This is a genomic window from Polaromonas sp. P1_F4, assembly GCF_056405675.1.
On the sequence record NZ_JBFUBP010000006.1, the window covers coordinates 225538 to 316042 of the forward strand.

The 90505-nt window shown below is 60.4% G+C and carries 88 protein-coding genes, 3 tRNA genes and 1 pseudogene (1 of these 92 cut by a window edge); 51 read left to right on the forward strand and 41 right to left on the reverse strand.

Annotation, left to right across the window (positions count from 1 at the left end; translation table 11 throughout):
- Window positions 1-211: the 5' portion of a urocanate hydratase gene (gene hutU / locus AC1DYQ_RS14270; RefSeq protein WP_477687325.1), read on the reverse strand. 1496 nt of this gene lie to the left of the window's left edge; only the first 211 of its 1707 coding nucleotides appear in the window; the start codon lies at window positions 209-211; its stop codon lies off the left edge, out of view.
- A gap of 226 nt (window positions 212-437) precedes the next feature.
- Here hutU and hutC point away from each other — a divergent pair, with 226 nt between their 5' ends.
- The 5 genes from hutC to AC1DYQ_RS14295 are packed head-to-tail and all read left to right on the forward strand — an operon-like array spanning window position 438 to window position 5145.
- Window positions 438-1148: a histidine utilization repressor gene (gene hutC, locus AC1DYQ_RS14275; protein WP_477687326.1), complete on the forward strand. Its 711-nt coding sequence runs from the start codon at window positions 438-440 to the stop codon at window positions 1146-1148.
- The gene (locus AC1DYQ_RS14280; RefSeq protein ID WP_477687327.1) at window positions 1145-1732 is read left to right on the forward strand and encodes a HutD/Ves family protein; all 588 of its coding nucleotides are present in this window, start codon (window positions 1145-1147) and stop codon (window positions 1730-1732) included. Before hutC ends, AC1DYQ_RS14280 begins: the two co-directional genes overlap by 4 nt.
- On the forward strand, window positions 1729-2943 hold the full coding sequence (gene hutI, locus AC1DYQ_RS14285; protein ID WP_477687328.1) for an imidazolonepropionase: 1215 nt from the start codon (window positions 1729-1731) through the stop codon (window positions 2941-2943). The genes AC1DYQ_RS14280 and hutI overlap by 4 nt, the downstream gene beginning before the upstream one ends.
- Complete coding sequence (gene hutG / locus AC1DYQ_RS14290; RefSeq protein WP_477687329.1) at window positions 2940-3746, forward strand: N-formylglutamate deformylase; 807 nt, start codon at window positions 2940-2942, stop codon at window positions 3744-3746. Before hutI ends, hutG begins: the two co-directional genes overlap by 4 nt.
- Complete coding sequence (locus tag AC1DYQ_RS14295) at window positions 3736-5145, forward strand: formimidoylglutamate deiminase (RefSeq protein ID WP_477687330.1); 1410 nt, start codon at window positions 3736-3738, stop codon at window positions 5143-5145. Before hutG ends, AC1DYQ_RS14295 begins: the two co-directional genes overlap by 11 nt.
- Window positions 5146-5301: 156 nt before the next feature.
- On the opposite strand, the gene AC1DYQ_RS14300 is transcribed toward AC1DYQ_RS14295, so the two are convergent.
- The 8 genes from AC1DYQ_RS14300 to AC1DYQ_RS14335 all read right to left on the reverse strand — a co-directional run bounded on the left by AC1DYQ_RS14300 (window position 5302) and on the right by AC1DYQ_RS14335 (window position 15550).
- A complete protein-coding gene (locus AC1DYQ_RS14300; protein ID WP_477687331.1) occupies window positions 5302-6351 on the reverse strand; it encodes a glycosyltransferase in 1050 nt (349 codons plus the stop codon).
- A 100-nt stretch (window positions 6352-6451) separates the two neighbouring features.
- Window positions 6452-6526 (reverse strand) — tRNA-Arg (locus AC1DYQ_RS14305).
- A gap of 66 nt (window positions 6527-6592) precedes the next feature.
- Window positions 6593-10576 carry a translocation/assembly module TamB domain-containing protein gene (locus AC1DYQ_RS14310; RefSeq protein ID WP_477687332.1) on the reverse strand — a complete coding sequence of 1328 codons (3984 nt, stop codon included), beginning with the start codon at window positions 10574-10576 and terminating at the stop codon, window positions 6593-6595.
- Window positions 10576-12573 (reverse strand): autotransporter assembly complex protein TamA, encoded by a 1998-nt coding sequence (locus AC1DYQ_RS14315; protein ID WP_477687333.1) that lies wholly within the window; start codon window positions 12571-12573, stop codon window positions 10576-10578. The genes AC1DYQ_RS14310 and AC1DYQ_RS14315 overlap by 1 nt, the downstream gene beginning before the upstream one ends.
- Window positions 12574-12622: 49 nt before the next feature.
- Window positions 12623-13837 carry a vWA domain-containing protein gene (locus AC1DYQ_RS14320; protein WP_477687334.1) on the reverse strand — a complete coding sequence of 405 codons (1215 nt, stop codon included), beginning with the start codon at window positions 13835-13837 and terminating at the stop codon, window positions 12623-12625.
- Between the two features lie 25 nt (window positions 13838-13862).
- The gene (locus tag AC1DYQ_RS14325; RefSeq protein ID WP_477687335.1) at window positions 13863-14450 is read right to left on the reverse strand and encodes a GNAT family N-acetyltransferase; all 588 of its coding nucleotides are present in this window, start codon (window positions 14448-14450) and stop codon (window positions 13863-13865) included.
- A gap of 2 nt (window positions 14451-14452) precedes the next feature.
- Window positions 14453-14680, reverse strand: coding sequence for a hypothetical protein (locus AC1DYQ_RS14330; RefSeq protein ID WP_477687336.1), 228 nt, complete (start codon window positions 14678-14680; stop codon window positions 14453-14455).
- 15 nt (window positions 14681-14695) lie between these two features.
- Window positions 14696-15550, reverse strand: a complete 855-nt coding sequence (locus tag AC1DYQ_RS14335) for an AAA family ATPase (protein ID WP_457282248.1) — start codon at window positions 15548-15550, stop codon at window positions 14696-14698.
- A 135-nt stretch (window positions 15551-15685) separates the two neighbouring features.
- Between AC1DYQ_RS14335 and AC1DYQ_RS14340 the strand changes: the two genes are divergently transcribed.
- Together AC1DYQ_RS14340 and AC1DYQ_RS14345 are read left to right on the forward strand one after the other, a co-directional pair.
- Window positions 15686-16354 carry a c-type cytochrome gene (locus tag AC1DYQ_RS14340; RefSeq protein ID WP_477687337.1) on the forward strand — a complete coding sequence of 223 codons (669 nt, stop codon included), beginning with the start codon at window positions 15686-15688 and terminating at the stop codon, window positions 16352-16354.
- Window positions 16355-16418: 64 nt separating this feature from the next.
- Window positions 16419-16988, forward strand: a complete 570-nt coding sequence (locus AC1DYQ_RS14345) for a hypothetical protein (RefSeq protein ID WP_477687338.1) — start codon at window positions 16419-16421, stop codon at window positions 16986-16988.
- 21 nt (window positions 16989-17009) lie between these two features.
- On the opposite strand, the gene AC1DYQ_RS14350 is transcribed toward AC1DYQ_RS14345, so the two are convergent.
- Window positions 17010-17444, reverse strand: a complete 435-nt coding sequence (locus AC1DYQ_RS14350) for a DUF1841 family protein (protein WP_477687339.1) — start codon at window positions 17442-17444, stop codon at window positions 17010-17012.
- 193 nt (window positions 17445-17637) lie between these two features.
- On the opposite strand from AC1DYQ_RS14350, the gene AC1DYQ_RS14355 reads away from it, so the two are divergent.
- Window positions 17638-17859 carry a hypothetical protein gene (locus tag AC1DYQ_RS14355; protein ID WP_436156572.1) on the forward strand — a complete coding sequence of 74 codons (222 nt, stop codon included), beginning with the start codon at window positions 17638-17640 and terminating at the stop codon, window positions 17857-17859.
- A gap of 114 nt (window positions 17860-17973) precedes the next feature.
- Here AC1DYQ_RS14355 and AC1DYQ_RS14360 read toward each other — a convergent pair whose 3' ends face one another.
- Window positions 17974-18765 carry an IclR family transcriptional regulator gene (locus tag AC1DYQ_RS14360; protein ID WP_477687340.1) on the reverse strand — a complete coding sequence of 264 codons (792 nt, stop codon included), beginning with the start codon at window positions 18763-18765 and terminating at the stop codon, window positions 17974-17976.
- A 112-nt stretch (window positions 18766-18877) separates the two neighbouring features.
- Here AC1DYQ_RS14360 and AC1DYQ_RS14365 point away from each other — a divergent pair, with 112 nt between their 5' ends.
- The 6 genes from AC1DYQ_RS14365 (at window position 18878) to AC1DYQ_RS14390 (ending at window position 25858) form a co-directional block, all read left to right on the forward strand.
- Window positions 18878-19594: a 3-oxoacid CoA-transferase subunit A gene (locus tag AC1DYQ_RS14365; protein ID WP_477687341.1), complete on the forward strand. Its 717-nt coding sequence runs from the start codon at window positions 18878-18880 to the stop codon at window positions 19592-19594.
- Entirely contained in the window at window positions 19591-20241 is a 651-nt protein-coding gene (locus AC1DYQ_RS14370; RefSeq protein ID WP_477648347.1) for a 3-oxoacid CoA-transferase subunit B, read from the forward strand. The genes AC1DYQ_RS14365 and AC1DYQ_RS14370 overlap by 4 nt, the downstream gene beginning before the upstream one ends.
- Window positions 20242-20268: 27 nt before the next feature.
- Window positions 20269-21471 carry a 3-oxoadipyl-CoA thiolase gene (pcaF, locus tag AC1DYQ_RS14375; protein WP_477687342.1) on the forward strand — a complete coding sequence of 401 codons (1203 nt, stop codon included), beginning with the start codon at window positions 20269-20271 and terminating at the stop codon, window positions 21469-21471.
- A gap of 163 nt (window positions 21472-21634) precedes the next feature.
- Complete coding sequence (locus AC1DYQ_RS14380; RefSeq protein ID WP_477687343.1) at window positions 21635-22390, forward strand: sulfite exporter TauE/SafE family protein; 756 nt, start codon at window positions 21635-21637, stop codon at window positions 22388-22390.
- Window positions 22391-22600: 210 nt separating this feature from the next.
- Window positions 22601-23491 carry an adenylate/guanylate cyclase domain-containing protein gene (locus tag AC1DYQ_RS14385; protein WP_477687344.1) on the forward strand — a complete coding sequence of 297 codons (891 nt, stop codon included), beginning with the start codon at window positions 22601-22603 and terminating at the stop codon, window positions 23489-23491.
- A 135-nt stretch (window positions 23492-23626) separates the two neighbouring features.
- On the forward strand, window positions 23627-25858 hold the full coding sequence (locus tag AC1DYQ_RS14390; RefSeq protein WP_477687345.1) for a serine/threonine-protein kinase: 2232 nt from the start codon (window positions 23627-23629) through the stop codon (window positions 25856-25858).
- An 84-nt stretch (window positions 25859-25942) separates the two neighbouring features.
- Here the strand turns inward: AC1DYQ_RS14390 and kefC are convergent, their stop codons facing one another.
- Both kefC and kefF read right to left on the reverse strand, forming a co-directional pair.
- The gene (kefC, locus tag AC1DYQ_RS14395) at window positions 25943-27781 is read right to left on the reverse strand and encodes a glutathione-regulated potassium-efflux system protein KefC (RefSeq protein ID WP_477687346.1); all 1839 of its coding nucleotides are present in this window, start codon (window positions 27779-27781) and stop codon (window positions 25943-25945) included.
- A gap of 2 nt (window positions 27782-27783) precedes the next feature.
- Entirely contained in the window at window positions 27784-28578 is a 795-nt protein-coding gene (kefF, locus tag AC1DYQ_RS14400) for a glutathione-regulated potassium-efflux system oxidoreductase KefF (RefSeq protein WP_477687347.1), read from the reverse strand.
- Between the two features lie 71 nt (window positions 28579-28649).
- On the opposite strand from kefF, the gene AC1DYQ_RS14405 reads away from it, so the two are divergent.
- Both AC1DYQ_RS14405 and AC1DYQ_RS14410 read left to right on the forward strand, forming a co-directional pair.
- Window positions 28650-29267, forward strand: a complete 618-nt coding sequence (locus tag AC1DYQ_RS14405; RefSeq protein WP_477687348.1) for a nucleotide-binding protein — start codon at window positions 28650-28652, stop codon at window positions 29265-29267.
- Between the two features lie 71 nt (window positions 29268-29338).
- On the forward strand, window positions 29339-29794 hold the full coding sequence (locus AC1DYQ_RS14410; RefSeq protein ID WP_477668308.1) for a MaoC family dehydratase: 456 nt from the start codon (window positions 29339-29341) through the stop codon (window positions 29792-29794).
- A 14-nt stretch (window positions 29795-29808) separates the two neighbouring features.
- Here the strand turns inward: AC1DYQ_RS14410 and AC1DYQ_RS14415 are convergent, their stop codons facing one another.
- The 3 genes from AC1DYQ_RS14415 to AC1DYQ_RS14425 all read right to left on the reverse strand — a co-directional run bounded on the left by AC1DYQ_RS14415 (window position 29809) and on the right by AC1DYQ_RS14425 (window position 31793).
- Window positions 29809-30129, reverse strand: coding sequence for a hypothetical protein (locus tag AC1DYQ_RS14415; protein WP_477687349.1), 321 nt, complete (start codon window positions 30127-30129; stop codon window positions 29809-29811).
- Between the two features lie 190 nt (window positions 30130-30319).
- Window positions 30320-30802: a tRNA (cytidine(34)-2'-O)-methyltransferase gene (locus AC1DYQ_RS14420; protein WP_477687350.1), complete on the reverse strand. Its 483-nt coding sequence runs from the start codon at window positions 30800-30802 to the stop codon at window positions 30320-30322.
- Between the two features lie 211 nt (window positions 30803-31013).
- A complete protein-coding gene (locus AC1DYQ_RS14425) occupies window positions 31014-31793 on the reverse strand; it encodes a ComF family protein (RefSeq protein ID WP_477687351.1) in 780 nt (259 codons plus the stop codon).
- 76 nt (window positions 31794-31869) lie between these two features.
- Between AC1DYQ_RS14425 and AC1DYQ_RS14430 the strand changes: the two genes are divergently transcribed.
- From AC1DYQ_RS14430 to AC1DYQ_RS14465, 8 genes are all read left to right on the forward strand, one after another.
- Window positions 31870-32772, forward strand: coding sequence for a methyltransferase domain-containing protein (locus AC1DYQ_RS14430; protein ID WP_477687352.1), 903 nt, complete (start codon window positions 31870-31872; stop codon window positions 32770-32772).
- 169 nt (window positions 32773-32941) lie between these two features.
- Window positions 32942-33442 (forward strand): DUF2244 domain-containing protein, encoded by a 501-nt coding sequence (locus AC1DYQ_RS14435; RefSeq protein ID WP_477687353.1) that lies wholly within the window; start codon window positions 32942-32944, stop codon window positions 33440-33442.
- A 136-nt stretch (window positions 33443-33578) separates the two neighbouring features.
- Window positions 33579-34754 carry a cytochrome c oxidase subunit II gene (gene coxB, locus AC1DYQ_RS14440; RefSeq protein ID WP_477687403.1) on the forward strand — a complete coding sequence of 392 codons (1176 nt, stop codon included), beginning with the start codon at window positions 33579-33581 and terminating at the stop codon, window positions 34752-34754.
- 97 nt (window positions 34755-34851) lie between these two features.
- Entirely contained in the window at window positions 34852-36486 is a 1635-nt protein-coding gene (gene ctaD / locus AC1DYQ_RS14445; protein ID WP_477648358.1) for a cytochrome c oxidase subunit I, read from the forward strand.
- A 21-nt stretch (window positions 36487-36507) separates the two neighbouring features.
- Window positions 36508-36621, forward strand: coding sequence for a cytochrome oxidase small assembly protein (locus tag AC1DYQ_RS14450; RefSeq protein WP_477687354.1), 114 nt, complete (start codon window positions 36508-36510; stop codon window positions 36619-36621).
- A 40-nt stretch (window positions 36622-36661) separates the two neighbouring features.
- Complete coding sequence (locus AC1DYQ_RS14455) at window positions 36662-37273, forward strand: cytochrome c oxidase assembly protein (RefSeq protein WP_477687355.1); 612 nt, start codon at window positions 36662-36664, stop codon at window positions 37271-37273.
- The gene (locus tag AC1DYQ_RS14460) at window positions 37270-37479 is read left to right on the forward strand and encodes a DUF2970 domain-containing protein (protein ID WP_477687356.1); all 210 of its coding nucleotides are present in this window, start codon (window positions 37270-37272) and stop codon (window positions 37477-37479) included. Before AC1DYQ_RS14455 ends, AC1DYQ_RS14460 begins: the two co-directional genes overlap by 4 nt.
- Before the next feature lie 77 nt (window positions 37480-37556).
- On the forward strand, window positions 37557-38474 hold the full coding sequence (locus tag AC1DYQ_RS14465; protein WP_477687357.1) for a cytochrome c oxidase subunit 3: 918 nt from the start codon (window positions 37557-37559) through the stop codon (window positions 38472-38474).
- 85 nt (window positions 38475-38559) lie between these two features.
- Here AC1DYQ_RS14465 and AC1DYQ_RS14470 read toward each other — a convergent pair whose 3' ends face one another.
- A complete protein-coding gene (locus tag AC1DYQ_RS14470; protein ID WP_457282216.1) occupies window positions 38560-38799 on the reverse strand; it encodes a twin transmembrane helix small protein in 240 nt (79 codons plus the stop codon).
- An 18-nt stretch (window positions 38800-38817) separates the two neighbouring features.
- Between AC1DYQ_RS14470 and AC1DYQ_RS14475 the strand changes: the two genes are divergently transcribed.
- From AC1DYQ_RS14475 to AC1DYQ_RS14495, 5 genes are all read left to right on the forward strand, one after another.
- Window positions 38818-39570 carry an SURF1 family protein gene (locus tag AC1DYQ_RS14475; RefSeq protein WP_477687358.1) on the forward strand — a complete coding sequence of 251 codons (753 nt, stop codon included), beginning with the start codon at window positions 38818-38820 and terminating at the stop codon, window positions 39568-39570.
- A gap of 101 nt (window positions 39571-39671) precedes the next feature.
- Window positions 39672-40304, forward strand: a complete 633-nt coding sequence (locus AC1DYQ_RS14480) for an SCO family protein (RefSeq protein ID WP_477687404.1) — start codon at window positions 39672-39674, stop codon at window positions 40302-40304.
- Window positions 40305-40450: 146 nt separating this feature from the next.
- The gene (locus AC1DYQ_RS14485) at window positions 40451-41575 is read left to right on the forward strand and encodes a COX15/CtaA family protein (protein ID WP_477687359.1); all 1125 of its coding nucleotides are present in this window, start codon (window positions 40451-40453) and stop codon (window positions 41573-41575) included.
- A gap of 17 nt (window positions 41576-41592) precedes the next feature.
- Window positions 41593-42510, forward strand: coding sequence for a heme o synthase (gene cyoE / locus AC1DYQ_RS14490; RefSeq protein WP_477687360.1), 918 nt, complete (start codon window positions 41593-41595; stop codon window positions 42508-42510).
- A 9-nt stretch (window positions 42511-42519) separates the two neighbouring features.
- Entirely contained in the window at window positions 42520-43158 is a 639-nt protein-coding gene (locus AC1DYQ_RS14495) for an SCO family protein (protein WP_477687361.1), read from the forward strand.
- 90 nt (window positions 43159-43248) lie between these two features.
- On the opposite strand, the gene rpoH is transcribed toward AC1DYQ_RS14495, so the two are convergent.
- From rpoH to AC1DYQ_RS14535, 8 genes are all read right to left on the reverse strand, one after another.
- Complete coding sequence (rpoH, locus tag AC1DYQ_RS14500; RefSeq protein ID WP_477666772.1) at window positions 43249-44178, reverse strand: RNA polymerase sigma factor RpoH; 930 nt, start codon at window positions 44176-44178, stop codon at window positions 43249-43251.
- Window positions 44179-44634: 456 nt separating this feature from the next.
- Window positions 44635-44928: a hypothetical protein gene (locus tag AC1DYQ_RS14505; protein WP_477687362.1), complete on the reverse strand. Its 294-nt coding sequence runs from the start codon at window positions 44926-44928 to the stop codon at window positions 44635-44637.
- A gap of 69 nt (window positions 44929-44997) precedes the next feature.
- On the reverse strand, window positions 44998-45474 hold the full coding sequence (locus tag AC1DYQ_RS14510) for an Mpo1 family 2-hydroxy fatty acid dioxygenase (protein WP_477687363.1): 477 nt from the start codon (window positions 45472-45474) through the stop codon (window positions 44998-45000).
- Window positions 45475-45608: 134 nt separating this feature from the next.
- Window positions 45609-46583 (reverse strand): Bug family tripartite tricarboxylate transporter substrate binding protein, encoded by a 975-nt coding sequence (locus AC1DYQ_RS14515; RefSeq protein WP_477687364.1) that lies wholly within the window; start codon window positions 46581-46583, stop codon window positions 45609-45611.
- A 26-nt stretch (window positions 46584-46609) separates the two neighbouring features.
- The gene (locus AC1DYQ_RS14520) at window positions 46610-47620 is read right to left on the reverse strand and encodes an Ldh family oxidoreductase (RefSeq protein ID WP_477687365.1); all 1011 of its coding nucleotides are present in this window, start codon (window positions 47618-47620) and stop codon (window positions 46610-46612) included.
- Window positions 47621-48547, reverse strand: a complete 927-nt coding sequence (locus AC1DYQ_RS14525; protein WP_477687366.1) for a hydroxyacid dehydrogenase — start codon at window positions 48545-48547, stop codon at window positions 47621-47623.
- Window positions 48548-48559: 12 nt separating this feature from the next.
- Window positions 48560-49735, reverse strand: a complete 1176-nt coding sequence (locus AC1DYQ_RS14530; protein ID WP_477666665.1) for a UxaA family hydrolase — start codon at window positions 49733-49735, stop codon at window positions 48560-48562.
- Window positions 49736-49883: 148 nt separating this feature from the next.
- Window positions 49884-50165, reverse strand: a complete 282-nt coding sequence (locus AC1DYQ_RS14535; protein ID WP_007862870.1) for a UxaA family hydrolase — start codon at window positions 50163-50165, stop codon at window positions 49884-49886.
- Window positions 50166-50248: 83 nt separating this feature from the next.
- Here AC1DYQ_RS14535 and AC1DYQ_RS14540 point away from each other — a divergent pair, with 83 nt between their 5' ends.
- From AC1DYQ_RS14540 to AC1DYQ_RS14550, 3 genes are read left to right on the forward strand one after another with little or no spacing between them, the layout of a single operon-like run.
- A complete protein-coding gene (locus AC1DYQ_RS14540) occupies window positions 50249-51076 on the forward strand; it encodes a GntR family transcriptional regulator (RefSeq protein ID WP_477687367.1) in 828 nt (275 codons plus the stop codon).
- Between the two features lie 2 nt (window positions 51077-51078).
- Window positions 51079-51903: an inositol monophosphatase family protein gene (locus tag AC1DYQ_RS14545; RefSeq protein WP_477687368.1), complete on the forward strand. Its 825-nt coding sequence runs from the start codon at window positions 51079-51081 to the stop codon at window positions 51901-51903.
- Between the two features lie 7 nt (window positions 51904-51910).
- Complete coding sequence (locus AC1DYQ_RS14550) at window positions 51911-52924, forward strand: YeiH family protein (protein ID WP_477687369.1); 1014 nt, start codon at window positions 51911-51913, stop codon at window positions 52922-52924.
- A gap of 23 nt (window positions 52925-52947) precedes the next feature.
- Here the strand turns inward: AC1DYQ_RS14550 and ftsY are convergent, their stop codons facing one another.
- Complete coding sequence (ftsY, locus tag AC1DYQ_RS14555; protein ID WP_477687370.1) at window positions 52948-54075, reverse strand: signal recognition particle-docking protein FtsY; 1128 nt, start codon at window positions 54073-54075, stop codon at window positions 52948-52950.
- A gap of 335 nt (window positions 54076-54410) precedes the next feature.
- Between ftsY and AC1DYQ_RS14560 the strand changes: the two genes are divergently transcribed.
- From AC1DYQ_RS14560 to AC1DYQ_RS14580, 5 genes are all read left to right on the forward strand, one after another.
- Window positions 54411-55889: a M16 family metallopeptidase gene (locus AC1DYQ_RS14560; RefSeq protein WP_477687371.1), complete on the forward strand. Its 1479-nt coding sequence runs from the start codon at window positions 54411-54413 to the stop codon at window positions 55887-55889.
- A 37-nt stretch (window positions 55890-55926) separates the two neighbouring features.
- Complete coding sequence (locus AC1DYQ_RS14565) at window positions 55927-57327, forward strand: M16 family metallopeptidase (protein ID WP_477687372.1); 1401 nt, start codon at window positions 55927-55929, stop codon at window positions 57325-57327.
- Window positions 57324-57980, forward strand: a complete 657-nt coding sequence (rsmD, locus tag AC1DYQ_RS14570) for a 16S rRNA (guanine(966)-N(2))-methyltransferase RsmD (RefSeq protein ID WP_457282199.1) — start codon at window positions 57324-57326, stop codon at window positions 57978-57980. The genes AC1DYQ_RS14565 and rsmD overlap by 4 nt, the downstream gene beginning before the upstream one ends.
- An 82-nt stretch (window positions 57981-58062) precedes the next feature.
- Entirely contained in the window at window positions 58063-58572 is a 510-nt protein-coding gene (coaD, locus tag AC1DYQ_RS14575; protein ID WP_477687373.1) for a pantetheine-phosphate adenylyltransferase, read from the forward strand.
- 1 nt (window position 58573) lies between these two features.
- Entirely contained in the window at window positions 58574-58843 is a 270-nt protein-coding gene (locus AC1DYQ_RS14580) for a YfhL family 4Fe-4S dicluster ferredoxin (protein ID WP_477649594.1), read from the forward strand.
- A 158-nt stretch (window positions 58844-59001) separates the two neighbouring features.
- Here the strand turns inward: AC1DYQ_RS14580 and pth are convergent, their stop codons facing one another.
- The 7 genes from pth to AC1DYQ_RS14615 form a co-directional block, all read right to left on the reverse strand.
- On the reverse strand, window positions 59002-59616 hold the full coding sequence (pth, locus tag AC1DYQ_RS14585) for an aminoacyl-tRNA hydrolase (RefSeq protein WP_477668284.1): 615 nt from the start codon (window positions 59614-59616) through the stop codon (window positions 59002-59004).
- A gap of 154 nt (window positions 59617-59770) precedes the next feature.
- Complete coding sequence (locus AC1DYQ_RS14590) at window positions 59771-60466, reverse strand: 50S ribosomal protein L25/general stress protein Ctc (RefSeq protein WP_431098044.1); 696 nt, start codon at window positions 60464-60466, stop codon at window positions 59771-59773.
- A gap of 110 nt (window positions 60467-60576) precedes the next feature.
- Entirely contained in the window at window positions 60577-61551 is a 975-nt protein-coding gene (locus AC1DYQ_RS14595) for a ribose-phosphate pyrophosphokinase (RefSeq protein ID WP_477687374.1), read from the reverse strand.
- A 226-nt stretch (window positions 61552-61777) separates the two neighbouring features.
- Window positions 61778-61854: transfer RNA gene (locus AC1DYQ_RS14600), tRNA-Gln, on the reverse strand.
- Between the two features lie 87 nt (window positions 61855-61941).
- Window positions 61942-62877 carry a 4-(cytidine 5'-diphospho)-2-C-methyl-D-erythritol kinase gene (ispE, locus tag AC1DYQ_RS14605; RefSeq protein ID WP_477687375.1) on the reverse strand — a complete coding sequence of 312 codons (936 nt, stop codon included), beginning with the start codon at window positions 62875-62877 and terminating at the stop codon, window positions 61942-61944.
- An 87-nt stretch (window positions 62878-62964) separates the two neighbouring features.
- A complete protein-coding gene (locus tag AC1DYQ_RS14610) occupies window positions 62965-63504 on the reverse strand; it encodes an outer membrane lipoprotein LolB (RefSeq protein ID WP_477687376.1) in 540 nt (179 codons plus the stop codon).
- Window positions 63501-65273: a tetratricopeptide repeat protein gene (locus AC1DYQ_RS14615; protein WP_477687377.1), complete on the reverse strand. Its 1773-nt coding sequence runs from the start codon at window positions 65271-65273 to the stop codon at window positions 63501-63503. The genes AC1DYQ_RS14610 and AC1DYQ_RS14615 overlap by 4 nt, the downstream gene beginning before the upstream one ends.
- 119 nt (window positions 65274-65392) lie before the next feature.
- Here AC1DYQ_RS14615 and mutM point away from each other — a divergent pair, with 119 nt between their 5' ends.
- The 3 genes from mutM to mutY all read left to right on the forward strand — a co-directional run bounded on the left by mutM (window position 65393) and on the right by mutY (window position 69390).
- Window positions 65393-66208, forward strand: a complete 816-nt coding sequence (gene mutM / locus AC1DYQ_RS14620; RefSeq protein WP_477687378.1) for a bifunctional DNA-formamidopyrimidine glycosylase/DNA-(apurinic or apyrimidinic site) lyase — start codon at window positions 65393-65395, stop codon at window positions 66206-66208.
- Between the two features lie 71 nt (window positions 66209-66279).
- Window positions 66280-68256, forward strand: a complete 1977-nt coding sequence (locus AC1DYQ_RS14625) for a dynamin family protein (protein WP_477687379.1) — start codon at window positions 66280-66282, stop codon at window positions 68254-68256.
- Window positions 68257-68310: 54 nt separating this feature from the next.
- Window positions 68311-69390, forward strand: a complete 1080-nt coding sequence (mutY, locus tag AC1DYQ_RS14630) for an A/G-specific adenine glycosylase (protein WP_477687380.1) — start codon at window positions 68311-68313, stop codon at window positions 69388-69390.
- A gap of 54 nt (window positions 69391-69444) precedes the next feature.
- Here mutY and rapZ read toward each other — a convergent pair whose 3' ends face one another.
- Genes rapZ through AC1DYQ_RS14645 form a run of 3 tightly spaced genes read right to left on the reverse strand, consistent with a single transcriptional unit; the run spans window position 69445 to window position 72848 of the window.
- Window positions 69445-70311, reverse strand: coding sequence for an RNase adapter RapZ (gene rapZ, locus AC1DYQ_RS14635; RefSeq protein WP_477687381.1), 867 nt, complete (start codon window positions 70309-70311; stop codon window positions 69445-69447).
- Window positions 70311-71954 carry a DNA repair protein RecN gene (gene recN / locus AC1DYQ_RS14640; RefSeq protein WP_477687382.1) on the reverse strand — a complete coding sequence of 548 codons (1644 nt, stop codon included), beginning with the start codon at window positions 71952-71954 and terminating at the stop codon, window positions 70311-70313. The genes rapZ and recN overlap by 1 nt, the downstream gene beginning before the upstream one ends.
- Window positions 71955-71972: 18 nt before the next feature.
- Entirely contained in the window at window positions 71973-72848 is an 876-nt protein-coding gene (locus tag AC1DYQ_RS14645) for an NAD kinase (RefSeq protein WP_477687383.1), read from the reverse strand.
- A 49-nt stretch (window positions 72849-72897) separates the two neighbouring features.
- Between AC1DYQ_RS14645 and hrcA the strand changes: the two genes are divergently transcribed.
- The 3 genes from hrcA (at window position 72898) to AC1DYQ_RS14660 (ending at window position 75976) form a co-directional block, all read left to right on the forward strand.
- On the forward strand, window positions 72898-73917 hold the full coding sequence (gene hrcA / locus AC1DYQ_RS14650; protein WP_477649605.1) for a heat-inducible transcriptional repressor HrcA: 1020 nt from the start codon (window positions 72898-72900) through the stop codon (window positions 73915-73917).
- A 24-nt stretch (window positions 73918-73941) separates the two neighbouring features.
- Window positions 73942-74018: transfer RNA gene (locus tag AC1DYQ_RS14655), tRNA-Ile, on the forward strand.
- A gap of 299 nt (window positions 74019-74317) precedes the next feature.
- On the forward strand, window positions 74318-75976 hold the full coding sequence (locus tag AC1DYQ_RS14660) for a GIY-YIG nuclease family protein (protein WP_477687384.1): 1659 nt from the start codon (window positions 74318-74320) through the stop codon (window positions 75974-75976).
- Window positions 75977-76100: 124 nt separating this feature from the next.
- Here AC1DYQ_RS14660 and AC1DYQ_RS14665 read toward each other — a convergent pair whose 3' ends face one another.
- Window positions 76101-77141 (reverse strand): dienelactone hydrolase family protein, encoded by a 1041-nt coding sequence (locus AC1DYQ_RS14665; protein ID WP_477687385.1) that lies wholly within the window; start codon window positions 77139-77141, stop codon window positions 76101-76103.
- 126 nt (window positions 77142-77267) lie between these two features.
- On the opposite strand from AC1DYQ_RS14665, the gene AC1DYQ_RS14670 reads away from it, so the two are divergent.
- Entirely contained in the window at window positions 77268-77597 is a 330-nt protein-coding gene (locus tag AC1DYQ_RS14670) for a helix-turn-helix domain-containing protein (protein WP_477687386.1), read from the forward strand.
- Here AC1DYQ_RS14670 and AC1DYQ_RS14675 read toward each other — a convergent pair.
- The 3 genes from AC1DYQ_RS14675 to AC1DYQ_RS14685 all read right to left on the reverse strand — a co-directional run bounded on the left by AC1DYQ_RS14675 (window position 77594) and on the right by AC1DYQ_RS14685 (window position 80059).
- Window positions 77594-78310, reverse strand: coding sequence for a hypothetical protein (locus tag AC1DYQ_RS14675; protein WP_477687387.1), 717 nt, complete (start codon window positions 78308-78310; stop codon window positions 77594-77596). The two genes, AC1DYQ_RS14670 and AC1DYQ_RS14675, sit on opposite strands and share 4 nt — an antisense overlap.
- A gap of 45 nt (window positions 78311-78355) precedes the next feature.
- A complete protein-coding gene (locus tag AC1DYQ_RS14680) occupies window positions 78356-78736 on the reverse strand; it encodes a type I restriction endonuclease subunit M (RefSeq protein WP_477687388.1) in 381 nt (126 codons plus the stop codon).
- 123 nt (window positions 78737-78859) lie between these two features.
- Window positions 78860-80059 (reverse strand): hypothetical protein, encoded by a 1200-nt coding sequence (locus tag AC1DYQ_RS14685; RefSeq protein WP_477687389.1) that lies wholly within the window; start codon window positions 80057-80059, stop codon window positions 78860-78862.
- A gap of 475 nt (window positions 80060-80534) precedes the next feature.
- Here AC1DYQ_RS14685 and AC1DYQ_RS14690 point away from each other — a divergent pair, with 475 nt between their 5' ends.
- The 7 genes from AC1DYQ_RS14690 to AC1DYQ_RS14720 all read left to right on the forward strand — a co-directional run bounded on the left by AC1DYQ_RS14690 (window position 80535) and on the right by AC1DYQ_RS14720 (window position 90248).
- Window positions 80535-82130, forward strand: coding sequence for an Eco57I restriction-modification methylase domain-containing protein (locus AC1DYQ_RS14690; protein ID WP_477687390.1), 1596 nt, complete (start codon window positions 80535-80537; stop codon window positions 82128-82130).
- Window positions 82127-83074 (forward strand): XamI family restriction endonuclease, encoded by a 948-nt coding sequence (locus tag AC1DYQ_RS14695; protein ID WP_477687391.1) that lies wholly within the window; start codon window positions 82127-82129, stop codon window positions 83072-83074. The genes AC1DYQ_RS14690 and AC1DYQ_RS14695 overlap by 4 nt, the downstream gene beginning before the upstream one ends.
- A gap of 65 nt (window positions 83075-83139) precedes the next feature.
- A complete protein-coding gene (locus AC1DYQ_RS14700; protein ID WP_477687392.1) occupies window positions 83140-84000 on the forward strand; it encodes a competence protein CoiA family protein in 861 nt (286 codons plus the stop codon).
- A 443-nt stretch (window positions 84001-84443) separates the two neighbouring features.
- Entirely contained in the window at window positions 84444-85463 is a 1020-nt protein-coding gene (locus AC1DYQ_RS14705) for a restriction endonuclease (RefSeq protein ID WP_477687393.1), read from the forward strand.
- 62 nt (window positions 85464-85525) lie between these two features.
- Window positions 85526-87238, forward strand: a complete 1713-nt coding sequence (locus AC1DYQ_RS14710; protein WP_477687394.1) for an SIR2 family protein — start codon at window positions 85526-85528, stop codon at window positions 87236-87238.
- Between the two features lie 26 nt (window positions 87239-87264).
- Window positions 87265-87807 carry a hypothetical protein gene (locus AC1DYQ_RS14715; RefSeq protein WP_477687395.1) on the forward strand — a complete coding sequence of 181 codons (543 nt, stop codon included), beginning with the start codon at window positions 87265-87267 and terminating at the stop codon, window positions 87805-87807.
- Entirely contained in the window at window positions 87804-90248 is a 2445-nt protein-coding gene (locus tag AC1DYQ_RS14720) for an AAA family ATPase (RefSeq protein ID WP_477687396.1), read from the forward strand. Before AC1DYQ_RS14715 ends, AC1DYQ_RS14720 begins: the two co-directional genes overlap by 4 nt.
- Before the next feature lie 153 nt (window positions 90249-90401).
- On the opposite strand, the pseudogene AC1DYQ_RS14725 reads toward AC1DYQ_RS14720, so the two are convergent.
- Window positions 90402-90505 (reverse strand): annotated as a pseudogene (locus AC1DYQ_RS14725) (ATP-binding protein); the annotation flags it as partial.

A 90505-nucleotide genomic window follows, 5' to 3' on the forward strand; every position in this document is an offset into this window, starting at 1 on the left:
CAAAGGCCGGCCAGTTGCGGGCCGCCTTGCCGATGCCGCCGTACACCACCAGCTCGTCGGGGTTTTCGGCGACTTCCGGGTCCAGGTTGTTCTGGATCATGCGGTAGGCCGCCTCGATTTGCCAGTTGGCGCAGGTAAGAGTGCTGCCGCGGGGGGCGCGCACGGGGCGGGCCTTGCTATCCAGAAAAGGGGTTTGGGAAAGATCGGACATGAGACTGCTCCGGAGAAGACGGGATAACAGGGGAATTTCACAGCACCAGAAAAAGAAATCAACCGGCGACAGGATAAATCGTAGTTGTCTATACAACTTGTGTCAACTGCGGTAATCTACGGTTTGTGCGCAAAAGCCGGGCCGGCAACCCTGGCCGGCCGATGAAGGGTCGGACTTTTGCGGTGACAATGATTTTTTCTTACACACGCGAGCATTCCGCTGAACCATGGCCACCACACCACTGCCTGCCTACGGTCAGGTCAAGGCATTCATCAAAAAACGCATCGGCGCCGGCACCTGGAAGCCCGGCGACCCGGTGCCCAGCGAAGCCGTGCTGATGGAGCAATTCGGCGTCAGCCGCATGACGGTGAACCGGGCGCTGCGTGAGTTGATGGGCGAGGGCATGGTTACGCGCATCCAGGGCTCCGGCACTTTTGTGGCGGAGCTGCACCGTATTTCCTCCACACTGACCATTCGCGACATTCATGAGGAAGTGGTGGAACGGGGGCACGTGCACACCTCGCGCGTCCTGCTGGCCGAATCTGAGAAAGCCAGCGCCGACCTGGCGCGCACCCTGGGCTTGCGAGCGGGCGGGCGGGTGTTTCACACCATACTGATTCACCTGGAAAACGGCGTGCCGATTCAGTATGAAGACCGCTATGTCAACCCGGCGGCTGCGCCTGATTATTTAAAGACCGACTTCACCCAGACCACACCCACCCACCATTTGCTGGAGCAGGCGCCGCTCACCGAGGCCAGCTATTCCATTGAGGCCTGCTTGCCCTCGGCGCTGGAGGCCAAACACCTGGACATCAAGCCCGCAGAGGCGTGCCTCGCCATGATGCGGCGCACCGTGAGCGGCAGCAACATCGCCAGTGTGGCGCGCCTGGTGTACCCGGGATCGCGCTACAGCTTTGCGGGAAAGTTTCAGGCATGACATCCATGACCTCGACGGACGACTCCGGCTGGAATGTCGTGCGGCTGGTCGACATTGCGGCGACGCCATGGCGCAATGGCGGCGGTGTGACGCGCGAGCTGGCCATGTGGCCCGATGCGGGTGACTGGGCCTGGCGCATGTCGGTGGCCGATGTGGACAAGAGCGGGCCTTTTTCGAAGTTCGATGGCATCGAGCGATGGTTCGCGGTGCTTGAAGGTGCGGGTGTGCAGCTGGATGTGGCGGGTGTGCCGCACCGTGTGACGGCTGCGGACGCACCCCTTTTCTTCGATGGCGCAGCGACGACTGGTTGCGAATTGATTGACGGCAAGACGCGCGATTTCAACCTGATGGTGCGCAGGGGCGCAGAGTCTTCCCGCATGGTCCGCGTAGAAGGGCGTTTTTCAGAAACCCTGCATGCTATGAAAACGATAGCTGTGTACGCCCATCGGTCGGGCGCTACCGTACTGTTTGATGAAGAAGTTCTGCAGCTGGAGCCTGCCAGCCTCGCCTGGCGCACGGTGACGGGTAGCGCGGCAGTGCGCGTCGCCGCACAGGGTGCCCTCTGGATGGAGATCCCCGCATGAGCCTGAAGCTCTGGACAAACTGCCGCGTGGCCACGCTGCAAGCTGGTGCCGCACGGCCCTATGGGTTGATCGAAGACGCTGCCCTGGTGGTGGAGGGCGAGTCCATAGCCTGGGTTGGTTCGCGCACCGATGTGCCCGCCGGGTTGCTGGCTGGCTGCGCTGCACAGCACGATGCCGGTGGCGCATTGATCACGCCAGGCTTGATCGATTGCCATACCCACCTCGTTTATGGCGGCGACCGCGCCCATGAATTTGAGTTGCGGCTCAACGGCGTGACCTATGAAGAGATTGCTCGCGCTGGCGGCGGCATCGCCTCTACCGTGAAAGCGACCCGGGCTGCCACTGCGCAGCAGCTGCAAGCGCAGAGCGCAGCCAGGCTGCAGCGCCTGATCGCCGAAGGCGTGACCACACTCGAGATCAAGTCCGGCTACGGCCTGGCGCTGGAGCATGAACGCAAGACGCTGTCGGTGGCGCGCGCGCTGGGCCAGACCCATGCGGTGGATGTTCGCGCCACCTTCCTGGGGGCACATGCGGTGCCGGCTGAATTTGCCGGCCGCACCGACGCCTATGTCGACGCGGTACTGGAAATGCTGCCAGTGCTGCGTGCCGAAGGATTGGTCGATGCGGTCGACGCGTTTTGCGAGCGTATTGCCTTCAGCCCCGCGCAGACCGAGCGTGTCTTTGCCGCGGCCAAGGCCTTGGGCATTCCTGTCAAGCTGCATGCAGAGCAGCTCAGCGACAGTGGTGGCGCGCAGCTCGCGGCGCGCTATGGCGCGCTCAGCTGTGATCACCTGGAATGGTTGTCGGCTGAGGGCGCGCGAGCAATGGCGACGGCTGGTTCGGTGGCGGTGCTGCTGCCCGGTGCGTTTTATTTCTTGCGTGAAACGAAGCTGCCGCCCGTGGCCTTGCTGCGTGAGCACGGCGTACCGATGGCGATTTCTACCGACTGCAACCCAGGCAGCTCGCCCTGTACCTCCTTGTTGCTGATGCTCAACATGGCGTGCACGTTGTTCCGCCTGACGCCTGAAGAAGCACTGGCCAGCGTCACGCGCCATGCTGCAGCGGCCTTGGGCCTGCGGGATCGGGGCGTGCTGGCAGCCGGCATGCGGGCTGATTTTGTGCTGTGGGGCGTTGAGCGGCCGGCGGAGCTGAGCTACGCCTTTGGCGCGAACCCGCGCCTTCAAACAGTTTTCAAGGGACAGATCGCATGAGTGAAGTTTTTACCTTGCATAAAGGCACTGTGCCGCTGCTGGTCAGCATGCCGCACATCGGCACCGAGATTCCGGCTGAACTCAAAAGAGGCTATACGGACGAAGCCCTCCGGGTTGAAGACACCGACTGGCACCTGCACCTGCTCTACAACTTCTTGCCGGCGGTGGGTGCCAGCGTGTTGCGGCCGCGTTATTCGCGCTACGTGATCGATTTGAACCGCCCACCCGACGATGCACCCATGTACCCGGGGGCGTCGAACACGGAGCTTTGCCCGACGCGGTTTTTCAGTGGTGTGCCGCTCTACAAGCCAGGCCATGAACCAGCGCCCGAAGAACGTGCGCGGCGCCGCGAAGTTTACTGGCAGCCCTACCATTCGGCGCTGGCCGATGAACTCGCGCGGCTGAAAGTCCAGCACGGCTTTACGCTGTTGTGGGACGCGCACAGCATCCGTTCGCAAATCCCATGGCTGTTTGAAGGCAAGCTGCCTGACCTCAACATCGGCACGGCGAGCGGCGCGAGTGCGAACGCAGCCATCACCGATGCGGTGGTGAAAGCCTGCACCACGGCGCCCCACATCACCACTGCCGTCAACGGCCGTTTCAAGGGTGGCTACATCACGCGGAACTACGGTCAGCCGGCCAACGATGTGCACGCCGTGCAACTGGAGATGTGCCAGAGTCTTTACATGCAGGAAGCGCCGCCCTATGCGTATGACGAGACGCTGGCCTCTCAGGTTCAGCCTTTGTTAGAGAAAATGGTCTCCAGTGCCCTTCTGGCGTGCGCGAGCAGCTATGAAAAATGAAGCAAAGACTTTTTTCGCCGAAGCGGCCTGGGTGAAAGGTGCGTGGTCCAGAGACGTACTGCTGACGGTCGCCGGCAACGGCACCTGGCAAAGTGTGGAGCCCGGCGCCACGGCGCAGCAGCAAGAAGGCGCCAAGCGTCTGCCTGGCCCGATTCTGCCCGGCCTGGTCAACGCGCACAGCCATGCCTTTCAGCGCGCGATGGCGGGCCTGACGGAGCGGCGCAGCGCGGACGCCCATGCATCCGACGATTTCTGGAGCTGGCGCGACCGCATGTACACCGCGGCCAACCGCATCACGCCCGAACAGCTCGAAGCGATTGCAAGCCAGCTCTATGCCGAGCTGCTGGCAGGCGGCTATACCCAGGTCTGTGACTTCCATTACCTGCACAACGACATCAGCGGTGCGCCCTATGCCAACCCGATAGAAATGTCGCTGGCGCTTGTGCGCGCCGCGCAGCGCACGGGTATTGGCCTGACCTTGCTGCCCACGCTCTATATGCGCTCGGGCTTCAAGGCCACGGGTTTGCGGGAAGACCAGCGCCGGTTTTCGTCCACGCCCGAAAGCGTCATGCGCATGGTCGAAGACATCCAGCGCCAGACAAAAGGCGATACGCGCATCAATGCCGGTGTGGCCGTACATTCATTACGCGCCGCTAGCCCGGCTGCGCTGCATGAGCTCACAGGCGCAGCCAAAGCAGCCGGCCTGCCGGTGCACATCCACATCGCTGAGCAGACGCAGGAAGTCGATGACTGCGTGGAGCACACCGGCCAGCGCCCGATTGAATGGCTACTCAACAACGCCGATGTCGATGCCCGCTGGAACCTGGTGCACGCCACCCATGCCACGCCGGCCGAGTTGCAAGGCGTGCAGGGCAAAGGCGCCTCCATCGTGATTTGCCCCGCAACTGAAGCAAATCTGGGCGACGGTGTGTTTGATTTGCCGGCCTACGCGGCCGCCGGCGGCAAGTGGTCCATAGGCTCAGACAGCCATGTCACCCGCTGCTGGCCCGAAGAGCTGCGCCTGCTCGAATATTCACAGCGCCTCACCCTGCGCCAGCGCAACATCGCCGCACGCATCCTGGGCCAGGAGAGCAGTGCCGCCGGCTTGTTTGAATCTGCGCTGGCGGGAGGTTTCGCCGCTGCTGGCCAGACGCAGGGCGGATTGGCGCCCGGCCATCGGGCGGATTTTGTGATGCTGGACACTGACTCGCCCGCGCTGCTGGGTGTGCCGGCGGGTCACCTGCTTGATGCGCTGGTGTTTTCGAGCCCCAACGTCGCTTTTACCGAGGTGTATGTGGCGGGTATGGYCGTCACCGGGAAATACAAGGCCGCCGCGTCAGGAGCGGATCGGCCGGGTGAGCGTTTTCGCCGCACCATGCAGGACCTCTGGCGCATCTGAGCTCCCGCTGGTCCCGGCGTTGAGGAATTTCACCGAATATATGAGAAAAACCTCTTGGGGCCTTTGTGGTTGGGCGCGAGCAGCTATTAAAAATATAGCAAACTAATACCGGGCTCAGGTGTATGTCTGCCGCACTGCCGCGTAGAGGGAAGCTGCTCAGCCAAATGCCGTCTGAACCTGGGCGGCGGCAGTTTTGATGAAGTAGCCAGCCCGTATTTTCCGGCCCATTTCCTCCGCACCCTTGCCCAGTTTTTCGTAGTCGGCCTGGTTCAGGCCAGCGAACACCTCTTCCAGCTCATGTAGCGACGAGACCAGAATGCCCGCGCCATGGGCGTCTATCAGCGGCGCAATGCAGGCGTGTCGCCACACCACTACCGGCAGACCCTGGCTGAGGTACAGAGAAGCCTTGTGAGGTGTATTGAATTTCAGGTAGGCCCCGTAGTCACCCGAACATCCATCAAGCGTGGCCCCATCCCAGACCAGGCCGAACGCCCCGTTAGCCTGGAACGGCGGGTAGTCCGGAGAAAAGGTGCCCCGGTACTGTATGTTTTCCTGGACGCCGAAGCCGGTGTCCAGGCCGGCGCCGTAAAGCTCGAAGTCCAGACCGGTGAGTTCACCCAGCCGGTAGATAAAACCCGATTTTCCGGCGGACAGGTTGCCTGCATACACCAAGCGTTTATGAAAGGTCTGCAGATCGGGCGCACTAGCGTCAACGGCGCCGGCTTCCGGTTCCGGGCAAAAATAATCCCAACAGTTCAGGGTAGCGGCGGGCTCCAGCCCGTAGCGTCTCAAGAGTTCGCTGACGGTGTCATTGAGGCTCAGAACATGCGTGAACTGCCTGAGCTCGTTGGCTTCTTTTTCAACGAGATCAAGACGCGGTGGGTCCATTCGGAGCCCTTCCAGGTCGTGAATGAATGCGACGGTGGGGATGTTTTTCCGCCGGGCTTTTTCCAGCACTGCGCGAGTCGGCAACTCGGGCGGAAACTGGCACCACAGCACATCGGTCTTCTGAAACCGCAGCCTGGCATATGACAGGAAAAACGCGATCAACCGGCGCCAGTATTTGGATCGGCTGCCCGGGATGTTCTGAATGGAAAAACCGCTCTGCCGCAGGAAATGCGCTGTGTCCAGCCGTGCCTTGGGTCCGGCGTTCAACCGGTTTTTCTTGGTATCCAGCAACAGGATGTGTTGAAGCCCATTGGACATTTTTTGGCGTTTTAAGAGCGGCTCGACAAGGCAGGGCGGGAAATCAACGCCTCCCGGAGCACCCCGAGATGCGGGGGATGCCCTGGAGCTGTAATGAGTCTGGTACCACCAACAGGAATCGAACCTGTATCTAGCGCTTAGGAGGCACTCGTTCTATCCATTGAACTATGGCGGCACTTCTCTTGGAGAAGCTGTAATTGTATTCGGTGGCGAATGCCGCTTTTGCATGCGCGCCGGCACTTCAGTCGTAAGGCACCGTGAAGATCAAATCCACCGCGCTTTGCTGGCCGGCCTGGGCGCGCACCGTGAAGCGTTGCGAGAGGTCGTAGAACACGTAGAGCGTGCCCAAGGCGCCAGTCACGGTCCGCTCATAGGCTGCATAGAAATTGCGCGAAAAGCGCTTGCCCAGGGTAACGGCGCCTTCGGTGGTGGTGCCGTCGGTGTTGCTGGAGGCGCCGCGGTACGACAACTCGTCCAGCCCTAGCGAGGCGGCCAGGCCGCCCGACATGCCGCCGCCCTTGCTGCCCAGCAAGGCCAGGGCGGCCTGCTGCAGGAGTGCGGCTTCGGCGCCACCCGAAGCCGACGAGCGGCCCACCACCAGCCATGAAAGTTTTTCGGCGTCGGGCAGCTCGGGTTGCGCATACAGGCGCACGCGCGGCAGCAGGGCGGTGCCGGTAATTTGCACGCCGACGCGCTGCGTGAGGTTGGGGCGAATCGCCAGGATGTCGAGTGACGGGTTGTCGATGGCGCCGGTAAAGCGCAGCATGCCTTGCTCCACATCCAGGCGCTGGCCGTAGGCGCGGTACTGGCCGCCTGCCGTGTTGATGGTGCCGTTGAGCCGGGGCTCGCGCAGGGTCTCGCCGCTCAGGGCCAGCGTGCCGCGCACGCGCGTGTCTATGCCCTTGCCCTGGATGCGGAAGTCGCGGCCCAGGTCGAGCTCCACTGCCAGCTTGACGGGGCGCGCGTCGCGGTCGGCGGTTTCGTCGCTGGTCTGCGCGGGCGCCTTTTGGCCGGCCGCCGCGCCACGGGTGGTGCGCACCACCACGTCGTCGCCAAGTTGCGGTGTGCCCTCGTCGGGCAGGATGATGCGGGCCTGATCGACCACCAGCTTGCCGGTGAGCTCAGTCTGTTGTCCCTTGAGTCCGGCCTGCACCTCGCCAGAAACCGTCAGTTGCCGGTCGGTGCGGATGCTGGCGCGCAGGCGTTCGAGCCTGGCCGTGAGTTGCACCTGCGGCTTGCCTTCCACCCAGCCGGCCTCGCCCTGTGCGGTGAGCACGCCGCCTGTGCCTTTGTCGCCCGCGCCCTGCAGCGTGAATTCGTTGATGCGCATGCGCGTGCCATCGAGTTTGGCTCGCAGCCGGCCGTTGCCGAATTCGATGCCGTCTACCACCGAGCGCAGTGCCAGGTCATTGGCCTGCAGGTCGCCTGCCAGTTGCGGCGCGGCGCGGGTGCCGCTGATGGCGACGTCAGCACCCAGCGAGCCGCGCAGCCGCCAGCCCGGCGGCGCCAACACCGACCACACGCCGATGCGCGGCAGCTGCGCACTCAGCCGGCCGGCCAGCGGTGCATCGGCCGGCCAGAGCCAGCCACCACCGGCCGTGGCAGGCGCGCGGGCCAGACGGGTCCTGAGCTGGCCGTCGGCCGTGCCCGCGCGTTCACTGTCCCAGCGCAGCGCCAGCGCGAGCGCTTCGCCTTCGCTGACCAGCGAGAGGCGTGCCTCCTTGACGCCGGCTGCCACGCGCGCCGACACGCCTTGCACGGTTTCGGCTTGCACGGTGATGTCGCCGCTGCTGCGTGCGAGGCTGGCTTTCAGGCGCAGCGTGTCACCCAGCGTGGCGTCCCAGTCGCCATCCAGCAGCAGGGTGCCGCCCAGGCCTGCGCCGGCCATTTGCGGGCCGGCCAGCAGTTCTATCCAGGCCAGCGGCAGGCCGCTGAGCTTGCCGGCGGTGATGAGTTCACGGCCCGGCCGCCAGCGAACCGGTTGCCACGCCAGCGTAGCTTGCGCAGGCGCACCGGTGGATGCGCCCGAAGGCGGCGCGACCAGAAGGGCTTCTCCGGCGCCGCTTTCAAGCAGGTCACCATTGCGCGCGGGCGTCCACTTGAGCGGCACGGTGCTGCGGGTCTTGAGCTGCCAGGCCCCCTTGCCCAGCGTGGGGTCTTCCACACTCACACTGAGCTGCTTGACCAGGCCTTGCCATGCGGATTCAGCGAGCGGGGCGTTTCGCGCGGCACCGGTGTTGAGCCGCCCGCCTTCTGCTGCCAGCTGCAGGGTATAGCGGCGCTGGCCTGCTTCCATGCGGCCTTGCGTGGCCAGCTGTGCCTGGCTCAGGCGGCCGGAAAGCGTGGCCTGGAAGCCGCGGATTTTCAGGGCCTCTGCGGTAGCGACTGGTGCTGTGCCTGCTGCGCTGGAGGTCGCCGCAGCGGCAGGCGCAGGCGTCGCCAAGCGCCAGTCAAGTGAAGGCAAGTCCAGCCGCGCCTGCAAGGCCGGGTCTTGCCAGCCGCCCTGCCAGCTGGCTTGCAGCTCGGCGCTGCCGCTGGCTGCTGCGTTCTTCAATGAAGCGGGCAGGCCCGGGATTTTTTGCAGCCAGCGCAGGGCCTGCGCCATGTCGCGGCCGCGCAGGCTTACGTCGCCTTTGCCGCTGGTTTGCCGCAGTTCCCCTTGCAGTTGGGCGTCCAGTCCGGGGGCTGTCAGTGTGAGTTTTCCCATGCCGCCTTTGGCATTGGGCTGGGCCTCAAGCTGGCCTGCCAGCTCGGCGTCGTCGGTGCGTACGCGCAGGGCCGACAGCACCAGCGTGCCGCCCGCCTGTTCGGCGTTCCAGCTGCCGGTGGCGCTGGCATCGCGCAGGCGCAGCTGGCCCAGCGGATTGTTCCTGCCGCCGGCATCATTGCGTGCTGCCTGTATGTTTGCGTCAAAGCCTATGGCCGGGCCCTGGCTGCGGATGTCGGCTTTGCCGTCCAGCGGCAGCGGCGCCAGTTGGCTGTGCAAGAGGGCCGGGTTGACGTGCTGGAGCGTCGCCTGCAGCTTCCAGGCGGGTGCTGCAAGGGATGTGGCGGGCGCATCAGCCCACTCGCCGCTGGCCAGCAGCTCGCCGCCGCCCAACTGAGCCTTGAGCGTGCGCACCATGGCTATGCCGCTACGCCACTCGCCTTGGATTTCCAGCCGATCCAGGGGTAGCTTGTGCTGGTCCCAGGGGCCGGGCAGGGAATTGGCCAGTTGCAGTTGCAACTGCCAGGCGGATGTCGATGAAGCGCTTGCCGGTGAACTTGCAGAGGGTGCAGGCCGCACGTTGGCGCTGCCCGTCAGCAAGGTTTGTGGTCCTTCGGGCCAGAAGGCCGCTACATCCAGGTCACGAAAATCCGCATCAGCTTGCGGCAGGGGTTGTGGGGCCCAGGGCATCACGCGTGCTGTTGCAATTGCCTGTGGTTGCCGCTGGTTTTTGCGGGGTGATGTGGCGGAAGGTTGAGCGCTTATTTGCAGCTCGGCCTTCACCAGCAGTTCGGTGAGGGGACCGCGGGCCGTGGCTTTGAAAGCCAGCGGCACGGGCGCTTTTGTGCCGGGAATCTGCGTGTCCAGCGCGCCTGCCAGGCTGGCATCAAGCTTCAAGGGGCTGTGTGACGACAAGGTCGCGCGCCCGTTGTAGCGGCCGTGCGCTACCTGCGCGCCGAGCAATTCCAGCTGGTGGTCTATGCCCTTGAATGCATAGTTGCCCGTGATGGCGGAGGCAGAAAACGCCGCGCCGCCCGTCCATTGAAACTGCCCGATGGAAAACCCGTCAAGCACCACCGGCAGCGGCAAGCCCAGCGCTGAGGGCGGCACCGACGGTGTTGTTGAAGGCGCGCGTTGATCGGTGACCTGCACGCTGGCCGCGGCCAGCCGGTTGACCTCCAGCGTGCCGTGCAGCAGCGACCAGGGTTGCCAGGCAAGAGTCACGTCCCTCACATCCACGCGCAGGCCGTCTTGCTGCCAGACCAATTGATCGACATGCCCGCCCGCGCGTAGCGATCCCGTCACGCGCTCGGCGCTCAGCGGCTGCGTTCGGCCTATCCAGGTCAGCGCGGTGGCCAGCGATCCGTCCGTGCCGGCCCACCACCAGGCGCCTGTCGTGGCGGCTATGGCCAGCATCACCACGCTGCCTGCGGCCCAGGCGGTGACGCGCAGCCAGCGCCGTGGTGGGCCTGCAGGCCCCGGCGCGGCTGGAGGAATCGGGGTCTTCGGCGTGTCCATCAGAAAACAAATCCCACGCTGACGTGCAGGCGCAGCTGTTTGACTTTCTCGCCATAGGCCAGGTCAATCTGCAGTGGCCCGATGGGGCTTCTCCAGCGCACGCCGGTGCCGATGCCGACGGAGGGCTTCATGTCTTTGGGGTTGTCGGCTACGGCCCCTGCGTCAATGAAAAAGGTGTTCTCCCACTCGCTGGGCCGGCCGTCGCGCAACATCGGGCGCTGGTATTCCACGCTGCCCACGGCCATGTAGCGGCCCGGCCCAGTCACGCCGTTGTCCAGTTTGATGCCGATGTCGCGGTAGCCGTAGCCGCGCACCGTGGTGTCGCCACCGGTGCGGAACAGCAGGGTGCCGGGAATGCGCGCCGAGTCTTTGGCCAGCACGGCGCCGCCCTCGGCGCGCATGGCGATGCGGCCCCGCTCCAGCGGCACAATGCCGAGCCAGCGGCCCACGGCGCGGGTGAGGGGCAGGTGCTGCGACCCCATGGTGCTGCCGGCGCCGAGTTCAAAGCCCAGGCCGTAGCCCTTGCTCGGGAATGGCAGACTGTCGAAGTAACGACCCGTCCAGACATAGTTGGCGGTCAGGGCCGAGCCGTCGCCGATATCGGCGGCGGAGCTGTTGATCTGGCCGCTGCCGCTCACGCTCGCCCTGTCATATTGCAGATAGATGTTGCGGTCTATGCGTTCGCCGGCCTGCGTGCGGCCAAAGCGCAGGCGCCCGGAGCGGGTGACGAGCTCGTTGTCGTCGACACGTTCGGTGCGTGCCAAGGCCACCCAGCGCCAGCTGGCCTCATCGGGAATCGAGGTCCATTCGGTCTGGGCAAAAGGGGATTTCTTTTCGAGTTGCAGTTTGGTGACGGCGCGCCAATTGGTGCCCGGCACGCGCAGGTGTGTGTGCTCGATGGAGGCGCGCGGCCCGCTGTCGGTGGTAACACCCACACCCAGGATGATTTTTTGCAGTTTGGCTTCGCGCACCTGTACCTGGACGGGCGCTGCCTGCGGATCGCTTTCGGGATCGACAAAGATGTAAGCCGAATCGAAATAACCGCTGGAAGCCAGCCGCTGCTGCGCTTCGGTCAGCTGCTTCTGGTCGTACACGGCGCCGGCATTGAGGCGTGCCAGGCGCGGCACCAGCACCGGGTCGTAGCGCTCGACACCTGTGACCTGCATGGCCCCCAGGCGGTAGAGGGGGCCGGAGTCGAGCTTGAGGCTCAGGGCTGCGCTGTGCTCTGGTGCGTCCACATCGGCCAGGCTGCCTGCCAGCTTGCCGGCCGGGTAGCGGCGGGCAACCAGGTCGCGCAAGGCCTGTGTCTTGGCGCTGTCCCAGGCGTCCTGCGTAAAGCGTTGGCCCGTGGGCAGACGCCAGTCGCGCTGGATTTCCGCGCGCTGGGCCTGCGCATCCGGGTCGGGGGATTCGGCAATATCGCCTGCAAAGTCGATGGTTACCGGCCCGACCGTTGTGGCCTGGCCCGGCTCCACTGCGACCACAATGGTCGGCCGCCGGCCTGACCCCGCGGCAGTGCCGCCTTCTCGCGTAATGGTGATGGTCGGACTGAAGTAGCCCAGCGTACCTACCAGGTTACGCACGTTGCGCTCGGCCAGAACGATCAGGCGCGCCAGCTCGGCTTCGTCCAGATCGGTCACGGCGCGGTAGCGTTGCAGCTCAAGGTGTCTTTCGAGCAGCTCCTTGATGGGCTGCGGCGCGCGCACCGCGATGTCGAAGGCCGTAACTTCGGGTTGGGCGCCGGTTGGGCCGGTAGAGCCCTGCGGTGTGGCCTCAGGCGTGATTTTCTGAGGGGGCGGAGGTGGGGCTGGCGCGGTTTGTATGACGCCGGAAGGCGGTGTCGCTGTGTTGCCAGACTGCGCAGGCGCAGCTGTTTGCGCGGCGGCCATAGGCGCCAGAAATATCGCAAAGAGTGCGAAAGCAGGGATGAAGCCGGCGCTGATCGGCAATCCTGCCGGAGTGGCCGTCCGTGCGCAATGGGTACTTGGATGGGTCACGAAGGCAGTTTACTTGAGCGCCCCAGCGCTCAGGCGTAGGAGGCGAACGCTACTTCGAGAGCATTCGCATGGCCTCTTCAAGGCCCTTGATGGTCAGGGGGTACATGCGCTGGTTCACCAGTTGCTGGATCACGCTGATGCTTTGACGGTATTGCCAGACACCCTGTGGCTCGGGGTTGATCCAGGCGAACTTGGGAAATGCGTTGGTCAGGCGCTGCATCCATTCGGCCCCGGCTTCTTCGTTGTTGTATTCCACACTGCCGCCGGGCTGCAGGATTTCGTAGGGGCTCATGGTCGCGTCGCCGACGAAGATGAGTTTGTAATCCTTGTTGTACTTGCGGATGATGTCCCAGGTCGGGAATTTCTCGCTGAAGCGGCGGCGATTGTTCTTCCACATGAAGTCGTAGACGCAGTTGTGGAAGTAATAAAACTCCAGGTGCTTGAACTCGGCTTTGACGGCCGAGAACATTTCCTCGACGCGGTGGATGTGCTCGTCCATGGTGCCACCCACATCCATCAGCAACAGCACCTTCACATTGTTGTGGCGCTCGGGCACCATCTTGATGTCGAGCCAGCCGGCATTGGCCGCGGTGGAGCGTATGGTGTCGTCCAGGTCCAGTTCTTCGACATTGCCCTGCCGCGCGAACTTTCGCAGGCGGCGCAGGGCGACCTTGATGTTGCGTGTGCCCAGCTCTTGCGTGTCGTCGTAGTCCTTGTAGGCGCGCTGGTCCCAGACTTTGACCGCACTCTTGTTGCGGCTTTTTTCCTGGCCTATGCGTATGCCCTGCGGGTTAAAGCCGTTGGCGCCAAAGGGCGAGGTGCCGCCCGTGCCTATCCACTTGCTGCCGCCTTCGTGGCGCTCTTTCTGTTCTTCATAACGCTTTTTGAGCGTTTCCATGAGTTCGTCCCAGCCCATTTTTTCGATCTTGGCTTTTTCTTCGGGGCTGAGTTCCAGCTCGAGGTTTTTGCGCAGCCATTCGAGCGGAATGTCTTTCGTGAAGTCAGCCAGCAGCTCCACGCCCTTGAAGTAGGCAGAAAAGGCGCGGTCGAACTTGTCGTAATTTTTCTCGTCTTTCACGAGCACCGTGCGGCTGAGGTAATAGAAGTCGTCGATCTTCCAGGCGCCTTCGCCCTCATGGGCGTCGAGCTTGTCGCTGTTCGGGCCGACAACGCCGGCCTGCAGCGCCTCGAGCAGCATCAGGTATTCCTTGACGGAGACCGGCAACTTGGCCGAACGCAGGGTGTAGAAGAAATCGATCAGCATGAAAAACTCCTTGGCGGCGGGCGCGTCAGGCTCTTGGCTTGTCGAGCAGGTACAGCAGTTGAGCTTTCACCTCAGGCCATTCGCCAGCGGCCAGGCTGTACATCACGGTGTCGCGTATCGTGCCGTCGCGGCGCAGGGCATGGCCGCGCAGCACACCATCCTTGCGGGCACCCAGTCGCTCGATGGCGCGCTGAGAGGCGTGGTTGAAGTTGTCGGTGCGCCAGCCGACGACGTTGCAGTCCAGCGTGTCGAAGGCGTGGCTCAACATCAGCAACTTGCAGGTGGTGTTGACATGGGTGCGCTGGCAGCGTGCGGCGTACCAGGTGTAGCCAATCTCGACGCGCTTGAGGTTGGGCACGATGTCGTGGTAACTGGTGGAGCCCAGCACTTCGCCGGTGGCCGCGTCGGTTACGGTAAAAGCGAAACGGTTGCCTGTCGCCAGCGCGGTTTCAATGTAGCCGCGGGTTTCGTGAGACTCGGGCACAGAGGTGATGCGCAGCTTCCAGAGTTCGCCGTCGGCGGCTGCGGCCTTGAGTCCTGCTTCGTGTGCCAGCGTCAGGGGTACCAGACGTACGCCTCGCGCTTCCAGGGTCACGGGTTCGACAAACGCCATGCTCACTTTTCCCCCTCGGTTTTTTGCCGGTTCCTCCAGCGCCTGGCCACTTGCAGGCCCAAGCCGCCACCCAGGCCTACCAGCACAATGCCGGCGATGGCGCCGTTACCGTAACCGGCTTCAAAAATATCGAAGCCCAGCAGATGGCCGGCCCAAAAACCGAGAAGCGCGCCGCCGACAAAGCCCACCGCATCCGACAGGCCTTCGATCAGCATGGATTTTTGACTCATGGATTGGCCCTGCGTTCAGCGATTGTTGCGCTGCATGAAAACCAGCTTCTCGAACAGGGTCACGTCCTGCTCGTTCTTGAGCAGCGCCCCCACCAGCGGCGGCACGGCGACCTTGTCGTCCTTGCTTTGCAGGGCGTCCAGCGGGATGTCTTCGGCGACCAGCAGTTTGAGCCAGTCCAGCAACTCGGAGGTCGATGGTTTCTTCTTGAGGCCAGGCAGGTTGCGTACGTCGTAGAACGTCTTCATGGCCGCAGTCAGCAACTCTTTCTTCAAGTCGGGGAAGTGCACGTCCACGATCTGCTTCATGGTGTCGGCGTCGGGGAACTTGATGTAGTGGAAGAAGCAGCGGCGTAAAAACGCGTCGGGCAGCTCTTTTTCGTTGTTGGAGGTGATGAACACCAGCGGCCGGTGCTTGGCCTTGATGAGCTCACGCGTTTCATACACATAGAACTCCATGCGGTCAATTTCACGCAGCAGGTCGTTCGGGAACTCGATGTCGGCCTTGTCGATCTCGTCGATCAGCAGCGCAACCGGTGTTTCCGAGGTAAAGGCCTGCCACAGCACGCCCTTGACGATGTAGTTGTGGATGTCCTTGACCTTTTCGCCGCCGTCCACGGTTGACAACTGCGAGTCGCGCAGGCGCGACACCGCGTCGTATTCGTACAGGCCCTGCTGCGCCTTGGTGGTGGACTTGATGTGCCATTGCAACAGCGGCAAGTTGAGCGCCTCGGCCACTTCCTCGGCCAGCATGGTCTTGCCGGTGCCCGGCTCTCCCTTGACGAGCAGCGGCTTTTTCAGGGCGGCGGCTGCATTCACGGCCAGCATCAGATCCTGGGTGGCGACGTAGTTCTTGGAACCTAGAAATTTCATGTTCTTGGGGGGAGGAGGTGAAAATTGAAAGGGTGTTTGCGCGGGGTGCCGGCAAGGGGTGCCCGGTCTCGGCAGGCCCAGATATAATCCAAGGTTGTTTTATACGATGAATTCCCACCTGATTGTGCGCGCAAAATGAATAAGCTGTTCACCACGATATTCGCCGTAACTGTCTCTTGCGTGACGGTTGCAAGCCTTGCCCAGGAGATCAAGGGCGATGCCAAAGCCGGCGAAACCAAGAATGCCATGTGCATCGGTTGCCACGGCATCAAGGGCTACCAGGCCTCTTTCCCCGAGGTCTACAAGGTCCCGATGATTTCAGGCCAGGGCGCCAAATACATCATCGCCGCGCTCAACGAATACAAAAAAGGCGACCGCAAGCATCCCACCATGCGCGCCATTGCCGATTCGCTGACTGACCAGGACATGGCTGACCTCGCCGCGCACTACAGTGCTGACGGTGTGGTTGCCGGCGCCGCAGAGCTGCCGGCCAAGCCTGCCAAAGAACCAAGCGCGGAAGTCCAGGCTCTGTTGAACAAGGCCAACTGCGCGTCTTGCCATGGCGCCAACTTCAGCAAACCGATTGATCCGGCCTATCCCAAGATTGGTGGTCAGCATGCTGACTACCTGTTCGTGGCGCTCAAGGCCTACAAGACAGAAAACAACCCCAAGGTTGGCCGCGGCAATGCCATCATGTCCGGCATGGCCAAGCAATACACCAATGTTGAGCTGAAGCAGTTGGCCAACTACCTGTCGTCGGTGGACGGCGACCTGAAGGTTGTGCCACAAGCCAAGTTCCGCTAAAGCTTCGCGCCTAGCCGGCATGCACAGGTACCTACGTCGCGTTGCGTTGCTAGCCAGCGCGATTTTGGCCACGCCCCACGCGCTGGCCAGCCCGCACAAATGCGCCGATGAAACGGGACGCATCACCTACTCCGACCGGCCCTGTATGCAGGCCCCCGCTCCTGCAGTCGCAAAGGCGCAGCCCGCGCCTAACAAGGTCAGCGCCGGCGGCAAGCTCACCGAGCCAGTGGTCGACAAGCTGCTGCGTCACGCTATGGAGCTGGGCAACCGGAACGACTACGAAGCGCAATGCGCTCTGGCGGCACGCGACCTGAGTTTCAAGGTGGTCGACCACTCGGTCTCGCCGGCCTTGGTGGTGCAGGGTGGACGCAAGGAAATCTGTGCCCTGCAGCGCGAGGGGGCTCAAGGCCTCATGGCTGCCAACCTGCGTGCAGTCTTCAAAGTTGACAAGATCGCCATCAGCCTGAGCGTCGACGGTAGCCAGGCTGCGGCCAGCTATGAAACGGTCGTCACTCTGAGCGGGCCAGGCCGGGGCAGCCTGTCCCAGCGCTGCAAGCGCGAAGACGTGCTTGGCCTCTACACCGGCGAAATTCTCTACCGGCGCGTGAGCGCCGTCTGCCAGGCCCTGGTCTGAGCACCGGGCGACGGTGGCGCTTTAGTCCGAGGTCGCTCTGCGCTGCACGCAGTCGATATACGCCGCGCCGTCGGGTGGCCGTCCGGCCCGCTGACTTTCCCACACCATCTGCCCCAGGCAGTCCATGGTTTCGTGGTGCGCATCGTGCAGCGAATTGCGTTTGGCCGTCAGCAGCTCGACGGCCTGGCGAATGCCGCGCGGCTGGTCGATGGAGCATTGCTCGCTGATCGATAAATGCATGGACAAGTGCAGAAACGGGTTGGTCTTGCCGGCCTCCACGTCGTACATTTTGTCGAGCGCGCCGTCGGCGTCGGCAAAGTCGGCATGGTATTCGGGATGCTCTTCGATCCACTGGCTTGCTATGGTTTCGATAGCTTCCATCGGTTGACCGGCGCGGGCTTTGGCATAAACAGAGCAGAAAAACCGGCGTACGTCGGCTTGAGAGGGGGTGAACATGGTGAAAGGTTATCACGCAGAGGTTTTCCAACGCCGGCGTGGTGGTTTGCTTATCAGTGTTCGGGCCACGGGGCTCACCGGTCCCGTCCTACAGACAGTTTTTGCACCTCTGCCTACATTACGAATCACAGTGGCGCAGTTCCGGGGCAAGGCTACTTCATAACGACCCACAAGCCCGGCGAGGAGATTTCACATGAACGCAGCACGCATCACAGGCATAGTCCTGATCGTTTTGGGCCTGGCCGGCTTCTTCACCGGCGGCTTCAGCTTCACCAAGGACACAACGGCAGCCAAGCTCGGCCCCATCCAGCTGACCGTGAAAGAAAAAGAGTCCGTCAACATTCCCCAGTGGCTCAGCCTGGGCGCCATCGTGCTGGGTGCCGTTGTACTCGTCGTCGGCTTCAAGAAGTCGTAACCGACGGCCCCGTCTCACACCAGCAGGGGCCGCGGGTCCGGCTTCGCCGGCCCTAGGCGCCGCCCCCTCGAGGGGGGAACGGGCTACACGAAGTGAGCCCGGACGGGGGTGTGTCTAGATCAACATGCGCGAGATTGCCTGCGCTGCCGCCAGCAGTTGCGGCAGCATCGTTTCCTGCATGGCTTTGGCGCTGGTGCGGTTGGCCTGGCCGCTGATGTTGAGCGCTGCAACCGTCTGGCCGGAGCGGTTGGTGATGGGCGCCGCCATCGACACCAGCCCTTCTTCCAGCTCCTGATTCACCAGCGACCACCCCTGCTTGCGGGCCTGCGCGATCTTGGCCATCAGCTCTTTGATGTCGGTCACGGTGTACTTGGTGCGTGCCGTCAGCTCTGAGGCCTGCAGGCATTTCATGATTTCGGCCTCAGGCAGGGCCGACAGCAGCATCCGCCCCATCGACGTGCAGTAAGCCGGCAGGCGCGAGCCCACGCCCAGGCTGATGCTCATGATCTTGTGCGTCGGCACACGCAGCACGTAGACGATGTCCGTGCCGTCCAGCGCCGCGGCCGAACACGACTCCTTGACCTCCGCGACCAGCGCTTCCATCACCGGCTCAGCCAGGTTCCAGATCGGCATGGAAGACAGATAGGCAAAGCCCAGGTCCAGGATGCGCGGCGTGAGGCTGAACAGCTTGCCGTCGTTGTGCACGTAGCCCAGCGTTTCCAGCGTCAGCAAAATGCGGCGCGCGCCCGCACGGCTCAAACCGCTGCGCCCGGCCACTTCGGTCAGCGTTTGCCGCGGTGCTTCGGTGTTGAACGAGCGTATGACCTCCAGCCCGCGCGCAAACGACTGGACGTAGGCGTCTCCGGGCCTGGGACCGGTAATGGGCGTGGATGCGGCGTTTGCCATCGTGATCAAAATCTCCTAGAATTCATTATACGAACTCTTGTTCTTATGTCGAACAATATTTAAGCGGTGGCTCGATGATTTCTGCAGGCCACCCGCAGCTGGAGACTTTTGAATGATCAACAAAATTGCCGCCTCCGTCGCCGATGCGCTGGCAGAGGTGAAAGACGGCTCAACCGTGCTGATTGGTGGCTTCGGCACCGCCGGCATCCCCAATGAGCTGATCGACGGCCTGATAGAGCAGGGCGCCAAAGACCTGACGGTCGTCAACAACAACGCCGGCAATGCCGAAACAGGTCTGGCGGCCCTCCTCAAGGCCGGGCGCGTGCGCAAGATCATCTGCAGCTTTCCGCGCCAGGCTGACAGCCAGGTGTTTGACGGTCTGTACCGCAGCGGTAAGCTTGAGCTGGAACTGGTGCCGCAAGGCAACCTGGCCGAACGCATACGCGCTGCCGGCGCAGGCATAGGCGCCTTCTTCTGCCCCACGGGTTTCGGCACCGAGCTGGCACGCAACGCCGACGGCAGCGCCAAAGAAACCCGCGAAATCAACGGCAAGCAGTATGTGCTCGAGATGCCGATCCACGGTGATGTAGCCCTCATCAAGGCCGAGCGAGGCGACCGCTGGGGCAACCTCACCTACCGCATGGCTGCGCGCAATTTCGGTCCTGTGATGGCGACCGCGTCGAAGAAGACGATTGCCACCGTGCATGACATCGTTGAGCTCGGCAACCTGGACCCTGAAGCCGTCGTCACGCCGGGCATCTTCGTACATCACATTGTCCAAATCCCACGCACCGCCACCCAGGCTGGCGGCTTCAAGAAAGCGGCATGACCATGACCTACCAACGCCGAACCAAAGACCAGCTCGCAGCCCGCGTCGCGCAAGACATTTTTGACGGAGCCGTCGTCAACCTCGGCATCGGCCAGCCCACGCTGGTAGCCAACCATTTGCCGGCCGGGCGCGAGGTCATCCTGCAAAGCGAAAACGGCATTCTCGGCATGGGCCCGGCGCCCGCCGAAGGCGAGGAAGACTACGACCTGATCAACGCCGGCAAGCAGCCGGTGACGCTGCTCAAGGGCGGCTCCTTCTTCCACCACGCTGACAGTTTCGCGATGATGCGCGGCGGTCACCTCGACATCTGCGTGCTGGGCGCGTTTCAGGTCTCGGCCACGGGCGACCTGGCGAACTGGAGCACCGGCGAGCCAGGCGCGATTCCCGCGGTAGGTGGCGCCATGGACCTGGCCATAGGCGCGCGGCAAACCTGGGTGATGATGGATTTGCTGACCAAGCAGGGCGCCAGCAAGCTGGTGCAGCAATGCACCTATCCGCTGACCGGCATCGCCTGCGTCAAGCGTGTGTACTCCGACATCGCCACGCTGGAGTGCACACCGCAGGGCCTGAAGCTGATCGACACCGTCGAAGGGCTCACCCACGCCGAACTTGAAAAACTGGTGGGCCTGCCGATTGCGGCCGCCTGATCTCACTTCTCTCAACGCACACACACCATGACTCAAGCTTTCATCTGCGACGCCATCCGCACTCCCTTCGGCCGCTACGGCGGCGCCCTCAGCAGCGTGCGCACCGACGACCTGGGCGCGATCCCGATCAAGGCGCTGATGGCCCGCAACCCGAACGTGGATTGGCAGGCCGTCACGGATGTGCTCTACGGCTGCGCTAACCAGGCCGGTGAGGACAACCGCAACGTGGCGCGCATGGCCGCCTTGCTGGCGGGCCTGCCCATGGACGTGCCGGGCTCCACCATCAACCGCCTGTGCGGCTCGGGCCTGGATGCCTTGGGCAGTGCCGCACGCGCCATCAAGTCGGGCGAAGCCACCTTGATGATTGCCGGCGGCGTGGAAAGCATGAGCCGCGCGCCCTTTGTGATGCCCAAGGCCGAGAGCGCCTTCAGCCGCGCTAACGCGGTGTATGACACCACCATCGGCTGGCGTTTCATCAACAAGCTGATGAAAGAAAAATACGGCGTTGATGCCATGCCCGAAACCGCCGAAAACGTGGCAACCGACTACAAGATCAGCCGCGAAGACCAGGACAAAATGGCGCTGGCCAGCCAGCTCAAGGCCGTGGCCGCACAAAAGGCCGGCTACTTCGACGCTGAAATCACGCCGGTGACGATTGCCCAAAAAAAGGGCGACCCCATCGTGGTGAGCAAAGACGAGCACCCGCGCGAGACCTCGCTCGAAGCGCTGGCCAAGCTCAAGGGCGTGGTGCGGCCTGACGGCACGGTGACCGCTGGCAACGCCAGCGGCGTGAATGACGGCGCTTGCGCATTGCTGCTGGCCGACGAAGCCACCGCCGCAAAAAATGGCCTTACGCCCAAGGCGCGCGTGGTCGGTATGGCCACGGCCGGTGTGGCGCCGCGCATCATGGGCATCGGCCCTGCCCCGGCCACACAAAAAGTGCTGGCGCTCACCGGTCTCACGATGGCGCAGATGGATGTGATCGAACTCAACGAAGCCTTTGCCGCTCAAGGTCTGGCTGTGCTGCGCATGCTGGGTGTGCGGGACGACGATCCGCGCGTCAACCCCAACGGCGGCGCGATCGCGCTGGGCCACCCGCTGGGGGCTTCGGGAGCGCGGCTGGCCACCACGGCCGTCAACCAGTTGCACAAGAGCGGCGGCCGTTATGCGCTGGCCACCATGTGCATCGGCGTAGGCCAAGGCATCGCGGTGATTCTGGAGCGTGTCTAGCTCAGACCGTGACTGGGCATCCCTTGCGCGCGGGGGCGCCTGAGGCGATCGCCATTGCATGGATGGCCTGTGGTGAAATACATCCTCGGTTCCGGTTTGCTATTGTTTTAATAGCTGCTTGCGCCCGTCCCTTCTGGGTAACCGATGTTTTTCACATAAATCCATGGATTTTCCGCTGATCACCGACGCCTTCTTCTATGCCGTGGCAATTCCCGCCGTGCTGATGTTGGGCATCAGCAAAAGTGGTTTTGGGGCCGGCTTCGGGTCTCTTGCGGTTCCCGTCATGGCGCTGGCCGTCACGGTGCCCCAGGCGGCTGCCATCCTGATGCCCGTCCTGCTGCTGATGGACTTGCTGGGGCTGGCGGCTTTTCGCCGGGACTTCGATGTGAAGTTTCTGAAATTCCTGATCCCTTTTGGTTTGATGGGAACCGTGGTGGGGGCGCTGTTGTTCAAGGTGCTGGACGCCAGGGTCGTGGCCGGGGTAGTGGGAATATTCACCTTGTTGTTTTTGGCGCAGCGCCTGTTGTTCCCGCCCCGGCCCGACAGCCCGCCACCACCCAAGTGGCTGGGCGCCATTCTGACGGTGACCTCGGGCTTCACGAGCTTTGTATCTCACGCAGGCGGACCGCCCCTGAGCGCCTATGTGATCCCCATGCGCCTGAGCCCGGTGAAGTTCACGGCTACCATGGCCGCCTTCTTTTTTGTCATCAACCTTTCCAAGTGGATTCCATACGCCTGGCTGGGTCTGCTGGACCTGCGCAACATGGCGACGTCGCTGGTTTTGCTGCCATTGGCGCCGCTGGGCGTGTGGATAGGCGTGCGCATGGCCCGGAGCATCAGCCCGGTGCTTTTCTACCGTCTGCTGTATGTCGGCATGCTGCTGACCGGGTGCAAGCTGCTTTGGGATGCTTTCCGTTAAAACGCATGAAGCAGGTAGCGCAGGTTCTGATACCGCCCTGCAATTGCTTTACCGGTATTTCCCTTTCCCGTCTACTGCGGCCAGTGAAACCAGGCGCATCCGCTGGGTTCTTGCGGGGAGCCCGGGAATTTCACCGGCCTCTTCACTGCGAATTTCTGTGAGAATTGCTGCCATGAGAACAAGAAGCGCGCACCGCGGCTAACGCCCTTCATGACTACAGTCGTTTTTGCGGATCTTGTGGGCAGCACCAGCATGTTCGAACGGCTGGGCGATGAAACGGCATCGCACTTCGTGACCCAGCTCATCGGCGTGCTGAGCCAGGTTTTCCAGCAACACCAGGGGCGGGTGGTCAAGTTGCTGGGTGATGGCCTCTTTGTGGTGTTCCCCAACGAAGGTGACGCGCTGTCGGCCTGCATCAGTATCCAGAAACGCCTTCAGGAAAAACCGATCAAGCCGGGCGGCAGCGGCACCCCCGTACAGATGCAGATGGGTATCGAGTCGGGTGAAGTGGTTGAAATCGACGGCGACTGTTTCGGTGACACCGTCAATTCGGCCGCCAGGCTCGCAGACCTTGCGGGTGCCGCCCAGATCCTCACGACCGAAAACGTCTGGACCGCCCTGTTGCCCGTCCAGAGGGCATCGCTGCGCAGCATGGGCCCCATGTACCTTCGCGGCAGGGCTGAAGCCAGCCATGTCTACCGGGTCGAATGGCAGGCTGGCCGCGACGAGGATGCCACGATGGCCGGGCGTTCGATGTTCTCCTCACCCAGCCAGGCCTTCCTCGAACTCAGCTTTGCGGAGCAAACCGTCAGGCTGGATTCGAAAAGCAGCAAGCTGGCGCTGGGCCGGGCCGCCGATGCGGCGCTGACCTTGAACGATCCCCGTGTTTCGCGCATGCATGCCACCCTCGAATGGCGTGGCGGGCATTTTGTATTGACGGACGCTTCCAGCTACGGCACCTGGGTGTACCTGGGCAACCAGAGTGAGGCGGTGGTGCTGCGGCGCACCGAGTGCTACCTGGTTGGCAGCGGCCAGATCGTGCCGGGCTGCGAGCGCACCGACGAAAATGCCCCGCTTGTCACGTTTTCCATCAGGACCTGATCCGCGGAAGAGGTCGGATTCCGGACCTTTTTCGCTGCATGATGCAGGCTAGAATCGTTTTTTGTTTCAAGACGTAGGCGTCCCCCTCAGGCCCGCAGCACGGTTTCTGCCAGTTACGTCCATTTCCATTCCCTCATGAGTCTCAAGAAACTTGGCCGTTACGATCTCATCCGCGTCCTCGGCAAGGGGGCGATGGGGCTGGTGTATGAGGGGCGGGATCCCAACCTTGACCGCCGCGTGGCGATCAAGACCATCAAGGTCGAAAATCTGTCGGAAGAGGCCGCCTTAGAGTATGAAGTGCGTTTTCGCACCGAGGCCCGGTCTGCGGCGCGCCTGCAGCATCCGCATATTGTCAGCGTCTATGACTCCGACCGCGACGGCGACATTGCCTTCCTGGTCATGGAATTTGTCGATGGCGACGACCTCAAGCATCACCTGGACAAGGGCAACCTCTACACCCTGGAGCAAACCCTGGGCATCATGGGCGACCTGCTTTCGGCGCTCGAATACGCGCACAGGCAAAGCATCGTCCACCGCGACATCAAACCGGCCAACCTGCTGATCGAGACGAGCGGGCGTGTCAAGCTCACCGACTTTGGTGTGGCGCGCATCCAGGATTCCGGCGAAGCCACCCGTACGCAGGGTTCCATGGTCGGAACGCTGAAATACATGTCGCCCGAGCAGGTGCAGGGCCGGCCGATTGATGCCCGTGCAGACCTGTTTGCCGCCGGCATCGTGCTGTATCAATTGCTCACCGGGAAGCGGCCGTTTGACGGTGACACCGACTTCGCCACCATCCAGCAGATCGTCGGGCATACCCCGGTCATGCCGGGTGCGTTCAATGCCCAATTGCCCGCAGCGCTGGATGCCGTGGTGGCCAAGGCCCTGGCCAAATCGCGCGACCAGCGTTATGCCAGCGCGCAGGAGTTCCTTGCTGCGCTGCAGGCCGCGGCACGCGAGGCGCCCGATATCTCGGTGGTTCCGTCCGCCGTGCCGCCCGGGCCCGGCAGCAATTCAACCTGGACTTCCACCATGCTGTCCGGCGAAGCGCTGGTTGACCAGCCGTCGGGCACCAGCGCCAACATCTCGGTCGTGACGCAGGAGCTCGAGCTCGTCTACTGGAAAGACATCAAGGAGTCCATGGATGTGGAAGACATCCAGGGCTTTCTGGCCAAGTTCCCGTCGGGTATCTATGCCGACCTGGCGCGCCGCCGCCTCAAAAAACTCGGCGTGCCTGGCGCAGACGACTCGGACATCGGCCGGCGCCTGGGTACAGGAACGCTGATTGTTCCGCGGCCCGATACACAACCAGCCCCGCCAGCCCCTCCAGTGTCTGCCAGCGCATCCGCCTCCGGGACCGACACCGACATGGCCTGGAAGGCCCTTGAAGAGGCGGCAGCCAAGGCGCCTTTGCCGCCTCATGTGCCGGTGAAACCCGCCGCCGATGACCCGGATGCCACGCGCCTGGGGACACCGGTGGTCGCTGCGGCAGCTCAGCCGGACCAGGAAGCGCATGACGCATCCACCGACTGGCCGGAGACCGTGTTCAGCGATGCACCCGTGAGCCCGGCAGCACCTGAGCCTGCCAGCGGGCGGCCAACGCAAGGTGCAGCTGCAATTCCCGCCAAGAGCCCAGCCGCGAATACCAACGACGCCGCACGGCCGCCGATAAAGTCAAAATCGGCACGGCGGCGCAGCCCCCTGGCGTCGCCCGGGGTCGCAACGACACCTGCAAAGGCAGCTTCACCTGTACCCTACCGTTACCTGGTGTGGGGTCTGGCGGGCCTGGTAGCGCTGGCCGTCATCGGCCTTGGATGGAAATCCCTTTCCGGCCGAGCTGCCCCTGCCGCCCCGTCTGCCATACCGACCAATAAAGCGGCCAATATAGCGGCCAAGGCAGCGCCCGGCGCGGCGGTGGCCACGCCGGCAGCGTCCACTTCGCCCGTAGTGTCCGCGGCGCCTGCTGCAGCTGCACCCGCAGTGCAAGCTGCGCAGGCCCAGCCTGCGGCTTCGGCTGCCTCTTCTTCTGTGGCGCGGGCACCCCTGTCTGCGGCCTCCAGGGCGGCGCTTGCGGCTGCGGCCGCCACCCGAAAAGCTGCACTGGAAAAAGAGCGGCAGGCCAAGCAGGCTCAGCCCAAATCCGCCGCTACCCCTTCCCCTTCGGCGACCGACCACGCTGCCACGCCGGCGCCGCAGGCCGCGGCCGGCAATCCGCGGCAGGCCTGTGAAGGGCGCATCCTCCTCGGTTTCCAGATCTGCATGTCTGAGCAGTGTGCCAAGCCGGGCTTCGCCCAGCATCCGGCCTGTGTGGAACGGCGGGCCATGGAGCAGCGGCGGCGTGACGCCGAGCAGCAGTCGAACCGGTAATTGCCGTTCGATATCCCTGAGCAGGTGGGTGCTATAAAATCAATAGCTGCTCGCGCCCGTCACTAAAGGCCTGGAGCTGTTTTTTTATTCGGATTCCTGGGCGTGCCAGGCAGCAGGCCGGCGCTGTGCCTGTTGCTGGCGCTCCTGGGCCAGCTGCTCTTCCAGTTGTAAACGCCCCTGGGTGGCCACGGCGATGACCTTGGTGCGGTCCTTGCGGTGCGGGTACATGCGTTCGAACAGCTCCAGGTTGTGCCGGCGAAAGCGCATCGCCGCCTGGCGCGCTTCGTGCGGCGGCTGGCCCAGCAGTTCCAGCACCGTGCGCGCGCTGCGCAGGCTGGACTCGAACACCTCACGTTCCACCTGCATCACGCCGCGGTCACGCAGCGCGTTCCAGTGCGTCACGTCACGCGCGCGGGCGACGATCTGCATCTGCGGAAAATGCTCGCGCGCCAGGTCGACGATCTTGAGCGATTGCTCCATGTCGTCGACCGACAACACCAGGATTTTGGCTGTGGCCGCGCCGGCCGTGCGCAGCAGGTCCAACCGCGTCGCATCGCCGTAAAACACCCGGTAGCCGAAAGCCCGCACGGTTTCGACCATTTCCGCGTCGTGGTCCAGCACGGTGGCCGGAATGCCCTGGGCCAGCAGCATGCGGCCGACGATCTGGCCGTAGCGGCCGAAACCGGCAATGATGATCGGCGCCTCCTGCTGCTCGGAGATTTCTTCGAGTTGCGGCGTGTCGCAGCCGGCCCAGCGCGGCAGCAGCAGCTTGTCGACGGCCACCAGCAGCAGCGGGCTCAGCAGCATGGACAGCGCCACCGCGCCTATCAGCAGTGAGGCGATCTCAGCGGAAAACACATGCGCCCCGGCTGCTGCCTGGAACACCACGAAGGCGAACTCGCCGCCCTGCGCCAGCAGCACCGCGAACACCGGGCGTTCCTGGAAAGGCAGCTTCATGAGGCGCGCCAGACCGTAAATCACCATCAGTTTCAGGCCGAGGAAGCCCACCAGAATGGCGGCCATCAGCCCGGGCGACTTCCAGAGCACGCCAAAGTCGATGCTCATGCCGACGGCAATGAAGAACAGGCCCAGCAGCAGACCCTTGAAAGGCTCGATATCGGTTTCGAGTTCGCGGCGGTATTCACTTTCCGCCAGCAGGACACCCGCCAGAAAAGCGCCCAGGGCCATCGACAGGCCGACGAACTGCATCAGCGCCGCAATGCCCACCACCAGCAGCAGCGAGGCTGCGGTGAAAATTTCGGGTGTACCGCTGTTGGCGATCCAGCGCAGCAGGGGCCGCAGCAGCAGGCGGCCGCCCAGGATGATGCCGGCGATGGCTGCTACGATTTTGATAGCTTCCAGCGCACGACTGGTATGCGCTACAGCCTCATTTTCTCCACCGATTGCGCCCAGCAGGGGCAACAGCGCGAGAATCGGGATGGCTGCCACGTCCTGGAACAGCAGGATGGAAAACCCGGCCTGGCCGCTCGACGTCGGCATCAGATGGCGCTCGCCGATGGCCTGCAGTGCGATGGCGGTGGATGACAGCGCCAGCCCGAGGCCGGCCACCAGCGCAATCTGCCAGCTCACGCCAAATGCCATCGCGACGCCCGTGAGCWGGGCGGCGCACCCCAGCACCTGGGCACTGCCCCAGCCGAAGATGGGTCGGCGCAGATTCCACAGGCGTTTGGGCTCCAGCTCCAGCCCCACCAGGAACAGCATCAACACCACGCCAAACTCGGCGAAGTGGAGGATGTCCTGCACATTGGTAACCAGCCCCAGGCCCCAGGGGCCTATGGCGATGCCGGCGGCCAGGTAGCCGATGATGGAGCCGAGGCCGAGTTTTTTGGCCAGGGGCACGGCAATCACCGCGGCGGCCAGGTAGATAAAGCTGTTGGTCAGCCAGGCTGGTGCATGCTCCATAGTTATCGAGCCCCCACGCTTTTCACTTCGTGTGCCTTCGGCGGTACGCTGCCCCTCTCACTTTCAAAAGGGGCTAATTTTCCCTGGGGCGGCCCGACGGAAAATTGGCTCTCGGCTTTGACATGGTCAGGGTGCTCCACTGGCCGATCCTTCATGGGAACGACGCAGGCGGCACATTGCTCCAGGTCTTCCAGTTCAGGCCAGTCGGGATAGCTTTGCAGGCGCTGGCGGAAGGTTGCGATGTGATCGGCAACGGTTTGCCTGTCAACGCTGTGGGCACCGTGCAACACCAGAGGTGGCAAAAAACGCATGCCGCACAGCGCGGCGCTTTGTTCGTACGGCGGCAGGAAGGCATCAAAAAAGTAGCGGTTGTAGCCTTGTGAGTGATAGGACGTTTCGGGGCCGCCTGTGGTGGCGACCAGCCACAGGTCTTTACCCTGCAGTGCCCGGCCTTTTGCGCCTTCCTCCTCACCTTCGCCGTAGGCCCAGCCGTAGGTGAGCACGTCGTCCAGCCAGAGCTTTTGCAGCGCGGGCATCGAGTACCAATGCATGGGGTGGAGCAGCACCACCAGTTGCGCGCGTTCCAGGGCGGCCTGCTCTTTGGGCACGTCGATGGCATAGTCGGGATAGCTCGAATACAGATCCTGCACCTGGACACGGGGCAGGGCCTTCGCAGCCTCCATCAGCGGGCGGTTGACCCGTGATTCGCGCCAGGCGGGATGGGCCGCAATGACATAAATATCAGGATTTGCCGTGTTGCCCGCCGATTTATCAGTGGTTGTGAGAACTGTGTCCATGCCGTTACCATAGCGGAAAAGCAAGACCAAGAGTTCCCAGGAACGACAAGTTCCAAACCGAGGAGATTCGCATGCCCGTGGTTGTGATCGCCAATCCGAAGGGGGGCGTCGGCAAAACGACGCTGGCCACCAATGTTGCCGGATACTTTGCCAGCCAGGGCCATGCGGTCATGCTGGGAGACGCCGACCGGCAGCAGTCTTCACGGTTGTGGCTGGGGCTGCGGCCGCCCGCCGCCCGGCCGATTGCCACCTGGGATGTGAATGCAGACCTGATCGTCAAACCCCCCAAGGGCACGACGCATGTGGTGCTCGACACGCCCGGCGGGTTGCATGGTTCGCGCTTTAACGAGGTCTTGAAGCTGGCTGACAAGGTCATCGTGCCGCTGCAGCCCAGCGTCTTCGACATCTTTGCCACGCGCACCTTCCTGGACCAGCTGGCCGAACACAAGCACGCCGGCAAGATGCAGGTGGGCATTGTCGGCATGCGCGTGGATTCACGCACGATTGCCGCCGACAAGCTACGCAGTTTCGTCGAAGGGCTGGGTTTGCCGGTGCTGGGCTACCTGCGCGACACGCAGAACTACATTCACCTGGCCGCGCGGGGACTCACGGTGTTTGACGTGGCACCCAGCCGCGTTGAAAAAGACATGGAACAGTGGCAGGGCATCTGCCGGTGGCTTGACCGTTGAATCTCTGAGCATCGCGCCGGTTTGTCGCTGAGCCGACATGCCGTGCCCCTGTGTGTCGCTACAGTGGCGGCATGAAAACCTTTGAAACCCTGGCCGACCTGGCCGCCTGCACCGGCCAGGAAGTCGCCGTCAGCGACTGGATCACCATCACGCAGCAACAGGTCAACCTGTTTGCCGAAGCGACGGGCGACCACCAGTGGATTCATGTGGACCCTGAAAAGGCAGCGGCCGGCCCGTTCGGCGGGCCGATCGCCCATGGGTTCCTGACCTTGTCACTGCTGCCGCGTTTTTTCGAGTCGTCGTTTGAGATTGCCGGCTCGCGCATGGGCGTGAACTACGGGCTCAACAAGGTGCGATTTACCGCGCCGGTGCCCGTCGGCAGCCGCCTGCGGGCACGCATGAAACTGCTGGCTGCCGAGGCGATTGACAACGCCGGCATGCAAATGACCTGGGAAGTGACCGTGGAACGCGAGGGCTCGCCCAAGCCGGTATGCGTGGCGGAATCGCTGGTGCGGCGATACCCCTGAATGTGCCGCTGGCGCTAGATGCGCGTCAGCTGACTGGCCGGCAGCCAGCCCTCAAAAACACCGATCAGGCCATTGATGCGTTCGGCGGCTTCCGTCTGGGAATGCGCATGTGCGATGCATTGGTGCAGGTCGCTGCGCAGCAGCCACAGGTCGGAGGGGGTTTTGGCGAGATTGATCTTGTAGATCACCCGCGGGGTGCGCGGATCCTCGCAATCCTGCAAAAGGGTGCGCAGGCTTTCCTGGATCTGCTCGACCGAGAGCCGGTTGGCTGCTTTGGCGGTGCTGGAAAGGCGGGACGTGCTGTTGCCGAAAATACGCTGGATGACCATATTCACTGTGTTTTTCCTTCCAGTCTTGTGGACTGGGCGGTGGGAAGGGATAACGCAGGAAGGGCCGGGTAGTGGCAATCCGCACGTTCGGGCCTGCAGCGAGAACTTTAGGCTTGAAGGATTGGAGTTTAGGGTTTTTACCTAGATTCTGGCAAGGGGGTGCTAGTCCAAAGGTTGGCAAAAGCGGACTTATGTCTCATCCGGGCAAGCCGGGCGACCCTGAAAACCCGTTTTGCCGCCAGGCCTCAAACACGGTAACGGCCACGGTGTTGGAGAGGTTCAGGCTGCGCTGGCCCGGCAGCATGGGAACCTTGAGGCGCTGCGGTGGCGCAAAGGATTCACGTAACTCCGGCGCCAGGCCGCGGGTTTCGGCGCCGAAAACCAGCCAGTCGCCGGGCAGGAAGCGCGCGTCGTAGACGCTGCCGGAGCCGTGCGTGGTCATGGCAAAGAGCCTGTCGGAAGGTGGTTGCTCACTTTCGAGGAAGGCTTGCCAGCTGGCATGCCGCAGCACTTGGGCGTACTCGTGGTAATCGAGCCCCGCCCGGCGCATGTGTTTGTCGTCCATCGAAAACCCCAGCGGTTCCACCAGGTGCAATCGGCAGCCCGTATTGGCCGCCAGGCGGATGACATTGCCGGTGTTGGGGGGGATCTCAGGCTCGACCAGAACAATATTGAACATGGCTGGATTGTCGTGCGGCGGGCGCAGGTTTTCTGTCGGACCGCCAGCCTCTCTCTACCGATACCTCCGGGCGACCAGAACCGTGTGTGGGGCTTTAGACCAGCAGGGGCCGCGGGACTGGCTTTGCCAGACCGCAGGCGCAGCGGCCCCTTCACGTGATGAAAGGGGCAGGGAGAAGCCGCAGGCTACACGCAGTGAGCGACCGTGGGGGCTATTGAGTTCGCGCAAGGACAACGGCGCCAACGTGTGCGGCGCCCGCATCCCGCAAGGACTGTGCGGCCGTATACAGCGAGGCGCCGCTGGTCATCACGTCATCCACCAGCACCACGCGCCGTCCCTGCAGTTCCCCCGTGCGCAGCGGATCCACCTGGAAAGCTCCCTTGACGTTGGCCAGCCGGTCCTTGCGTTTGAGCTGGCTTTGCGGGCGCGTGTGCTTCACCCGTAGCAGCAGCCTGGCATCGGTCTGGCCTTGCGTGCGTGTTTGCCGGGCCAGCGCCACACACAACTCCCAGGCCTGGTTGAAGCCGCGCACCTGCAGGCGCTCCGCCGACAGCGGCACCGGAACGATCCAGTCGCCGGGGGCCAGTTCTGCCATGAGCCCGGCTAGGCCCGGCGACCGGGCCAGCAGGCTGGCAAAAAAAGCGGCCCAGCCGTGCCGCTCACCGAATTTGTAGCCCGCAATCAGCGCGGACCAGGGGTAGGCATAGTTCACGGCGGCAAAGGCGCCGTCCAGAGGCGGCGGATGGCTGACACAGGCGCCGCAGGGCTGCGGCCCGACCCGAAGACCCATGGAAAGGTCACCGGGCAAGGCGAGAGCGCAGCGGGGGCAGCGTGGGACGGCAAAGGCAAACCGGGCCACGCAGGCGGCGCACACCTGGCGCGCCGGCCAGCTGCGGCATACAGCGCACTGGCTGGCCAGGCCGGGGAAGCCGCCAAAGCGGCCGGTCGGCGGGGACAGGAATGCGGCGGGAGCAAGCAGGCGTGTGAACACCGTGTCAATATACTCGCGTACCTTCCCCGCTTGCCTCGGCGGGCCCCGCGCTTACTTTGCCCTTTTTGCTCTTTCCATGACCCCTACACAGCGCCCACCCACGCTCGACCCGATCGCCGTCAGCCGCTGGGACCGCACCGCTCCGCTGGCCTCACCGTGGCTTCATGAAGAGGTGGCGCGGCGCATGATGGACCGATTGCAATGGATCAAGCTGCAGCCGCGCGCGTGGGTGCACTGGGGAGCATTGCGCGGAGGGATCCAGGCGCAGGAAAAACTGGCCGGGGCCTACCCAAAATCTAGGTGTTTTGTGGTTGAGAGCAGCTCTGAACGGGCGCAAGCAGCTATCAAAAATATAGCAAAACCGTGGTGGCGTCCGCGCCGGTGGCTGGCGGCTCCCGTGCATTTTGAGGCGCCGCCGGCAGGAACTGCCGACATGCTCTGGGCCAACATGGCGCTGCACGAATCGGCCGATCCGCAGGCCCTGCTGGCGCGCTGGCACCAGGCGCTGAAGGTGGACGGTTTCCTGATGTTTTCCTGCCTGGGCCCGGATACCGCGAAGGAGTTGCGCGAGGTGTATGCGCAGCTGGGCTGGCCGCCGGCCGGGCATGAACTGACCGACATGCATGACTGGGGCGATATGCTGGTGCAGACGGGGTTTGCCGAACCCGTGATGGACATGGAGCGCATCACGCTCACCTATGCGACCCCCGCGAGGCTGCTGGAAGACATCAGGGAACTGGGCCGCAACTTTCACCCGGCGCGGTTTCCTGCCCTGAGGGGCCGGGCCTGGAAGGCGCAGCTTGAAAGCGCGCTGTCCCGCCATCTCGTCAGGGGCGAAGACGGGCGGCTGTCCCTCACCTTTGAAATCATTTATGGCCACGCGCTCAAGGCGCCGCCGCGGATCAAGGTCAGTCCGCTCAGCGCGGTGTCGGTCGCCGATATGCGCAGCATGCTGCAGGGCCAGCGCTCCGGCGGCTAGGTGCCCGGCAGGTGTTGCGCAGGCGCTCCCAATCCCTGGTGTTGACGGGTTTTCAGAAGGGGCGGCAAGGTAAACCCGGCTACAATTCAAAGCTGAATTTTTGGGTATGTTCCCAAGCCTCATGCGGTCAATGCCCAGCGTTAACCGCAGTTTTTTTGAGGGTTGCCACATGCTGCAGCCAACACCAGCGTTTCGTTTTGCCACCTTGCCCGCACAGGGCGCCCACAGCCACGATGCTGTGCTGTGGCTTCTCAAGCGTCACTGTTCACTCACACCGGCCCAATTGGGCTGGCTGTATGTGTCTTTGTGCGGTGTCTCATTGGGTATTGCCGGATTTTTCTGGCTGCAGGGTGCCACCATGGTGATGCCTTTTGCCTGGATCGAGCTGGTCGCGGTGGGAGCCGCCTTTGTGGCGTATGCCCGGCATGCGGGGGACGGTGAAAAAATCGTCCTGCAGGGCGAGCGGCTGGTGGTGGAGCTGGAAACGGCAGGGCGCACGGAGCGGGCTGAATTCAACCGCGAATGGGTCCGGATCGAGCCCAAGGATGGGGATGGGTCGCTGATTGAGGTGTCCGGGCAGGGGCGGTCTGTCCAGGTGGGGCGGCATGTACGGCCAGAGCTGCGGCCCGCGCTGGCCCGCGAGATTCGCATGGCGTTGCGGAGTGTTTGACAGTTCCTGAAAGACTTGTGTCAGTTCAGGTGCGGCAGGAGGGCTTGCCGCTAACTTTATAATCAGCCGGTTAATTTGGTCGGTAATTGAAGCAGAAAAAGTGATCACGATGAACGTAAGCAACACCATGAGCAAAATGACACGGCTTGGCATGCAGCATGCAGGCGCAATTCTGGCATCTGCGGCCGCCTGGGTCAGCACCGCCGCTTACGCCGTCAACGACCTGAAGGGCGGCCCGGCCGTCAATCAGCTGAATTTGCACCCGGCCGTGACCAAAATTGCCGAAGAGCAGCAGTGGCTGCACTGGTTCATGATGGCCATCTGCCTCGTGATTTTTGTGGCTGTTTTCGGGGTGATGTTCTATTCCATCCTGAAACACCGCAAGTCGGTCGGCCACAAATCGGCCAATTTCCACGAATCCACCGCTGTTGAAATTGCCTGGACCATCGTCCCCTTCATCATCGTGATCGCCATGGCCCTGCCGGCCACCAAGGTGCTGGTCGCCCAGAAGGACACCACCGCTGCCGACCTCACCATCAAGGCCACCGGCATCCAGTGGAAATGGGGCTACGACTACATCAAGGGCGAAGGCGAAGGCATCGGCTTTGTCTCCACGCTTGACAACACGCACCGCGAAATGTCCGACAACGGCGGCCCCAAGGCCGGCGAAGCTCCCGATAACTACCTGCTCAAGGTCGACAACCCGCTGGTTGTTCCCGTCAACAAGAAAATCCGCATCATCACCACCGCCAGCGACGTGATCCACGCTTTTGCCGTGCCGGCCTTCGGCATCAAGCAGGATGCGATTCCCGGTTTTGTGCGTGACACCTGGTTTCGTGCCGAGCAAGTCGGCGACTTCTACGGCCAGTGCCAGGAGCTCTGCGGCAAGGAACACGCCTACATGCCCATCCACGTGAAGGTCGTGTCCGCCGCCGATTACAGCGCCTGGGTCGCCGTCAAGGCCAAGGAAGCCGCCGCCAAGGCCGATGATCCTTCCAAGGTCTGGACGCTGGTTGACCTGAAAGCCCGCGGCGAAAAAGTCTACGCCGCCAACTGCGCGGCCTGCCACCAGGCCAACGGCAAGGGCGCTGGCCCGATCAAGCCGCTGGACGGCTCGCCGATTGTTCTCGACGCAGACCACAAGAAGCAGATCCAGACCGTGCTCAATGGTGCAGCCGGCGGCGCCATGCCTTCCTGGAAGGCGCTCAGCGACACCGACATCGCCGCCGTGATCAGCTACTCCAAGAACAACTGGTCCAACCAGACCGGCCAGATCGTCCAGCCCGCGGAAATACAGGCGGCTCGTAAGTAAGCCTCAGGCGTTACCCGCAGATTCCATCATTTCGCCGGCGTGACCTTGCCGGCCGCAAAAGACAAGCTACAGGCACAAGCCACCAAAGGAAGCCAAGATGAGTGCAGTTCTAGACCATCACGATCACGCACATGATGACCACGATCACCATGCCCCGACGGGCTGGCGTCGCTGGGTATTTGCGACCAACCACAAGGATATTGGCACGCTGTACCTGTTGTTCAGCTTCTTTATGCTGATGTTCGGTGGCGTGCTGGCCTTGCTGATCCGCGCTGAGCTGTTCCAGCCCGGCCTGCAACTGGTCAACCCCGAACTGTTCAACCAGCTCACCACCATGCACGGCCTGATCATGGTGTTCGGCGCCATCATGCCGGCCTTCGTGGGTTTCGCCAACTGGATGATCCCGCTGCAGATCGGCGCGGCTGACATGGCTTTTGCCCGCATGAACAACTTCAGCTTCTGGCTGTTGATCCCGGCCGGCATCATGCTGGTGGGGTCGTTCTTCATGCCTGGTGGCGCACCCGCCGCAGGCTGGACGCTCTACGCGCCGCTCACGTTGCAAATGGGCCCGTCCATGGATGCCGGTATTTTTGCGATGCACATCCTGGGCGCCTCGTCCATCATGGGTTCGATCAATATCATCGTTACCATCCTCAACATGCGCGCTCCCGGCATGACGCTGATGAAGATGCCGATGTTCTGTTGGACCTGGCTGATCACCGCCTACCTGCTGATCGCCGTGATGCCGGTGCTCGCAGGCGCCATCACCATGACGCTGACGGACCGCCACTTCGGCACCAGCTTCTTTAACCCCGCCGGCGGCGGCGACCCGGTGATGTACCAGCACATCTTCTGGTTCTTCGGCCACCCTGAGGTTTACATCATGATCTTGCCGGCCTTCGGCATCATCAGCCAGATCATCCCGGCTTTCTCGCGCAAGCGCCTGTTCGGCTACGCCTCCATGGTGTACGCCACCGGCTCCATCGCCATCCTGAGCTTCGTTGTGTGGGCTCACCACATGTTCACCACCGGCATGCCGGTTACGGGCCAGCTGTTCTTCATGTACTCCACCATGCTGATCGCCGTGCCCACGGGCGTGAAGGTGTTCAACTGGATCGCCACGATGTGGCGCGGCTCCATGACCTTTGAAACTCCCATGCTGTTTGCGGTGGGCTTCATCTTCGTGTTCACCATCGGCGGCCTGACGGGCGTGATCCTCTCGGTCGCACCGATCGACACGCAACTGCAGGACACCTACTACGTGGTGGCTCACTTCCATTACGTGCTGGTGGCTGGTTCGCTCTATGCCTTGTTTGCCGGCTACTACTACTGGTCGCCCAAATGGACCGGCGTCATGTACAACGAAACCCGCGGCAAGATCCACTTCTGGTGGTCGCTGATTTCCTTCAACGTGACCTTCTTCCCGATGCACTTCCTGGGCCTGGCCGGCATGCCGCGCCGCTATGCCGACTACCCCATGCAGTTCGCGGATTTCAATGCCGTGGCCAGCGTGGGCGCGTTCTTCTTCGGATTTGCCCAGCTGTACTTCTTCCTGTTCATTGTGGTGCCCACGATGCGCGGCCAGGGTGCACCTGCCAGGCAGAACCCCTGGGTGGACGAAGGCGGCAAGGGCGCCGAAGGCCTCGAGTGGGAAGTTCCGTCGCCCGCACCTTTCCACACCTATGAAACACCGCCCAAGCTGGATGCCTCGGCAACCCGCGTGATCGGCTGATTGAACCCAACGGTAATCCCCATGACGACACCTGAACAAAAGAAGAGCAACCTGAGGCTGGCCCTGATACTGGCTTCGGTCGCGCTGGTTTTTTTTGCCGGCTTCATGGCCAAGATGATTTTCCTGAGCCGTTGAGCCGCCAGGTCGACCTCAATCTCAAACCAGTACTGATGTGATGCGGCTCAAGCGCGAAAACTTCAACATGATGGGCAAGCTGGGCGTGATCGTGCTCGGCATGTTTGCCTTCGGTTACGCGTTGGTGCCCATCTACAAGGCGATCTGCGAGATGACCGGCATCAACGTGCTGGCGCTATCTGACCGGCAGATTCCCGGCGCGACGTCCAGCCTGCCGGCCAATACGCAGGTAGACCGCACCCGCACCATCACGGTCGAATTTGACGCGAACTCGCGCGGCCCCTGGCACTTCAAGCCGGCACAAAACACATTGCAGGTTCATCCCGGCGAGCTGACCACGGTGATGTACGAGTTCCAGAATGTGCAAGACCGGACCATGTCCGCGCAAGCGATTCCCAGCTATGCGCCGGCCCAGGCCGGGGCACATTTCAACAAGCTGGAATGCTTTTGCTTCAGTCAGTACACCCTGGCGCCCGGTGAGAAAAAGCAGTGGCCGGTGGTGTTTGTGATTGACCCGAAACTGTCGAAGGACGTGAGCACGATCACGCTGTCCTACACCTTCTTTGAAGTGGGCGGAAAAACGCCGGCCGCGCCCGTCACGCCCAAGGCGACGACTGCCGCCGCCCCCCCTGAAAGACAGGCAGGCGCATGAGCATGGCCGCAACCCCCGCAAAACCCTCCTTCTGGCGTACGGTCAAGGCCGTGGCCTGGTCTTTTGTGGGACTGCGTGCGCGTGGCGACTACGAAGAAGACGTGAAAAATTTGAATCCCCTCCACATCATTGTGGTCGGGTTGATTGCTGTGGTGGTGTTTGTCGCGGTCCTGGTGCTGCTGGCGAAATGGATGGTCGCGCACTAGCGCGGCATTCGCACAAATGCCTCACGGCGCAAATTAAAAGATTATTGAAAATTCGAGAGAAAAACAGGAGTCGAGCGATGTCATCAGCAACCCACGGGTCAACCCCCCACTACTTTGTTCCCAGCCCATCGAGCCATCCGGTGATGGCGTCTATCGGCCTGTTTTTTGTCATCCTCGGCGCCGGCCAATGGATCAATGGTGCGCACTGGGGCATGTGGTCGTTGGCCTTCGGTATGGTGTGGTGGTTGGTCACGTTGTTCCGCTGGTTCAGCCAGTCCATCGCCGAAAGCGAAGGCGGCATGTACGGCCGCAAGATCGACATGTCCTTCCGTTGGAGCATGAGCTGGTTCATTTTCTCGGAAGTGATGTTCTTCGGCGCGTTCTTCACTGCGTTGTGGTGGGCCCGCTCGCACTCGTTGCCCGCACTGGGTAGTTTGGAAAATGCGCTGCTCTGGCCTGATTTCAGGGCGGCCTGGCCGTCTATCGTGGCTGGTGCCACGACATCGCCTGCCGACATCGTTGAGCCCTTCACGGCCATGAAGCCGCTGGTGATAGGTGGCGGCATCTGGGCCAGCATCATGGGTTCCTTGCCCACCGTCAACACGGCGCTGCTGCTGAGCTCTGGCGTCACCATCACTATCGCCCACCATGCCTTGATCGAAGGCAAGCGCGCACGAACCATTGCCTTTATGTGGGCGACGGTGCTGCTCGGCCTGGTCTTCCTGTTCGTACAAGGCTACGAGTATTTCCATGCCTATCATGAGATGAATCTGAAGCTGTCGTCCGGCGTGTACGGCTCGACTTTCTTCCTGCTCACAGGCTTTCACGGTTTTCACGTGTTCGTCGGTATGCTGATGCTGTTCTTCATCACGCTGCGCCTGCAAAAAGGCCATTTCACCCCTGAAAAGCATTTCGGCTTTGAAGGCGCCGCCTGGTACTGGCACTTTGTGGATGTGGTGTGGCTGGGCCTCTACATCCTGGTTTACTGGCTGTAAGGCGGAACCAATCGCGGCCTGGGCCGCTCAACCAAAGGCCGCTTGATGCGGCCTTTGTTATTTATTTCGCCACTCAGAGTGGCGGTTATTTACCAGCAGGGATGCCGGTGGGCTGGATATAACCAAGCTTCCACGCAATCAGAATGCAAACAAACAGCAACACAGAAAACCCGATACGGAACGCCAGTGCGCGCGCCATGTTGCTGTTTTTGCGTTTGCTGCTTTCGGCGCCTTCACTGCCCTTGCCGCCCCTGAGCATGAAAAACAGTGCGGAGGCCAGGCTGGCAAAAATGGCGATAAACGCCAGTGCGATCAGGTAAGTCATGAACAGGATTATCGGCTCATGACACGTGCTTTGCACTCCCCGCGCTTCTGGATTCTCACGGTGGCCGCACTGGCGGTGGCCGGCACGACCTTTTCGCTGGGGCAATGGCAGCTGCGCCGCGCCGCACAAAAAGAAGCGCTGCAGGCCGCCGTCGATTCCAAAGGCCGGCTTCCAGCGCTGGATGTGCATTCGCTGCTTACGAGCCAGAGCCTTGCTGATGACATTCACCGGCCAGCCATCCTCAAGGGCAGCTGGCGCGCCGAGCACACGGTGTATCTCGACAACAGGCCCATGGGCGGCAAGACGGGTTTTTTGGTGGTAACACCACTGGTGCTGGAAGGCAGTCCGCAGGCCATCCTGGTGCAGCGTGGCTGGGTACCGCGCAACTTTGCCGACCGCATACGCCTGCCGGATGTTTCAACGCCGCCGGGCATCGTGACGGTTGAGGGCCGTATGGCCCCGCCGCCTTCCAGGCTCTATGAGTTCCAGGGTACCGAGAGTGGGCGCATACGGCAAAATCTCGACTTGCCTGCTTTCCGGGCGCAAACCGGCCTGCCGCTGCTGGATGTTTCATTGCTGCAGACCGGTGCGCCCAGCGAAGGCCTGCTGCGCGAGTGGGCCGCGCCCAATCTGGGCGTGGACAAGCACTACGGCTATGCCTTCCAGTGGTTCGGTCTTTGCGGCCTGGTGGTTCTTTTGTATGGCTGGTTTCAGCTGGTCCTTCCTTTTCGTACCCACATGCGCGGTAAACGCCGCGATCAATTGCCGTGACAAACGATACGCCTGCTACCCCTCATACCCCTGATACTCCTCCCGTCCACGCTGCCGCAGCCGGACTGCAAGACCAGCCCCTGGGCCTGACCGTGCATGCCATGCCTGTGCTGGATCAGTCCAGTACGCGCGCACCCAGCACCGTGGCAGGCCGCTGGAAAATGCTGGCCGTGCTGCTGGTGTGCGCCGCACCGGTCATCGCGTCTTACGTCACCTACTACCTGATCCGGCCCGAAGGCCGCCGCAATTTCGGCGATCTGATTGACCCGCAGCGTCCGCTGCCGCCGCTGGCCACGCGCTCGCTGGACGGCCGCGCCGGCACGCTGACGGCACTGAAGGACCAGTGGCTGCTCATCAGTGTGGCCGGCGGCGCCTGCGGTGCGCGGTGCGAGCAGAACCTGTATTTCCAGCGACAGCTGCGCGAGTCCCTCGGCAAGGAAAAAGAGCGCCTGGATCGCGTCTGGCTGGTGGTGGACGAAACGCCGGTGCGTGATGCCTTGCTCCCCGCGCTGGCTTCGTCGGCGGTGCTGCGTGTGGCGCCAGCTGAACTCGCCAAGTGGCTGGAGCCCGCTGCGGGCCAGCGTCTGGAGGATCATCTCTATCTGGTCGACCCCATCGGCAACTGGATGATGCGTTTCCCGGCCGGCATGGACGTCGCCGCCGCCGCCAAGGCCAAGCGCGACCTGGAGCGCCTGCTGCGCGCCTCCAGCAGCTGGGACAAAGAGGGCAGGTAGATGAAGCCCCCACGGTCGCTCACTGCGTGTAGCTCCCTGCCCCCCGAGGGGGCCGCTGCGCCTGCGGCCCGGCAAAGCCGGTTCCGCCGCGGCCCCTGCTGGCCTGGAGCTTCAGCACGCGTGGCAATGGTTGATTCTTTTTAGTCATGGCTGCACAAAACCTTTACGACCTGAGTCCTGCCCTGCGCCTGATGATCATGGGGCTGGTGGTGGCGATGGGGCCGTTGGCCTGGGTGTGGGTACACAACAAGAATGCGCCGGTAGCGCAGCGTTTGCGGGTGCTGACGTTGGTGACCTTGTTCCTCACGTTTGACCTTGTGATCTTCGGTGCGTTTACCCGGCTCACTGATTCGGGCCTGGGTTGCCCTGACTGGCCTGGTTGCTATGGAAGCGTCAGCCCAGTGGGTGCGCAGATCCACATTGAGGCCGCGCAGACTGCCATGCCGACCGGCCCCGTGACGCATTCCAAGGCGTGGATCGAGATGATCCACCGCTATCTGGCGACCGGCGTTGGTGTGCTTATTCTTACGCTCGCGGTGGCAAGCTGGCTGGAGCGCAAGCGCACACCGGTCTCATTCTGGTGGCCTGCTGTCACGCTGATCTGGGTGTGCCTGCAGGGCGCTTTCGGCGCGCTCACCGTGACCATGAAGTTGTTTCCGGCCATCGTCACGTTGCATCTGTTGGGCGGCCTGGTTCTGCTGGCCCTGTTGCGCGCGCAGGCGGTGCGTTATGCGCAAGCGCAGGGTGTCAGCGCCACGACGCTTTCTGCCGGCCTGCGCCTCGCCGTCATCGCGGCCTTCGCCTTGCTCTGGGTGCAAATTGCCCTGGGCGGCTGGGTCAGCACCAACTACGCCGTGCTGGCCTGCACCAACTTTCCGGGTTGCCAAGGGTCGCTCTGGCCGGCCATGGACTTCCGCCAGGGCTTCACGCTGTGGCGCGAACTCGGTGCGGGCCATGACGGCGCCAATATCGGCTTTGAGGCGCTCACCGCCATTCACTATGTGCACCGCCTGGTGGCCTATCTCGTGTTTGCCGTATTTCTGGTCCTCGCCTTTTGCCTGCACCGCGTGCCCGCATTTCGCACATCGGCGCGCTGGCTGGCCGGGCTCATACTGCTGCAGGCCATCACTGGCATCAGCAACGCCGTGCTGGGCTGGCCCTTGCTCGCCGCGGTCATGCATACCGGCGGTGCCGCGGCCCTTGTCATTGTGCTCAGCGGCATGGTCTTTTCCAGCCGCAGCGGCCCCCTGCGCCATATGCGTCAAAATTGAATGCCTAGCGACTTTCCATGAACCCCAGTACTCCCTCCGCCGCACCGGCTCCGGCCTTGCCCCGCGCGCCCTCCCGTTTCGCGCAGTTTTATGCGCTGACCAAGCCGCGCGTGGTGCAACTCATCGTGTTTTGCGCCTTGATCGGCATGGTGCTGGCCGTCCCCGGTGTTCCGTCGTGGCCGGATGTCCGGCTCGCGCTGATCGCCTGTGCCGGCATCTGGCTGGTTGCAGGGGCTGCCGCCGCCTTCAACTGCCTGGTCGAGCAGCAAATCGACTCGCGCATGCGGCGCACCGCCTGGCGGCCCACCGCCAAGGGCGAGCTCAGCAATCCGCTCACGCTGTCTTTTTCGGCCGCATTGTGCGCGCTTGGTTCGTGGATTCTTTATGTATGGGTGAACCCGCTCACCATGTGGCTGACTTTTGCCACCTTCATCGGTTATGCGGTGGTCTACACCGTGATCTTGAAGCCGATGACGCCACAGAACATCGTGATCGGCGGCGCTTCAGGCGCCATGCCGCCGGTGCTGGGCTGGGCTGCCATGACGGGTTCGGTCGGCCCTGAGGCGCTGATCCTCTTTTTGATCATCTTCCTCTGGACGCCGCCGCACTTCTGGGCACTGGCGCTCTACCGCGTGGAAGACTACCGCAAGTCCGGCCTGCCCATGCTGCCCGTGACGCACGGCAATGAGTTCACTCGCCTGCAGGTGTTCCTCTACACGCTGGTGTTATTCCCCGCCTGCCTGATGCCCTTTATCTTCAAGATGAGCGGCTGGCCTTACCTCGTTGCCGCTGTCGCGCTCAGCATCGGCTTCAGCTGGTATGGCTTTCGCCTGTGGCGCAACTACTCCGACGCGCTGGCACGCAAGACCTTCCGGTTTTCACTGATTCATCTTTCGGTGCTGTTCGCAGCGCTGCTGCTTGACCACTACCTCTAGGCTCCCACCATGACGTCCCACCGCACGCCGCAGGCTGCCTCACCCGTTCGTCGATCTGCTATCAAAAAAATAGCTGCTTGCGCTCTTGCTGTGGGCGCTGCAGGCATTTTTACTGCATGCGCACCCGACAAACCGCAGTTCAAGAGCATTGACCTCACCGGCGCCGACTACGCGCAGGGCTTCACGCTGGCCGACCACAATGGCCAGGTGCGCACACTGAAAGACTTTGCCGGCAAGGTGGTCGTGGTGTTCTTCGGCTTCACGCAATGCCCTGACGTGTGCCCGACATCCATGGCGGAGCTGGCACAGGTCAAGCAGCTGCTGGGTGCGGACGGCAGCAAGCTGCAGGCGATCTTCATCACCGTCGACCCGGAGCGCGATACGCCCGAACTGCTCAAGGCCTACATGGGCAATTTCGACCCGACCTTTGTGGCGCTGCGGCCCACACTGGACCAGCTGCCCCAGGTCGCCAAGGACTTCAAGGTGTATTACAAAAAAGTTGACGGCAAAACGCCGGGCAGCTACACCATGGACCATTCCGCCGGCAGCTATATCTTCGACGGCCAGGGGCGTATCCGTCTTTACAACCGCTACGGCAGCGGCGCTGAGGCGCTGGCGTCCGACATCCGCCTGTTGCTCAAGTCCTGAGCGAGTCCGTTTCGCACGGCTGCAGCCGGAAAAGAAAAAAGCCCGCACATTGCTGCGCGGGCTTTTTGAATGAGCGTAAGCCTGCGGGTTTTACGCGTAGGCGGCCAGCACCTTCTTCATCTTCTTCATGGCCGCCACCTCAATCTGGCGGATCCGCTCGGCGCTTACCTTGTACTCGTCGGCCAGGTCGTGCAGCGTCATGCCGCCTGAACCGTCGTCGTTCACCTTGAGCCAGCGCTCTTCCACGATGCGGCGCGACCGTGGGTCCAGGTCTTCCAGCGCAGCAGTGATGCCGTCTGAAGCCAGGTTGTCGCGCTGGCGCGACTCCATCAGTGCCGTCGGCTCCTGCGTGGCGTCGGCCAGGTAGGCGATCGGGCCAAAGGCGTCTTCGCCGTCGTCGCTCGGGCTTGGGTCCAGCAGCACGTCGCCGCCCGACATGCGCTGCTCCATCTCGATGACTTCCTCGCGCTTGACGTTCAGCGTCTTGGCCATCGAATCAATCTGGCCTTCAGTCAGCGTGTCGCGGTGCGTCGCCACGTCGGCGTCGTCCTTGAAGCCTTGCTTCATCGAGCGCAGGTTGAAAAACAGCTTGCGCTGGGCCTTGGTCGTCGCGACCTTGACCATGCGCCAGTTTTTCAGGATGTACTCATGGATCTCGGCCTTGATCCAGTGCATGGCGTAGCTCACCAGGCGCACGTTCTGGTCCGGGTCGAAGCGCTTGACCGCCTTCATCAGGCCGATGTTGCCTTCCTGGATCAGGTCGCCGTGGGGCAGGCCGTAACCCAGGTATTTGCGCGAAATCGAGACCACCAGGCGCAAGTGAGAGAGCACTAACTTACCGGCAGAATCGAGATCGTTGTTTTCCTTGAGATTTTTGGCAAATTCCTGCTCCTGCTCCAGGGTGAGCATGGGGAGACGGTTCACGGCGGAAATATAAGCGTCCAGGTTGCCCAGCGGGGGCACCAGCGACCAGGGGTTGACGGCTGTGGACGCGCCCGATTTCGGCACGACAGCAGTCAGGGAAGCGGGGGAAAGAGCATAAGACACAGCAAGACTCCTTTCGTCTAGTGCTAAATATTAGCACTCTGTTGGAGAGAGTGCTAAGCAATAGGTTCAATGACTCGGATAGCGCAAGGCTAATCAGTGAAAACCCTTGGTATGAGCCGCATTGTGGGCCATTGGTTCAGGGGGATTGGTTTCTGCCTTGTAAATGCGCGGTATCGATTTGTATGGATGCCGCCGTTATCCCAAAGTGGGTACGGTCGCTATCTATTTGATAGCTCCTTGCGCCCGTGTGTATTGGGCTGAAGCCATATTTGATAATGAATTCAAACGGATTGCACGTCAGTTTTCTGCCAATTTCGGAGAGTAAATTTGGCCTTTCATCCAAGCTGGACGGGCGCAAGCAGCTATGAATTTGGTAGCAAATCCATGGTTTTCAGCCGCCAGCCCGCCCAAATCGGAACTCGCAGGTATCTACGGCAGGCGCTTGTCGTCACGCACTTCGCGGACTTCCACGTCCACCACGTCGCCGGTACGGGGGCTGGCCGGGTTGCCTTGGGCGGCCCCGCCCGGCCACATGCCCTGGGGCGAATAGCGCTGAAAGCGGCCAAACACCATCGCAGGCGCCGGCTTGCGGCCGGTGAGGAGCGCCTTCAGGAGGCTCAGCGCCACGACGATCAGGGCTGCGACCAGCAGGCTGACGGCAAACACCGCTGCGAAGATGCCAAAGAGGAGCTTGAGGAAAAAACGCAGAATTTTGCTGATCAAGCGAGGTACCTGTGAAAAGGTTTAAACCTCCAAGGTGGAGGCCGCCCGGGTGTTTTCAAGCTGGATGGATCACCAGCGTATACCCAGCTTGCCAAACAGCTTGCTCAGCACAAACAGCGGCCCGACCCAGAGGTACTGGATGTCTTCAAAGAAAGAAGGCTTTTTGCCCTCGATCTTGTGGCCGATGAATTGCAGGATCCAGGCGCCCACAAAAATGCCGGCACAGATCGGCAATACCAGCGGCCCCATGGCGAACACCAGGCCCAGAAACAGCACCGACCAGACCGCCATGGTCATAAAGAACATCGCCGACAGGCGCGCGTAGTAGACCATGCTGGCCGCGACGAACACATACGCGATATAGGGGTGAAGCGCAAACAGCATGCCCACCAGGCTCAGCATGATGAGCGGGATGGCGATGAAATGAATCAATTCGTTGCGCGGGTTCTGGTGGCTTTCACCGTAGTGCGCCAGCAGCTGGTCAACCTTGCGCAGCCCGGTAACGGTAACGGTAACGGTATCGGGAATATCCGCTATGTCGTTCATGTATGTCTCCATTGGCGGGGATCGCCTCTGGGCAGATTTTCCGTCAGGCCATCAGAACCGAAGCGGTGTTTTACAAAGCGTAACGCAGGCCGCGAGCGGCCTGCGGACTTTGTGCTTACTGGTGTGCTTGCCGATCAGGTCGGCGTGATTTTCGCAGTCTTGATAATCCGGCTCCAGCGGTCTATTTCGCTTTTCAGGAAGCGACTGAACTCTTCTGAACCCTTTTGTGAGACACGAAAGCCTTGCTGCTTGGCGCGCTCTTCCACGTCAGCGCTGTACATGATCTTGATGATCTCGCGCGAGTATCTGTCGACAATGTCATCCGGCGTCTTGGCCGGGAGCATGGCCCCTGTCCAGTTCTCGACAAAGAGGCCAGTCATACCGGCCTCGAAAGCAGTCGGGACATCAGGCACCCCCGGGTGCCGGCCCAGGCTGCAGATCGCGATCGCGCGCAGTTTTCCACCTTTGACGTGAGCGATCGATTCCGGATAGTTGGAAAAAATCACGTCCAGCTGGCCACCGATCAGGTCGACCATCGAGGGCGCGCCGCCGCGGTAGGGCACATGGATCATCTTCGTTTTGTTCAACTCGCAGAACAAGGCCATGGTCAGGTGTGCTGGGGTGCCGTTGCCGCTCGAGCCCGCGCTCAGCTGCTTGGTTTTGGACACGGCCATCAGGTCCTTGAAGTCCTTGATGGGACTGGCGGCAGGAACCACGACCAGCATCGGCGAATTGGCCATCAGGGCGACCGGGCGCAGGTCTTTGGTGAAGCTGTAAGCCGCATTGGGGTACAGGGACACGTTCGCGGCATGTGTCAACGTGATGGCCAGCAGCGTATTGCCGTCAGGCGTTGATTTGGCGACCTGCTCGGCGCCGATCTGCGCGTTTCCGCCAGCCTTGTTTTCGACAATCACGGGAGTCTTCCACGCCTCGGACAGCTTTTGGGCAACCGTGCGGGCCATCATGTCGGTCAGGCCGCCGGGCGTGAACGGGACCACATACTTGATGGTGCTGCCTGGTTTGGGAAAAGTCTGCTGGGCCAGCCCCAGACCCGGAATGCCCGTCAGGGCTGCACCTGTTGATGCCAATACGATGTCACGACGTTTCATGCCTACTCCTCTTGATTGAATAACTGTTAACCCACTAACTGATCCAACTGCGATTTGAGTGCGTCGGGAATGCTGACTCCCGTCTGTAGTGCTTTCGTTTCGAGTGCGATGCGCCGCGCACCTGCCAGACGTACACCTTCGTCCAACAGCATCTCGGCGATCACGGTTTCCATGCGTTCAAAGTATGTGTCTGTGCCTGCAAGCGCGCCCGGGTCAATCAGGATGAAAGCCTGGCCGATTCGCGGCTGATTTCCTTCATCGACAAAGAATGATGATGCCTCAAAAGCAAACTGCGCGCCAATCACGGCTGTCACCAGCAGCTCAACCATCAATGCCAGCATGGAACCTTTGGGGCTGCTCACGGCGCCCAGCGGCAGCATGGAACCTTCCAGCGCCGCCTGTGCGTCCGTTGTGGGCCGGCCTTGCGTGTCCAGCGCCCAGCCCAGCGGAATGGATTTGCCTTCCTTGGCCGCAACCATCACCTTGCCGCGCGCAACTTCGCTCAGAGACAGGTCAATCAACAGTGGATCGGCGTTTCTGCGGGGAAACGCGGCAGCAATCGGGTTGGTTCCAAAGATCGGGTGCTTGCCGCCTGCCGCTGGCATGGCCGCCGGTGCGTTGGCAAAACCAAGGCCTACCAGGCCCGCATCGGTTGCGGCGCGCAGATGGTCCACCAATACCCCGCAATGGTGACTGTTGATCACGCCGACAAAACACACGCCCAGCTCCCGGGCAGTTGCAATCGCTGTGGAGATCGCCAGGTCGCAGGCGGGAAAAGCCAGGCCCTGTTTTGCATCCACCAGCACCGCCGCACCTTTTTTGTGCGCCACGACGGCGACGGCATGGCCATCGGCCCGGCCATTGCGAAGATGGGTGGCATATTGGGGCACGCGGCTCAGGCCATGCGAAGCGAGTCCTTGCGCTTCGGCGCGAACCAGTGCTCTCGCGGTGGTGGCCGCCATGGCTTCTGCCGCGCCCGCCTTGCGCAGCGCCTGCGTGGCAAGACGTGTTGCTTCTTCAATAGACAGTTGGACCATTTACTTCAGGCTCTCCAGCACCTTGTCGGCAATCATGAACGATACACGTTCATTTGACTGCATGCTGAGACCTGAAATGTGTGGTGTAAGCAACAGGTTGGGGCAGCCTTGCAACGCCGCGCTCACGGGCAGGGGCTCGACGTCGAATACATCGATGGCCGCACCACCCAGTTGCCCCGACCGCAGTGCCGCACTGACTGCCGCGATGTCCACGATGTGGCCCCGCGAGGTATTGATCAGGACTGCGCCTTTTTTCATCTGGCCAATGCGTGCCGCGCTGAACAGCCCGCGCGTCGCATCCACCAGGGGCACATGCAATGTGACGGCATCTGCGCTGCTGATGAGGTCGTCAAGGCCGGCGTACTGCACACCGGTCTGCGCGAAAACCGGGGCATCGGGTGCAAGCGCGGGGTCATAGGCAATCACCCGCATGCCCAAGCCACGCGCCAGGCGCGCGGTGGTCTGGCCTATGGAGCCAAAACCGATGATGCCCAACGTCTGTCCGGCAGCTTCACGGCCGTTGCTCAACGCAGCGCGCGGCCACTGGCCGGCTGCCACGGCTTCGGTGGATGCAAACGCACCGCGCAGCAGCAGCATGGTGCTGGCAACGACGTATTCGGCGACGCTGAGCGCATTGGCGCCGGAGGCGGGGATGACCTTGATGCCCCGGGCTTCGCAGACCGGCACGTCAATGTTGTCCAGCCCAACGCCGAGCCGGCCCACCACCTTGCAGCGGGCCATCGCAGCGAGCAGCTCGCCGCGCACCTGCGTCAGGTTGCGCACGATCAACACATCGGCCTGGCCCGCCTCGGCCCGCAGGCGGGCGGCGTCGCCCACCAGCTGCGGGTCATAGAGCACGTCGTGTGCCGCTTCGAGCAGCGCCACTGCGCGCTCGTCCATGAATTCACAGATGACAATGCGCGCCATGCTTGCCTTATCTCAAGCGGATTCGAACAGGCGCGTCAAGACGAACTCACGGTGGCCCAGCGCTTCGGCTGCAGTCAGGCGGCCGTTGGCGGTGCGCAGCATGTTCTCCAGCAGCTTGTCGCCGGCCTGGTCGAGCGTGATATCGCGCTGCAGCAGCCCGGAGGTGTCCACGTCGATGTGTTCGCTCATCAGGCGCACGGTGCGCGGGTTCGAGCAGATCTTGATCACGGGAACAATCGCATTGCCGATCACGTTGCCCTGGCCGGTGGGGAAGAAGTGCACGGCGTAACCGGAGGCGGCGCACAGGGTCACCATTTCGGCCGCGGCACTGGACGAGTCCATGAACCAGAGGCCCGGGTGCGTGGGCATCTCGGCCTTGTCGATGACGCCGTCCACCGTGCAGACCTTGCCGATCTTCTGGATATTGCCCAGCGCTTTTTCCTCGATGGTCGTGAGGCCGCCCGCGATATTGCCCTTGGTGGGCTGCGAGTCCGACAGGTCGCTGGTCTTGTGGCGGTTGATCATGTCCTGGTAACGGTTGAACATGAACATGAACTGGTCGCGCACGGCATCGGTGGCACAACGGTCGGCGACGATCTTTTCACCACCGGTGATCTCGGAGGTTTCACCAAAGCACAGGTAGTTGCCGAGCGGGTGCAGCTTGTCGAAGGCGTTGCCGACGGTGGGGTTGGCGCCGCAGCCGGACGTGGTGTCCGATTCGCCGCACTTGGTGGAGACCCAGAGTTCGGAGATCCCGCAAACCTCGCGCTGCTTTTCGCTGGCCCATTGCACGTATTCACGCGCGGCTTTGGAGGCCTTCATGATGGTTTCATGGTCGCCGTGGCCTTCAATGCCGAAGCCCACCACCGGTTTGCCGGTCTTGGCGATGCCGTCCACCACTTTTTTGGTCCAGCTGTCTTCAATGCCGATCACCACGACGGCGGCGACATTGGGGTTGCAGCCGGCACCGATCAGGGTGCGAAAGTGCAGCTCCAGGTCGGCGCCGAATTGCAGCCGCCCATAGGGGTGCGGAATCGCCATGCAGCCCTTGATGTTGTGGGCCACCGCTTCGGCAGCTGCATTGGAGAGGTCGTCCAGCGGCAGGATGATGACGTGGTTGCGCACGCCGACGCGGCCGTTTTCGCGGCGGTAGCCCAGAAATGTGGTGTTTTTATCGATGACTGACATGGGGGATCCTTTTAAAGTTTTTTGAGTTGATGGTTTGGATGGCGTAGCGAGCGGGCGGCAGGCAAGGCGCAAACCGCAGACGGGCTCCTGCCCGGCGAGGATTTGCAACGCTGCATCCCGCCCGCGCAGTAGCCAGGCAAGCCATCAACTACCAGCGTTTGGTTTTGATGTTATGGACATGGGCGTGCTGGCCGGCCTTGATGTTGGCAACAACCTTGCCCATGTCGATGCCGTACTTCAGCACGGTGTCGCCGACAGCCATGTCCTTGAGGGCCACCTTGTGGCCGATGGGAATGTCCTGCTGGGCCTGCACATTGATCATGCGGTCTTCGTCCATGATCCAGCCGGTCATGGCGGTTCCTGCCTTCACACCTTCCACCACCACAACGGCCACGGTGTCTTTGGCGTCATGCAATACAAAATGAATCATGGGGTCTCCGAATGGCCTGAGTTGAATCGAGTTGCCAGTTTTATGGGGCGGCAGCAGCTTGTCAATTCACTCATATATATGACTTGTACGACTCGCCCATCGGTGTTTCAATGGCGGCCGTGAATGTCAAAAACACATCGGCTCCATTGCGTCCGTTGATGAGCGAAGAGGCCATGCCGCTCTACCGCCAGGTCAAGCGCGAGCTGCAAAAACTCATCGAGGCCGGGCATTACGGCCCGGGTAAACCCTTGCCCAGCGAGGCGAATATTGCCGCGAGCCTGCAGGTGAGCATTGGCACACTGCGCCATGCCGTTGACGAGCTGGTACACGAGCATGTGCTGGTGCGGCGGCAGGGCAAGGGAACTTTTGTGGCGCCGCACAACAATGCCCGCTTCATGTTCCAGTTTTTTCACGTGGAGCCGCGCTGGAACTTCGGTGACGACGACGCAGCGCGGGACCGCGACTACCCTGAAATTGACTGCATCGCATTTGGGCGCGAGCGGGCTACGGAGCAGGAAGCCGCCGCGTTGCGCATCAAGCCGGGCGAGCCCGTGTTCAGGGCGGAAAACCGCCTCGCCCTGCAGGGCAGGGTGGTCATGCATGACCGGCTGACTATCGCGGCGGCGCTGTTCCGCAACCTCACCGAAAAACGTTTTGTCGAAAGGCCCGGCACGATCTATGCCCTCTACCAGACGGACTTCGGCATCACCGTGCTGCGGGCACAGGAACGTGCACGCGCCGCGGCGGCCGACCGGACCCAGGCGCGCCTGCTGGGGCTGGCGGTGGGCTCTCCGGTGATGGAGGTGCACCGGCTGGCCCTGACATTCGGCGACAAGCCCGTGGAATACCGGGTCTCCACCATCAATACCCAGGCGCATGACTATGTCAGTGTGCTGTCCAAGAAGGCATGAACATGGACCTTGTTGTGGTGCTGGAGAAAGCCCGGCTCGCGGGCATGGCAGCTGCCGACCGCATCCGTAAGGCGCAGGCCGAACTGCAGCCGGCGGATGTCCGTCAGAAAGCGCCGGGTGACTGGGTCACGCGCTTTGACCGCGAAGTGGAAGAGGGCTTGCGCAGCGCGCTGCTGCAAGCCTTGCCGCAGAGTGGTTTTGTCGGCGAAGAAAGCGGCGGCGAATTGACGGAGCAGCCCACCTGGCTGGTAGACCCGATTGATGGCACGGCGAACTTTGCCCGCGGCTACCCCCAATACGCGGTATCGATTGCACTGTGTGTGGACCGGCAGCCGGTGCTGGGCGTGATCGTGGATCCGTCCCGCCACGAAATTTTTACTGCGGTATCGGGTCTGGGTGCATACCTGAATGGGGAGCGCCTGGCCTGCGCTGCTGCGCGCCCTGCGGGGCAATGCCTGGTTTCGACGGTATTTCCCAAACCGGGTGCGCTTTTCATGGATGACTACCTGCGTGAATTTGGTGATGTGCTGAGAACGGTTGGGCAGGTTCGGCGAAGCGGCTCCATGGCGCTGGAACTGGCTTATGTGGCGGCCGGGTGGGCCGATGCTTTCTGGGAACGCGGCATGGGCGCGTGGGACGCTGCGGCCGGGTTGGTGCTGCTGCGCGAGGCCGGTGCCACGGTGCGGGCCATGGATGGCTTGCCCCTGTTGCAAAGCCGGATGCTGGTGGCGGGAAGCCCTACCGGTGCGGCGCTGCTGGAAAAAATCCTGACGCACCACAGCGATGGCCAAAATTCTTCACCCCCTTCTTTCAATATTTCTGTCTGATACCTCCATGATTCTCAAATGGCGCCTGGCGCTGGTTTCCCACTTTCCGGGTGTGCTGGTCTGCATGGTGATTGCACTGGCCGCGACTTTCATCTCCGAGCACTATGGCGGCCCCCAACTGCTCTATGCCTTGCTGATCGGCCTGGCGTTCCACTTTCTCAACAGCCACCCCAAGGCGGCCAAGGGCATCGGCTTTTGCGGCCGTGTGGTGCTGCGCGTGGGGGTCGCGCTGCTGGGCGCCCGCATCACGTTTGCGCAAGTGGCCCAGCTGGGCGCCGGAACCGCCGTGGTCATCGTGCTGGGGGTGGTATTGACGATTTTGCTGGGCGTGCTGCTGGCGCGCTGGCTGAAGTGTTCGCGTGATGAAGGCCTGCTGTCGGGCAGCGCGGTGGCCATCTGCGGTGCGTCGGCGGCACTGGCCGTGTCTTCCGTGCTGCCTCAGACGAAGGAAAACGAACGCTTCACACTGCTGGCCGTGGTGGGCGTCACGGTGCTGTCGACGCTGGCGATGGTGGTCTACCCTTTCAGCCTGCAGGCCATCGGGCTCCTGCCGGGGCAGGCCGGTATTGTGCTGGGCGGCTCGATTCACGACGTGGCGCAGGTGGTAGCGGCCGGCATGATGCTCGGCCCGCAGGCGGGCGACACGGCCACCGTAGTCAAGCTGTTTCGCGTCATGATGCTGATGCCCATCGTGCTGTTCATTGCGGTGCTGTACCGCAACCATCCGGCCGTCAAGGTGCCGGAAACAGAGGTGCCGCTGGTACCGGGCTTCCTGATTGCTTTTGTCGTGCTGGTCATGCTGGCCAGTGCAGGGCTGATCGCAGCACCCGTGGTTCAGCTGGCCAGCGATACATCGCGCTGGATGCTGGTGACGGCCATTGCCGCTGCGGGTGTGAAGACCAGTTTTGAAGACTTGCTCAAGCTGGGCTGGAAGCCCGTGGCGCTGTTGCTGGCCGAGACTTTCTTTATCGTGGCCTTTGTGGTGATCTCGGTACTGCTGCTGAAACTCGGGATACCGTAACCGCAGGCGGCAACTTCGCTGGTTTAACCCAGCAAAGCCTGCGCAAATTCACGTGCGTTGAAGGTTTCCAGGTCTTCCAGCTGCTCACCCACACCGATGAAGTACACCGACACCGGGCGCAGTGTGGGTGAGGCAATGGCACGTTCACGGGCCCACAGCGCAATGGCCGCGAGAACGCCGCCCTTGGCCGTGCCGTCCAGCTTGGTCACGATGAGGCCGGTCAACTGCAGCGTGTCGTCGAAAGCCTTGACCTGGGCCAGTGCGTTTTGCCCGGTGTTGCCGTCAATGACCAACAAGACTTCATGTGGCGCGGTGGCATCCGCCTTCTGCACTACGCGCTTGATCTTGCGCAGCTCTTCCATCAGGTGCAACTGCGTCGGCAGGCGGCCGGCCGTGTCGACCAGCACCACGTCCTTGCCGCGCGCTTTGCCTGCGCTCACGGCGTCAAAGCTCACGGCGGCCGGGTCGCCGCCTTCCTGGCTGACGATCTCGACCGTGTTGCGGTCGGCCCAGACACTGAGCTGCTCACGTGCCGCGGCGCGAAAGGTGTCGGCCGCTGCCAGCAGCACCGAGGCGCCCTCAGTGGCCAGATGCCGCGTGAGCTTGCCGATGGACGTGGTTTTGCCCGCACCATTGACGCCGGTCACCATGATCACGGTGGGCTGGTACTGACCGATCACCAGTGGTTGTTCCAGCGGCTTGAGCAACTGCGCGATCGAGTCCACCAGCGCGTTCTTGACGGCCACCGGGTGCGTCATGCCGCCTTCCTTGACGCGGCGTTTGACATCGGCCAGCAGGTGTTCTGTGGCCTTGCTGCCGGCATCGGCCATCAATAACGCGGTCTCCAGGTCTTCGTAGAGCGCATCGTCGATGCGGCTACCGGTGAACACGGTCGAGATGCTGGAGCCGGTCTTGCGCAGCCCGGCCTGCAGCTTGCCGAGCCAGCGTTCCCGCTCCGGGGCCACGGCACCGGGAACCGGAATGGTGATGGGGGTGACCAGCGCACTGCCGATCAGGCCGCCGCCTGCAGGGGCCGGCGAGGGTACGGGTGTCGCCGGTTCAGGGGCCGGTCCGGCCGGGACGGCTGCATCGGGCGCAGAAGACGCCGGTGCGGCAGGAGGGGGGGATTTTTTCTTGAAAAAACTGAACATTGGGTATGCTTTGGAGTCTAGGGGTCTGTGAATACTATTTTTGCAAATGCGAATGGGGTGAGAAAGCCGCCAATCAAGGCGCGTGACGACGCCCAGACTTTCGTCTGGGCTAGGAGCGCAACGCCGAGTGGCGGTTTTCTCACTCCATTCCCTCCGGGTTGCGATCAAAAAGGCCCTGCGCGGCGTTGCAAAGCCTTGACGGGGCTCACCCCGCCTGCGTTTTGCGCCTTGCTCATGGCCTTTTTGACTCGCAACGCATCTGCAAAAATAGTATTCACAGACCCCAGGGCTGTTGCACCGTTGCGGGGCAACGTACAGCGCCACACAGCTATTCTATGAAACACCCTAGGCAATCCCTTTTGACCTGTCCAGTACCCCTTCCCCGCCCCGTTTTTCGCCTTTTCCATGTCCCGGCAGCCTTGCTGGCACTGTGCCTGGCCGGTGCGGCCCTTGCGCAGGCGCCCGCGACCGCGCCCGCACCGGCGGTGGAGCAGTTCACGCTGGCCAACGGCCTCACGGTCATCGTCAAGCCCGACCACCGCGCGCCCACCGTGGCCCACATGCTGTGGGTGCGCGTGGGCTCCATGGACGAGGTCGACGGCACGTCGGGCGTGGCCCATGTGCTGGAACACATGATGTTCAAGGGAACGGCGAAGGTCAAACCGGGTGAGTTTTCAAAACGCATAGCCGCCCTGGGCGGACGCGACAACGCTTTCACCAGCCGCGACAACACGGCCTATCACCAGCAGATTCCGGCCAGCAAGCTGGAAGACGTCATGCGCCTGGAGGCCGACCGTTTCACGGGCAACCAGTGGGCAGACGACGAGTTCAGGCGCGAGATCGAGGTTGTCAAGGAAGAGCGGCGCCTGCGCACCGAAGATTCGCCACGCGCCATGCTGTATGAGCAGATGACCGCCATGACGTTCATCGCCTCGCCTTACCGGCGCCCGGTGGTTGGCTGGATGAGCGATATCGAGGCCATGACGCCCGACGACGCGCGCGATTTTTACCGCCGCTGGTATGTGCCTGCCAATGCCGCCGTGGTCATTGCCGGTGATGTGGAGGTGGCGCAGGTCAAGAAGCTGGCTGAGAAATACTACGGCGGGATTCCGGTGCGCGCCGTCCCGGTGCGCAAGCCGCGCGTTGAGCCCGTGCAGGCCGGCGTGCGCCGCATGGACTTCAAGGCGCCGGCCAGCCAGGCCTATGTCAGCATGGTTTTCAAGGTTCCCAAGCTCGAGCCGGCAGACCTGGCCGCGCCGGCCGCGGGCGCCAGCCGAGACGCGCTGGCGCTGACGGTGCTGGCCGCCGTGCTGGACGGCTACACCGGCGCCCGGCTGGACCGCGCGCTGGTGCAGCAGTTCCGTGTGGCTGACAGCGCCGGTGCGTCCAATGGCCTGATGGGCCGGGGGCCACAGGTCTTTTCGCTCGACGGCGTGCCCGCAGCCGGCAAAACCGCCCAGCAGGTGGCCGACGCGCTGCGCGAGCAGGTGGCCAAGGTGGCGCGCGAAGGCGTGAGCGAGGCCGAGCTGAATCGCGTCAAGACGCAGTGGGTGGCCAGCGAGACCTACAAGCTCGACTCGGTGTTCAACCAGGCGCGCGAGCTAGGCTCCCAGTGGGTGCAGGGCTTGCCGCTGGATGCCAGCGAACGCATCATTGCCGCCCTGCGCAGCATCACCGGCCCCGAGGTGCAGGCTGTGGCCGCGAAATATTTTGGCGACGACCAGATGACGATGGCAACGCTGTTGCCGCAGCCGCTGGACCCGAACCGCAAGCCGCGCCTGGGCAACGCGCCCGCCGGTGACCTGCAGCGTTGAGCTGTACCCACGCATCCGAAAATTGTTGCCCAACATCATGATTGCTATAAAAACAATAGCTGCTCGCGCACGGTGCGTAAGCGCTGCGGGCCTTTTTGGCTTGTTTTTTCACTCGCTGGCCCTGGCCGCCCTGCCGATCCAGCACTGGACGCAGCCGAACGGCGCCAAGGTGTACCTGGTCGAAAGCCCGGCGATTGCCATGCTGGACGTGCAGATCGACCTGGACGCCGGCAACCGGCGTGACCCTGCCGACAAAGCCGGCCTGGCCAGCATGATGGCGGGCCTGCTGGAAAAAGGGGTGCGTGCCAGCAATGGCTTGGGGCCTGAAGTTATTTGTGGAGGACTGTGTGTTCCCGAACCGGCGCTCGACGAAAACGCACTCAGCGAAGCTTGGGCTGATCTGGGTGCGCAGTTTGGCGCCGGCACCACGTCTGACCGCCTGAGCTTTTCGCTGCGCACCCTGACCGACCCGGCGCTGCTGGACAAAGCCGCGGCGCTGGCCGCACGCGAGATCGCCGAGCCGGCTTTTCCCGAAGCTGTGTGGCAACGCGAACGCGCACGCTTGCAGGCCTCGATCCGCGAGTCCTATACCCGCCCGGCCAGTGTTGCCGGCCGCGCTTACACACCGGCGGTGTACGGCACGCATCCCTATGGTTATGAAGTCACGGAAGAAAGCCTGGCGCGCATCAGCGTGAATGACATGCGCGCAGCGCACGCCACCGGCGTGACGGCTTGCCGCGCGCGCATCAGCATGGTGGGGGCCGTGACGCGCGCGCAGGCTGATGCCATCGCTGCAAAATTGCTCTCGCGCCTGCCGCAAACGGCATGCGCCAGCCTGCCGCCATTGCCGGCCGTGGCCGAGGTCGCGCCGCTGGCCGCACCGGTGGAAAAACGCATCCCTTTTGCCTCGGCGCAGGCGCAGGTACTGATCGGCCAACCGGGTTACAAACGCTCGGACCCGGACTACTTTGCCCTGACGGTGGGCAATTACATCCTGGGCGGCGGCGGTTTTGTCTCGCGCCTGGCCAGTGAAGTGCGTGAAAAGCGCGGCCTGACGTATGGCGTGTCGAGTTATTTCTCCCCCGCCTTGCATGCGGGCGCCTTCACCATCAGCATGCAGACCCGGCCTGACCAGGCGGCGCAGGCCGTGGACCTGGTGCGCAAAGTGGTGGCCGACTTTGTCGCCAACGGCCCGCTGGAGACAGAGCTCAAGGCCGCGAAGGACAACCTGGTCGGCGGCTTTGCCTTGCGCATCGACAGCAACCGCAAGCTCCTTGACAACGTATCGAGCATTGCCTGGAACGACCTGCCCCTGAACTACCTCGATACCTGGACGCAGCAGGTCGACAAGGTCACGGTGGCCGATGTCAAGGCGGCTTTTGCACGCAAGCTGCAGCCTGAAAAAATGGTCACTGTTATCCTTGGCGCTGCACCATGAAGTACACGCCCGCTCCCACCCCAGCTCCCGCCACCCCCAAGAACCCGCGCGCCAAAAGCGGCAAGGTGGTGGGCCGCAAAACCGTGCCGCCGGGTGAGATCCGCATCATCGGCGGCTTGTACAAACGCACCAAATTGCCGGTGCCCAGCAAGCCGGGCCTGCGTCCCACGCCCGATCGCGTGCGTGAAACCCTTTTCAACTGGCTGGGCCAGGACCTGACGGGCTGGCGCTGTATCGACGTGTTTGCCGGCACCGGCGCGCTGGGCTTTGAGGCCGCGTCGCGCGGCGCGGCCGACGTGCTGCTGTGCGAGCAGGACCCGGCGCTGGCGCAACAGCTCAAGACGGTGCAGGCCAGGCTCAAGGCCGACATGTGCCGTATCGAGCGTGGCGACGGACTGAGCGCCTTGAAACGCGTCGCGCCGGGCAGCCTGCAACTGGTGCTGCTCGACCCGCCTTTTGAGTCCACCCTGTACGAATCCACGCTCAAAGCCGCAGCGCAGGCCATCGGCCCGACCGGCGTGGTTTATCTGGAGGCGCCCAAACCCTGGACGGATGAGGAACTGCTGCCGCTGGGTTTGCAGGTACACCGCAGCGGTAAGGCCGGCGCCGTGCATTTCCACCTGCTGGCCGCTCTGGGTACGCCAGCGGGCTGAATCGCCGGCCAGGCCTTGCCTGCCTCGTGGTTACAGGGCGGCAATTGGCGGGTAAAAGGGTGGGGCGGGCATAATTCCTCCTATGGCCACCTCCCGCACCGCTGTTTATTCCGGCACGTTTGACCCGTTCACGCTGGGCCATGACGATGTGGTGCGCCGCGCTGCCGGGCTGTTTGACCAGGTCGTCATCGCAGTAGCGACGGCCCATCACAAGAAAACCCTGTTCACGCTGGACGAACGCGTGGCGCAGGTGCAGGCCGCCACTCAGGGTATCGCCGGCGTCAAGGTGCTGCCGTTTGACGGCCTGATCATGGATTTTTGCGCAGCGCAAAAGGCTTCAGCCGTGGTGCGCGGAATCCGCAACATCACCGACTTTGACTACGAAGCGCAGATGGCGGCCATGAACCGCAAACTGCGCCCCGAGGTGGAAACCGTGTTTCTGTTGCCCGACGCACCGCTGCAATGCATCAGCAGCACGCTGGTGCGCGAGATCAGCAAGCTGGGCGGCGATGTCGGCCAGATGGTGAGCCCGGCGGTGGCGGCTGCCCTGGCGGTGGCGCACCAAGCGGTCAAAGCGGGTAAGGGGAACTGACATGGCCCTGATGATCACCGACGAGTGCATCAACTGCGACGTCTGCGAACCCGAATGCCCCAACCAGGCGATTTACCTGGGCAAGGAGATCTACGAGATCGACCCGCACAAATGCACCGAATGCGTGGGCCATTTCGATGAGCCGCAGTGCGTGCAGGTTTGCCCTGTGGCTTGCATTCCCATCAACCCGCAGCACATTGAAACGCGGGAAACCCTGTGGGAAAAATACCAGCGGCTGCAGACCATCATTCCGGTGGTCACAGCCCGGTGACCTGATCCCATCGGGGGATGTGGGTTTTCGGGTCTGGAAGGGTCCTGGAAGCCGAAATTCAGAGCCAAATTGGCATCAAGCCCAATGGGAACAGGCGCGAGCAGCTATAAAAATAGTAGCGCTCTCCTTCCGTATGGCGCGCCCGAAATCGCGGAATCTTAATCTTCGATATCCACCTTGCGCGGCGGTTTCGGCCGCGGCGGCGTGCTGGTGTGGATCATCATCGTGGCTTTTTCCATCTCGCCCTTGAGCAGCTCCGGCACGGCTTTGATGCAGCGGGCAATGCAGTCCTCGATCGCCACGCGGTGTTCCTGTGAGGGCTTTTTCAGCACCCAGTTGACCACCTCGGCCTTCACGCCCGGGTGGCCCACACCGATGCGCAGGCGCCAGTAGTCGGCCGTGCCCAGCTGCGCATGGATGTCGCGCAGGCCGTTGTGGCCGGCGTGGCTGCCGCTGAACTTGAGCTTGACCTGGCCGGGCACGATGTCCATCTCGTCGTGCGCCACCAGCACTTCCTCGGGGGCGACCTTGAAGAACCGCGCCAGCGCCGCCACCGACTTGCCGGACACATTCATGAAGGTCAGCGGCTTGAGCAGCCAGACGTTCTGGCCATTGAGGGTGATGCGCGCGACCTGGCCGTGGTAACTCTTGTCCAGGCTCAGCGGGGCTTTCAGCTCCTGCGAGAGGGCGTCGATAAACCAGAAACCGGCGTTGTGGCGGGTGGCTTCGTATTCAGGGCCAGGGTTGCCTAACCCGACAAACAATTTGATCATTTGGAGATTTCCATCCGCCCAATTCTAGGGGCGTGTCTGTCGTGCTTCGCATCCCTGGGGTTGAAGGGATAAGGCTGGTCAAGAAAAACGGCCCTTGTCCTGCAGGAGGACAAGGGCCGCGAGCCTTTTCAGGCCTGAGCGTGAAGTGGGTTAATTACTTCTTGGCGGCAGGCTTGGCAGCGTCGGCCTTGGCGCCGGCTTTGGCTTCCTTGGCGGCAGCAGCTTTAGCGGCTTTCGGATCCACCGGTGCGGCTGCTGCAGCGGCTGCTGCGGCATCGGCCTCGGCTTCTTCGGAAACGGCAGACACCGACACCAGAACCGGGTTGTCCTGGCCCTTGGCCACGAACTTCACGCCCTTTGGCAGGGTGATGTCCTTGATGTGCAGCGGCGAGCCCTTCTTCAGGCCCTTCAGGTCGACGGCGATGAATTCGGGGATGTCGGCAGGGAAGCAGGACACGGTCAACTCGGTGATCACGTGGTTGACCAGGCAGTTTTCGGTCTTGACGGCCGGAGACTCTTCTTCACCGCTGTAGTGCACGGGCACTTTCACGGTCATCTTGGTCTTGGCTTCCACGCGCTGGAAGTCGATGTGCAGAATCTGCTGTTTGTACGGGTGCATTTGCAGGTCGCGCAGCAGAACCTTGTGTTCTTTGCCTGCCAGTTCCATCTGGAGGATGGAAGCATGGAACGCTTCTTTTTTGATGGCGTGGAACAACGCGTTGTGATCGATTTCGATCAGCGTGGGTTCACCGGTGCCACCGTAAACAATACCGGGCGTACGGCCGGTGATGCGGAGACGGCGGCTCGCACCCGTGCCCTGCTTTGCGCGCTCAAAAGCGACGAATTTCATAATCAACTCCAATAAAGAACGGACCGCGACCAGTCTCGTTCTGGTTTAAAAAGCTGCTTTGCCGGACGATGAAACATCACGCGGCGGGGGCAGCTACTTTTTGCTTCAGATCAGAACAGGTTGTCCTGGTCCGAAAACAAACTCATGACCGACTCTCCCTTGGCGATGCGCTGGATCGTTTCAGCGATCAACGGCGCCACGGAGAGCTGGCGAATCTTCTTGCAGCTTGCTGCATGGGCGCTCAGCGGAATGGTGTTGGTGATCACCACTTCATCGAGTGCGTCGCCCTGGGCGATGCGGTCAATGGCCGGGCCCGAAAAAATCGGGTGCGTGCAATACGCATAAACTTTCTTGGCGCCGCGCTCTTTCAGCACTTCAGCTGCCTTGACCAGCGTTCCGGCCGTATCGATCATGTCGTCCATGATCACGCAGTTGCGGCCTTCGATGTCGCCGATCACGTGCATCACTTCGGACACGTTCGCCTTGGGGCGGCGCTTGTCGATGATGGCCATGTCGCAGCCCAGCTGCTTGGCCAGCGCCCGGGCGCGCACCACGCCGCCCACATCGGGCGACACGACCATCAGGTCGGTGTAATTCTTCTGCCGCAAATCACCCAGCAGCACCGGCGACGCATAAATGTTGTCGACCGGTATATCAAAAAAACCCTGGATCTGGTCGGCATGCAGATCCATCGTCAAAACACGCGACACGCCCACGGCCTGCAGCATGTTGGCCACCACTTTGGCCGTGATCGGCACCCGCGCCGAACGCGGGCGGCGGTCTTGCCGGGCATAGCCGAAATACGGAATCACCGCGGCGATGCGTTCGGCCGAAGCCCGTTTCAGCGCATCGACCATGATGAGCAGTTCCATCAGGTTGTCGTTGGTCGGTGCGCAGGTCGACTGCACCACAAACACATCACGGGCCCGAACGTTTTGCTGGATCTCGACGGTGACTTCGCCATCCGAAAAGCGGCCGACATGGGCTGCACCCAGTGAAATGCCCAGGTGCTGGGCGATGTCGGAGGCCATGCTCGGATTGGCATTGCCGGTGAAAACCATGAAGTCGGGATGGTGCGTTTGCATGTGGGGCCCAGCTGCTACAAGGACTTGAACGTGGCTGAAATTTCTGATCGAGGCAAAATACGCACGGGGACAACACGCTGCAACGGGGCTTGGCAGTGAGCGCCGCTTGCCTGTTTCCAAAAACACACAGACCCGCTGATACACATCACGCGGGTCTGTCAGGAGTCACACGGGCCCGCTCCGGGCGGGCCCGCAACACCGGGGCTACGGCCCACGGCGAGTAATTTGGCAGGGGTGGAAGGATTCGAACCTGCGAATGCCGGAATCAAAATCCGGTGCCTTAACCAGCTTGGCGACACCCCTACACAGGACAGTTGTTGTTGCCAACAACAGACCTATAAACTTTTTCATTTATGGTCGCTTGAAAGCGCACTTCAAAGAGCGGTTATTTTACCAACCGGCCAGAGGATGCACCTCCAAATTGCTGCATATCCGGACTATCCAGTCATCAGGCAAACCTGAAAGATCCGTCAAATCCGTGCCATGCGGCAGTTGCGCAAATACAGCACTTCCGGAGCCGGTCATGCGCCCTTGAAGATGTTTCGTTTTCAGCCAGTCGATCGACTGGCCAATCTGCGGGCACATCTCCTGCGCTACCGGCTGCAAGTCGTTGCGGCCGAATCCGAAATCAACCGATCTCAAAGGGCCTTCAGCATTTGCAGCAAAGCCTTGGATTGTAGCAGTTTCTGTGTCGCGTTTGAGCCCCGGCGCACCGAAAATTCCCGGTGTGGAGACACCGGCAGGGGGCTTAACCACCACAAAACGGGCTGGCGGCAAGGCCAGCGGCGTGATTTTTTCACCAATGCCTTCCACCCAGGCGTGGCCACCGGACAGGAAAAAGGGGACATCGGCGCCCAGCGACAGGGCGATGGCTTGCAGTGTTGGGGCCGGCAGGCGCACACCCCAAAGCCGCTGCAGCGCCAGCAGGCAGCTGGCTGCGTCGGATGAACCCCCACCCATGCCGGCTTCTGAAGGGACGCTTTTTTGCAGGCCGATGTGAACGCCCAAAGATGTGCCGCAAGCCGCCTGCAGCGCCTTGGCTGCCTGTACACACAAGTCCTCGGCGGGCAGGGCTCGGGATTCGCCGGGGTTGCCCTCGTTGAGTTGGCGAAGGTCTTCCCGGGTGATCTGGCCATCGGCGCGCAGTTCAAAGTGCAGGGTGTCGCACCAGTCGATCAGCATGAACGCGGATTGCAGCAGGTGATAGCCGTCGGGCCTGCGCCCGGTGATGTGCAGGAAAAGGTTCAGCTTGGCGGGCGCCGGCACGTCATACAGGGTTTTGAGCGGCTGCGCGGCGTGTGGGACGGGGGCGGTATGGGTCGTCATGAACTGGTGTCGCCAAGGCAATAACAGGAACCGGGAGCGTGAAAGTACGGGAGGCCTTGCGGCGAAGCCGGGGCATTCACCCCGGAATTATTGGTCAAGGACCACACGCAGGTCGGCTGGGGGCGCTGGCTGCACCCGCCTGGCCGTGATGCGGCCTTCGGCGTAACGGGAAAGGTCTGCCGACCAGCCGCTGACGCTGGCATTGTCGCCCTGCAGCCAGGCAAAGAGCGCGGTCACCGGGACGGCCGCACCTGTCGCCTGGGCCATCAGCTCATCCACCGAAGAAAATCGCTGGATCTTGCCATTGCCTGAGTCGAGTACGGCTTCACCGGGCGACCAGCGGAGCACACCCAGCACGCTGCCCAAAGGACTGATCAGCGAGAGTTCGCCGCGCTCGGGTTGGCCCTTGAGCTCGAAGCTCGCCGAAAAAGACTGCACAGGTTCGCTTTGGACCTGCAGGCTGATACGGCCTGTCCGAAGCTCATTTTTTGAGTCATTTGTGCCCGCAAGCCTTTGTGGTTGAGCGCAACCAGCTATCAAAAAAGGAGCAATAGCGCAGGCGCACACCAGACCCAGACGGGCCAGGTGGATACGCAGTACAGGCGGCAGGACGCGAATTCCCGTCACAGCTTCACGCGCAGGCGCTTGAGCGTCTCTAGCAGGGTCTCGTTTTCCGGACTCAGCAGCCGGCCTTCTTTCCAGATGGCCACGGCGCGGTCACGCTGGCCTGTGGTCCAGAGCACTTCGCCGAAGTGGGCCGCGATTTCGGCGTCGGGTTTGGCTTTGTAAGCAGCTTCAAAGATCTTGATGGCCTCCGAAGTGTTACCCATGCGGAATTCGACCCAGCCCAGGCTGTCCTTGATGAATGGATCGGAGGGCGCATATTCAAGCGCTTTGCGAATCAGATCACGCGCTTCCGGCAGGCGCACGCTGCGATCCGCAAATGAATAGCCCAGGGCGTTGTAGGCGTGGTGGTAGTCGGGCTTGAGCTGGATCACGCGCCGCAGCAGGCGTTCCATTTCATCCATCGAACCCAGCTTTTCAGCCATCATGGCCTGGTCGTACAGCAGTTCGGTTTCGTCGGGGTTCCTGGCCAGGGCTTGCGCCAGCACATCATGGGCCAGCTGGTACTGCTTGAACTCACGGAGCAGGCCTACTTCTGCGTTCAATTTCAGTCTTGCGTCCGCAGCGTTGCGTTCGGGGAGCTTGCGGATCAGCTGGCGTCCTTCCTCCAGTTTTCCCTGGCTGGCAAGGATGGAGGCGCGCCGGGTTTGGGCCTGGGTCAGGTCAGCGGAATTTTCAATCCTGGCCAGCCAGCTTTCTGCCGCCGCATAGTCCTTGCGTTTTTCGGCCAATTGGGACAGCGAGAGGTAGGCCTGGGCCAGGCCGCGGTTGCGCTCGCCTTCGGCTGTTTGCTGCTGGGCGAGGGTGACGTAGCGCTCCAGCGAGGTTTGTGCCTGTGCCAGCTGGTTGTCCTGCAATTGCAGGGAGCCCAGCACCAGCCAGCCTTCGGGAAGCTCGGGTTTTTCGCGGGTCACCACTTGCAGCTGGGCGGCGGCTTCGGCGTAGCGCTGGGCATCCAGCAGCGCGCGCGCATAGGCCATCCGCACTTCGGGCAGGGCTTTGGCGTTGCCTTCAAAGTATTTGCGGACCAGATTTTCTGCTTCAGGCTGTTTCGGGTCCATCAGTTCCAGCCCGACCAGAGCCGGGCCTTCGGAGAGCGGGCCTGCAGCCTGTGCGCGCCTGGCTGCCGCAAGCGCGCCGTTGCTGTCGCCGGCGGCCAGCCGCATGCGCCCCACCGTGGTCCAGGCTGCACTGGCGGTGGCGGGACTGTTCAGGTAGGTGGCCAACGCTTCTTCGGTCACCGTGCTGGCCAGCTTTTTGTCGGGCACACGCGCGTAAATCCGGGGTACCGCAGTCAATGCCGCAGCGCGTTCCATTTCCGGAGCAAGCCGGATTTCGGTTTGCAGCGGTTCGGTCGTGTCGGCAATCCGGTTCAATGCCACCAGAATCTGCAGGACATAACGGTTTGCCTCGCGCGAGGCGGGCTGCTCTGCCTTCCAGGCCTGGGCTGCCTGCAGTGCGGCATCGCCAGAGCGCGACTGCAGTGCGATGTCCGTGGCGCGCTGGTAGAGCTGCGCATCGCCGGTTTTGCGGGCGGCGTCCAGCATGAGCGCAAATCCTGCGGCGGGCTCGCCCTCCTGCAGGGTCATTTCACCCACCAGCAGCTGGTAAAAAAGGGCGCTATCCAGCTGCGATGATGGAGTCGCTTCCTGTGCGGCTTTGGCCTCGACAAGCGTTGAGGGCGCAGCCAGGAGCGGTTCTTCGGTCTGCGCCAGGACCAGGGGAACAGCCAGCCACAGGCCGCTGATGGCAAGGCCAATTTTTTTCTTCATCGAACCATGATAATTGAAGCTTCCCGGCTGCGCTGCCGCTTTACGCCGCGGCCCTGAATCTTCGGCTGGCCCACCGCTGTCTTCTTGCGCCATGCAGCCGCACCCTTATTTACAAAACCATGCCTGAGCTGCCAGAAGTTGAAGTCACCCGGTTGAGCTTTGCGGACCGTATCGCCGGCGCCGTCATTGAGCGCGTCCAGATGGGCAAGCCCCTGCGCTGGCCGCTGGGCTGCGCGCCGCACAAGCTTGCCGGCCAGAAGGTGCTGGCGGTTCGCCGCCGCGGCAAATACCTTTTGGTGGACCTGAGCAACGGGCTGCTGCTGATCCACCTCGGAATGTCCGGCAGTGTGGCTTTTGGCGACGGTTTCCCCTCCTTGGGCAAGCACGACCACTTTGAAATGGCCACCAGCCAGGGCACTTTACGTTTGAACGACCCGCGCCGGTTCGGGGCTGTGGTGTATGCCAGCGATGAAGGTGCGCCTGCCGCCCAAAAGCTGCTTGGCCGGCTCGGCGTTGAGCCGCTGACTGACGCTTTTGACGCGGAAAGCTTTCACCAGGCGCTAAAACTGCGGCAAACGGCGATCAAGCAGGTATTGCTGGGCGGTGAGGCCGTGGTCGGTGTCGGCAATATTTATGCGTCGGAAGCCCTGTTCCTGGCCGGAATCCGGCCGACCACCCGGGCAAACCGGATCAGCAAGCCCCGCGCGGCCCTGCTCCATGGGGCGATCCGCCAGGTACTGGCCCAAGCTGTTACAAAGGGGGGGAGCACCCTGAGGGACTTCTCGAATGCGCAGGGTGAATCGGGCTATTTCCAGCTCGAAGCCATGGTTTATGACCGCGCTGGCTTGCCCTGCCGGGTGTGTAGCTCACCGGTGAAGACCCTCAGGCAAGGGCAAAGGTCCACTTTTTACTGTCCGAATTGCCAGAAACCTTGAGTCCGTAGACGCGCCAATGGTTCTTTCGGGTTGGCGATGCTATATTGACCGACACACTTTACGGTAGACCGATGTCTTTTAACGAACAATTTGACCAGCACGGCACGTGGCGGCGCGAATTTGCATTACGCCTGAAACTGCTTGCAGAGTGGATGAAGGACCATGACCTGCTGGATGCAGCGGTTGAGGAGCGCCTGCAGCGGCTCGAGTCACAGGTACGTTCCGACAAGGTCATGGTCGCCTTTGTGGCCGAATTCTCGCGCGGCAAGTCCGAGCTGATCAATGCAATCTTTTTTGCCGGTTATGGCCGCCGCATCATGCCGGCAAGCGCTGGCCGTACCACCATGTGCCCGACCGAGCTGGGCTACGACGCGGATGTGCCCCCCTGCCTGCGCCTGCTTCCCATCGAAACGCGCCTGCAGAAGCAAGCCCTCATGGAGTGGCGCGCGGTACCTGAAAAATGGACACGGATCGACCTCGACGTGAATGACCCGGCGCAACTGGCGCAGGCGCTCGAAAAAGTGGCCGAAGTCCGCCATGTCACCCAGGACGAAGCCCGCTCTCTTGGTTTCTGGCATGACAGCAGCCCGGAAGACAACCCGCGTGTAGGCGCTGACGGCCTGATAGAGGTGCCCAAGTGGCGCCACGCGCTGATCAATATCGCGCATCCGCTTCTCAAACAGGGCCTGGTCATCCTGGATACGCCGGGGCTTAATGCCATCGGCGCAGAACCCGAATTGACGGTGAGCCTGATCCCCCAGGCCCATGCTGTGGTGTTCATCCTGGCGGCCGATACCGGTGTCACCAAGTCCGACCTGGCCATCTGGCGCGAGCATTTGATCACCGACGGTGATGGCACCGATGCACGCCTGGTGGTGCTCAACAAGATCGACACCCTTTGGGACGCGTTAAGCACGCCCGAACAAGTACAGGCGCAGATCGACAAGCAGCGTGCAACATCTGCCGAAATCCTGGGCCTGCCTGAATCCCAGGTCATTCCCGTATCGGCCCAAAAAGGGCTGGTGGCCAAGGTCACGCGAGACAAAGCCTTGCTGGAGGCCAGCCACCTGCCTGCCCTCGAGCTGGCGCTGGGGCAGGGCGTGATGGGGCAGCGCCAAAAAATCCTGCGCACAGCGGTGTCGGGTGGTATCAGCGAACTCCGGACCGAAGCGGGGCGGGCCATGCACATCCGCCGGCGCGATCTGGCCGAACAGATGATTGAGTTGCGTGGCCTGAGAGGAAAGAACGTCTCGGTCATCAAGCACATGCGCAGCCGCATCGAGCAGGAGCAGGCTGAGTTCGACACCAGCGGCTCGAAAATTCACGCGGTACGTTCTGTCCACCTCAAATTGCTCCGTGACGTATTCAATCTGCTCAGCACTCCGACGCTCAAGGCTGAACTGGCCGAGCTGACGCATGCGCTAAAGCAGCCGGGCATCAAGCTGGGTGTCAAGAAGGCTTATGGCCAGACTTTTTCCCGCCTTCGCGAGGGACTGCAGAAGTCGCAGATCATGAGCAGTGAAATCCAGTCCATGTTGACTGCCTCCTTTCGCCAGCTCAATGCCGAGTTCAGTTTTTCGCTGCAGGCGCCAAAAGAGCCGGAGCTGATCCGCTATGAACACGACCTGGAGCAAATTGAGCGCAGCCATTTGCAATATCTTGGTGTGGGCAATGTTCTGAAACTTTCCCAGCCGGAATTTTCCGAGCGGCTGGTACGTGCCCTCGCCACGCGCCTGCGGGTGGTCTACGAATCCGCCCTTGGCGAAGTGGAGCTCTGGAACAAGTCAGCGGCATCGCAGCTTGATGCGCAGTTGCGCGAGCGGCGGCGCAATTTCGGCCGCAGGCTTGAAGCTATCGAGCGCATCCAGCAAGCGGCGTCTGGTCTGGATGAACGGATCGCTGAAATCGATATCCAGGAGCGCGTACTCGATGAGCTGGACAACAAGCTCACGGAGCTGACTTCCCATCTGATGGGCTCTTCGGCGCAGGCCAGGACGCCGGATGGTGCCGCTACTGCGGAAAATGCCGCGGTGCCCGAGGCTGCCTGAGCGTTGACGCGGTCGCGACCCACCAAGACCCCTTCGGGGCGGAAAGCGGTTGCAGTGAAGCAAACGGCCTCATGCCAGTTGCCCGGATTTTCCGGGGAAATTGTGCGCTGGCAGGCTTCGCACGGACGCAACAGCCTTCCATGGCAGAACACACGTGATCCTTACCGCGTGTGGCTGTCTGAAATCATGTTGCAGCAGACTCAGGTCGCAACGGTTCTGGATTATTACGCGCGATTCCTTTCGCGCTTCCCGACGGTGAAGGAGTTGGCTGCGGCTTCCGAAGACGATGTGCTGGGGCTATGGAGCGGGCTGGGATATTACAGCCGTGCGCGCAATCTGCACCGCTGCGCTCAGGATGTCGTGGCATTGCATGCCGGGCAATTCCCAGAGACGGCCGAGCAGCTCCAGACCCTGCCAGGCATAGGCCGTTCAACCGCCGCGGCCATCGCCTCGTTTTGTTTTGGTGAACGTGTTGCCATTCTGGATGGCAACGTCAAACGGGTGCTCACGCGGGTGCTGGGTTTTTCCGCCGATCTGGCCCAAAGTGCCAATGAGCGTGCGCTATGGGACACGGCTGCAGAGCTGCTGCCTGAGCAGGACCTGCCCGAAACCATGCCGCGCTATACGCAGGGACTGATGGATCTGGGCGCCACGATTTGCGTGGGCCGCCAGCCCCAGTGCCTGTTATGCCCGGTACAAAACCTGTGCCGCGGTTTTGCCGCCGGCGATCCCGGCAAGTATCCCGTGAAGACAAGAAAGCTCAAGCGCAGTGCGCAGGCGCTGAGTCTGTTGTGGGCGCAGAAGCCGGATGGTTCGGTCTGGCTTGAAAAGCGCCCCAGCCGGGGAATCTGGGGTGGGCTTTACTGCCTGCCGGTTTTTGAGAGTGATGAGGCATTGGCTGCGGATTTGCCGGCTTCCTTGCGGGAAAGGCTCGATCCACTGCCAGGTTTTGTCCACGTGCTGACACACAAGGACTTGCACCTGTCGCCGTGGATCGCAGGTTTTCGGGCCGGGCAAACCATGCCCAGGTCTCTGGTTTCGGATGAACGGCCCGGTGCGTGGTTCGGCCCCGCCGAATGGCCTGCACTGGGGCTGCCCGCGCCTATACGCAAACTGCTGGAACGGGACGCCTAGGCCGCTGACCGCGGTGCCCGGGGGATGAAGCCCCCGCGCCAGCTTTGTTTGGGGTCAAGTGGCATCAAGCTCGCGGTGCCGCTTCAGCGTTCGCCATTGCTGGCCGAAAGCTGCGGCCAATTCCTCGACAAGGTAGACGGATCGGTGTTGGCCCCCGGTGCAGCCGATGGCCACGGTCACATAACTTCGGTGGTCACGTACCAGCGCATGCAGCCAATGACTGAGAAATTGCTCGATATGACGGAACATGTCACCCACTTCCGTATGGGTCTTGAGATAGCTTGCCACGGCCTCATCAAGCCCGGTCAGGTGGCGCAGGCCCGACTCATAGTGAGGGTTGGGCAGCATGCGAACGTCAAACACGTAATCCGCGTCCAGCGGCACGCCGCGCTTGAAGGCAAAGGACTCGAACACCAGCGTGAGCTGGGTGCTGGGAGCGGAGATCAGCGACTTCACATAGCCTTGCAGCTGGGATGAGCGGATCATGCTGGTGTCGAGCACGTGGGCCTGCTCGCGCATCTCACCCAGCAACTCCCGCTCCAGCTCTATGGCGTCTACCAACGCCCGGTGCTGGTCGGAGGCGTCGATGCGCGACAGAGGGTGAAGCCTGCGTGTTTCGGAAAAGCGGCGCACCAGGGTCTCGGTGTTGGCATCCAGGAAGAGGGATTGCACTGCTACGCCGGAAGCGCGCAACTGCCGCAGCTGCTGGGGCACCAGGGGAAGCGAGACTGCGCTTCGCACGTCCATGGCAATGGCAACTTTTTGGGCGCCGTGCTGCTGCTCCAGTGCGACGAAGGGCGTCAGCAATTCCGGCGGAAGGTTGTCCACGCAGTAATAACCGGCGTCTTCCAGCGCATGCAGGGCAACCGATTTTCCGGAGCCCGACATACCGGTGATAAGAACCATTTCCAGTGCTGCCATCACTGCCCCAGCATTTCCTTGGCATGGGCCAACGTAGTACCGGAAAGCCGCTCGCCGCCGAGCATGCGGGCGATTTCAGCCACGCGCTGTTCCCCATTCACATGGTCTACGGTACTGAGGGTGGTGCCGTTTTCGGCTCGCTTGGCAACGACAAGGTGCTGGTCGGCACAGGCTGCTACCTGGGGCAGGTGGGTGACGGCCATAACTTGCCGGTCTTTACCCAGTTGTTTCATCAGCCGCCCGACGGTTTCGGCCACGGCTCCCCCCACGCCAGAATCAACCTCGTCAAATATGAGCGTTTGTGCCTGCCCCAACTGGCTGGTGGTGACGGCGATGGCCAGCGCGATGCGCGACAACTCGCCGCCGGAAGCGACCTTGCCCACGGGGCGGGGCGTGCTGCCGGCATGGCCCGCTACCAGGAACTCGGCTTGCTCCAGCCCGTGCTGGGCTGGTTGCTCAAGTTTGTTAAGCGCCACGTCGAATTTTCCGCCCTGCATGCCGAGGCCCTGCATGGCCTGGGTAATGGCTTTGGCGAGTTTTGGGGCAGCTTTGCCGCGCGCCTTCGACACCTGGCCGGCTTCATCCAGGTAGGCTGACCGTGCCTGGTTTTCGTTTTTTTCCAATTGAACCAGATCGGTGGCTTCGTCGAGCTTGTGCAACTCGGCCCGCCAGGAGGCCAGCAATTCAGGCAGTTCGGCTGGAGTGCGTTTGTAGCGCCGCGCCAGGCTGACCCACAGCGAAAGACGTTCGTCGAGTTCGGCCAGCCGTTGGGGTTCCAGCTCGGCATGCCGTGCATAGCCGTTGAGCGAATGCACCGCATCTTCCATTTGGGCCAGAGCGCCATTTAACACTTCGAGGATGCTCTTGAACTCGGGTTCGATGTGTTCCTGGCCTTGCAACGATGCAATGGCCCGTCCCAGGAGTGCAGTGGCGTTCTCGTCGGACTCCTGCAATACGTCGACGGCGGCCTGTACGGCATCGCGCAGAGCCTGCGCGTTGGACAACCGCCCATGCTGGGCATTCAGCTCGTCCCATTCGGCGGCCCCGGGTGCCAGCTTGTCGAGTTCGCCGATTTGCCACGCCAGCCGTTCGCGTTCGCGCTGCAGGCTGTCTTGTGCTTCGCGTGCGTCATTCAATGTTTTCTGGGCGAGCCGCCATTGTTGCCAGAGGCGTGACAACTCGCCGGTAGATACTTCCGCATAGGAGTCGAGCAAGCCGCGTACCGCGTCGGGGCGGGTCAGACTTTGCCACGCATGCTGGCCGTGGATGTCCACCAGCTGGTCGGCGATGTCCTTGAGCTGGGTGGCTGTTGCCGCGCTGCCATTGATCCAGGCGCGGCTTTTACCTTGCGCGTCTATCGTGCGCCTGAGCAGCAGGGTTTCGCTGCTGTCGAAGCCGGCTTGTTCCAGCCAGGGGGCCAGGCCGGAGGGGCTGTCAAACTCTGCGCTGATTTCGCAGCGTGCGGCGCCTTCGCGAACCACGCCGGCATCGGCTCGGGCGCCCAAAGCAAGCTGCAGTGCATCAATCAGGATCGATTTGCCCGCACCGGTTTCACCGGTGAGCACCGAGAAGCCGCCGGACAAATCCAGCTCAAGCTTGTGGACGATGACGAAGTCGCGAAGCGATATGGTTTTGAGGCTCATAACTTGAATCCTGGCCGGTCAGGCCACGCCTTCGTTCCAGTGCAGCTTTCTCCGGAGCGTGTCGAAATAGCTCCAGCCTTTGGGGTGCAGGAAACGCATTTGGTGTTCGGAGCGCCTGACGGTGATGCGGTCGCCATGCAACAGACTTGCCAGCGACTGCATGTCGAAGTTGGCGCTGGCGTCGCGGCCAGAGACGATTTCAATGGTAATTTCGCCCGAGTCCGACAGCACAATGGGCCTGTTGGACAAGGTATGCGGTGCAATCGGCGCCAACACCCAGCCGGCAATCGATGGGTGCAGCAAGGGCCCGCCCGCTGAAAGGGCATAGGCCGTGGAGCCGGTCGGCGAGGCGATGATCAGGCCATCTGCGCGCTGGTTTGCTACAAAGCGGCCATCCACCTCCACACGGAGTTCCACCATGCCGGCGGTCGCTCCGCGGTTCACCACAACGTCGTTCATGGCGGTGGCGCTGAAGACGCACCTGCCGTCACGCACGACCTCTGCCTGCATCATCCAGCGTCGATCTTCTTCATACTCGCCACCCAACATGGGGATGAGTGTGTTCTGGTAGTCCTCAAAGGCGATGTCAGTGATGAACCCCAGCCTGCCCTGGTTGATACCCACCAGGGGGATGCCGAATTGGGCCAGTAGCCGGCCTATGCCCAGCATGGTGCCGTCGCCTCCCACGACGAGGGCGAGGTCGCACTGGGCACCTATGCCAGCTGCGTCAAGGGTCGGGAACCGGGTCAGGCCGGTGTTGCTGGCGGTGTCCTGTTCGATCGCCACCTCGCAACCCTGGGTGCCCAGGAAGTGCGCGATCTCCTCCAGTGCTGACCGGGAACCCTGTGCGTGGTACTTGCCGATCAATGCGACATGGCGAAATTGCGACTTCATCGGCAAATTACATCACAACATGGCAACCGAAGCTTCGTAGAATGGCACCATGCTTGATGATCGTGCCCGATTGCTGCTGAAAGCACTGGTTGAACGCTACATTGCCGATGGACAGCCGGTGGGTTCGCGTACGCTCTCAAAAGCTTCCGGCCTTGAACTGTCTCCGGCCACCATACGCAATGTGATGAGCGACCTGGAGGAGCTTGGCCTGATTGTCAGCCCGCACACCTCGGCAGGGCGCATTCCCACAGCGCGGGGTTACCGGCTCTTTGTCGACACGATGTTGACCACCCAGCGCGACTCCTTGTCGTCGTCGGGCCATATCGGTGCGCCGCGGCTGGCACCTGATCAGCCTCAAAAAGTGCTCAGCAATGCGGCACACATGCTGTCGAGCCTGTCGCAATTCGTGGGCGTCGTCATGGCGCCACGCCGGACGTCGGTATTTCGCCATATTGAGTTTCTGCGCCTGTCCGAAAAACGTTTTCTGGTGATCATCGTCTCGCCCGACGGCGATGTGCAAAACCGGGTCATCTTCACCGAAGCGGACTACACGCAGTCCCAACTGGTCGAGGCGGCCAATTTCCTCAATTCGCATTACGCTGGCATGGCGATCGAAGAGGTACGAGAGCGCCTGAAGAACGAGGTGGAAGCCCTTCGCGGTGAAATCGCCACGTTGATGCAGGCGGCGGTCAAGGTCAGCTCGGAGGCCATCGAGTCGCGCGACGAGGTGGTTATTTCCGGCGAACGCAATCTGCTGGCCGTCAGCGACTTTTCCGGTGACATGGGTAACCTGCGCAAGCTCTTTGATCTCTTCGAGCAAAAGGCGCAACTTATGCGGCTCCTCGATGTTTCGAGCCGCGCCGAGGGAGTCCGGATTTACATCGGCGGCGAAAGTCAGGTGATTCCGTATCAGGAACTGTCTGTGGTGACGGCCCCTTATGAAGTCGACGGACAGGTCGTGGGAACCCTGGGCGTGATAGGGCCCATGCGTATGCCCTACGAAAAAATGATCCAGATTGTCGACATCACCTCCAAGCTGGTGAGCACCGCGCTGAGCCACAGCAAGTAGGCCCTTACAATCGATCTCTTGAGTGGGGCGTTAGCTCAGTTGGTTAGAGCAGAGGACTCATAATCCTTTGGTCGAGTGTTCAAGTCACTCACGCCCTACCATTTTATTGGCTCCGGAGATGAGTTTATTGCTATTAAATAAGTAGCAAGTATTTTCAAATCTTTTCTGTTGCCAGTTTATTGCCAGAATTCGAGTCGATGCCGTTGCATGTATTTGCACCATGATGGACTACAAGCATCGCTCAAAACCGTCTTGACTTCAATTCCAGGTCTCAAAAAAGGTAGGACATCGCCTTTCTAGATGACGAAGTTCCATTTATGGTGGCACGGGGTAGCTTGTTCTGTTGTCGATATCCGATGCCCTTATGTGCTAGGTTTTTTCTACCGTACACAACTCGTCCATGACCTCAGACCCTCACGCGGATAGATTTGCCGAAATCGGTTTTTGGACTGTCCCAATGAAAGGGACAGCCGCTCGAAAGAAGCTGGAGGCATGGGCGGCGACTCACCAAAATAATCCAAAATTTCACAAAGCAATTGATGAAACTTGGAAGGTTGCTACGGCCTTGGTTCAAGTGCAAAGTGTGAATGGTGCCGGCCTGCGCGCGGACTCACAGTTGAGAGAATTCAACTTGGAGTACAACGGTCGTGTTTTTAAAGGTTCCTTAAGGGATATGCCCTCCTCATTCAATGTGGTGGAGGCATTTAATAAATTTCTTCCTCGCACCGCAACTTTTGAAATCAGGGATGAGAAGGACCATCTATTTTCATTTCAGCACTTCATTGACTGGGTGACCTGCGGCGAGACAGAAGGCGTCGAATTAAAACTCGCCGAGCACCTAGTCGAAGGCCAAATCTATTCCTACACATCCTTTGATCGAGTGTCGGAATTATGCTTTTCAGCAGAGGACTCAACAGAGTTCGGCATCGGATCGGTTTCGATGGTCCGATTCGGTCACGAAGTAAGTTTGCTGATTCTGGCCGGGAAAAAAGCGAATTTAACTCTTGAAACAGAGAAGGCAAAGGAGGCGTGGCTTGGTGCCCGTGTCGCACCACATCGCTCCCACATAAAGGTAGCGGAATCCAGGGAAATTCGAGCCGAACCACTGTCAGATGCTGATGACTTATGGAAGACCGTTGTGTTGATGCGGTTGGACGGAAATCAACGAACAGTTGACGTCCGTTATGTCATGGCTGACATGGGAGCATCCTATAGTATTCATACAGATGATGTGTCAACTTACTTCGAGGAGAACGGCGACGAGTTTATGAAGGGCGCCAAGGAAGCATATGTCAAATCACGCGCTGCCTTGGAGAAGTACCAGACGCTTTTCGAACTTGGAAAAACGTTTCTTAGTCTTCCCCTTTTTTTTAGCGCTCATGAGGATGACATAACAATTCAAAGGCACCCGACCGAATTCAAAGAATTTCGATCAAAACTTGCCAACAAAAAAGTGGTCGACAGAGTTCACCCAAAACATTGGCTGCAATTTCGGAACGTGTACACCCTTAAGAGGCCAACAGCTAGGTCACCGGATAGAACATCCTTCACGGCACCCGACTTTAAAGTTGAAACTCGAGGCTACTGGAAGAAACTGCCAATTGATACTCAAGGATTAGATAAGTACGGCCAATCAATCTACGGTAGAACATGGGTTACGCAGACACTCTCGTGGGTCGAAGAACGACCGGCCAGTCCAACAACGGTTGAGAGCGCTTCGGCTCACGACTTCGATGGACTCCGAGCTGGGTACATCTATGTGATGAGATCTGCCGCCCACGAGAAAGACATATTCAAGATTGGTTTGACCACAAGAACAACCGATATCCGCAGCAAAGAGTTGTCGCGAAGCACTAGTTCACCAGATCACTTTTTAACCGTGCAGGAATGGGCCACCCCCGATTGCATGCTTGCCGAAAAGCTCATCCATGAGCGCTTGGCCCCGCACAGGATTAATCCAAGTCGCGAGTTCTTTAAGGCTGACTACAAGGATATCGCTGTTGTGATTCAAGACGTTATCGCCAGTGTCGAAGAAATGGCCGCGAATGAGGCTCCTTGACCACGTTTAAGTGCAGACGCTAAGTGTTCGTACTTCCACATCTTGCTGGAAGAATTTCAGCGATTAATTGATGATGGGGCTTTGATAGTCGATCTGACTCTATGGCGTCGATTTAAAATTGCATTCATTTAGAGGATGTCGTTTTGTCTGATTGTTCTTCAGATGCTTTCACAAAGGCGATGACTTCTTTGATGGCGTCAGTTCGCGCTGCCGTGTTGCCCTCTACGGCATAGCCACGGCTGTTGCATTCTCTTTGTTGTTTCGACCATTCGGCAAACCCGTTGATCGGTTCGCCAGTTTTGTAGTTCCGTGCTTCGCCCAGACCGGCGCCTTGGCGATTAATCATGTGCACTTCAATCGTGCAGTTGTTGGCATGGACGCCTTGAGGCAACCATTCGTAGCGGCCGGTACCGTCAAAACCGTGATGAGCCCCAGGATAGACTTTCCACCGGATGTTCGTTCCGCCGGCCTTCAGCTCGGTGTAATAGTCCACGCATGCGGATGCAATGGTTCCGTTGTCGGCACCGCCCAGAAGAGCCAAGATCGGTGCTTTGTTCGTGTCGCCCCGGTCATAGCGGAACCGCGTGCTGCAGTTGCCCTGGTAAAGCGGTATGTTGCCGGCAAACTTTAAGTCCGTATCGATCACGGCCTTGCGCACCATATCCCAGTGTGTTTCAAACGCCACCGAGCCACCACGTGAACCGCCCATGCTGAAGATGCGCTGTGCATCGATCTGTGGGTGTGTAGCCAGTAATTTCAGCGCGTTCAGAGCATCGGCGACATTTGCCGACACATCGAGAAGACCTTGATTGTTCGTGGTACCTGCTATCTCACGTGGTTTGAATGAGTCCACGATGAAGACAGCTATGCCGGCATCATTCAGCGACTTGCCCCAGACGTCGTAGAGTTTGGCCGAGACGCCGCCGCTGCCTGGACTGATGATGACGGCGGGGACTTTGCCATTCACCTGGCTCGGCATGATCAGGTCACCGTAGACGACGACGGGCTTTGTGTTTGTCATGTTCTTGCGCACGAATTGCCAGCGGTCGGGTGGAGTGATCGAGTTGAATTCGATACGCCCTGTCTGGCCGGCGCTGAGCGTGTCGAGTGGTGCAGCGCTTGCCGCCGCTGAAAAAAGTGCGAAAACGATTAGCAGGCGCTTCATGATGTCTCCTCGGTTGTTACTGGCTGGATGACGGCGGGAAGGTGTCTCCATCAGAAAAAGCTACGTAATTCGTAGTATCTGAATCATACAAAAGTTACGAAGCTCGTAGTTTTCAAAGAACTACGGATGTCTGACGCGGATAAGCAATGGGGCGCTCGGCTCAAACAAGCTCGACTGGCGGCTAAGCTGTCTCAAAAACAGCTCGGAATTGAAGCCGGTATTGATGAGTTCGTCGCCAGCACGCGGATTAACCGCTACGAGTTGGGCGTGCACAAGCCGGACTACTTGACGGCGCAGAACCTGGCCAAAGTGCTCCGCGTATCGGCGGCGTTCTTTTATGCGCCGGAAGATGAGGTCGCAACAGTGCTATTTCAGTACTACCGCGCCAATAAACTGGAACGAGCGGCCGTGCGTAAGGCGCTTGAGCGTCTACCAGGCCCACCAACAATTTCTTAACGTCTGCTTGTCAGCCGGAACCGCACCGCTGCCAACAAACGTACCGGCTCGGCAGTCCACGCCGGCGAGTCATACAGCCATTGAACCGGCTTGCCGGCGACTGCGGACCGTCTCAGCGGATTGACCGTCCTTCCCCGGCTTCTATGGCCGGCCAGTGGAAGCCTCAATCGCGCATTGAATGTCGAAAAGACCGGGCCCGGGGCGGATGGGTCCAGAAGCAGAAGGGTGTCCGGCGCAGTTTCATTGCCAGCAACGCGGCCTTCCATGCCGATGGCCAGTGCCCAATGCTTGGTGTGCTGGTTCTTGGTGCTGGAAAACGCAAGCGCTGTCAGTTCGCCGCGCATCAAGCACTCCACCGCAAACCGGTCTATGTTGCCGGTGTCACCACATTGCAGCGCCACGGTCAACGGCAAGCCTAGCGAACGAATGATCTGAACATACTCATCGTGATACACGCCGGTGAAAAACGTGTGCTGGAATGAAGCCCATACTTCGGCCGGAACGCCATACTTTCGTCGGGGCATCTCTTCTAAAGCAGACGCTTTGGCCAATCCGAAGATGGCGAGCACCATAGCAAATACATAAAGTCCGCACGCGCCGTCAATGTCGCCTTGCTGAAAGAACACCGGCACAGGATCCTCACGCTTGAGCTGTACCGTCACGTTATGGCCGCTTTGAAGCGCCGCATACGTTCGTTGAAATCGGTAATCCATGACTGTTATTCCAGGTCGTTAGTTGGATCGGTCGGACCGACGGCGTTAGTAGTCTTGGGGTCGCAGGATGACTGTGCTCAATCTGTCGGCGGAGCTGATGATCCAAATCGTGGGTAGATCGATACGCTTGAGTCGTGGCGTGGCCGCGAGCTTGGCGTCGTCCACCAGTCGATAGACACTGATCAGCTGTCGCTGGCGGGCCACCGCAAGTTCGTTTTCGGCGGCGTCTTTTGGACCGCAATCGCCCCAATCCCCATGAACATGGAGGTTCAGAAGTGCGGCGGCGCTGAAGCCGGTCTGCTGTAGAAGGTCCAGCGCGCCGGGTGTGGCAAGGACTTTGCCGAGCTGAAACCGTGCCGCGTTCGTGAAAATAATGACTGCTGTTGGTGGTCGAGTTGCTTCCGGCGGTTTGTTTTCGTCGTTCATGGTGAGACCTTTTGGTAAAAGTGGATGGACGTGCGCCGGCCTCCGTCATAAGGTCTCGGATACCGCACAGTCATTTGTTGTGGGGATAGCTGCAGCGAGTCGCTGCGGGGATGTAGCTCTTCGCTACTCGGCTACCGCATAAACCGCCTGCAGAATGGCAAGCGGTGTCACCGGCAGCTTGTTCCGGCTGTTCTTAATGAAGCAGCGGCGAACCGCAAGCTGAACCGAAAAGTAGTCCAGAAACCCTTCGAGCGGGGTACAGCTCTCTTCCGTGATCCGATACTGGCTAAACCAGCTAATCAGCGCCGCAATGTGCGCGGCTTTGAGCGGCTGCTTGGCCATGGCCGTTTCATAGGCCAGCGCGACCGGTTCGGGGAACATCGCATGAGCGATGTCTGGTGGCATCTCGCTCTCGGGATCAAACAGCAAGCTGGCTTCCGGTTCCAAGCAGCGGCTGAGCAAACCATCGATAGAACGATGCGGAATCTCTAGCGCATCCTTCAAAGTCGGTGTTGGCGTCAGGTAGCGGTTGAGAGAGAACACATTGCCCCGATGCGACAAGTCAACTAGACCCATCCCGTGCAAGCGACAGGGTTCGGCTAAGGTCTGTGCGACGGCATCCGCCGGCTCATTGAAGAACAGCCCGAGCGCATGCCATACCTGCTGCGCGTCGCAACAGGGGATTTTGTTGAGAATCCCCGGCAAGACAGATGGAGTGCTGCGATGACCGCAGTATGACCAGAGCAAGATTTTCTTCTCGATGCTGGACAGATGCAGCGCCAGGCATAGCCAGTCCAGATTCCGTGCTACGGCGCACGGAACGTTGGGGGAGGGCAAGTTCAGCATCACCAGCCGCACAGTGAACTGCTCCGGTGTCACGTCCGGCGTCTCGTGGTGGTGGTGCGGCTGCATTGAAGGCAGCTCACTCGAGCCGAAATGGTCCGCAAAAAATTGCCGAATTTCAAGGGCAATCGACTGAAACTCTTTGCCGCTGGCAACCTGGCTCAGACTCACACCTAAGGCTTTGATTAAGGTCGAGGTCATCGCTTTGCAGAACGCCAAGTTGCATGGATGTGGCGCCATATCAAATGGCAATACGCGTTTTGGGTGGAGCAGGGCTGCGCCCCCACTTTGGTAGTTGGTCATGAGTCGATTAAGGGGGATTGGACTAATCGCTGGAAGTCGAGGTGCGATCGGTTTCAAGCGCTCGCCGGCCGCTTGCAGTCCGTTGGAGACAAATGGCAGATTTAAATGATAATATAGCACAAAAGTACTATAAAAACAGAAAATCCAGCTGTTTTTATCATTTTTGGCGATTTTCAACAAAGAAGCTGTATTTACATACAGTATAATTCTCTGAGATGATCGCATGCGAAAGCCAACGCATTTAACGTTAAGTGTTGTCCGGAAAACGATAATTGACTATGATTTTGGCCAAGCTCACTTTCTGGATTCAACTAATGACCTCGGGGACGATCAAGGAAAACACTCTGCGCGAGCTTGCAGCTAGCGATTCCATCGCTTCGACTGCGGCAATAGGACGAGTTGGGGGATTCACTGTTGCAGTTCGCTGCGGGAACGCTGATCGAACTCTCGGGAACGCCCGAGGCGGTGTTCGCTTGTTCTCTAACCTCACAAATTTGGCCACTTTCTTGCGCAGTGTAGGAATCACCAATTTCGCGGTCGAGTCTGATGACTACGAACCTGGACGCATTAGGTCTGCCAGGCCGGACAGGGCGGCAGCTCTAAAACTCACGCGCACAAAGCCCCGTCAATCTACTATCCCCATGAGTCCACTATGACCTATCAATTGCTTTCCGAAGCCTCGCTGGTTTCCGCTGCAATCGCACTGGGCGCGGAGGAGGTGGCCGGTATTTCACCTGCCGAAATTAAGCTCATTGGAAAAACCACTCCTCTTGACCGGAAGATGGCTCTAGTCTTGCGTTCAGAGATTCGCGACGGTGCAGATCCTTTGGGCTCGGCTTTTTCTACGTTACGCAGCGCTGAGGTAAGACGTGAATGCGGTGCGACTTACACCCCAGAAGGCATAGTGAATGCCATGATGGCTTGGGCCAAAGAACAGAGTGTGCCCGATCGAGTGGTCGATCCAGGGGTAGGCTCAGCCAGGTTTTTATGTGCGGCGGGGCGTAACTTTAAAAAAGCACACTTGCTTGGTTTGGAAGTAGACCCTCTTGCTGCACTTATGGCGCGAGCTAACTTAGCGGCTAGCGGTTTTGCTTCTCGCTCCCGAATCGAGCTATTGGACTATCGCGCGCCTAGCGAGCAGTTCAACGGTCGCACACTTTTTATCGGCAATCCGCCTTATGTTCGCCACCATCTAATTGACGTGGAGTGGAAGCAATGGCTTGTAGAAAACGCTGCCAAATACAAGCTTAAGGCCAGCCAGCTAGCTGGACTGCATTTGTACTTCTTTCTTGCCACCGTGTTGCGTGCTACGCCTGGGGATAGTGGTGCATTCATCACAGCCGCAGAATGGCTAGACGTTAACTACGGACAACTTCTACGAGATTTGTTTCTGGGGCCGTTGGGAGGAAAGGGCATCGTGATCGTCGAGCCAACTGCATCTCCATTTCCAGATGCGGCGACCACTGCGGCAATCACAACATTCCAAATTGGAGCCAAGCCCACCTCAGTGCGTCTGCGGCGGGTTAAGCGAATGAAGGATTTGGTTGACCTGAGCGGCGGCAAACCCGTGCGCCGAGAGCGCCTTGAACTGGAATCCCGCTGGTCCCGTTTGACTCATGCGGACCGCGGTTGCCCCGAGGGTTTCGTTGAGCTTGGCGAGTTGTGCCGGGTTCACCGCGGGACTGTTACTGGGGCGAACGGTGTCTTTATTGCGAACTCGGATGCAAGCGGCGTGCCTGATCGCTATAAGCTTCGCAGTATCACGAAAGCCCGCGAACTTATCGCGGCAGGACGCGTGCTGGCAGATGCATCAACTTTGCGATCAGTGGTAGCTCTGCCCGACGATCTTAGTGAGCTCAATCCGGACGAATTGGATGGCGTCAATCGATTTCTGACTGCCGCTCGTCTGCGCGGAGCGCATGAGGGCTATGTAGCGAGAAATCGCCGTGCCTGGTGGTCAGTGGGCATGCGTGCACCAGCACCGATCCTGGCCACCTATATGGCCCGTAGCGCACCGACATTTGTGCGGAATGTTGCGCAAGCGAGGCACATCAACATCGCTCATGGCCTGTACCCTCGCGACGCTTTGTCCGAAAACCAGATGCGAGGACTGGTGGATTTTCTTTGCACAGGCATTAGCGTTTTGGATGGCCGAACCTATGCAGGCGGCCTGACGAAGTTTGAGCCCGGAGAGATGGAGCGACTTTTTGTGCCGGCTCCCAACTTACTGGCAGAATTGGGCGGATGAGCCAGCCTCCCATATGGACCCAAGAACAACTTGAAGAGAAACGGCTTCAGGCAATTGAGATATTCCGTCGCCGGCGAATGGAGGAACCGCTTGAGCAATACCTCGCTCATTTTGATGAATATCAGGGAGTTTTCGAGGAGCTTCTAGAGTCCACGGTAGACCTAACAAACTTAGGAGATACGCTACTAGGCGTACTAACCACACCCAAGTTGTGTGAAGCATTTAGATATCTGGCCGGCCCGCCTATTTCTGACGATGACCTGCGCGTTGTTGCTGAAGCGGTACTTACTAAGCAGCGCTTAGAGCGGGAGCCAGAAATGGTGAGCCGAATTCGGCAAGTCGTGCTAAGCGGGCTAGACCGGCGTCGGTTTCCCTGGGTGGTGGAGGGACGTGAACCGACAGAAGCCGAAAGACTGGCTGCAGTGATCGGCTCCGCATCGCTGATCGCGGCACGACGACTTGAAACAAATCGCCGGAGCGAAGGCAAACGGGAGCAGGAAAAAGCCGTACATGCTGCGCTACTGGACTTAGGCTTCAAACAAGTTGGAAGCCGAAAGGTTTTTGTACTTAGTGACGCTCCGGCGCCTGGAGAGTTCTGTGCTGAAAGCGAACTTGGGAAGCGTAAGGCTGATGTTTTAGTCGGGCTTTGGGATCGGCGGGTGATGGCCATCGAATGCAAAGTCTCCAACTCATCAACCAATTCAGTTAAGAGGTTAAACAATGATGCCGCTATCAAAGCTGAAGTATGGCGTTCAGACTTTGGGAAGCTCCAAGTGGTTCCGGCCGCTGTTCTCGGCGGCGTTTACAAACTTCACAACTTGACAGACGCGCAGACTCGAGGCTTGGCTATATTCTGGGGTCATGACCTGGCGATGCTGACTGACTGGATTGGTGCAACCAAAGCGAATGCATTAAAGACAAACTCCACGCCAAAACTTTTGTGATCTGTCTTGTCTAGAGTCGCTCTCATCTCAGCGAAGAAATTTCTTCACCATGTGAGTTAAATAGCATGTCCCGGCTGACCATCGCCCTTAGTGCAAACGATACGATTCAGTTCGTCGATGAGGTACCTGGTGGTATCAATTGCGGCTGTTTCTGTCCCTCGTGCCGTAGCCCTCTGGTTGCCAAAAAGGGCCAGGTCAACGAGTGGCATTTTGCGCATGAATCTGACCAGGAACGTCCTGAATGCCTTGTTGGTGCACTCAATCTTTTCTCCCGATTGTTGTTGGAGCATCTGCTTGCCGACGGTGTGGGCATCCCAGTGCAAGGCCTGAAGGGGGTAACCCTGCGCGCGATAAGGCCGCTCGATGAGGTTGCGAGTGGCGGGCTAGCTGAACTCTCTGATGGTCGTCAATTTCCCGTTCAAGCACGCGTACAAGAGCATCGGCGCTCCTCGGGTTTAGCGGACGGCACCGAGCATCTGCTCTATTCCTGCCAGGCACCCACGCCGGAACTCCTGAAGGATCGCCAGTCCGCGAATTCATTCATTACGCGGTACGCCAGTCTCGATTGGCGTGGTAACCAGCCTCGAACTTCCCAAAGGGAATGGAGCGTTCTAGTAGACAAAAAATTGAATCTACAACCAGGCGTTGGCTCGCCGGTAATGGTCTATCCACTAAAGAATGGCTCGGATTGGATCATGTACAGAAACTGTGATGGAATATTTGTACTGCGACAGTGGCCTGAGCCAAGCGATGGTTGGGAGAATAGATTCTCCCCACGCGTCGGAAGCGCCAATCTTGAAGCTGGCGCTTATGAGGTTAAAGATTTCCTCTCTGCATCAGCCTCACTGCGACCCCTTGTTCGAAAGAGCGGCCTGCAATGTCATACGCTGGACTCGGTGCAGCGCGTGCTCAATAGCATCGACTAATCTGGCCGTACGCGGGCCGGTCCACCATAGCTGTGGTCAACGACTGGGTGGTTCAAGGCAAGTAACCTACTAATGACAAAGCGCCTCCTCAACAGTCTCCCGTGGGCCGCGCAGCGAAAGCAGCAGAGCGGCTGTTCAGTCTTCAGCGACGTCGACAAATAAGCTACAGTTTGCGAATCAATGGCGCACGCTCCTAGGATAGGATGTCAATGAGAACTCGACTCCAAACAAGAGTATTCCCGTACAGGCTTGTGAATATTGACATGTAATTGCTCTGAATATATGTGATAACCAAGTTGAGTCAAGACCAGATCCTGAGTTATGGAATTTGGAAACATCATCTAGGTAGCTTTGGGCGTTGGCGTTGGGTCCCAGGGCTGACGCAGATTCGTACATAACAAAATTGCTGCCGGCTTGAAGGCAGAATTATGGAGGGGGCTGACATGAGCATCGATAAAATTCTATGGGGGGTGCGCGCTGGGAAAACTGGAGATGCGGAGTCGCTTTTTTTTGAACAGAATGTCATCGCCTTAGGCTGGCATGAGTTAGGCGATCTCAGCAAACTCGACGCAAATCGAGAGGCTTTTAAACTTCACTACGCTGCGATGCGTCCTCTCGCGAAAGCTGGGTCAATTCCTGGTTCAGCGGGCCAGCTGTATCGGTTCGTTCATGAAATGCAGGAGGGCGATTTCGTCCTGTTTCCTTCAAAAAGAACCAGAACGGTGCATATAGGGCGCATAACAGGCGACTACAAATTTTCGCCGAGGAAAGCTAAGCACTACCCAAATCAACGCTCGGTGACTTGGATCAAGGAAATTCCACGAGCGCATTTCTCTCAAGGTGCTCTTTATGAAATCGGATCAGCTCTCACGCTTTTCACGGTGAAAACGTATGCTGAAGAATTCTTCAATGCGCTCTCTGATAAGAACTCTTCTTTGCCTATGCCCGCTGTGCATGACGAGACTGTTGTTGAAGTAACTAACAACGTCACGGAAAGCACGAGTGATTACGTATTGAAGGTACTTGCGCAGGAAACTAAAGGGCATCCCTTTGCCGATTTTGTCGGTCACCTCCTCGAAAAAATGGGCTACCGTACCCGCATTTCCCCACCCGGAGTTGACGGTGGGGTTGATATCGTGGCACACAAAGACGAGCTTGGATTTGAACCGCCGATTATTAAAGTTCAAGTCAAGAGTTCGGTTGGATCAGTTGGTGACCCCATAATCTCGCAGCTGTATGGAAAGGTTGGTCCGACTGAATTCGGGCTTTTCGTAACGCTGGGGACGTTTACTACTCAAGCTATTCAGTTCGGTAAGAGCAAGACAAATTTGCGACTAATCGATGGTCAAGCTTTGGTGGAACTTATTCTCGAACATTATGAAGAGCTCGATTCCAAGTACAAAGGGCTTTTGCCGCTGAAGCGCGTGTATGTTCCACAGCTCTCTGCTCTGGAAACTGATTGAGTCTATTTTTTCAATAACAGACTAAGCACTAACTTATAGAGGTAAAAGCGTTGGCAACTGCAATGGATATCACCATTCGAGAGGCACTCGCTTTACTTGATGGGCCACTCTCGGCGCTAGCTCGAGGCGTTGCCGAACGTCGGTACGCTTTTTGGGTGGGAGCCGGCATCTCGCGGAATAGGGTGGAGGACGTTGGAAAAGTTGTCGGCCGTGTACTTTCGCACCTGCAAGCTCATATTCTGGACATCGCAAATCCTAATGATCCGTATAAAAAAGCAATAAGCGAAGCTTTAGATTTTGCCGCTCTTTCACCTGCCGACCTAGCGTCTATTGACTTAGCTCAGCCAATCGCGAGCTGGCCCCCGATCAATACCGTAATCCGCAACCTAAGCGGGGCCTATTCAAAGTTGCTGGATATTCGAGTCGATGGAAAACCCGCAGACTACTTACTTTGGGAAGTAGTGGATGTACCTAATACTTTCGCGCCAGGTGTTGCGGAGCCGGATTGTGAGCATTTATGTTTGGCCATGCTTGTCCGAGAAGGTGTTTTGCCCGAAATTGTAAGTGCGAACTGGGACGGGTTGATTGAGGCGGCTCTTGGGGAGATTGCGCAGGTGCCTGACAGCTTGATGCAGGTGTGCGTACATGCGGACGATCTGCAGAAGGCACATCTCTTGACGCGCTTGCTGAAATTTCACGGTTGCGCCGTCAGTGCCGGAAAAGATGAGGTCAGGTACCGTGGGCTGCTTATCGGTAGTCTGTCGAGGATTACGAATTGGCATAACAGTGCTGACCACAAACTGATGCGGCATGAGCTGGTCTCTTTGGCTGCCACTAAGCGAACGCTCATGCTTGGGATGTCCGCTCAAGACGGAAACATTCAACAGATATTCGCAGATGGAGATAATCTTCGAAACTGGGGCTGGCCATGTGATCCCCCCGCCCACGTGTTTGCGGAGGACGTGTTGGGGGCAAGTCAACGCAATATTTTGCGCGTTGTCTACTCGGCTGAATATGAGGCAAATCGGTTAGACATCGAAGCTGGTGCACTATTTCGAGCCTTCGCTAAGCCTGCTTTGACGGCTCTTGTTCTTCACGTAATCTGCGCGAAGCTTTGTGAATATTCTCGTCTGGTTCTATCTGCTGGCACAACAGATGCCGACAGAAATCAGCTAAAAAATGGGTTGCTATTCTTAAGAAATCAACTTGCAGATGCTGACGATGGTGATCGTTTCGCCTTTGTTCAAATATTGTTGCAAGCTAACGGTCACTGTGCTTCGTTGTTTCAGACTGGGTCGAGAGCGGCTGGAGGGGCGACCGATTCCTATCGTCCCATTTCGATCCAATCGATCGAGCAAATCGTTAACGATCCAAATCTGAACATTATTGGCATGCGAGAGATGGCCTCCGCACTTGGCTTACTGGGACTCGGCGCCTCCGATGGCCGCTGGTCAATTCACGCTGCTGACATCGCTAATCCGAAAGGCGGCGTGCTGAGTGTTGAAACGGCGGCTGGTGAAATGCGGGTGTTCTTTTCCGCGACTAGGGAAGCAAGCGTGCAACTCGAAATTAATGGAATTGTGAATTCCTCAGATGCTGATGCGATCGTTCTACATAGCCAAAAATCCGTCAAGCCAATGACACGCAGTCCTCGTGCCGCTCCCGGCCGTACTGGAAGAGTCGGGCTTAGACACGTAGAGATTTCGGAGATATTCTTCGAATCACCTGACTTCGCGACAGTGCAAACACGTTTCCGTGAGGAATGCTTTATATGATCTCAGAGGGCCCAGTTCAAAAAGTTGTGAACGTCCTTACCGCGTGCGGTTATAAGGAGAAGCCATCCCCGATTTTGGTCTCCTCTGTCCCTTTTGAGTTCGCGGCTACTCTTTTAGGGTCAGACCGCTCAAATGATCTGATTGTGGTCGTCGATACTTTGATGGAAAAGAGCCCTCGTATTCGTCAGAAAATTGAAGGGCTTGCGCGTGCTCTAGATTTGGCATCCTCTAGGAGACCTCTCACAGTTGTGTTGGTGGGCCCTTCGCTACTTCCTGGAACGGCGGACGCCCTTTCCAGAGTGAGTCGCGTGCTGGCTGTGGGAACTCCTATTGGAGAGCCGGGATTGACTGAGATACATGATGCTTTAGCAGTGTTAATGCCCTTAATAATTCCCAATACTTCAGAAATTGCCGCTGACCCCTTAGAGGAAGTTCGAAGAAAATTTGGAGCTGTAACGCCTGATGTCAGTGCATGGATTGATGCATCGCGCGGCGGGGTCGAAGCAGTACGCGACGCTCTACGCGCATCGGTTGTATCTGCAATCAAGGTCTCTGAGGAGAAAGAATGAGCGCCTACCTCGAGAGCATTACCGCTACAAATTTTAGGAGTTTGCGAGGAACAATCACGGTGCCGTTGGATGCGCCTGTGATTCTGTTGCATGGTGCAAATGGGGCAGGGAAAACCAGTTTGCTTTCCGCCATTGAGATGGCTTTAACGGGTGAGATTGCAGCGTCACGCAGAGCTGATCCCTCGTATAAGTCTCACCTGGTTCATAGAGGACTCGATGCGGCGGGTCTCAAGCTTGCTATTTCGGGATTGGGTAACGCCAATCATTCGACCTCTGAAATAACAATTCGTGATGGAGTTCTGTCTGGTAACCCCGTGCTTGATTCCGAGTTGGCGCGTTTCTACGGGGAACGCTGCTATCTTGCGCAGTCGACACTTGGACGCCTGCTTGAAATCTATCAAAGCGCGAAGCCTAGCGGAGATTCTCCTTTAACAAGATTTGTTAAGGACTTGCTTGGCCTCGATTATCTCGATGTACTCGTTGAAGGCCTGCACTCTGCAAACGATGTCAGGAATTTCAGAAAAGTGATCCCAGAGTACTCGGAGGTGGAGCTTAGCAAAGAGACTGCCGAGCGTGATGTCAGGACGGCTAAGGTTGAATTGAAAGAACTAGAAGTTGAATTTGGCATAAGAAAAATAGAATTGGTTCGTACGCTTAGTGATCTTTTCGGAGAACCAGATATACCGATAGATGACTTTCTTTCGGGGAGCAGAAACCGGCTGTCGGACGCAGATATCGAAAATCGCTTGATCGCAGTGGCCGGGCTAAGGCACGTTGTGCTGAGTCTGAAAAGTAGATTGGCTCAGGCCGCAACCGGTGGCGCCGCCGACGAGAATCAAAAATTGCTCGAAGAAGAAAACCAACGCTCAGCAATCGGAGCGTTGGACAAGTGGTGGAACGAGCAGGGTAAGGATTTAGATTCGCTGCTGCAGCTGCTCCAGGCTGACTTTCCTGAATTGCCTTCGGCGGCTTCATCTGATCCGATGCAGGCATATGAGGCTGGTGTTGAACGTTTGCGCAGGGAAATTGAGCGCTCTAGTACTCAGCTTTCAGAAAATCAGTCGCTGCAGTTGGAGCTTGAAGCCTATGCCGTTGCTATCGAACAAAATCAAGCGCGTATAGCGATCGCAGATGAACAGATCGCCTCAGTCGCGATTGATGCCCAGGCACTCAGCAGGGCGCTAGCAGAAATAATTCCTCACTTGCACGATGAAAACTGCCCCGTATGCGGCCGGGATTTTTCTGAAGTATCCACAGTTTCGCTGGCAACACATGTTTCATCCAGCGTAGGGATGTTGGCTGAACAAGCCGGACGATTGCATGAGCTAACAAAGGCTCGACTGTCTGCCGTTACTGCGTTAAGTAACGACGAGCGCGCGCGCGATGCTGCGCTGGCCAAACAGTTGCCGGCGGAGTCGAAGTCGCTCTTGGAGATCAGGCTGAACCGCTATCAAGAGCATCGGCGGCGACTTGAAGATATGAAGCTGCACGCCATTGAGGGTGTCCAGCTAATGCGGAACGCGACAGAGGCTAGGACTCGCCTATCTGAGCGGCGATCTCAAGATCAGTATGCCTCGGATGCACGAGAAGAAGTTAGTCGAATTTGCGCGGAAATTGGACTGCCAATTCCGAAAGAATCTGAAAACGTTCGTGAGCTTGTGGAGACCTTGGATGAAAAGCTGAAGAGTGATCTTGAAGAACTGACAAACAAAAAGACAAACCTAGCACTAGCTGTTGAGGGTTTTATTCGGATCGAAAAACATAGAGCAACACTCGAGGAATTGAAGAAATCAATTAGTGTGAGTGAAGACGCGATGCTATCTGCGACTGCATCCTTGCAGAGAGGAGATGAACTCAGGCAAGTTGCTAGAACTCTGTCGAAGGCCGCAGCTGAAACGAGGATGACCACTGTCGGTAGCGTTTTCAACAGCGCACTGAACAAAATATGGCGTGACCTCTTTGTTCGTCTCGCACCGACAGAGCCTTTTGTTCCCGCTTTTTGCCTGCCAAAAAATGTGGGGGATTTTATTTCTGCCCAACTGGAGACCGTGCACCGCGACGGCGGCGCCGCGGGCGCTCCAGGCGCAATGTTGAGCGCTGGAAACCTAAATACCGCCGCGCTCACATTGTTCCTGGCCTTACATCTGTCAGTCAAACCTCAACTTCCGTGGCTGATTCTTGATGATCCAGTTCAATCAATGGATGAAGTCCACATATCGCAGTTCGCGGCGTTGCTTCGAACCCTTTCAAAAGACCTCGGTCGTCAGGTAATTATTGCGGTACATGATCGACCACTCTTTGAATACTTGTCGTTAGAGCTTAGCCCGGCATTTTCTGGTGACAAACTAATCACTGTTGAACTCAGTCGGTCTCAAGACGGGGTCAGCTTGGCCGATCCGACTTTTACCCATTGGACGCAAGACCTAGCAATTGCCGCATAGGAGCTACGCAACGGTACGATGGGATCGTTAGTGATTAGCGTTGTAATGATTGACCGGCTAGCATCGCTGAAGGTGAGTGTGTTGAATTGCACTGAAGTCTGACCCGAGTTTTCCATCGAATCTTGACCCACACTCTTTGTGAGCAGAAGGTGCTCACGATGTGGATAAGTTCTTGATCTTCTCCTTTTTGGGCTGAGTCTTTGCAGAGCTGTTTTTGAACCGATAGCTGTCGTTTCCAGTCTCAAGGATATGACATC

What these genes read in the sequence shown, in the direction of transcription:
- AC1DYQ_RS14475 (WP_477687358.1), top strand. Translation starts at nt 38,818, where the DNA reads ATGACACGTGCTTTGCACTCCCCGCGCTTCTGGATTCTCACGGTGGCC.
- hutI (WP_477687328.1), top strand. Translation starts at nt 1,729, where the DNA reads ATGAGCCTGAAGCTCTGGACAAACTGCCGCGTGGCCACGCTGCAAGCT.
- mutM (WP_477687378.1), top strand. Translation starts at nt 65,393, where the DNA reads ATGCCTGAGCTGCCAGAAGTTGAAGTCACCCGGTTGAGCTTTGCGGAC.
- AC1DYQ_RS14535 (WP_007862870.1), bottom strand. Translation starts at nt 50,165, where the DNA reads ATGATTCATTTTGTATTGCATGACGCCAAAGACACCGTGGCCGTTGTG.
- AC1DYQ_RS14330 (WP_477687336.1), bottom strand. Translation starts at nt 14,680, where the DNA reads ATGAGTCAAAAATCCATGCTGATCGAAGGCCTGTCGGATGCGGTGGGC.
- AC1DYQ_RS14280 (WP_477687327.1), top strand. Translation starts at nt 1,145, where the DNA reads ATGACATCCATGACCTCGACGGACGACTCCGGCTGGAATGTCGTGCGG.
- AC1DYQ_RS14365 (WP_477687341.1), top strand. Translation starts at nt 18,878, where the DNA reads ATGATCAACAAAATTGCCGCCTCCGTCGCCGATGCGCTGGCAGAGGTG.
- pth (WP_477668284.1), bottom strand. Translation starts at nt 59,616, where the DNA reads ATGATCAAATTGTTTGTCGGGTTAGGCAACCCTGGCCCTGAATACGAA.
- AC1DYQ_RS14660 (WP_477687384.1), top strand. Translation starts at nt 74,318, where the DNA reads ATGACCTCAGACCCTCACGCGGATAGATTTGCCGAAATCGGTTTTTGG.
- AC1DYQ_RS14335 (WP_457282248.1), bottom strand. Translation starts at nt 15,550, where the DNA reads ATGAAATTTCTAGGTTCCAAGAACTACGTCGCCACCCAGGATCTGATG.
- AC1DYQ_RS14590 (WP_431098044.1), bottom strand. Translation starts at nt 60,466, where the DNA reads ATGAAATTCGTCGCTTTTGAGCGCGCAAAGCAGGGCACGGGTGCGAGC.
- ispE (WP_477687375.1), bottom strand. Translation starts at nt 62,877, where the DNA reads ATGACGACCCATACCGCCCCCGTCCCACACGCCGCGCAGCCGCTCAAA.
- AC1DYQ_RS14565 (WP_477687372.1), top strand. Translation starts at nt 55,927, where the DNA reads ATGATTGCTATAAAAACAATAGCTGCTCGCGCACGGTGCGTAAGCGCT.
- AC1DYQ_RS14355 (WP_436156572.1), top strand. Translation starts at nt 17,638, where the DNA reads ATGAACGCAGCACGCATCACAGGCATAGTCCTGATCGTTTTGGGCCTG.
- AC1DYQ_RS14300 (WP_477687331.1), bottom strand. Translation starts at nt 6,351, where the DNA reads ATGTCCAATGGGCTTCAACACATCCTGTTGCTGGATACCAAGAAAAAC.
- AC1DYQ_RS14460 (WP_477687356.1), top strand. Translation starts at nt 37,270, where the DNA reads ATGAGCATGGCCGCAACCCCCGCAAAACCCTCCTTCTGGCGTACGGTC.
- AC1DYQ_RS14520 (WP_477687365.1), bottom strand. Translation starts at nt 47,620, where the DNA reads ATGGTCCAACTGTCTATTGAAGAAGCAACACGTCTTGCCACGCAGGCG.
- AC1DYQ_RS14510 (WP_477687363.1), bottom strand. Translation starts at nt 45,474, where the DNA reads ATGAACGACATAGCGGATATTCCCGATACCGTTACCGTTACCGTTACC.
- coaD (WP_477687373.1), top strand. Translation starts at nt 58,063, where the DNA reads ATGGCCACCTCCCGCACCGCTGTTTATTCCGGCACGTTTGACCCGTTC.
- AC1DYQ_RS14325 (WP_477687335.1), bottom strand. Translation starts at nt 14,450, where the DNA reads ATGGCGTTTGTCGAACCCGTGACCCTGGAAGCGCGAGGCGTACGTCTG.
- AC1DYQ_RS14310 (WP_477687332.1), bottom strand. Translation starts at nt 10,576, where the DNA reads ATGGACACGCCGAAGACCCCGATTCCTCCAGCCGCGCCGGGGCCTGCA.
- AC1DYQ_RS14700 (WP_477687392.1), top strand. Translation starts at nt 83,140, where the DNA reads ATGTCCCGGCTGACCATCGCCCTTAGTGCAAACGATACGATTCAGTTC.
- AC1DYQ_RS14455 (WP_477687355.1), top strand. Translation starts at nt 36,662, where the DNA reads ATGCGGCTCAAGCGCGAAAACTTCAACATGATGGGCAAGCTGGGCGTG.
- AC1DYQ_RS14690 (WP_477687390.1), top strand. Translation starts at nt 80,535, where the DNA reads ATGACCTATCAATTGCTTTCCGAAGCCTCGCTGGTTTCCGCTGCAATC.
- rapZ (WP_477687381.1), bottom strand. Translation starts at nt 70,311, where the DNA reads ATGGCAGCACTGGAAATGGTTCTTATCACCGGTATGTCGGGCTCCGGA.
- AC1DYQ_RS14380 (WP_477687343.1), top strand. Translation starts at nt 21,635, where the DNA reads ATGGATTTTCCGCTGATCACCGACGCCTTCTTCTATGCCGTGGCAATT.
- AC1DYQ_RS14515 (WP_477687364.1), bottom strand. Translation starts at nt 46,583, where the DNA reads ATGAAACGTCGTGACATCGTATTGGCATCAACAGGTGCAGCCCTGACG.
- AC1DYQ_RS14420 (WP_477687350.1), bottom strand. Translation starts at nt 30,802, where the DNA reads ATGTTCAATATTGTTCTGGTCGAGCCTGAGATCCCCCCCAACACCGGC.
- pcaF (WP_477687342.1), top strand. Translation starts at nt 20,269, where the DNA reads ATGACTCAAGCTTTCATCTGCGACGCCATCCGCACTCCCTTCGGCCGC.
- AC1DYQ_RS14550 (WP_477687369.1), top strand. Translation starts at nt 51,911, where the DNA reads ATGATTCTCAAATGGCGCCTGGCGCTGGTTTCCCACTTTCCGGGTGTG.
- AC1DYQ_RS14410 (WP_477668308.1), top strand. Translation starts at nt 29,339, where the DNA reads ATGAAAACCTTTGAAACCCTGGCCGACCTGGCCGCCTGCACCGGCCAG.
- AC1DYQ_RS14560 (WP_477687371.1), top strand. Translation starts at nt 54,411, where the DNA reads ATGAAACACCCTAGGCAATCCCTTTTGACCTGTCCAGTACCCCTTCCC.
- coxB (WP_477687403.1), top strand. Translation starts at nt 33,579, where the DNA reads ATGACACGGCTTGGCATGCAGCATGCAGGCGCAATTCTGGCATCTGCG.
- cyoE (WP_477687360.1), top strand. Translation starts at nt 41,593, where the DNA reads ATGAACCCCAGTACTCCCTCCGCCGCACCGGCTCCGGCCTTGCCCCGC.
- AC1DYQ_RS14645 (WP_477687383.1), bottom strand. Translation starts at nt 72,848, where the DNA reads ATGAAGTCGCAATTTCGCCATGTCGCATTGATCGGCAAGTACCACGCA.
- AC1DYQ_RS14625 (WP_477687379.1), top strand. Translation starts at nt 66,280, where the DNA reads ATGTCTTTTAACGAACAATTTGACCAGCACGGCACGTGGCGGCGCGAA.
- ctaD (WP_477648358.1), top strand. Translation starts at nt 34,852, where the DNA reads ATGAGTGCAGTTCTAGACCATCACGATCACGCACATGATGACCACGAT.
- AC1DYQ_RS14670 (WP_477687386.1), top strand. Translation starts at nt 77,268, where the DNA reads ATGTCTGACGCGGATAAGCAATGGGGCGCTCGGCTCAAACAAGCTCGA.
- AC1DYQ_RS14495 (WP_477687361.1), top strand. Translation starts at nt 42,520, where the DNA reads ATGACGTCCCACCGCACGCCGCAGGCTGCCTCACCCGTTCGTCGATCT.
- AC1DYQ_RS14480 (WP_477687404.1), top strand. Translation starts at nt 39,672, where the DNA reads ATGCCTGTGCTGGATCAGTCCAGTACGCGCGCACCCAGCACCGTGGCA.
- ftsY (WP_477687370.1), bottom strand. Translation starts at nt 54,075, where the DNA reads ATGTTCAGTTTTTTCAAGAAAAAATCCCCCCCTCCTGCCGCACCGGCG.
- AC1DYQ_RS14465 (WP_477687357.1), top strand. Translation starts at nt 37,557, where the DNA reads ATGTCATCAGCAACCCACGGGTCAACCCCCCACTACTTTGTTCCCAGC.
- AC1DYQ_RS14530 (WP_477666665.1), bottom strand. Translation starts at nt 49,735, where the DNA reads ATGTCAGTCATCGATAAAAACACCACATTTCTGGGCTACCGCCGCGAA.
- AC1DYQ_RS14705 (WP_477687393.1), top strand. Translation starts at nt 84,444, where the DNA reads ATGAGCATCGATAAAATTCTATGGGGGGTGCGCGCTGGGAAAACTGGA.
- AC1DYQ_RS14340 (WP_477687337.1), top strand. Translation starts at nt 15,686, where the DNA reads ATGAATAAGCTGTTCACCACGATATTCGCCGTAACTGTCTCTTGCGTG.
- AC1DYQ_RS14385 (WP_477687344.1), top strand. Translation starts at nt 22,601, where the DNA reads ATGACTACAGTCGTTTTTGCGGATCTTGTGGGCAGCACCAGCATGTTC.
- AC1DYQ_RS14350 (WP_477687339.1), bottom strand. Translation starts at nt 17,444, where the DNA reads ATGTTCACCCCCTCTCAAGCCGACGTACGCCGGTTTTTCTGCTCTGTT.
- AC1DYQ_RS14390 (WP_477687345.1), top strand. Translation starts at nt 23,627, where the DNA reads ATGAGTCTCAAGAAACTTGGCCGTTACGATCTCATCCGCGTCCTCGGC.
- AC1DYQ_RS14320 (WP_477687334.1), bottom strand. Translation starts at nt 13,837, where the DNA reads ATGCTGATCGATTTCTTCTACACCCTGCGTTCGGCCAAGTTGCCGGTC.
- AC1DYQ_RS14665 (WP_477687385.1), bottom strand. Translation starts at nt 77,141, where the DNA reads ATGAAGCGCCTGCTAATCGTTTTCGCACTTTTTTCAGCGGCGGCAAGC.
- hutG (WP_477687329.1), top strand. Translation starts at nt 2,940, where the DNA reads ATGAGTGAAGTTTTTACCTTGCATAAAGGCACTGTGCCGCTGCTGGTC.
- rsmD (WP_457282199.1), top strand. Translation starts at nt 57,324, where the DNA reads ATGAAGTACACGCCCGCTCCCACCCCAGCTCCCGCCACCCCCAAGAAC.
- AC1DYQ_RS14360 (WP_477687340.1), bottom strand. Translation starts at nt 18,765, where the DNA reads ATGGCAAACGCCGCATCCACGCCCATTACCGGTCCCAGGCCCGGAGAC.
- AC1DYQ_RS14525 (WP_477687366.1), bottom strand. Translation starts at nt 48,547, where the DNA reads ATGGCGCGCATTGTCATCTGTGAATTCATGGACGAGCGCGCAGTGGCG.
- recN (WP_477687382.1), bottom strand. Translation starts at nt 71,954, where the DNA reads ATGAGCCTCAAAACCATATCGCTTCGCGACTTCGTCATCGTCCACAAG.
- AC1DYQ_RS14435 (WP_477687353.1), top strand. Translation starts at nt 32,942, where the DNA reads ATGCTGCAGCCAACACCAGCGTTTCGTTTTGCCACCTTGCCCGCACAG.
- AC1DYQ_RS14405 (WP_477687348.1), top strand. Translation starts at nt 28,650, where the DNA reads ATGCCCGTGGTTGTGATCGCCAATCCGAAGGGGGGCGTCGGCAAAACG.
- AC1DYQ_RS14615 (WP_477687377.1), bottom strand. Translation starts at nt 65,273, where the DNA reads ATGAAGAAAAAAATTGGCCTTGCCATCAGCGGCCTGTGGCTGGCTGTT.
- AC1DYQ_RS14595 (WP_477687374.1), bottom strand. Translation starts at nt 61,551, where the DNA reads ATGCAAACGCACCATCCCGACTTCATGGTTTTCACCGGCAATGCCAAT.
- AC1DYQ_RS14680 (WP_477687388.1), bottom strand. Translation starts at nt 78,736, where the DNA reads ATGAACGACGAAAACAAACCGCCGGAAGCAACTCGACCACCAACAGCA.
- AC1DYQ_RS14675 (WP_477687387.1), bottom strand. Translation starts at nt 78,310, where the DNA reads ATGGATTACCGATTTCAACGAACGTATGCGGCGCTTCAAAGCGGCCAT.
- AC1DYQ_RS14580 (WP_477649594.1), top strand. Translation starts at nt 58,574, where the DNA reads ATGGCCCTGATGATCACCGACGAGTGCATCAACTGCGACGTCTGCGAA.
- AC1DYQ_RS14430 (WP_477687352.1), top strand. Translation starts at nt 31,870, where the DNA reads ATGACCCCTACACAGCGCCCACCCACGCTCGACCCGATCGCCGTCAGC.
- hutC (WP_477687326.1), top strand. Translation starts at nt 438, where the DNA reads ATGGCCACCACACCACTGCCTGCCTACGGTCAGGTCAAGGCATTCATC.
- AC1DYQ_RS14470 (WP_457282216.1), bottom strand. Translation starts at nt 38,799, where the DNA reads ATGACTTACCTGATCGCACTGGCGTTTATCGCCATTTTTGCCAGCCTG.
- AC1DYQ_RS14370 (WP_477648347.1), top strand. Translation starts at nt 19,591, where the DNA reads ATGACCATGACCTACCAACGCCGAACCAAAGACCAGCTCGCAGCCCGC.
- AC1DYQ_RS14720 (WP_477687396.1), top strand. Translation starts at nt 87,804, where the DNA reads ATGAGCGCCTACCTCGAGAGCATTACCGCTACAAATTTTAGGAGTTTG.
- AC1DYQ_RS14545 (WP_477687368.1), top strand. Translation starts at nt 51,079, where the DNA reads ATGGACCTTGTTGTGGTGCTGGAGAAAGCCCGGCTCGCGGGCATGGCA.
- hrcA (WP_477649605.1), top strand. Translation starts at nt 72,898, where the DNA reads ATGCTTGATGATCGTGCCCGATTGCTGCTGAAAGCACTGGTTGAACGC.
- AC1DYQ_RS14485 (WP_477687359.1), top strand. Translation starts at nt 40,451, where the DNA reads ATGGCTGCACAAAACCTTTACGACCTGAGTCCTGCCCTGCGCCTGATG.
- kefF (WP_477687347.1), bottom strand. Translation starts at nt 28,578, where the DNA reads ATGGACACAGTTCTCACAACCACTGATAAATCGGCGGGCAACACGGCA.
- AC1DYQ_RS14695 (WP_477687391.1), top strand. Translation starts at nt 82,127, where the DNA reads ATGAGCCAGCCTCCCATATGGACCCAAGAACAACTTGAAGAGAAACGG.
- AC1DYQ_RS14450 (WP_477687354.1), top strand. Translation starts at nt 36,508, where the DNA reads ATGACGACACCTGAACAAAAGAAGAGCAACCTGAGGCTGGCCCTGATA.
- AC1DYQ_RS14710 (WP_477687394.1), top strand. Translation starts at nt 85,526, where the DNA reads ATGGATATCACCATTCGAGAGGCACTCGCTTTACTTGATGGGCCACTC.